Source organism: Sphaerisporangium fuscum (assembly GCF_018531465.1).
Lineage (GTDB): Bacteria > Actinomycetota > Actinomycetes > Streptosporangiales > Streptosporangiaceae > Sphaerisporangium > Sphaerisporangium fuscum.
On sequence record NZ_JAHDTF010000003.1, the window covers coordinates 1 to 114835 of the forward strand.

A 114835-nucleotide genomic window follows, 5' to 3' on the forward strand; every position below is an offset into this window, starting at 1 on the left:
TGCCGGCCGTCGGCAACGCCGGCCGGAAGCCGGCCGCAACCGAGGGCGCCCCCATGACGGTCAACGACAAGCCCGCAGCCGACGCCGGTCTCATCGAGGCGGTGCTCCATCTCGATCGCACGCTCCGTGTCACCTACAGCCCGCTTCCTCGGGGAGGCGTGGTCCGGCTGGTCGGCGAGCTCGACGCCGGCAACACCCCGGCTGTCGCCCCGATGCTGACGTATGTCAGGGCGGGGGAGGGGGTCCTGACCGTCGACGTCGCCCAGCTGGAGTTCGTCGACCTCGCCGGCCTGCGCATGCTGATCGGCCTGTGCCGCGACGGCTCGGCCCGCCTCGCGAACGTTCCACTGTTCATGCGTCGCCTGCTCCGCCTCCTGGAGCAGGGAGGCGTCCTGGACGCCTGAGCCTGGTCCGGGGTCGAATCCATCGCCACCCGGGTCGGCTTCACCGACCCGCGCGCCCTGCGGCGGGCCATCCGCCGCTGGTACGGCCACGGCCCGGCGGCCGTCCGCGCGAGCGGCCCATCATAAGGTCCACCATCCTCAGGGTGCCTGAGTCGGGAGGTCAAACAGCCGAGCGTCGGCCGCCGCCGTGTGTGCGGGGGTGCTGAACGCGTGCGGGCTGCAGGCCTTCTGTAAGGACCTGCCCGATTACGTGAAAAGTCCGGGACGCCCGGTCGGTCGCATGTGGAGGAGGGGGCGAAGCTGTGATCAGGGAGGGACGACCCCATTATGGCTTGTCCCTGCAGAATTACGCTAACGCGATCGCGTGTACCTGGTGTCAGCTTCGTCAACGACAAGCCGAGTGTGAGCCTTCAAGATTGTGGTTTGAGCTTATGTGAGTTGCCGCCCGCGGGTAGAGGTCTTTGACGGTGCCCGGTTCAGCGGGAAGCAGTGTCTGGGTTGCCGCCGATGCGCGCGAGCACCTGCCGGCTGAGCACGACGTCATGCGGCAGCCGCCTGAGCGCGGCCGCGTCGACAACGACTCCCTGCCGCTCCGCGATCTGCTGGAGGAAGGCCCAATGGTCTGCTTCCATGTCTTCCTGGGACCGGCCCCCGAACGGCTCATCGGGACCGACCACCGTCCGCGTCGTCTCTCGCATGTCCGCTACCGACGTCTCGGCCCAGCCTTGCGATGAGCTCCAACCTCTGTCATTCAGCAGCAGCACCCGGGTTCCGTCGAGGAGCTCTGCCTCGTGATGCGCCGACACCGAGATGGCGTCGGACGCCGGATCGTCGACCTCGACGAACGTCACTAGACGTGTGACAGCAGTCATACATCTCATCCTCGCGCGCCCCGTGGTCTGCCGGACCCGGGCATACGTCCTGGGGCCGGTGCGGGTCCTGGCCCTCTCAAAGCTCCTAACCGAATGATCCACGAAGGACTCTGGACGGTGGGACGGGGTTTCCGGGACGATTCTTGATCGTGAATCAGAGCTTGCGTCTGCGGCCGGCTGAACCGGATGACTATGACCGCATCGTCGGTGTGGCGGATCACTGGTGGGGGCGGCCGGTCAGTTCGATTCTGCCCCGTCTGTTCTTGGATCACTTCCATCGCACCAGCCTGGTGGCTGAAGACGGCGATGGCCTGGCGGGGTTTCTCATCGGACTGCTGTCGCCTTCGATGCCCGACGCCGCCTACATCCACTTCGTCGGTGTTGCGCCGCGTCTTCGTGGCAACGGGCTGGCCCGTCGCCTCCACCAGCGATTCTTCGATCTCGCCGCGGCCGACCAGCGCACGAAGATAAAGGCGATCACCTCGCCACAGAACCACGGTTCCATCGCCTTCCACACCGCGATGGGTTTCACGGTCATCGGTCCCGTCGCCGACTACGATGGCCCTGAGGTTGACCGCATCGTGTTCCAGCTCCAGCTGCCGCAATGAAGCAGGACGATGCTGTGAACACTTCGGGCGCGCCCATGCTCCGGCGGGCAGGGACGTTCAGCAGCGTGTCGCTCATCTTCCGGTTCGCGTGGAGGGGCGCACAGCCGTGCGGATCAACCGCACTGTCGGCCCGTGCCGGCCGTGAACGCCCTTGAGCGGTGCACGGCCGAACTCCCAGGCGCCCAGCCCGCTGGCCTGGGAGGGGCGGCTGGCTCGTCAGCAGGTATGGTCCGGCGAGCACGCCGCTGACAGGGTCGGCTTCGGACAGAGCCCCAGCCAAGATGTCTGACCTGGAGGGGCGGCGGCGCGGAAACGAGTCGACACCGGCCGACAGAATCGGTTTCGACGACGGCGCTGACGGCTGTCAGTTGGAAGAAGGTCACTGGGGTGTGGGCCCATCCGCCGCGTCATGACCCGTGCCAGTGGCTACCTCACCGTCACGCCGTACCCGCTTCTGTCCGGCATCGCGCGATAGTCCGGCGCGATGACACGACATTCGGCGTTTCCGCAGGTCGCCGTGGCCGTCCACCGCGTGGTCACCTCACCCGCCAATGGCCGTCCCGTTGTCACTCGACCCTGAGGAACAGCGGGACAGCCATAAGCGATTGTGAACGGCCCCGCGATCCCTGGGCCCGCGCTAGCCGCCGACCCGCTGGTGCCGGCGTGGTGTCAGGCGCGGCGGAACCCGTAGGCGCGTTCGACCCGAGCGACCTCGACGGTGTAGGCGCCGTACCAGCGCTCCCGCCCGAGTCGCTGCGCCTCCAGGTGCTCGGGGTGTGCCTTCCAGGCGACGATCGACTCCTCGTCTGCGTAGTAGATCACGGTGAGGTCCTGGCCGGAGGCGTCGGTGAGTGACTCGCGGCCCAGGTATCCAGGCTGTCGTACGCCTAGTTCCGCCATCCGCCCGCTCATCTCCGCATAGCCGTCGGCGTCCTCGCCGCTTGACTCGGTGGTGATGATCACGGCGTAGTACGGCGGCTCCGGCCGGGTGAACGGCTGCATCTCGATCCCTCTGCCAGGTAATGAACGTTCATCAGAATGCTAATGACAGCAGAGATCGCGGGCGAGGCCGGGAGAGCCGGGAGGAGAGGGCACCCGCCCTCAGGCGAGGTCACCGCGATACGGATCGCGCTTGTCGCTGTAGCGCGCACGGCTCCGCTCTGACCAGCGGTTCCCCGCGGCATCTTCCGCACTGGCCGAGGTGGACAGCTGGGCGGCTCCGGGGCTCTCGATCACGGACACCCGGTCCAGCCGCAGGACGTACTGCGCGCGGTTCGTGTTCCGGGCTTGACCTTGCCCCAAGGGCAAGGTTCGACGATGCTCTGCATGAACAACAACGCACTGCACACCCTCGAAGCCCAGATCCGCGACCAGGCCGCCGCCTACTGCGAGTCCAACAACGTTCCGGGGTTCGTCGCCGGCGTCTACCACGCCGGAGAGCAGATCGTCGTCGCCCACGGCACCGCGAACCTCGCCACCGGCGCACCGATGCTCGAGGACACCGGATTCCTGTTCGGCTCCGTCACCAAGGTCCTGACCACCACGCTGGTCCTGCGGCAGGTCGACCGCGGACTGCTGGACCTCGACACTCCGGTGGTGAAGTACCTTCCCGACTTCGCGCTGGACTCGCCGGGCGCGGCGGACAAGATCCTGGTCAGGCACCTGATCTCCCACACCAACGGCATCGACGCGGACCTGTACTTCCCCGACGACAAGGGCCGCGACGCCCTGAAGACCTACGTCCACGGCCTCGCGAGCAGCTGCGGCACCCTGTTCGAGCCCGGCGAGCGGCTCAGCTACTCCAACGGCGGCATGATCGTCGCGGGCCGGGTGCTGGAAGTGGTGACGGGCCTGCCCTTCCACGACCTGCTCGCCCGCGAGATCTACGCCCCGGTCGGCATGAAGGACTCCAGCACCTCCGCCGAGCAGGCCATCCTGCGCAGCACGGCGGTCGGCCACTTCCTGGACCCCGAGACCATGGCAGCCAAGCCCACCAACATGTTCACGCTGCCCGACACCTGGGGACCGGCCGGCGGCACGCCGATCGGCACCGTCGCCGACCTGCTCGCCTTCGGACGCACCCACCTCGCGGGCGGTGTCTCCCCTTCCGGTACGCGCGTCCTGTCGGCCGAGTCGACCGCCCTGATGCAGCAGGTCTCGTACGACATGGAGAGCCCGAACACTCCTCCCATGGGCCTGGGCTGGGTGCTGTACCCCTTCGGCGACACCACCGTCCTGGCCATGTCGGGCGCGTCGCCCGGCGGTGTCTCCCTCCTGTGCGTCCTGCCCGAGCACGACCTGGTCTTCACCGCCTTCGGCAACAACCCGGGGGCGATCATGCTGCAGGACCAGATCCTGCAATGGCTGCTGAGCGAACACCTGGGTGTCCGGATCCCCACTCTGATCACCGGATCGGAGGACGTCGACCTCACCCCGTACGTGGGCACCTACCGCTCCAACCAGCTCCGCATCGACGTCAGCATCGTCGACGGCCAGCTCGAGGAGCGCACGACCTACGAACCGGCCGACGAGTCGCAGGAGCGGATCTTCACCGAGTTCGCCGGCGGCGCGACCTCCGCCCCACCGCAGCGCTACGTGCCGATCCGGCCGGGCCTTTTCGCGCCCGCCGGATACCCACTGGAGATGTTCGACGGCTATCTGCGACTGCTGCTGGTCTCCTACCACGACGTCCGCGACGGCCAGGCGCGCTTCCGCAACGGCGGCGGCCGCCTGACCCGCCGCGCCTGACCGCTGCCCGCCGGAGTGGAAGGATGTCCAGCATGTTCACGATTGGCCAGCTCGCGGACTACGCCGGAGTGACCACCAAAGCCATCCGCCACTATCACGAGCGTGGCCTGCTCCCCGAGCCCGGCCGCGACTCGTCCGGCTACCGGCGCTACACCGCCGAGCACGCCATCAAGCTCGTCAAGATCAGGACCTTGGCGCACGCGGGCGTGCCACTGGCCCGCATCAAGGATCTCCTCGACGCCGACCCGGACACGCTGACCGAGGCCATCACCGAGATCGATCACGACCTCGACGAGCGCATCGCGCAGCTGCGGCGAACCCGCGAGCAACTCGCCCAGCTGCGCGGCGGCGATCGGCTCTTCGTCGCTCCAGAAGTCGCCGCCTACCTCGACGACCTGCGGGAACTCGGCGTCAGCGAGCGTATGGTCCGTGTGGAACGCGACGGCTGGATCCTCATGCAGACGGCCTCACCCGAGGACGCCGCCCTGTGGATCGCCGAGAAGCGCGAGCTCATGACCGATCCCGAGTTCCGTGCCCTCTATCTCGACCATGACGCCGCCCACGGCTGGTCGCCTGACGATCCCCGTCTCCCCGCCCTCGCCGACCGTACCCGGAGCTGGTTCACCGAGCATCCCGCCCGGTGCGAGGCCCGCCCTGTCCCCAATCCGGCCGTCGCGCGACTGGCCGCGCAGTCCCAGCCCGGAGCCTCATCCCCGGCTTGGGACCGCCTCGCCCAACTCATGAACGGCTAGCCGGCCGGCTCCGGCGGTGCCCGTCGGCGGTCAGGGCGCGAGCACGTCCGGGAAGCCGAACGTCGCCACCAGCGCGGGATCATGGAACTTGATCACGCGGGAGACGCCGGTGGCGGTGGAGGCCAGCACCACGACGCCGGCGGCTCGGAGCGCGCCGTACGCATCCCGGTGGTACACGACGGCGGCGGGTTGGCCGTTGGCCGCGGTGGCGATCATCCGCCAGTCGCCCGGTGTGCCCAGCACGTACGCGTCGAGCATGTGGACGCACCTCGCCCGGCCCGCCTGCCATTCGCGGAACGGCGTCGCCTCCAGCGTGGCGTCCGTGCGCAGCACCTGTTCCAGCAGGCCGGCATCGGAGTGCTCGAAGGCCGCGATGTAGCCGTCGAGCAGCGCGCGTGCCCGTTGATCGGTCGGTTCGAGCAGTCGCTCGGGCTTCGGGTCCAATTCGCCCAGCCGGGCACGGGCGCGCTGCAGACCGCTCTTGACCGCCGCCGTGGTGGTCTCCAGGATCTCCGCGGTCTCGGCCGCCGAGAACGCCAGCACCTCACGCAGGATGAGGATCGCGCGTTGGCGGGCGGGCAGGTGCTGCAGGCTGGCGATGAGCGCCAGCCGCAGCGACTCCCGTTCGACCACCACCGCGGCAGGATCGCCGGCGGGTGGGGCGATCCATGCGTCCGGTAGCGGTTCCAGCCACGAGGCCTCGCCCGGTGCAAGGGGACTCGGCGGGCGATCGGGCCCGTCGTACGGGCCTGCCAGACCGGAGGGCAGCACCCGGATCGGGCGCGGCTCCAACGCCGTCAGGCAGACGTTGGTGGCGATCTTGTAGAGCCAGGACCGGATCGACGCCCGGCCCTCGAATGCCGAGTAGGACCGCCACGCCCGCAGATAAGTCTCCTGCACCAGGTCCTCGGCGTCGTGCGCCGAGCCGACCATGCGGTAGCAGTGCGCCAACAGCTCCCGGCGGAACCGCTCGGTCTCGGCGGTGAACCGGTCGTGAGTCGGTGTCGTCCGCAGATGCGCTGTCACGCCGGGAGCCTAGTACCGCACACGTCCGGGCGTGGTCCACGTGCCGGCGACGCCAGGCCCCGCTCCGGCCACGATCGACGACGCGGCGCCCTCTCGCAGACGCGGCGTCCGCGTTCAGACCTCATCGAGCCGAAGGATCATGCCGCGGAAGGTCGCGTAGCGGGCCAGGTTCGCCGCGGCATCCTCGGCGGCGCGCCGGCCGATCTCGGACCCGAGCGCGGCTTCCAGCGCGGCCATGTCGTCCCAGTCCAGCATCACGACCATGTAGCACGGCTCGCCGATCACGGCCGCCGGCTCATGACTGCGCGTGTAACGGCGCAGGCCCGGATACCGTTTCGCCAGCGGGATGTGGACATCGTTGTAGTGACGTTCGAACGCGTCGACGTCGGAGGGCGTGTCGTACATCACGACGAATCGCGCCGTCTGCTCGGCGGCCGGCTCCACGGTTGCCGTCATCGGTTTCAACTCCTGTCATGGGAACCTCCGGTGTCTGTGGTGTCACCGGCTCGGTATCAGGGGGTTTCCTCAGGGCAGCAGGGCCAGCTTGCCGACGGTGGCCCTGGCTTCCAGTTCCGTCAGCGCTTTCGGCCCGTCGGCCAGTTCGTACGCGCCCGGCCGGCCGGGGGAGAGCACACCGGCCGCGATCAGCGCGGACAGCTCACCCATCAGCTCGCCGAAGATCTGGGGTGCGGCCTGGATCAGCACGCCGATATTGAGGCCGATGATGTGGACCTGGTGCTTGTACACCAGGTCCCAGTTGCTGATCGCGGCTTCGCCGCCTGCCAGGCCGTAGACGACGACACGGCCGGTGACCCGCTTGGCCGCGGCCAGGCTGGCGTCGAAGGTGGCACCGCCTGCCGACTCCAGAACCACATCGACGCCGGAGCCGCCGGTCAGCTCCGTCACCTGGGCGGCGAGGTCGCCGTCGAGGGAGTCCAGGACGTGGTCGGCTCCCAGTGCCAGCACTGTCTCGTGCTTGGCCGGCGAGGCGGTGGCGATCACCGTCGCACCGTAGTGCCTGGCCATCCTCACCGCGGCCTGGCCGGTTCCGCCCGCCGCGGCGTGGATCAGCACGGTCTGCCCTGCCGTGATGCCGCCCAGAGGCTTGAGAGCGGCCAGCGCGGTGGGCCAGTTCACGACCAGGCCGAGCGCCTGCTGCTCCGTCCAGCCGGGGGGCACCGGCATCGCCGCGGCCGCGGGCAGCACCATGTACTCGGCGAAAGCGCCGGTTCCGACGCCGACGACGCGGGCCCCCGGTTGCGGGCCGGTCACCGCCTCGCCCACCGCGACGACCTCGCCGGCGGCCTCGAAACCGGCCACGTACGGTGGCCGCGGGCCGCCTGCGAACGTGCCGCGGGCCTTCGAGATGTCGGCGAAGTTGACTCCGGCGGCGGTGACACGGATCAGCACCTCGCCCTGGCCGGGGCTCGGCACCGCGGCGTCGGTGATCAGGCACATGTCCTGCGGCCCGTCGAGGGACGTCTGCCGCAGCGCGCGCATGGTCGGGGGAATGCTCATTGGCGATCAGCTCCTCTTTCTCGGCGTACATGAGAGAGAGCGGCCCGGCGCGCGGCCCGATCCCTCTCATGTAGACCCCGGCCGCCACGAAAAGGAATCGGTCCCTCCCGAACGGCACGGGCCGGCTTGCCGCTGCACGCGCCGGCACCCTCGCCGAGGAGCCGGGCGGTAGTCTTGTCGTGGTGACCGAGGGCATCGGCGGCGCCAGGCGCTCAGACCGGCCTTCCTCCCTGAGGGGCCTGCACCGATTGGGGCGTCCTGGCGGTGTTCCCCGGTGTCGTGACGGTATTCGCGCATCCGGGCTCTCGCAGTGCCCCCGGCCGTGGTTCGTCGTCATGTGCCCGCGGAGACCACGGAATGCGGAAGAGCCGATCAGTGAGAGGGTTGTGAGGGTGACGACAAGGTCCAGCGACATCGAGAAGGCGGCCGGTGTGCTGCGCGCCGGAGGCCTGGTGGCCCTCCCTACCGAAACCGTCTACGGTCTGGGCGCCAACGTCGAGGACCCCGCCGCCGTCGCGCGCGTCTTCCAGGTCAAGGGGCGCCCGCCCTCCCACCCGCTGATCGTCCATATCGGCAGCGCGGACGACCTGGGCGACTGGGTCGAGGACGTGCCCGCGACGGCCCGCGTGCTGGCCGAACGCTTCTGGCCGGGGCCACTCACGCTGGTCCTGCGGCGCGGTCCCCGGGTCCCCCTCGAAGCGACCGGCGGCCTGGAGACGGTCGCCGTGCGCGTGCCCGACCATCCCGTCGCGCTCGCGCTGCTGTCGTCCTTCGGCGGCGGTGTCGCGGCCCCGTCCGCCAACCGCTTCGGCTCGGTCAGCCCCACAACGGCGAACCACGTCCGTGCGGAGCTCGGTGACGCCGTCGATTTCGTGCTGGACGGCGGCTCGTGCGAGGTCGGCGTCGAGTCGACCATCGTCGACGCCACCGGCGAGACCCCGAGTGTCCTCCGGCCTGGCGGGGTGACGCGCGAGGAGCTCGAAGCGGTGCTGGGGCGCCCGCTCGCGGTCCACTCGACGAGCCGCGTTCGGGTGCCCGGCCAGCATCCGTCGCACTACGCGCCGCGTGCGCGGGTCGTGCTCGTCGAGCCCGAGAAGGTCGTCGCCGAAGCGGAGCTCGCGCAGGAGCTCGGACATCAGGTGGGCGTCTTTCTTCCCCCTGCCTTCGCCGGCACCGCCGTGAAGGCGCACGCCGTGGTGGAGGTTCCCGGTTCGATGGCCGCCTACGCGCGCGGGCTGTACGGGTTCCTGCGCCGGCTCGACGAGCGGGGATGCGACCTCATCGTCGCGTCCTTGCCGGTGGAGCAGGGGCTGGGACTGGCGATCGCCAACCGGCTCCGCCGCGCCGCGGGACCCCGGCCGACGGAGTGACCGGCACCGACGCCGTCCGACGTGCCTGCCGCGGCGCCCACCGGACGCACGCCCGACCCTGACCGCGGTCCGCGGAAAGGGTCAGGCCGGCGCCGGCACCACGTGCGCGCAGAGCGTGACCGGCTCCGTGCGCCGTGAAGTGGCTGGGGGAGATCCGGTCACGATGCGGCGGTGACTTCGAGCCCGCGGGCCGCCACCACCTGGGCGCTGCCGTCGGCCAGACGGTAGCACAGGCCCACGACGGCGGCCTGGCCGGCGGCGACCCGTTCGGTGAGCACCCGAGAGCGGTCCAAGAGCAGGTCGACGGTGTGCCTGATGTGCTCGGCCAGGATCTCGTCGGGCTTCACACGACCTGCGGCCCGCGCCGCGAGCACGCTGGGCGTCACCCGCTCGACGACGTCCCGGACGTACCCGGCCGGCGCCATCCCCTCCTCCAGCGCGGCGCACGCGGCGGCGACCGCGCCGCACGAGTCATGGCCGAGGACCACCACCAGCGGGCAGTCCAGCACGTCCACCCCGTACTCGACGCTGCCCAGCACCTCCGCGCCCATCACGTGGCCCGCGGTGCGCACCACGAACAGGTCACCCAGACCACGATCGAAGATGATCTCTGCGGCCAACCGGGAGTCGGAGCACCCGAACAGGACGGCGAACGGCCGCTGGCCTGGTGCGATCTCGGCGCGGCGGGTCGAATCCTGGTTCGGGTGCTCCGGGGCGCCCGCAACGAAGCGCTGGTTACCGGCGAGCAGCAGTTCGAATGCTGCCTTGGGAGTCGGGGGCTTGATCTCGGCCATGACCGCAGCCTAGCCAAGCCTCCGCGGGCGACGACGAAGCCCCCCAGCGGGCGAGCCACAAGATCGGTCTGGTCAAGGTCGGGCGGGGCGGCCCACGGCCTTCGCCCCTGCCGCCACCGTGATCGCCATCGAGACCGCGCCGATCGTCCACAGCCCCGCCCGGTAGCCGCCGAGTCCCTGGCCCGCGTGGACGGTGACCATCGTGGCGGTCGCGGCGAGCACGACGCCGGCTCCGATCTGCGCGGAGGCGTTGAAAAGGCCCGACACCAGGCCTTGCTCACCGTCGCGGGCATGCCCGACGGCCGCGATGTTGAGTGCCGTGTAGGCGGCGGCGAAGCCGATGCCGCCGAGCACCTGCTGGGCGAAGAGAAGAGGCAGCGGGCCGGCGTGCCCGATGAGGAGAGCCCAGACGAGGTAGCCGGCGGCGAGCATGAGAAGACCCGTGGTCGCCACCGGCCACGCCCCGTACCTGGTGACGGCGGCCGCGCAGTGCCGCGCCGTGACCCCGGTGAGCGCCGCGCCGAGGAGGAACGCCAGTCCCGCCTCCAGGGGGGACCAGCCCAGCTCGTTCTGGTAGTAGAGCGTGAGCACGAACTGGAAGGCGACGTAGGCCCCGAACATCAGGATGCAGGCGTTGGCGCGCACGAGGTGCGGGCGGGTGAACACGGCGAACGGGATCAAGGGGCTCGGGTGGGCCCGTTCCACGACGACGAACACGGCCAGCACCGCGGCCGCGCCCACGAGCGAGCCGATGACCCCCGTGTCGCCCCAGCCGGCGGCCGGAGCGCGGGTGACCCCGTGGACGAGCATGATCGAAGCGCTCGTCACAAGGACCGCGCCCAGCACGTCGATCCGTCCTCGCCTCCGCTCCCGGGACCGGTGGTCGCGGGGCACCGCCACGTGGGCCAGGCCCGCGACGACCGCGGCCACCACGGCGGGGAGGAACAGTACGAGCCGCCAGGTGAGGCCCGTGAGAAGGCCGCCGAGCACCAGTCCGGCCGAGTAGCCGACCGTGGTGATCGCGAGGAAGGCGCCGAGGGCCCGGTTCCGTGCCTTCTCCTCACGGAACGCGTCGAGCAGGACGGCCATCGCCACCGGGGCGGTGAAGCCCGCGCTGATGCCCTTGAACAGCCGCGCGGCCACGAGAAGGACGCTCCCGTGGGTCAGTCCGCCCACCGAGCTCGCCACCGTGAACACGAGCAGCCAGCCGATCAGAAGCTTCTTGCGGCCGAGGAGGTCGGCCAGACGGCCGCCCAGCAGCAGGACGCTTCCGAACCCCAGCGTGTAGCCGCTGATCACCCACTGTAATTCGTCGGGTGACATGTTCAGCTCTCGCTGGATCTGCGGTAAGGCCGGCCCCATGCTCGCGATGTCCATCGCATCGAGGAACTGCACCGCGCACACGACGAAGAGCAGCAGCGCGGCGTTCCTGCCCGGTAGGGCCGCGGCGGGGCCGGGGCCGGAACCGGTGGGGGCCGGACCGGATGCGGGGGGAGGGGATGTCTCTTTCATGATCACGTCCCGGCTTCGGGTCATCGATCGGCGGCCGGCGTCTGCACCGCCGGCCGTCCGGTGGGGTGCCTAGTCGGTCAGCAGGGTGACCGGGATGTTGCCGCGGGTGGCGTTGGAGTAGGGGCACACCTGGTGGGTGGCCTCGACGAGCTCGCGGCCGCGCTCGGGGGAGAGGGCGCCGGGCAGCTTCGTCCGCAGGGTGACCTCGAGCTGGTAGCCGCCCGCGCCGTTGGGGCTGAGGCCCACCTCGGCGGTGACGGACATGCCGGTGACGTCGATCTTCTTCTTGTCCGCCACGAGCCTCATCGAAGTGGCGAAACAGGCGGCGTACCCGGCCGCGAACAGCTGCTCGGGGTTGGTGCCGTCGCCGTCGCCGCCCAGTTCCTTCTGCAGGGCCAGCTTGACGTCCAGCCTGCCGTCCGAGCTGACCGCACGGCCGTCACGCCCCTCAGAGGTGGCGATCGCGGTGTATCGACTCATGACCCGCCCTTTCATAGGTAGACAGACAGATCTGTCTGGTTGCTGACGACGGCCGATACTAGACAGACCTGTCTGGTAGGGTCAAGGGGTGAACAGCGAAGCGCCGGCGACTCCCCGCAAGAGCGCGGCCTGGAGTCGGATCCTCGAGACCGCCACGCGCCTGTTCTACGCCGAGGGCGTGCACACGGTGGGCATCGACCGGATCATCGCCGAGGCGGGCGTGGCCAAGGCGACCTTCTACCACCATTTCCCCAGCAAGGACGATCTCGTCAGGGCCTACATCGTCGAGCAGAGCCGGCGGCAGCGCGAGATCGCCGAGCGCACTCCGGCCGCCGGACCTCGCGAGACGCTCCTGGCGGCGTTCGACCGCCTGTGCCGGTTCGGCGCCGAGCCCACCTACCGCGGCTGCCCGTTCATCAACGCGGCGGCCGAGTACCCCGACCCGGTCCATCCCGTGCGCCAGGCCATCGGCGACCATCGGAACTGGTGCCGGGAACTGTTCCACGACCTGCTGGTGGCCGACGGTCACCCCGACCCCGGCCGCACCGCCGAGATACTCGTGCTGCTCAAGGACGGGCTCGCCGTCGGCCTCGACCTCGACGACCCCGAGAGCCTCCGCTACGCGGTCGTCGAGGCCGCCACCAGGGTCCTGGACGCCGCCGGCCCCGGCACGGCTGATCGCTGACGACGGAAACGCGCGGAGGCGGCCTTCCCGCCGCCGGACGCATTGATCGCAGCATGCGCGGGCATGAGCATGACAACCGCGAATCGGAGGCGTGACATGCAGGTCACCGGCATCTTCAGCGCGATCATCGTAGGTCTGATCATCGGTGTGATCGCGCGGTTGCTCATTCCCGGGCGGCAGAACATCCCGATCTGGCTGACCGTCGTGATCGGAATCGTCGCCGCTCTCATCGGCACCGCGATCGCCGGGGCGCTCGGGGTGGCCGCCACGAGAGGCATCGACTGGATCGAACTGATCCTCCAGATCGTTCTCGCGATCATCGGGGTGCTGCTCGCCACTTCCCTGTACGGCAGGAGAAAAGTCAGCTGACCTAAGGCCGGCGTGCCGGGCGAGGTGAGAACGTCGCCCGGCATGCCACCAGAGGTCGCCCGCATGTCGACGCCCGTTCAACAACCGTGGGTAACCCGCCTGCCTGTGCGGCAGCTGTTCACGCCGCCGACATCACACCATCGCCCGCAGGTCAGGATGACCGTCTGCACTTGAGGACGTGGAGCAGAACCCCTCACGCAGAGTGTTCCTTACCGCCGCCGTCGCGGGGGCCGGCGGCCTGCTCGTGCCCGCCTCCGCCGGAGCGTCCACCCCGTCCCGGCAGACCTCCTCCTCCACCTCCGCTCGCCGCCTGGCCGATCCGTTCACGCTGGGCGTCGCCTCCGGCGACCCGTCCGCCGACGGGTTCGTGCTGTGGACCCGCCTCGCGCCCGACCCGCTCGCCCCGGACGGGCACGGCGGCATGCCCGGCCGCGACGTCGAGGTGGCCTGGCAGGTCGCGGCCGACGAGGGCTTCCGCCGCGTGGTCCGGTCCGGGACGGCGACGGCCCGGCCCGCCTCCGCCCACTCGGTGCACGTCGAGCTGGACGGGCTGCGGCCGGGAGGGGAGTTCTTCTACCGCTTCCGGGCCAACGGTCACCTCTCGCCCACCGGACGCACCCGCACCGCGCCCGCCGCCTCCGCCGCGGCGTCCCTCACCTTCGCCGCCGTCTCCTGCGCGCAGTACGAGCACGGCTACTACACCGCCTACCGGCGCATGGCCGAGCAGCAGCCCGACGTGGTCGTGCACCTCGGCGACTACATCTACGAGTACTCCGGCGGCGTCTACACCGCCGCGGAGGGCAACGTCCGGCGGCACGCGGGAGGCAAGCTGCAGACCCTCGCCGACTACCGTGTGCGGCACGCGCAGTACAAGACCGACCCGGACCTGCAGTTCGCCCACCTCAACAGCCCGTGGCTGGTGATCTTCGACGACCACGAGGTGGAGAACAACTGGGCGGGCGACGTCCCGGGCACCGAGGTCCCCGGGTTCGGCGCGCGCAAGGCGGCGGGGTTCCAGGCGTACTACGAGCACATGCCGCTGCGCCGGTCCGCCGTCGCCCGCGGCCCGCACATCAAGATCAACCGCAGGGTGTCGTGGGGCTCTCTGGCCACCTTCCACCTGCTCGACACCCGGCAGTTCCGCAGCGACCAGCCCTGCGGCGACGGCATGCGGTCGGGATGCGACGAGCGTCTCGGCCAGGAGCGGGCGATGCTGGGCGACGACCAGCTGAAGTGGCTCACGGCCGGGCTGCGCGACTCCACCGGCACCTGGGACCTCGTCGCCCAGCAGATCATCCTCGGCCAGCGCGACTACCACCTCGGCCCCGGCAGGGAACTGAACGTCGACGCCTGGGACGGGTACCCCGCCGAGCGCGACCGGCTGCTCGCCGCGCTCGCCTCCTCGCGGACCGGCAACAACGTGGTGCTCACCGGGGACGCCCACGTCGCCTCCGCCGCCGACCTGGTGACCGACTTCGACGACCCGGACTCGCGCAAGGTCGGCGTGGAGTTGGTCGGCACGTCCATCTCCAGCGACGGCGACGGCTATCACGACCCCGCCAGGAACGCCGCCCTCCTCATGGAGAACCCGCAGCTGAGGTTCGTCAACGAGCGCCGCGGCTACATCGTGTGCAGGGCGACGCCCGAGGAGCTGAAGGCCGACTTCCGCACCCTGGACTACATCAGCCGCAGGGGCGCCCCCGCGAAGACCGCGGCGAGCTTCACCGTCCCGTCCGGCGAGCGCGTCCTCACCTGACCCATCCCGTGCACGAGCGGGACCGGCGCCCACAGGGGGGTGCCGGTCCCGCTCGTCTCAGGGGGTCATCGCGAAGCCGAACAGCCCCTTGGCCGGACCGGTCAGCGTCCGCGCGGCCGACGGGCGCAGCCCCGTGTAGGAGCCCTTCTTCACCGAGGAGGGGACCAGCGTGACCCGTCCCGCGCCGGGCGCGCCGACGACCAGGCCGGCGGGGGTGATCGCCACCGAGGACCCGTACAGGTCGCCCGGACGGCCGTGCCGCCCCTTGAGGATCATGTTGTGCCGCACGGTGAGCCCGCCGGTGCGGGTGCCCGCCAGGACGATCACCTTGCCGCCTCCGGGCAGGCCGATGGCGAGTTCGGCATCGCCGTCCCCGTTGAGGTCGCCCGCCGCCAGGGCGGCGCCGAGCCGGTCGGTGTTCAGGCTCCTGCCCCTGATCCCCTTGGTCTTGCGCGACCAGAACTCGCTGCCGATCGCGGTCAGGCCGCGGGTGGTGCCGTAGAGCACGTGGACGCCGCCGTTGCCGTACATCGGGCCGTCCTGGAAGGCGTCCAGCCCCTCACCGGGCACGCCGATCGCCAGGTCGTCGCGTCCGTCGCGGTCGAAGTCGCCGGACGCCAGGGCCGCGCCGAAGGAGTCCCATCGTTCCGCCGCGCCCGGCACGCCGGGGCTGTTCTGCGTGTAGACGCCGGCCTGGCGGGCCCGGAGGTCGGCGATCGTCACCGAACCGCCGCCCGAGGTGGTGCCCACGTCGTCGCCCGGCGCCCCGATCGCCAGCTCGTCCCGGCCGTCGCCGTCGAAGTCGCCGGCCGCCACGGCGGCCCCGAACTGGTCGCCCTCGGCGTGGTCCTGCGCCACCCACGAGGTGGCCTGCGTGATCAGGGACCCCTTGCCGTCCACCCCGTGCCTTCTCAGGCCGAAGACGCCGGCGCCGCCCCCCTCCTCCAGGCCGGGGACGCCGACGACGAGCTCGTCGTCCCCGTCGCCGTCGAGGTCGCCCGCGGCGAGCGCCGCGCCGAAGCGGTCGGTGTCACGGGAACGGCCGAGGTGGGTGACGTCGAGCGTCCCTCCCGGCCGGAACCCGTTCGCCGTCCCGTACAGCAGCTGGACGACGCCGTTGCCGTCGGCGCCGTCCGGCACCGCCGGCCCGGCGAACTCCTCCGAGGCCCCGATCGCCAGGTCGGCGCAGCCGTCGCCGTCGAAGTCGCCGGAGACGACCGCCGAGCCGAAGGAGTCGCCGCGCTCAGGGGTGCCGGCGATGCCGGCGGTCGCCTGGGAGAGCACGGCGATCTTCTTCGTCCCGCGGAAGAGCGTCACCGTGCCGGCGCGCGACCGCCCCTCCACCGTGTCGTACGGCGCCGCCACCGCCAGGCCGGGGACGTCGCACGCGCTGATCCGGGCGGGCGGAGGCGGCGCGACGCGGGCGGAGGCCGGGGTTGCGGTCAGGACCGAGGGGACGGCGGCGAGGGTCGCCGCGGCGAGCAGGCGTGATGCGCGCGAGGCTCTCATACTGCGGATCGTCCCCGTTGATCCGGACATCCGGCCCACCGCAGTATGAAGTTCCCGCGTCGAGGACCTGAACGGGCTCGACGCCGGCGGCTCAGCCGGTGGAGCGGCCCAGCAGCTCGAAGAACGTGTCGCCGCGGACGATCTCGAACGGGTCGCCGAGCAGCGCGCCGAGCTCGGCGACGTCGCTCGGCGTCCAGTTCCAGGCGTTGACGGCGCCGGCGATGAAGAGCGGCTTGCGGCCGTCCCAGCCTTCGATGTGCTTCAACAGCGCGTCCCGGTACTCCTGCGCCTTCCCCTGGGGGGAGAGGTTGCCGATCAGCGGGATCCCGGCCGGGCGGGCCAGCAGGTCTCCGGTCTCCCAGGACTGGATGATGCCGCGCACCGGCGTGTTCTCGCGGTAGGACCGGACGATCCGCTCGTCGAAGGGCACCCAGCCGTCGCCTTCCGGCTTGCGCTGGTTGTAGGCGTAGACGAGGTTCATGCCGGTGCGGCGCATGTAGCGGCCGCTGAGCTCGGTGTAGGCGTCCAGGGCCGCCTGCGGCCAGGAGCCCGGGTAGGTGTAACCGGCGCCGGAGGGGCCGGCGATCAGCAGGTCGTTCGCCGTGGCGGTGCGCTGGTAGTACGCGAGCAGCGCGGGGCCGATGTCGGCGAGCAGCGGGCTGACCGTCCAGTTCACCGGCACCTGACCGCGCTTGGGGTCGTCCCACAGGTCGCGCATGTGCCGCTGGCAGTACTGGATGTTGTCACCCTCGCCGAAGGTGAGGGTGAGATAGACCCGGTCGCGCAGCGTCGCCCTGGGGACGGGAGGCACCTTGGCGGACACCTTGGCCGCGACGCCGGCGTGGACGGTGGCGTTCATGTAGTAGTCGGCGGCCACCACCTCGACGCCGTGCTGCGAGGCCCGGTCGACGCCGCCCCATTCCCCGGCCACGTCGTTGGAGAACCACCCGGCGTAAGGGGTGGTGGGCTTGACCCGGCTGAAGACCTCGTCGAGCAGCTTGCCGCTCTCGCCGGCCGGAGGCAGCCACACGACCATCGCGCGCGACGCCACCACGTAGTCGCGGAAGTACGGGAAGGGCTCGACCCGGGTGGGGGCGGTGGTGGTGGCGGTGACCAGGTACTGGTTCCAGAGGTCGACCTCGACCTGGAGCTGCTTGGTCCCGGCCGGGGCGGTGAAGCGGTAGATGAAGTACCCGCCGCCGTCGGCGAAGCGGTTGGAGTCCCCGCCGATGGCGGAGTTGAGCCCGTCGAACAGGTACGGCGCCTCGGCGTCGGTGCCGGGGGTGAAGGAGGCGATGGCCGTGCCGTCGGCCTTCACGGTGACCTTGCCGACCGAGGCGCCCCACCCGTCGTCGCCCAGGGAGTCCTGGAAGCGCAGGTACACGCCGTCCTGCCCGGACAGTTCGGGGCTCAGGTCGAAGGTGCGCACCGCGCGGTTGGAGGAGTCGCGGACGCGCTGGGTCTCCCGCGCGATCTCACGCCACCGCACGTCGGGGACGCGTACGGTCCTGGTGGGCGGGAGCCCGGCGAGCAGGGTGTGGGCGCACCGGGGGAAGAGGTTGTCGAGCTGCCAGCGGTAGGTGGCCGTGGGGTCGCCGGCGTGGAAGCGGCCCCGCAGGTCGGCGACGATCCTCAGGCCGTGGACGCGGGCCTGCTCGGCGGTGGCGGCCACGGCGTTCTCCAGGCCGGCCAGCGTCGTGGCGACGTTCACCGAGTCGGCGACGGCCGGGTCGTGCAGGACCGCGCCCCGGATCTCGCCCCGGTAGCGGGCGACCAGGTCGAGGGCATTGTCGTGGCGGGTGACGGCGGCGCCGGTGCCGGGCAGCCAGCGCAGGTCGGCGCCGCCGCTTTCGTAGTTGAAGTAGAGGCGGGGACGGCGGCGGTTGACGACGCCCTGGAGCGTGGTCAGCAGCAGCTGGTCGTCGCCGGTGAGGGTGCTGACGTCGGCGACGTCGAGGTGGGTGGGCCGGCCGAAGGACGGCAGGAGCGGGGCGTCGGCGCGGGCTTCGGCGGTGCCGGGCAGGGAGAGGCCGAGGCCGCCGCTCGCGAGGACGACGCCGTTGGCCAGCAGGAAGGTGCGACGGGACAGCATCAGCGATCACTGCTCCTGGGGGGAAGGGCCGACAACGTTGTCATCTGCATGACCTGACTCCTTTTCGAGTCCTGGGCGGGCACGGCGGCGCGGCGCGGGCCCCGAGTCCCGTGCCGCCGCCCGCCCTGTTCCGGCCGTGGTACTTGGCGTCGATAGTTAAATCTTTTTGATTTACTAAGTCAACGGGTCGACGGAATTCGGAGTTAGGGCCACCGGCGCGGAACGGCACGACGTTCGGAAGACACCCAGGTGAGAGCGCTTTCTCGCACGCCGGCCCTTCTGCGACCCCGTCCGCCGCCTCCTCCGACCCCCGCCGCGCCGGAGATCCGGACGGTGTTGACGGGTGATGTGACAGCGGTTTTACTCCCAGGCAGAGATCGCTCTCTACGCCCGCGACCGTGACTCGCCGACCCGTGCGGCCTGCGATCGGCCGGCCCGCCGGACAGACCGGTGCGGCCCGCCGGCAGAGCGCCGGTGGACGCGATGGACGCCGCACCCTGAGAGGAGGCCGGCACCGATCATCGATGTTCGCCGCCTCGTCATCGGCGCGTCATCGCGCGGACCCGAGATCGGCTTCGTGCGTGCCTACCTTCAGGCCCGTTCGTATGTGGAGGTGGAGAATTGCGTAGGTTCGCGCGCGTGATCGCGGTGGCGCTCGCCATCGCCGTCCCCGGCGTCGCCCAGGAAGCGGCCCGGGCCGGGGCCCCGCCCGGTCCCGGCACGAGGATGGACGCCGAGAGCGCCGCACAGGCCGCCGTCCCGGACGTCGCGGCACGCGCGCCCGGCGCCGGCGACGCGGACGAGGCCGAGAGCGCCGAGAGCGCCGAGAGCGCCGAGAGCGCCGAGAGCGCCGAGAGCGCCGAGAGCGCCGAGAACGCCGAGAGGGCGCCGGGCACCGGCCGTCCCGGCTATCGGACGACCGTGCCGGGCCAGTCGGTCGAGGCGGACCGCGTCGACCGTCCCGTCGCGCCCGGCATCGTGCTGACCTCCTTCGACACCTTCGGCCGCGACGGCTGGACCCGCGCGCACGTCCTCAACGCCGACCTGTCCGGCTCCCGCGTCGACGTCGGGATGGTGGGCGGCAGGCTGACCGAGACCCGGCCCCTGTCGAAGGCGGCCGACGCCCAGAATGCCGTGGCGGCGGTCAACGGCGACTACTACGACATCAACGACACCAACGCCGTCATCGGCCCCGAGGTCCGGGCCGGCGAACTGCGCAAGGCCACCACCGAGAGCCGCACGGTCGCCTCGATCGGTGAGGACCGCGTGGCCCGCCTCGCGAGCGCCCTGCTCGAGGGCACGGTCACCGTCGCCGGCACCGCCCACCCCGTGGCGAGCCTGAACTCCGCCGCCCTGCCCGCAGGCGCCGTCTCGGTCTTCACCGACCAGTGGGGCCCCGGCCTGCGCACCCTGATCCCGCACTCCGGCGCCCTCACCGAGCTCGTCGTCTCCGGCGGCAAGGTGACCGCGGTCAACGACACGGTGACCACGACCCCGGTCCCGGACGGCGGCATGGTGGTCGTCGGCCAGGGCGCCGCCGCGGCCCGGCTCGCCACCGCCACGCCCGGCGACGCCGTCACCCTCGACGTGCGCCTGCGCACCGACTCGCCGGCCAAGCTGCGCACGGCCCTCGGCAGCGGCGAGGTGCTCGTCCGCGACGGCCAGGCCATCGACTTCCCGCCCTCCACCGGCAACGACGCCCTCAAGCCGCGCACCGCGATCGGCTGGACCGACGGCGGGCGGCGGCTGCTCATGGTGACCGTCGACGGCTCGGCCAACTTCTCGGCCGGACTGAGCTTCGACGAGACCGCCAAGCTGATGGTGCGGCTCGGCGCCCGCGAGGCGTTCATGCTGGACGGCGGCGGCTCCTCCGACATCGTCGCACGCACCCCCGGTGACGACGGCGTGAGCGTCGTCAACACCCCCTCCGACGGCGGCGAGCGGCTCATCCCGAGCGGTGTGGGCCTGTTCGCGGCGAAGGGCTCGGGCAGGCTGCACGGCCTTTCGGTGCGCACGGGCGCCGCCCGCGTGTTCCCCGGCCTCACCGTGGCGGTCTCGGCCGCCGGGTACGACGAGACGTACGCCCCCGTCGGGCTCGGCTCGACCCGGGTGCGGTGGGACGCCGGCCGGCTCGGCGAGGTACGCGACGGGGTCCTGCGCGGCGGCCGCCCCGGGGAGGGCGAACTGGTCGCCCGCGCCGGACGGGCGCGCGGCGCCACCGGCCTGCGCGTGCTCGGCGCCCTCGCCGGCGCCGAGTTCGGCTCCGCGGGCCTGACCCTGGAGAGCGGCGACTCCGCCGTCGTCCGGGTCACCGGCCACGACGCCGACGGCTTCACCGCCCCCATCGCCGTCCGCGACACCGACCTCGCCTACGACTCCTCGGTGGTGAAGGCCGAGCCGCAGGCCGACGGATCACTGAAGATCACCGGGCTGGAGGCGGCGGACGGCGCCGGCACCGTCGTCACCGCGACCGTCCAGGGAAAGGTGGCGCGCCTGCCCGTGGCCGTCGGCCTCAAGCGGCGGTCCCTGGCGGAGTTCGAGGCGGGGGAGAACTGGGCCGCCTCCACGGCGAAGGCCACCGCGTCGGTGGCGTCCGTCGCCGCGGCCGACCGGCCCGGCGCCCCCGCCGGGAACCAGGCGCTCGCCCTCACCTACGACTTCACCGGCACCTCGGGCACCTCGGCGGCGTACGCGGTGGCCAAGCCGTCCCCGCTCACCCTGCCGCACGGCACCAAGCGGCTCGGCGTGTGGGCGTACGGCGACGGGAAGAAGCACTGGCTGCGCGCCACGCTGCGCTCGCAGGGGACGACCAACGTGCCGTTCACCTTCGCCACCGCCGTCGACTGGACCGGCTGGAAGTGGGTCGAAGGGACCCTGCCCGCCGGCTTCTCCGAGCCGATCACCCTGACCAACCTCTACGTGGTCGAGACCTCCAACCTCGCCAAGGACGCCGGGCAGCTGAGGTTCGACGCGCTGACCGCGATGGTCGGCCAGGAGGTCACCGCCGAGTCCGCCCTCACCCCCGACCCCTACGTGCTGGAGCAGGAGGACCTCGGCAAGGGGCGCTGGCGCTTCGCCGTCATGTCCGACCTGCACGTCGGCGCGGCGGGCGGCCCGTCGTCGTTCGCCGCCCGGCAGGCGGCCACCGCGCTGAAGCAGGCCGTCGCCGCCAAGCCCGACTTCATCGTGATCAACGGTGACTTCGTGGACAACAACACCCCGGCAGACTTCGCGCTGGCGGAGCAGATCCTCAAGGACAACGTGCCCGCGGACCTGCCCGTCCACTGGATCCCCGGCAACCACGAGTCCGGCGCGACCGCCACCGGCACCCTGGACAACTTCCTCGCCACCGGGCGGCCGGCCCACCAGACGTTCGACCACAAGGGAACCCGCTTCGTCCTGCTCAACACCACCCTCGGCGGGCTGCGCCCGTCGGACTGGACGCAGGTCCCCGGTCTTTCGGAGGAGCTGGCGAAGGCCGCCGAGGACCGCTCGGTCGAGTCGGTGACCGTGGTGTTCCACCACCCGCTGCACGACCCCTCCGGCGCGGCCAGCTCCCAGTTCTCCGACCAGCTCGAAGCCGGGCTGGTGGAGCGGTGGCTGGCGGAGTTCCGGGAGAGCGCGGGCAAGCCGGTGGCGCTGTTCACCGGTCACGCCCACACCGCGGCCGTCACCCGGGCGGACGGCGTCCTGGAGGTGAACACGCCCGCGGTGGGCAAGACGCCCTACAGCTCGCCCGACAAGGGCGGTTTCTTCGGCTGGATGCTGGTCGGGGTGGACCCCCGGCCGGGCCGCGTCACGGCCGGCGAGCCGAGCCCGAAGACCCGCGACTGGCTGACGGCCCGGGTGAACCCGCTGTTCGACGAGATCTCGCTGTCCGCGCCGGGCACGCTCGCCGCCGGCGCCACCGCGAAGGTGTCCGCGACCGGCACCACGACCGGGTTCAACCTGACCTTCCCGCTGCGCTACCCGGCCAGCGTCACCTGGAGCGGCGACGGCGCCCTGGCCGTGGTGTCCTCGGCCGCCGAGGTCAGGGCCGCCTCCCGGCGGCACGGCGTGGTCGCGGTGCTCGACCTCGCGACCGGCACGCTCACCGGCGTGCGCCCGGGACAGGCGACGCTCACCGTCACCTCGGGCGACCGGTCCGCCTCGTCGGCCCTGACCGTGACGGCGGCGCCCTGAGACTCACGCGGAACAGAGGGGGCTGAGGGGCCGTACGGCCCTTCCCCCCTCGTGAGGGGCCGTACGCCGCCAAGGGGCCGGCCCCTCAGCCGTCCCCGCCGCACGACGGGGCGGGGAGGGAGAAGGCGACGGCCTTCCCCGGTGTGCGTCCGACGAACATCGTCGTCGGGTAGGCGTAGCAGTGGCCGCCCGACAGCCGGTGCGCCAGCAGCAGCCCGCGCCCGCTCTCGGCGAACGGCGTGAGGTCGATCTCGTCGATCTCGTCCGGCGCCCGCGGGCCGGACGGCTCGGGCTCCGCCGCGGTGTGCAGGTCGGCCAGGATCGCGTGGATCTCCGCCAGGCGGGTCCCGCCGTCCACCATCTCGCACCACATCGGGATCCCGCTGAGGAAGTGAATGCGCAGCTCGTAAGGGCCGCACGCGTGTTTTTCGGAATTGGCGGCAAGCTCCGCCACGATGATCTCGGCGTCGCCGATCCCGTCGGCGGCGACCCCCGCTTCCAGAAGGGCACGGCGGACCGCGGCACGGGCGGCGCGCGAGGCCGAACCCCCGCGCAGCGTCGTCACCAGCACGCGGAAGGTGTCGTCGCAGGCGGCGTGGACGGCATCGCCGGACCGCCGTTCCTCCGCCAGGACCGCGGTGCGGTGGTGAGCCTCCTTCGGGACGGGCTGCTCGGCGCGCATGAGTTGATCACTCCTTGGGCTTCTCGGTCGATGAGCAAGCGGAGGAAGCGCGCGGTGATCCCCCGGGGTTCGCCTTCGATGGTGAGGGAAGCTTCCACCCGGTGGTAAGCCGTCCTACCGATAGCCATGTCCTGTCTGCCCGCGATCGGCCGGACCGATCGGCCCCGCCGATCCGCCTTGGCGATCGGCCCTACCGTTATCCCAGACGGAAGGCCCCCCGACCTGGTTAATTGAGAGGCCAGCGCATCCATCGGCGGAAGGTCGGCATGAATGTCACTCACGCGAGCGAGCAGGCGATCAGCTTCGCGGTCTGGGAACGACCCCAGATGCGCGGGGCCCTGGCGGTGCGCGACATCGCGACGGTCTACCAACTGCTGCAGCGCGTAGGGATCTCCCAGAGGCGCATCGCCGCCCTGACGGGGCAGTCCCAGTCGGAGATCTCCGAGATCCTCAACGGCCGCCAGGTGATGGCGTACGACGTGCTGGTGCGCATCGCCGACGGCCTCGGCGTGCCCCGCGGCTACATGGGGCTCGCCTACGACGACGTCTCCCAGGCCGCCGACCCGCTGCCCGAGGTCTACCAGGACGACGTCCCGGAGGAAGAGCAGGTGCGCAGGCTGCTCGCCCACGCCGCGCAGGTCACCATCGGAGCCCTGCCCGCGTCGGTGGACGAGTGGCGGCGACCGCTGCCGCACGTGCCCACCCCGCCGCGGGGCCGCATCGGGGAGGCCGAGGTCGTGCAGGTCGAGACGGTGACACGGTCGCTGCGAGCGCTCGACTACCAATACGGCGGCGGCGTGTGCCGCGACGCGGTGGTCGCGCAGCTCGGCTGGTCGCACAACCTCCTGCAGGCCGACTGCACCGAGCAGGTCCAGCGCCGGCTGCACCAGGCCCTGGCCGACCAGCACAACCTCGCCGGCTGGACGTCCTTCGACATCGGCCTGTACAGCGCCGCCCGCCAGCATCTCGCCCGGGCCCTCGAACAGGCCAAGCACGCCGGGGACCCCTCGCTCGCGGCCAACGTGCTGTACCGCATGGGCCGGGTCCACCTGCACCGCGACCGGGTGGCGGACGCGCTGCGGTTCTTCCAGCTCGGCCAGATCTGCGCGCAGGACGCCAGCTGCGAGCTGACCGTCGCCATGCTGTGCGCCAACGAGGCCTGGGCGTACGCCCTGCTCGGCGACGAGAAGCTCGCCCTGAAGTCCATCGAGCGCGCCAGAGCCGAGTTCGAGCGCGCCGACCAGGAGGCGGCTCCGTGCTGGGTGCGGTTCTTCGGCGAGGCCGACCTGCAGGCGGCCAGCGGCGTGGCGCTGCTGAGCCTCGGACCGGGTCGCGAGAGCCGTCTCACCGAGGCCGCCGAGCTGCTGGAACGCAGCGTGAGCCACCGTGACCAGAGCATGACGCGCAGCAAGGTGTTCGAGCTCATCGGCCTGGCGACGGTGCAGCTGCTCCTCGGCGAGGTGGAGCGGGGGCTGCGCAACGGCCACGACGCGGTGACGCTGGTGGCCCACATCAGGTCGGTCCGGACGATCGACCGCCTGGCCCCGTTGCGGAAGGCCGCCGCCGGCCGCCGCAACGCCGGCGCGCAGGAGCTGTGCCGCCGCATCGCCGAGTTGCGCCCGATCGATCGCTGAGGGCCCCGCACAACGTCGCCGCTTCGCCACACCCGGACCGTGAAGGTCGCCGGGGCCACACCCGTACCTCCTGTGATTACTGTAAGTAATCAGTCAAATACTCACCGTGATGATATGGTGACCATGGAGGATGGTCCAAGCGGCGCCCGTTCGGTCCTCCGGGCCCGCGCCACCCCGCTTCCCGCCACGCCAGGCCCGCCGCCCGGTCTCCGCCGCGCGTTCCCGCTCCGTGCGGGACCGCTGCGGATCCCCGGCCCGCTGGAGGGCAGCGGGGGTGCAGAGCGATTCCCAGATCTTCGCCACCACGTCGGCGACCGGCGGCACTCTCACAACCTGAGGCGCATAGACGACTTCCAGCACCGCAGAACCGCAGGGACGAACCAGACGACCTCCAGCAGCCGTACCTCTGATCACCGACACCACCTGCGAAACCCGCCGGGACCACCTCGGCGACCGCGGACCCCCGGCCACCGCACCCACCCGGTGCCCGTGACCGCACATCCGCCCGGCGGCACCCTCCGGCGGGACGCACCACCTCGCGGCCCGCCGCAACCTCCGAGAAGAACGAGAAGGACAAGACGAACAGCTATGACCATCTCAGCAGTTCAGAACCCCTACGGGGGGCTCACCCGCGACACCCTCCACTCGCTGCTCGCGGCGGTCTGCGCCCGCACCGGCCTGGACCCGGACCACGCCGAGCTGATCAAGTTCACCAACAACGCCGTGTTCCGGCTGCGCACGGAGCCGGTGGTCGTCCGGATCGCCGGCTCCACGGCCGCCCGCGACCGCGCCGTCACCGTCGTGCGGGTGGCCCGGTGGCTGGAGAGCCACGGCTTCCCGGCGGTGCGGCTGCTACCGGGAATCGAGCAACCGATGCGGCTCGACGGCCAGGTGATCACCTTGTGGCAGCGGGTGCCCGAGACGGGGCCCCGGCCGGACGGTGCCGACCTTGCCGGCCTGCTCAGACGCCTGCACCGGCTGCCCGCTCCGCCCCTGGCGCTGCCCGACTGGCATCCGATGGACGAGGTACGCCAGCGGCTGGCCGAGCCGGAGGAGCTGGACACCGACGACCACGAGTTCCTGCTGGAGGAGTGCGACGAGATCGAGGACCAGCTGGCGATGCTGCGCTTCGACCTGCCGCCGGGGGTCATCCACGGCGACGCGTTCATGGGCAATGTCATCGCCGGCCCTCGTGGCCCCGTGCTGTGCGACTTCGACGGCACCAGCATCGGCCCCCGCGAGTGGGACCTCGCGCCCGTCGCGGTCGGCCGCCTGAGGCTCGACTATCCGACCGACGACCACGCGTTACTGGCGAAGGGGTACGGCTTCGACGTCACCGGCTGGCCCGGCTTCCCGGTGCTGCGCCGCCTGCGCGAGCTGAAGCTGGTCACCAGCGTGTTGCCGATCCTGCGCAGCAACCCCGGCATCCGCGAGCAGTGGGAGCACCGCATGCGGACCTACCGGGCGCGCGACCTGTCGGCCAGGTGGCAGCCGTACCGGTGACGGCCGGCGTCCGCACCGCCCGGCCCGCGGCCGGGACCGAAGGCCCGGGCCGAGCGGTGCGGAGCGTGCCAGGATAGGACCGTGACGACGGCTGTGGAGACGGGCATCGACCTGGCGGACCTCGGCTTCTGGCGCAGGCCGCCGCGTGAGCGCGAGCGTGATTTCGCCCGGCTCCGCCGGCTGGACCGCCCGGTGTTCTTCCCCGAGCGCCGGGTGCCGCTGCTGCGCTCCGGCAGCGGGTTCCACGCGCTGGTGCGGCATGCCGACGTGGTGGAGGCCAGCCGCAACGCCAAGGTCTTCTCCAGCGAGCCGGCCGTCACCAACCCCGAGCCGCCGGGATGGGTGAAATACGTCTTCGGCGACTCGATGGTCAACCTCGACGACCCCCGGCACGCCCGGCTGCGCCGCATCGTCTCGCGTGCCTTCTCGCCCAAGATGCTGAGCAGACTGGACGACGACATCGTCAGGGCCGCCGGGCGCATCGTCGACGACGTCGTCAAGGAAGGGCCCCGCGACTTCGTCGCGCAGGTCGCCGCGCGGCTGCCCATCCACGTCATCTGCGACATGATGGGCATCCCGGAGGACATCCGGGCCAAGGTCCACCAGCACGTCGACGTCTCCACCGCCTACACCGGCGTGCGCATGTCCCTGCCGCGCACGGTCGCGATGGCGGGCCGCAACATGGCGGCGCTGTTCGCCCTGCAGCGCCTGGTGATCGACCTCGGCCGCCGCCGCGAGAAGGACCCCGGCGACGACCTGGTGTCCGCGCTGGTCACCGCGAACGTCGACGGCGAGCGGCTGACGCCCAGGGAGCTCGGCTCGTTCTTCACGCTGCTGCTGGTCGCGGGCAACGAGACGGCCCGCAACACGATGGCCCACGGGCTCAAGCTGCTGACCGACAACCCCGGCGAGCGCGAGCGGCTCGCGGGCGACTTCGAGGGCCACATCGCCGGCGCCATCGAGGAGACCGTCCGCTACGTCTCCCCGATCATGCAGTTCCGCCGCACCGTCACCCAGGACTACGAGATACGCGGGGTACGGCTGCGCCCGGGCGACAAGGTGGTGCTGTTCTACGGCTCCGCCAACCGCGACGAGGACGTCTTCGACGACCCCGACCGCTACGACATCACCCGCAAGCCCAACCCCCACGTCGGCTTCGGCGGGCCCGGCCCCCATTTCTGTCTCGGCGCCAACCTCGCCAGGCAGGAAATCAAGATCATGTACCGTGAGCTGTTCACCCGGCTGCCCGGCATCCGTGCCGTGGGGGAGCCCGAGCTGCTGCTGTCCAACTTCGACAACAGCGTCCGCAGCCAGGCCTTCACGTTCTGACCCCCGGCTCACCGGCCCGGTGCGCCGCCCCGCGGCCGCCTGCCTGCGCGAGGCGGCCCGCGCTCTGACGCGGCCGGGCGCTGCCGGGCCCCCGTCGGCCGCCGCCCGCCGGGCGGTTAGTGTCCGTGGCGTGGACATCGACGACTTCAGCCGCCTTCACCTGGCGCCGTCCCGCTTCGGCCTGGACCCGTCCGTCACCCACCTGAACCACGGGTCCTTCGGCGCCACCCCCGACCTGGTGCGCGACCGCCAGGACGAGCTGCGCCGCGAGGTGGAGCGCGACCCCGGCCTGTTCTTCGCCACGCTGCTCGACCGGACCGCCAAGGCCAGGAACGAGGTAGCGGCGTTCCTCGGCGCAGAGCCGGAGGGCATGGCGTTCGTCTCCAACGTCACCGAGGGGGTGGCCGTCGCCCTGAACAGCGTGCCCCTCCAGGCCGGCGACGAGATCCTGCTGTGCGATCACGCCTATGGCGCCGTCGAGATCGCCGCCCGGCGCCGGGCGGAGCTGACCGGGGCCGGCGTCGTCAAGGTGACCCTTCCCGGCGGGACGGACGGCGACTGGTCGGGGGAGGAGGCCGCTGAGACCTTCCTCGGCGCGGTGACGTCCCGCACGAAGGTGGCGGTGTTCGACCACATCACCTCGAACACCGCGCGGCTGCTGCCGGTCGGCCGTCTGGTGGAGGCCTTCCGCGCCCGCGGGATCGTCACGATCGTCGACGCGGCCCACGCGCCGGGGATGCTGGAGGTCGAGGTGAGCGCAGTGGGCGCCGACTTCTGGACCGGCAACCTGCACAAATGGGCGTTCGCGCCCCGGCCTTCCGGTGTGCTGGCGGTGGCCCCGCGATGGCGGGAGCGGGTCGAGCCGCTCGTCCCGTCGTTCTACCAGGGCGACGGCTTCCCGAAGAACCTCGAGTTCAAGGGCACCCTCGACTACACCCCCTGGCTCGCCGCCCCCCACGGCACGCGGTTTCTGCGGGAGCTCGGCGCGGCGGCCGTCCGGGAACGCAACGCCGGCCTGGTCGCGCGCGGTCAGGCGATCCTCGCCGAGCGCGCCGGGCTCGTGCCATGGCGGTCCGACCCCGAGCTGTCCATGCGCGTCCTGCGCCTGCCCGCCGGTGTGGCGACCACCTGGGAGCAGGGCGAGGCGCTGGCGGCGGAGATCTGGACCAGGTTCGGCTGCCGGACCGGCGTCAAGGCGTGGCCGCAGGCCGGCCTGCTTCGCCTGTCCGCCCAGCTGTACAACCGCGAGGCGGACTACGAGCGGCTCGCCACCGGCTTGCGCGAGCTGCTCGGGTAGGCCGTGAGGCGGGTTACGGGCGCTTCGCCACGGCCTGTGCGAATTGCTCGGCTAGACCGTGAACCGGACCACGAGCGGCTCGCCACGGGGCTGCGCGACCTGCTCGGGTAGCAGGACGCGCAGATCCGTGAGCGAGTTCAGCGGCTGCCGTGGACGCACTTGCGCTTCTTCGCGTCGTAATGCCAGCCCTTGCCGCACGTCCGCTTCTTGCTGGGGGTGTTGCGTGCGCACTTGCCCGTCCGCTTGTCGTAGTGCCAGCCCTTGCCGCACTTCTTGGGCGTGGGGGCCGCCTGCGCCTGCTGGACGGGTGCGGCGACCGCCGGCGTCACGGTGCTCGCGGCCAAGGCGCCGGCCGGGCCCGCCGTCGTCGCCGTCAGCGTCGCGGCCAGGCAACCGGCGCCCAGCACGCCCACCAGTGCCCGCCTGACAGATCTCTTCGCCATCGCTGCCTCCTGTGTGAGTCGCCGCTGATCGCGCGTTCGGTGGCATCTCCTTCGCAGGCGATCGGCCCTTCCCCATCATCGGCGGCGGAGCGTCACCGCGGCGTGACGCCGGCGTGACCGCGGTGCCGCCCGCGCCGGGCGTCGGCAGGGCGAGTGCCGTTTCAGCCGCCCAGCTTGACCGCACGGCGGACGTCGCGGGCGTAAGCCTCGGGCTGTTCCCAGGCCGCGAAGTGGCCCCCGGCACGGTGTTCCACATAATCGCGAACGTTCAGGAACGCCTCGGCGTAGCTTCGCGGCTCCGGTTTGACGTCGCGCGGAAACACGGAGAGCACGGTCGGCGTGTCGATCCGGTCGGGGAGGACGACCGGTTCGACATAGGTGGCGAAAGAGGTGCCGATCGTGCCGGTGACCCAGTAGGCGGTGACCCAGGTGAGCAGCTCGTCGGTGGTGAAGGCCGACTCGTCGGACCAGGACTCCAGTTTCTCGACGATCCACGCCGCGAGGCCGGCGGGTGAGTCGCCGAGGGCGACGGCGAGCGTGTTCGGCCGCGTCGACTGCTCGGCGATGTACCCGCCCTCGGTCCGGAACCACTGCGCCGACCGTGCGAGGTAGGCCGCCGCGTCGGGCGCGAGCCTGGCCGGGTCCGCCCTGAGCGCACGCTGCGGGGCGATGTTCGTCAGGTGCAGGGCCGCCACCCGGTCCGGGTATGCGGCCGCGAGGAGTTCGGCGACGGTGCCGCCCACGTCGCCACCGGACACCGTGTATCGCGAGTAGCCGAGCGCATCCAGACCGTCCGCGATGACCCCGGCGATCCGGTCGGCCGACATGCCGGGAACGGTGAGCGGGGCCGCGAACGGGAAGCCCGGCAGCGCGGGAACCACCACGTGCATGTCCGCGAGCAAAGGCAGGACGCGCTCGAACCGCAACACCGAGTCCGGCCAGCCGTGCAGCAGTACGACGACCGGGGCGCCGGGGTCAGCGGACCGCTGGTGGATCACACGCAGGTCGGTGTCGCCCGCCTGTACCGTCACCCAGGGCAACGCGCCGATGCGGCGTTCGTGCACGCCCCAGTCGTATCCGTCGGCCCAGCGTTCGAGCAGTTCGTCGAGGTGGGCGCCGCTGATGCCGCGCGTCCTGTCGTCACTCCACGGGGTCGTGACCCGCCGCGTCCGCTGGAGTCGTTCCCGCATCTCGTCGTTCATGTGTATCAGCGTACACATTTTGTGTATGCTCGTACACATGACTTCGCGCAACGCGGCCGCCACCAGGCGGCGGATACTGGAGCACGCGCAACGCCAGTTCGCCCAGCACGGGTACGCGGCGACCACGGTCAAAGGGGTGGCCGACGCGGCGGGCGTGTCGCCCAACCTCATCACGCGCTATTTCGGCGGCAAGGACGGCCTTTTCCTGGCGGCGACCCGGGTGGAGATCCCGGTCTCCGACTCCTTCGACGGCGAGCGTTCCGCGCTGGGTCCGCGCCTCGCGGCGAGCATCGTCCAGCGCTGGTTCGGTGCACCCGGCGAGGATCCGCTGCTCGTGCTGCAACGCGCCTCCGGCGAACGCCCGGAGGCGGCGGAGGCGCTGGCCGCCTTCCTCGACGCGAACTCGCTGGAGCCGCTGTACCGCTACCTGCGCGACAGCGGCCTGGACGATGCGGAGGCCCGCAGCCGAGCCGCGGCGATCGACGCCTTCGTGCTCGGCGTCTCGACCCGCCGCCGGGTCCTGCGTTCCGAAGTCGGCGACCCCGCCGATCTCCAGGCCTGGCTGAGCACCACCATCCAACGCCTCGCCGACGGGTGACGCGGTGACGTATCCCGATACGGGCGAGTTCGGCGTCCCGGACGCGGTCGGTGAACTGTCTCCAGGGTTTGGTCCGCCGGAAGGTGGTGCCGTGCCGGTGCGGGACCTGCCGCAGCCGTTCCCGTCCTATCTCGATGAGGTGGCCGGCGAGCTTGCGGACGGGCGATCCGGCCACTGATCCTGGAGCCGGCCGGGCCGGTCACTCGCCATGCGCTTGGCGTGCGGCCTGCGCGGTGACGCGTTCGATGGCCTGGACGGCGAGATCGGGCTGGTCGAGGTAGATGTAGTGGCCGCTCTTCGTGGCCGTGCTCAGCTTGCCGCTGGTGGACAGCGCGAGCCATTTGCGCTGGCCGGCGGCCCACGCCTGCTCCAGGCGCGGCCCGTACTTGGGGACGGCCGCGAGGTACGGCTTCCCGTGCTGGATCACCTCCACTGGGATGTTCCCGGCGGAACGGACCTCGCCGTCGGTGATGACGAGCTTCTCCGGGTTCTCTCCTCGGAATATCGCGAGGTTCTGTGCGCGCAACTCGGCCGCCGGGCCGGTGGCGGACTCGGGGATCGCCTTCGTGATGTCGTGCACCATGGTGGACGGGGTGGCGTCCATCAGGACCAGCCCCTTGACCCTGTCCTGGTGGTCGGGGGCGTACCTGGCGGCGATCAGGCCGCCCAGCGAGTGCCCGGCCAGCACGACCGGGCCGTCACCGGCGACGCGGTCGAGCACCCCCGTAAGGATCTTCCCGGTGCTGGAGAAGCTCTGAGGGCCGTCCGGACGGCTGCTCGCGCCCGTGCCGAGCCGCTCGTAGGAACAGACCCGGTTCTGCTTGCTCAGCCTCTTCTGGAGGGCGGCCAGTTTGTCCAGCCCATCGCCTGCCCCGTGCATCAGGATGATGACAGGCCTGCCCTTCTCCGGGTCGCCCGAGCAGGACACGTTCACCGACCGGCCCCCGACGTCGATCTTCTTGGTCCCGGAGATCGGCGCGGCATCGGGCTTCCGCGTGCCGGAGGCGAGGGGATCCCAGTTCTCCAGCGCGTCGCCATCGCAGCCGGCGACCCCCGCGCCGAGCACGGCGCAGCACAGCGCGGCCACAACGGATGTCTTGATCTTGCGGAGCATTGAGGTCCTCCAGTAGGGGAGTCGACGCCGGACTGATGCGCACGGCGGTGCGGCGGAAAGCGGACGGGCCGCCGCGGCTGCGTCGTAACGCTAGGGATCCGGCGGTCCGGGATCGTCCCCGCACGGTGGACATTCGCCGGTAGCTCGTGCGAGGGACAGACGCGGCCTGTCGGAGAGGGGGCGCGATCGCCGTGTCCTGTCGAGCGGTGCGGACCCGGAGATGTACGCCATCCCCGGCGGCGTCGTGCGACGGATCGCAGGTGCGCATGTCCCCCGTGCGAGCTACCCGTGAGTGTCCACCGCACGGGGACGACTCCGGGCCGCCGGATCCCTAGCGTTTCCCGGCGTAGCGGCGGCACACCGTCGCGGAGTCCCCCCACCCAAGGGAGTCGTCATGCGGTTGTTGAAACAGCTCGTGCCCGTCGCGCTGGTCGCCTTCATCGGCGGCACGATCGTGGGCGCGGTGCAGGGGAGTCCCTTCCTCACCCTGCTCATGGGCGTCGCGACGGCCGTGCTCGCCGTACTCGTGTACGCCCGCGTGGTGCGGTGGTCGGAACGCCGCGCACCGGTGGAGGTGGCCGCGCGAGGCGCCGCCCGCGCCATCGCGCGAGGGGCGCTGATCGGTGTCGCGATGTTCGCGGCCGTCATCCTGAACATCGCTCTCGTGGGCGGCTACCGAATCGACGGTCAGGGCTCGCCGGCGGGCGCGCTCGGGGTCCTCGGCTTCATGGCCGCTGCCGCGGTGACGGAGGAGCTGCTGTTTCGCGGCATCCTGTTCAGGATCGTCGAGGAACGCACGGGGACGTGGGTGGCGCTGGCGCTGACCGGCCTGCTGTTCGGCCTGTCGCACCTGTTCAACCCGCACGCCGACCTGTGGGGCGCGATCGCCATCGCCATCGAGGCGGGCGGCATGCTCGCCGCCGCCTACGCCGCCACCCGCACCCTGTGGGTGCCGATCGGCGTGCACTTCGGCTGGAACTTCGCGGCGGCCGGAATCTTCGGCACCGAGGTCTCGGGCAACGGCGCGACGCAGGGGCTGCTGCACGGTGTCACGTCGGGCCCGGCCCTGCTCACAGGCGGCCAATTCGGGCCGGAGGCGAGCCCGTACGCGGTGGTGTTCGGCCTGCTGCTGACGGCCGTGTTCATGTGGCTGGCCCGCCGGCGCGGCAACGTGGTCCCGCTCCGGCGCCGCGCGACCGCTACGCTCGCCCAGTGATCGATCTACGGCGGGTCATGGACCTGTCGCGGCGGCGCGACGTCGTGGTCCGCGATTTACCGTTCGGGCTGCTGCTGGCCGTCGCATCGCTGCTGCCGGCGCTGCACGGCAAGGGGACACAGGTCGGCGACCTGCCGGCCCGGCCCTACGACGCGCTGGCGTACGTGGTGATCGCCCTGGAGTCCCTTCCGCTCGCCCTGCGCCGGCGGTGGCCGGCCGCGTGCCTGGCCCTGGTGTCGCTCGGCTTCGCCATCGACCAGCTCCACGGCTATCACGTGCTGGCGAGCAACGCCATGCCCATCGCGCTCATCAGCGCGGGCGCCCACCTGGAGCGTCACCGGCGGGTCGCCGTGGTCCTCCTCTCCATGGCGTACGTGCCGCTGGCGCTCGCGCTCGGCCGGCTCGGCGCGAGCGAGCGGGTGGAGGGTTACGTGGTGTTCTACCTGGCCCTGGCCCTCGCGTGGGGGATCGGGGTCTGGCTGCGCTCCACCCGGGCCGCCGAGGCGGAACGCCGCCGCCACGTCGCCGAGGCCACCCGCGCCGCCGAACGCACCCGGATCGCCCGGGAGCTCCACGACGTCGTGACGCACCACGTGACGGCGATGGTCGTGCAGGCGGAGGCGGCCCGCTATCTGACGGCCGCGCCCGATCGCCTCGACGCGACGCTGAGCGCCGTCACCGACACCGGTCGGCGGGCCATCACCGACCTGCGGTACATGCTCGACCTGCTCAAAGCCGATCACGACACCGACGTCAGCATGCCGTCCGCCGGCGAGCTCCACATGCTCGTGGAGCGGACCCGCCAGGCCGGGCAGCCGGTGGAGTTCGCCGAGGAGGGCAGCCCGGCGGAGTCGGCGGGCAGCGCCGAGTTCGTGACCTACAGGGTCGTCCAGGAGGCCCTGACGAACGCCCTCAAACACGCGCACGGCAGCCCGACCGCGGTCCGGGTGCGCTACGGCGAGAAGGAGATCAGCGTGGTGGTCAGCACCGACGGTCCCGGCTCCGGGGCCGGCTCTCCCGGCGGGAGCGGGCGGGGGCTGGCCGGGCTCCGCGAGCGGGTGGACGCCCTGGGCGGCGAGTTCAGCGCCGACCGGCAGGCGGGCGGCGGCTTCGTGGTACGGGCCCGCATCCCCGCGGGGAGCCGGTCGTGAGCGCGCCGGTCCGGGTCCTGGTCTGCGACGACCAGGCGCTGATCCGCACCGGCTTCGCGACGATCATCGACGCCCAGCCCGACCTGGAGGTGGTGGGCGAGTGCGGCGACGGCCGGGCCGCGGTCGACCTCGCCCGCCGGCTGAGCCCCGACATCGTGGTGATGGACGTCCGGATGCCGGTGCTCGACGGCATCGAGGCCACCCGCCTGCTGGCCGGCGCCGGGGTCGAGAATCCGGTCAAGGTGCTCGTGGTGACGACGTTCAACCTGGACGAGTACGTCTACGAGGCGCTGCGCGCGGGGGCGAGCGGGTTCCTGCTCAAGGACGCGCCGCCGGCGCAGCTCCTGCACGGCATCCGCACCGTCGCGACCGGCGCCGCGCTGCTGGCGCCCGAGGTGACGCGGCAGCTCGTCGGCAGGTACGCGTCCCGGATCCGGCCGGCCCAGGACAGGCCCGACGGGACCGCGCTGACCCCGCGCGAGCTGGAGGTGCTGCGCCTCATCGCCGACGGCCTGTCCAACAGCGAGATCGCCGCCACGCTGGTGATCAGCCAGGAGACCGTCAAGACGTACGTCTCGCGCATCCTGACCAAGCTTGACCTGCGTGACCGCGTGCAGGCGGTGGTCTACGCCTACCGCAGGGGCCTGGTGACCTGAGGCGCACCGCCCGGGAGCCTCGACGGGGCGAACGCCGCGGACGTCATGAGCCGTCCTGGGCCCGGTCAGGCCCTCAGCTCGCGGCCGCCGGCCCCGGCACGGCGTGTGCGCGCGGAGAGTGAGCCAAGACGACCTCGAGCAGGTCGACGAGCCGACCGAGCTGTTCCGGGTCCAGGCGGCCGGTCGCGGGCGCGAGGGCGCGCCGGATGTCGTCGTCCACGCGCCGGGCGAGTTCGAGCCCGGCCGGGGTCATGTACACCTCGACGACCCGGCCGTCGTCGGGGTTCTTGCCGCGGGTCAGCAGCCCGCGGCGCTGGGCGCGGTCGATGAGGCCGGACATCGTGGACTTGTCCAGGCCGAGGTAGGCGGCCAGTTCGGTGACGCGGGCGCGGCGGTCGCGGAGGATGCCGAGCACCCGCAGCTGGGTGAGCGACAAATCGTGCTCGCCGCCGATGCGGGTCAGTGCTCCTGCCACCTCGAAGGTAGTGCGGACGAGGGCGTCCACGACATCGTCGCTGGTGGTCATGCCGTCATGCTAGCCCGGCATGGTTGGCAAGGCCAACCATGCCGGGGCGGGGAAGGCAGGCGCCGCGGCCACCTGGAGCGCCGCTCGACCCGGTCCCGGGCCAGGTGGTCGACGGATGCGGCGTCGATCCCGCCGCATCCGTTGACATGGTTTGTCTTACCAACCATTATGGAGGTAGTTGGTAACACAAACCATCTTCTCGGAGGTCAACCATGCGCGCTGCCGTCATCCCCGCATCCGATGCCCCGCCGGTCTGTCGCGAGCACCCCGACCCCGCGCCACGCCACGGCGACGAGCTGGTCGTCGAGGTCCTCGCGGCCGGCCTGCACCATCTGACCAGGGCCAAGGCGAACGGCTCCCACTACTCCAGCGACGGCGTGTACCCGCTGGTCCCCGGCGTCGACGGCGTGGTACGCGACGAGGAGGGCAACCTCCGCTACGTGGTCCTGGACGACACCCCGCTGGGGACGTTCGCCGAGCGCACCCTCATCGACCCGCGCCGCAGCGTGATCCTGCCCGATGGCATCGACCCCGTCAGGATCGCGGCCGCGATGAACCCGGCCATGTCGTCCTGGGTCGCGCTGCGCCGGCGCGTCGACTTCCACGCCGGCCGGCGCGTCCTCGTCCTCGGCGCCACCGGCAACGCCGGACGGATGGCGATCCAGATCGCCAAGCTGTTCGGCGCCGCCCAGGTCATCGCCGCCGGCCGCGACACCACCCGCCTGAGGACGCTGACCGCGCTCGGCGCCGACGAGACGATCACCTTCGACCAGATCGGCCGCGCCGCCGACGTCGACGTGGTCATCGACTACGTGTGGGGCGAACCCGCCGCCGGCGCCATGATCCCGATGCTCACCGCCCGCGCCGACCGCGCCGCTCCGCTGACCTGGATCCAGATCGGATCCATCGCCGGCCCGACCGCGCCGATCCCCTCCGCGGCACTGCGCTCCGCCCGCCTGCAGATCGTCGGCAGCGGCATCGGCTCCGTCCCCGCCCGCGACTTCCTCGCCGAACTGCCGGAACTGGCCTCCGCGGTGGCCGCGGGCGCGATCGACGTACGGGCCCGCGCCGTACCCCTCGCCCGGGTCGCGGAGGCGTGGACCGCAGAGACCGACGACCGCGTCGTCCTCGTCCCCTAGCCGCCCCATCCGAGGAGTGAGCCATGACTTCGTTGAGCAGCCGCGGGCAACGGGCCCTGGTCGTGGGCCTCGGCGTCAGCGGCATCGCCACGGCGATCGGCCTTCGGCGCATCGGCTGGGATCCGGTGATCGTGGAGAGAGCGCCGGGCCGGCAAACGGGGGTCACTTCGTCGCGTTGTTCGGCGCCTGCCAGGCCGCCGCGCGGCGACTCGGCATTCTCGACGCCATCCCCGACCGGTCACCGCCCGGCGGCGCCACATACACGCTGGACCGCGCCGGCGTCCGCAGACCCGGTCTGGGGTTCGGGGACCTGCCGGTCTCGCCCCGCACGATGCTGCGCGGCGACGTGGAACGTGTGCGGGGCCACCAGGCAGGGATGTCGCTGGTGTCCCGACTTCAGTGTCTGCGGCCCTCAGGCGAAGATTCCGCCGGTGTCCCGGGTCGGGGAGGTGACGTCTCTGCGGATGTACCACTCAGTGGCGAGCAGCCGATCGCGGGTGGACGGGGGGAGGGCCGCGAACATCGTCATGCTGCCGCCGCGCTGCACCTCGGATTCGTGGGCCATCATGGCGGCCCACTTGCGGTCGGCCCAGGGCCGGACGTCGACCGTGGTCGTGACCTGCTCGTCCGGCACGCCGGGCAGGGTCTGGCCCGGCTCGGGCTCCACACCGAAGACGTCCCGCCAGACCGCGCGCACCAAGGTGCGGGGCAGGGTCGCCAGGTACACCGCGCGGGGCCGCCACGGTTCCCCGCAGCCCTGGTAGAGCTGGTCGTACCCGGCGGCCTCCACGGCGGCCAGAGTCACCCGGTGGGTGTGCAGGTGATCCTCGTGCCCGTACCCGCCGTAGCCGTCGTAAGTGATCACCACGTCTGGCCGGAATTCCCTGATGTGCTCGACCACCCGCCCCACCGACTCCTCCAACGGCACATCCAGAAACCGCCTCAAGGGTGGAACGGCGATGCCGGCGGCCTCCGGAGAGGAGGGTGTGCCGGTGGAGTCGGCGGAATCCGGCGAAGAGGCGTCCGGGGTGGGAGCCGAGGTCGGTACGCGCGCCTCGGCGTATCCGAGCAGGCGTGGACGGCCCGCGCCGAGGATCTCCAGCGAACGCTCCAGCTCCGCCGCCCGCCGAGTGCCCGCCGCCCAGGTGCAGGTGACCACCGCAGTCCGTGCCCCCGCGTCCGCGTACCGGGCCAGAACCCCGCCCGTCCACAGCGCCTCATCGTCAGGATGCGCGTGCACGCACAGCAGACTCAGTTCGGCCACGGGCACCTCCGGGAGACAACGTCCTTGATCAAATACCGCACGATGCTACCGCCGAGCACCCACCCCTACATCCGAACCGACGTAAACCCATCCCTGCATCCGAACCGACGCGAACCGGCTTTTGCATCCGGAGCGATGCGAACCCGCTCTTGCATCCGGAGCGATGCGAACCCATCCCTGCATCCGGAGCGACGCCAACCGGCTTTTGCACCGGAGTGACGGGAACCCATCCCTGCATCCGGAGCGACGCCAACCGGCTTTTGCATCCGGAGTGACGCGAACCCATCCCTGCATCCGACGCGACGCGAACCCGCCCCTGCATCCGAACCGACGCAAACTCACCCCTGCATCCGAACCGACGCAAACTCACCCCTGCATCCGAACCGACGCGAACCCGCCCAATTGAAACGCCATGCCCTCGCTCGACCCCCGCACCGCCGCAACTGCCGCCGAATGCCAGGCTCGGGCACTGCCTGCATCTGCCGTGCTGTTTGTGGCCGTGTGTCGCTTGCTTGTGCGGCGTTTCGTGCGGGTGCCAGTTGCGTTCGCCTGGGGTGTGGTGGCGGCTGTTTCAGTCCCCTCGATCGTCAGTTCATGCCGGTCACGCGCATGGTGATGTTGAGGCGGCCGGTCAGGCCGAGGGTGGGGTCGGCGGTGCCTGGGTACACCTTGGGCACTCCGTGGTAGGCGAACCGCGACGGGCCGCCGAAGACGAACAGGTCCCCTGAGGACAGCTCGACGTCGGTGTAGGGCCGGCCTCGGTCGGCCGTGTTGCCGAACCTGAACACGCAGGTGTCGCCCATGCTCAGCGACACCACCGGAGCGTCCGACTTCTCGTCCTTGTCCTGATGCATCCCGAGTCGAGCCGCCGAGTCGTAGAAGTTGATGAGCGCGGTGTCCGGGGTGTAGCCGTCACCGGCGGCGGGATCGTCGTACGCCTCCACCAGGGCGCGCCGGCCCAGCTCGATCATCCAGCCGGGGAAGTCGGCCACCCGGCGGCCGTTCACGTCGTCCGCCCTGCGGGTGTACCTGTACGGCTGCCAGTGCCAGCCGATGCACACCGTCTGCACGGACATGACCCCGCCGCCCGGCAGCTTGGTGTGCCGGATCGGAACCGGCCCCACCGCCCATCCCCGGCACGCCTCCACCAGTTCCTGCTGCCGTTCGGCATCCAACCATCCCGGCACGTGCACCGCCCCCGGCGCGATCTCCGCTCGAGGCAGAGAGAACAACCCGCTCATCGGCGACTCCTGAGGAGATGGTGGTGAGGTATTGACGCTATGGCCTCCCGCCTCGCGCGGTGTCGCGCGCCCCCCTCTCAGATGGGCGGTGCTCGGTGACTCCTGAGGAGATGGTGGTGAGGTATTGACGCTGTGACCTCCGGCCTCGCGCGGTGTTGCGCCCCCCTCTTGGATGGGCGGTGCTGGGTGGCTAGAGCAACAAGGGTGTCGGTGTCGTGGTCGAGATCGAGCTGCTGTCGCCCTGCGGCCATGGGCTGACATGAGCCCTGGTGGAGGGCGGGCGCATCAGGAGCCTGGTGGACCTTTGCGGCAGACGGCATGGTCAGGTCCACGTCGGCTCGCCTGGAGGATTGTAGGTGATCAGGTTGCGGCCCATGCGCCAGGTGGTGCCGTCGCGAGCTGGGCCGCGCATGCCCTCCAAGGTCCCGGGGCCGGCCTGCTCCAGGACCCGTACGTCACCCAGACCGGACAGGCCGAACGTGCGGGCGGGATCCCAGGACGTGCTGCGGCGTAGGCGCCGGCTCATCTGCAGCCAGCCGGGCGGGGCGGCGGCGACCACCCATGCGTCCGGCGTTCCGGCGGCGAAGCGCCGGGCCTGACGTAGCCACGAGGCGGCTTCCTCAGGCCAATCGACGACCGCCAGAATGGTTCCGCCGTACTCTTCCCAGGTGCGGATGAACCGCGCCGCCGCGGCCTTTGACGTCTCGTCACGCCCATGGCCGACCGTCACCACCTCGATCCTCGGCCGCGTGGTGAGGAGCAGCTCCACCAGGGATGCCACCTCACACTCGGCGTCCTGCCCGTGATGACGGATTCGAGGCATCTCTAGGGGCCTTCTGCTCGCATGTGCGTCTTCCTCACCTGAGGATTGCCGGAGCGTCGCTTGGGTTCGTACGTCCTCCCCGTCAGAAGTTCGTACGTCCTCCCCATCAGAAGATGGTCGGGGCGTCGCTCGGTCCCTGCTGTTCGCAGGGGTGTCTTCTCCGTCAGGAGAATGTCGGGACGTTGCCTGGGCCCTCCAGGTGGCGTAGTCGGCGGGTAGGCAGACGGCGCACGGGCGGTATCCGGCTGCGATGGCGGTGGGCTCGTCTGCGAAGAAGACCCGGTTGGCGGAGTAACCTCCCCTTGCCAGCGCCCGCAGGGCCGACGGGCAGTCGAGCCGCCCGTACAGACGCCCCCGCCGGTTGCCGCCCAGAGTGCCGGGCGTGAGGCTGGCATGAGGGCGTCCGTCGGCGCCGACCAAGGTGTACGGACCGGCGAGCCCGCCGGCAGTTGCTCCGTCGCCTGCTGGGTGGGTTTGATGCGTTGGTTCAGGGGTGGGGGCTGTGGTGGGCAGGGATGGCATCGTCTCGGTGTCGCCGGCAGTTGCTCCGTCGCCTGCTGGGTGGGTTTGATGCGTTGGTTCACGGGTGGGGGCTGTGGTGGGCAGGGGCGGCGTTGTGTCGGTGTCGCCGGCAGCCGTCGGGAGGGGGACTCCCGATGCATCGATGGGTCCCATTGCGCCTCCCTTGTCGCGCACCGTGCGTGTCCGGCTTATGCGGCGTCGTGGAAGACGAGGCCGAGGGTGTGCCGGACGCCTGAACGGATGGTGCTGACCCCGTGGCGCACCGGGGCCGCCGACCAGCCTCGTGCCGAGGGGACAGGGCGGTCGCGCGTGGTGAACACCAAGGCGTGACCCTGGGGGAGCAGGGTCGAGGTGCCGCGGGACTGCGCCCGCGGCCGCTGTTCGACCAGCAGGAACTCCCCGCCCGTGTGGTCGGCCCCCGGCTCGTTCAGCCCGATCACCACTTGCAGCGGGAACACCAGGTCGCCGTACAGGTCGCGGTGCAGGGCGTTCCAGTCGCCCGCCCGGTAGCGCAGCAGGATCGGCGTGGGCTTGGGCTGCCCCGCCGCGTGGCACATGTCGAGCCAGTCGTCCAGCTCGTCAGGCCAGGGGGCCGGGCGGCCGAGTTTGGCCGCCCAGTCACGCGCGATGGGCAGCAGGTGCGGGTAGAACGCCTGCCGCAGTTGCTGCACCAGCTCGGGAAACGGCCGGGCGAAGTAGCGGTATTGCCCAGAGCCGAACCGGTAGCGCGCCATGTCGATCGTGGAACGGAAGCGCCCCACCTCGTCGTACAGCTCCGCGATGCCCAGGCATTCCTCCGGAGTGAGGATGCGGGGCGTCAGCCCGCAGCCGTAGGCGTCCACCTCTCGCCTGACCGCTCCCCAGTCGACGTGGCCCACCCGGGCGGCGGGATCGACCGTCAGATCGAGCTCCGACCCCGCCGTCGCCGTCGCATCCGCCGACTCCAGGGGCAGCGCCTCCGCCACGGCTACCTGGCTGGAAGCCGACGCGGGACGGCGCTCGGCTGCCGGGTAGGCGGGGGCGGGAGCGGGGGCGCGGTGTCCGCCTGCCGGGCCGGCCATGCTGCTCCCTCCAATCCCTCCAAGCCCGGCGCTGGTCTTGCTGCTCTCTTCAGGCCCGGTGTCGGTGTTGCTGTTGGTTCCAGGTTTGGTTTTGGTCTTGGTGTCCGTTCCAGGTTCGGTGTTGGTGTCGCTGCTCGTCTCAGGGCCGGTGTGGGCCTTGCTGCTCGTTTCGCGTCCAGCGTTGGTCATGCTGCTGCCTCCAGGCCGAGCAGGGTCTTCTTGGCGTCGATGCCGCCGACGTACTGGCCGATGGTGCCGTCGCTGCGAACGACGCGGTGGCACGGCACCACGACCGGCAGCGGGTTGGTGGCGCACGCGGTGCCCACGGCCCGGACGGCCTTCGGGCTGCCCGCGGCGGCGGCCACGGTGGCGTAGCTGGCCGTGCTGCCGTACCCGATGTCGTTCAGGCAGGACAGGACGGCGCGGCGGAAGCCTCGGGCGAGACGGAGGTCGAGCGGCAGGTCGAACAGGCGCCGGCGGCCGGCGAAGTATTCGTCGATCTCACGCGCGGCGTCGTCGAGGCGGCCCGGCGCGCGCAGCACCCTCGGGCTGACGCCTTCGGCGAGCTGCTCCAAGACCTTGTCGTGGCCTTCGCGGGCGTAGGCGACGCGCACGAGCCCCTGCTCGGTGGCGGCCAGCAGCAGCGGGCCGACGGGGGTGTCGATCGTGCGGTAGGCGACGTCGAGGATGCCGGCCTTGTCGGCCGCCGCGGCGAGCCGGGCGTGCAGCCGGGCGCGGACGTGGTCCTCGATCGGTGACAGAGGGGCGAACAGGTCGCCGTCAGAAGGGTCCCGGAGTGGAGTCGTCATCGGGGCTGTCCTTTCCGGTAGGTCTTGCGTAGTGCGGCGATGCCGTCGGAGGCCGCTTTGCGAGCCGCCTCCGGGCTGCCGCCCACCATCGCGGCCACCTCCGCATAGGGCAGGCCTGCCAGATAGTGGTAAGCGATGCTCTGCCGCTGTTTGAGCGGCAGAGCCTTGATCTCCTCCAGCAGGTCGGACTCGCCGTCACCGGGCACTCCCTCGGTGGCCGGCGCCTCCGGCAGCTCCTCGGTGGGGATCGGGCGGCGGGACTGTGCCCGCGCCTGGTCGACGGCCTTGCGATGGGCGATCGTGACCAGCCACGCCTCGACGTTGGCGTCGGGATCAAGGTCGGGGTACGCCTGCATCGCCGACAGGAAGGTCTCCGACCAGGCGTCCTCGGCGGCGGCCGCGGAACCGAGCACCGCGCGGCACACGCGCAGGACTGTCGGCCCGTGCCTCTCCACGATCACTTCGAATGGTTGCCGTCTCACATCTGGTAAACGCCTGGGGCGGGCGGGATGTGAGGTGGGTTTCCAAGATTCTTTGCGGGCCGCTCGGCCCGTGCCGCCGAAGGGGTCACCGGGTTGCCCGGCGAAGCCGGCGCCGGCCGTACGGCGTCCCGCCGGCCCGGCGCCGATCGGGAAGCACCCACTGGGCGGGAGGGAGGCCCGGCGAGGCTCCGAAGCCGTTTCCGTATCCGAAGGCGGGTGTGGGGGGACCGGAAAGCGGCTCCTTCTGATGCTTCGCAAATCATGACGAATTAGGATCATCTGCCGCCGAGGCGGTTCCCCTGTGGCGCAAAAGAACCAGTCGTTCCGCGATATTCGGCGCGCCCTTCATTGGGGACGCCCGTAAGCCGGATTAGCGCGTCATATAACAAATTCAGGTGACCCCCTGGCGCGCGCGAATGAAAGTGATTTACTGGCGCATGGCGCAGCCAGTAGGACCTCAATCCGGCATGGAGGATCGATGCCTTCTCTGAATCAAGGCGCGTGGGTTCCCGGAAGCGACAAATACGAGTACGGCTACAACTCCATCTCGAATATCCCGATCACCGGCGCCCCGCCGGACACGAACCTCCGGCGCTGGTCCATGCTCCACGACGGCAGCGCCTACCGCCTGTACGCCTTCAAGGGCAGCAGCCGCGACACCCTCTACCAGTTCGCCTGGAACGGCAGCTCCTACGCCTACGGCTACAACTCCATCCCCGTGCTCACCTTGGCCAACGCCCCGGCGGACGCCGACCCGAGCAGCATCGCGATGCTCCACAGCGGCGAGGCCTACCACGCCTACCTGCGCCGGCTCGGCGACCCCACCGTGCTGTACCAGTTCGTCTACGTCCCCGGCACCACGACCTACCAGTGGTCGTACGCCAACTACATCCCGACGCTCAAGGTCACCGGATTCCCCGCCGACACCGACTGGTCGCGGTGGACGATGCTGCACGACGGCTCGGCCTACCGCATCTACGCCTTCCACTACGGCGAGAACGACCAAATCGCCCAAGGATCGTGGAACGCCGGCGCGTCGGAGTACCAGTACTCCTACAACTCCGTCCCCGAGCTGAAACTCACCAATTTCCCCGCCGACAGCGACGTCGGCCGCGCGGCCATGCTGCACGACGGCGGCAACTACCGGTTCTATTTCCAGACCCGCTGAATCACCGACGCCCGGGAGGCGGCGCCGGCGAGGTCAGGCGGAGGGCGTCGGTGAGCGATGCGGCGTGCTCGACCTGATGGAGCTGGAGCGAGATCTCCGGCGCCGACACTCCTGCCAGAGCGCCGACGCGGCCGTCGACGTACTGGTACGACGCCTCCGGGGCGCGGCGCACGACGGCCGCCACGATCCCGGCGGCGTACGCCGGACGGCGGTGGACAGCACTCCTCCCGAGCACCGGCGGGCCGAGCGCGTACGCCCGTCCCGGGGCGGCCTGGGTCGCGGCGGTGTGCCGACGACCAGCCCGTTGTCGTCCTTGGGCGGCACCGTCGCCATCAGCGCGTGCACGCCGTCCGTGAAGGTGTGGGGCCGGGCCGCAGGCCTGCAGAGGAAAGGTTCGGGCCGGCGTACCCGCCCGGGCGTTCGGCCAGTTCACCTGGGCGACCGCCGCGCCCTCCCGCGGCGGTCCGTCCACGTGGGCCTCCAGCACGTCCGACTACCGAGCCGGATAGCCCTCCAAGTCGGACAGGACGGCGAAGACGGCCGCCGGCGAGTACGGGGGTCTCGCCTCACTCGTGCCCGGGTCACAACCATGTCGGCCGATCAACGGCAGGGCCCGCTTTCGCGGTTCCCACCTCGCCGTACATGCTGCGGGTTCTCCGGCGACTCGAAGGGCCCACCACCTCGAGTTCCGCCCCGGACGGCCCGCGTACCGGGTCCGTCAGGCCGTCCGGGCCGTGCCTTATGCGCCAAGAGCCGCCGCGACCGCCCTCTGCCCTTGTGACGGGCATCGGTTCAGGCGGCGGTCCCCTTGGCGGACTCCGCTGCGAGCAGCGCCGCGCCGAGCTGTACGGCGACCAGGGAGCGGAGCGGGATCGGCGTGCCCAGCGCTTCGGCTTCGGCCTCGGCGAACCACTCGTCGAAGCGCGCGCCGAGCCGGGCCCGTTCGGCGCGGATGGCGGGCGTCTGGTTGCCCGCGCCGAACTCGGCGTCCAGCATGCGCAGGCAGGTCCCGCAGTACCTCAGCCGCATGCTGTGCACGAGCTGCCGGTTGCCGACCACCTCGGCCACGGTTGCGGGCCGGTCGGTGCCGGGCAGGCCTTCCCACTCGCCGATGAACTCGTCGTAGGAGCGGACGAAGTCCTCAAGAGCGCGGCGGAAGGGAGATCGGACGGTCAGGTCGGCGCTGACGGCGGCCAGGGATCGCGCCAGCTCGGCGATCAGGTCGCGTTGCGCCGCGAGGCCGGCACTGATCGATTCGCCGTACTTCTGGCCGGTGGGAGACTGGTCGGCGACGCGGGGGTCGGCCCAGTAGGGCAGCTCGGTGACCAGGTGCAGGGCGCCGAAGCGGTCGGCGTAGTCGACGCTGCCGCCGCCGATGCCGTAGGTGGCGGCGAGCTTGGCGCCTCTCGGGGTCATGTAGGCGGCGGGACCGATCGGGACGGCGCTCGGCACCTCGGGCGGCCCCATGTGCAGGGGCAGGCCCTCGGCGGTCGCGATGGCGGCCAGGCGAGCGGCGAGCGCGGGGTCGTCCTTGCTGAGGTAGTAGAACGCGCCTTGGAGCTCGCCGTTGTGGAGGGAGTAGACGAAGGCGGGCCTGACCTCGTCCATCAGGCGCATCAGCGCCTCGGTCTCCGGCAGGGTGCGGTCAAAGAAGTAGTCCTCGCCGGTCAGCGGGAAGGTCCATTCGACCTGGTCGGCCTCGGCGGGACGGTAGAAGTGCTCTGCGTAGGCGCGGCGGTCGCTGGGCCGGGTGTACCAGCCCTCGTTGAGCCGGGCGCCGTCGGGGTCGACGCAGGGGATGAGGTGCCAGCGGTAGCCGAACCCCTCGCGCAGGCCGGCGTCCTCGACGAGCCGGCGCAGCAGCGCGCTGACGGTGAGCGCGCCGATGGGCTCGTTGGGGTGGGGGCCGCCGATGATCACGGCGTCGTGGGGGCCGGAGCCGATGGTCGCGACGCGCAGCGGCTCGCCGAGGCGCGAGGTGCCGATGCGGCGCAACCGTACGAGGTCGGGGTGGGCGGTGGCGAGGTCGTCGAGCTCGGCATGCATCTGGTCCACCGTGGGGAACGCGGCGTAGTCGGGCACCCGGCTCATGTGGTGGGCGACGTCCATCTTTCGGCCTCCTGATAATCTGGATTATTCTAGTAAATCAGATTATTTTGACGGCATGCAGGAGATGTCATGCGGCTGACCAGAGCCGAAAGCAAGGCGGCCAACAAGCGCGCGCTGATCGAGGCGGCACGCGAGGTCGTCGGCCGGGACGGGGCCAAGGCGAAGCTGGAGGACATCGCCGACCTGGCCGGTCTGACCACCGGCGCGATCTACTCGCTGTTCGGCGGCAAGAACGAGCTGATGGTCGCCATGGTCGACGACTACGTCGGGCCGCTCGACCTGCGTTCGGCCGAGGCCGCCGAGTTCGGCGTGCGGCTGGAAGAGGCCGTGGCCGAGGTCGCCCGCAGGTTCCTGCGCATCTCGGCCGACCCGCAGGCCACCGGGAAGCTGCTGTTCGAGGCCCGCGTGCTCGACCTCGTGCTCCACGACCCGGAGCTGCTCGGCAAGCTCAACGCCTCGATCAGATCGACCGAGGTCGAGCTCGCCGCGCTGTTCGCCGGCCGCGAGCACGAGGGAGCCGCTGTCACGGACAGACAGGCGCTGCGCCTGGCCCGCGCGCTGAAGGCCCTGCTGTCCGGGCTCGGACAGGGCGTCGTGCTCGGCGTGCACGACGCCTCCGAGGAGTTCTTCGTGGAGACCGCCCAGGCCCTGATCAGGCCGGCGGTGCTGGGCCCGGCCTAGATCACGGCCGAGGGTTCGGGGGGACCACGCGGCCACACGTCACCCCACCCCCAGAAAGGCACGACCATGTCCAGATCCGGATTCGGCATCATCGGCGCGCCGGTGTTGTTCATCGGCGTACTCCAGACCATGGAGATGACACTCTCGCCGGCGCTCCCGCTCATCCAGCGGGACCTGGCGGCCTCTCCGGGCGCGCTCGCCTGGATCTTCACCGGCTCGCTGATCAGCTCGGCGATCAGCACTCCCGTCGTCGGCCGCCTGGCCGACATGTACGACAAACGCCGGCTGCTGCTCGCGCTGATGGCGATCGCCGGCGCCGGGGTCCTCCTCGCCGCCCTGGCGCCCAGCGTCACCCTGCTGATCGTGGGCATGGCGGTCGAAGGCGTCTGGCTGGGCATGCTGCCCCTGACCGTGGGGCTGTTCCGCGACACCCTCGAACCCGAACGGGCCGCCACCGGCAACGGCCTGGTCATCGGCGTCGCCGCCCTGGCCAGCGCGCTCGGCCTCGTCCTCGCCGGGCCGATCAGCTCCGCGCTCGGCTACCGGTGGCTGTTCCTGCTGGCCGTGGCCGGTGCGGCGGTGGCCTGGCTGTGGGCCTGGTACGCGGTGCCGGTCACGCCTCACCAGAGCGCCGGACGCGTCGACTGGGCGGGCGGCCTGCTGCTCGGCGGCGGCCTCGCCCTGCTCATGCTGGGCCTGACCGCCGCCTCCGGCTGGGGCTGGACGGCTCCTGCCACCCTCGCCCTGTTCGCGGCCGCCGCGCTGACGCTGGGTTTGTGGACGGTCATCGAGCTGCGCGTCGACGACCCGCTGGTGGACCTGCGGCTGCTGGCCGGCCGCACCCCGGCCGGTGTGACGGCGATGGGCGTCGTGTTCGGCTTCGCCTCCTTCGGGCTCGTGGTCGCTCTGCCGATGATGCTGGCAGCGCCCGTCGAGACCGGGTACGGCCTGGGGGCGGACACCCTGTGGATCGGCATCTACATGTTCCCGATGGGCGTCGCGGGCACCGTGGTCGCGCCGCTGGTCGGACCGATGACCAGGCTGCTCGGGCGGCGTGCCGTGCTGGTGCTCGGCAGCGCGCTCGTCTGCGCCGGCACCGCCGAGCTCGCCCTGTGGCACTCCTCGCCGTGGCAGATCGTGGCCGGGGTGACGATCATGGGGCTGGGCGGCTCCATCGGCCTCACCGCCGGGCTCAACGCCGTGGCCGGCGACGTGCCCGCGGGCCGGGCGGCCGGGGTCAGCGGCGTGGTCTTCGTCGCCAAGAGCATCGGCGGCACCTTCGGGGCGCAGCTCGGCGCCATGGTGCTGGCCTCCGGCGCGGTGGCCGGAGTGCCAACCGAGGGCGGCTTCGTGGACACCTACCTGCTGTCGGCGGCGCTCGGCCTGCTCGCCGTCGGCGCCGCCTTCGTGATCCCCTCCGCTGTGCGCGAGGCCCGAGGCGGAAGCGAAGCTTCGGTCCTGAGGACGAAGCCCGCCGTACAGTCCGGTGAAAGCCTGTGACGGGTCGCCCCGGCGTGCCCGGCAGGCCTGCCTCCGGCCCGTACGCCAACCGGAGCGGGCGCAGGTTCGCCGCTGAGGCCGAACAGTTCGCGCACGAGGATCCCGATATTGGAGGACACATGGATCTTGAGCAGGTGGAACGCGTCCTCGGCGCCCTCACCGAGGTCCGCGAGGACACAGCGGGCCTGGCGGCCGGCGTCTACGCCGACGGTCAGGCGCTGCGCACCTCGGCCAGGGGCGTGGCCACGGTCGAGTTCGGCGTCCCTATCGACGCCCGCACCCGATTCGACATCGCCTCCATCAGCAAGCAGTTCACCGCCGCATGCCTGTCGCTGCTGGACCGGGACGGCAGGCTGAGCCTGTCGGACGACGTCCGGACCCACATCCCCGAGCTGCGACTCGAGGTGCCCGTCACGATCGACCAGTGCCTCCGGCACACCGGAGGCCTGCCGGAGTGGTACGGCCTCCAGGCCATCACGGGCGTCCCCTTCCAGATGCTGGACGAGGAGCAGCTGATGAAGATCCTGACGGGCATCCGCAGGACCACGTTCGAGCCGGGCACCGAGTTCTCCTACTCCAACACCGGCTACGTCCTGGCCGCCGTCGTGGTCAGGCGGGTCACCGGGCGGTCACTGGCCGAGTTCGCCCGCGACCGGATCTTCCACCCGCTCGGCATGCACGACACCGAGTTCCGCGACGACGCCTCCGTCCCGCTGCCCCGCATGGCCTACGGCTACACCGGCGCCGGCACCAGGGCCGACACCCAGGAGAGCGCGGTCGGCGACGGCGGCGTGGTGACCAGCGTCGCCGATCTCGCCCCCTGGTTCGGCTTCCTGGCCGACGGCCGTGTGCTTGGCGCCGACCTGCGCGAGACACTGCTGGAGCGGACGGTGCTCGCCGACGGCTCCGTGCTGCCGTACGCGCGCGGGATCTGCCACATCGCGGTCGGAGAGCTGAGCGCCTACGGCCACGCGGGAGGCATGCACGGCTACGTCGGCAACCTGCTGTACCTGCCGGAGCCCGGCCTCGGCGTGGCCGTGCTGACCAACCAGAGCGCCCTGGACCCGGTCGGCATCAGCCTGCGCCTGGCCCGCGCCCTCACCGGCCAGGCCCCGGAGACCCGGTCCGCCCTCGCCGGCGCGGCCGCGGGCGAATCGGCGAGGACCGCGCTGCTCGGGCACTGGCGTGATCCGGCGAGCGAGGCCACCTTCACCCTCGAACCCGGCGAGGACGGCGGACTCTCCATGACCGGCTCCCTCCACAACGCCGTGCTCGCGCTCGGCGCCGACGGCCGCTGGCACGGGCAGGGAGGCGCGGCAGGAGTCTGGCTCGCGCTGGAGGACGGGCGGCTGCTGCTGGGCCACGAAGGGTCGATCCGGTGGCCGTCCGCCTTCGTTTCCTGCGACCCGCCAGGCGGGGACCCCATGCCGGAGGGCGTCTGGCTGAACGACGAGCTGGGCGTGCTCGCCGTCGTCCGGAAAGAGGTGCTGCGCGTCGGACTTACCCTCCAATGCCCCGTCGTGCCCGCGCCCGCGGGAACGTGGCGAGCGGGGCACTTCACCTTCCGCATCGACGAGAACGGCGACCTGCTGCTCAGCGGCTTCGGCCTGCGCGGCATGCGCTTCGCCACCCAGCCCGAGGGCACCAAGGCCGTCGGCATCCCTCCTGGCCTGGTCTAGAACGTCAGTGAACCCGGCTTCCAGCGTCCGGCCATCCCCCCGACCGTTCTTCGAGGTGGTTCCATGAAATCGGCGACCGTGCCCGCCGAGCCCGCGACGAGCGCGCTGCTCCTCGACGGCGGCGGGCACGGAAACCTGCTACGCCGGGAAGAAGGACGCCAGCCGAGGGACGCCGCGTGAGCGCACGGGGCCGGGTGGCGCTCGGCGTGCTGCTCGACAGCCTCGGCGAGAAGACGGTGTCCGCGCTGTGCCTGCCCTCCGGCCGCCAGGCCATGGTGGGCGCGCCCGTCATCTACGGCTCGGACGAGCCCATGAGCGATTTCGACGGAGCGCTGCTGCTGGCCACCGGCACGCCGGAGGCGTCCCTGCTGGAACGCATGGCCGAGGCGGGCGCCACCGCGGTCGTGGTGCGAGCCGGCCTCGGCGACGCCGCCGAGCTGACCGCGGCGGCGAAGGGCGCGGGTGTGGCCCTGCTGGCCGCCGCGCCCGGGCTGTCGTGGGGGCAGCTGTACGCGCTGGTCGACGCCCTGCTCGCGCTCGTCGCCCCGGCGGCCGACCTGGGCGGCGGCGTCCAGGCGGGCGACCTGTTCGCGCTGGCCAACCAGGTCGCCGCCCGCGTCGGCGGCGCCGTGGCCATCGAGGACCTCGCCATGCGCGTGCTGGCCTACTCCACCATCGGCGGCCAGCGCATCGACGAACTGCGCAGGGAGGGCATTCTCGGCAGGCGCGTCCCCGAGCACCCGACGCACGCCGAGGAGTACTCGGCCGTCCTGCGCTCGGACGAGGCGGTCTGGAGCTTCGAGCCCCGCGAGTACCTGCCGAGACTCGCCATCGCGGTACGCGCCGGCGGGGAGGCGCTCGGCACGATCTGGGCCATCCAGGCCGACGAGCCGCTCGCCTCGGACGCCGCCACCGTGCTCGCCGAGGCGGCCATCACCGCCGCCCCGCACCTGGCACGCATCAGCCTGGCCGCCGACGAGGCCCGCAGGACCAGGAACGAGTGGCTGGGCCGGCTCCTGCGAGGCGCCGGCCCCGTCGACGAGCCGGCCGCCTTCTTCGGCCTGCATCCGAAGGAGGCGGTCGCGGTCGTGGCGGTCGGCACCAGGGAAGCCAGGACACGCGGCGACGTCTTCGCCGCCACCCACGCCGGAGACCTCCTGCGCACCGCCTACGCCGCCTACCGGGTCAGGGCCGCCGTCGGCGCGGTGGACGGCAGGACCTACGCCGTCGTGGCCACCGGCACCGGGACACCGCTACTGCGACGCATCACCGCCGACACCCTCGGCCAGATCACCCACCGCCTCGGCGGCCAATGGCGGGCCGGCATCGGCCGGACCGCGGCCTCGATCGCGCAGGTCCCGGTCAGCGCCAGGCAGGCCGACGAGGCCCTGCGGGCGATGTGCGGGCCGTTCGCGGGCGGCGGGGTGGGCCTGCACGAGGAGCTGGCGGCGGCGCTGTTCCTGATGGACGCGGCGGCCTCGATGCGGTCCGGCGGGACGCTGACGGGCGAGCCGCTGTCCCTGGTGGCCGAGCACGACGCCAGGCACGGCACCGACTACGTGCACAGCCTGCGCGTCTGGCTGGCCGCCCACTACGACGTGCCGCGGGCGGCCGAGACGCTGTCGCTGCACCCCAACACGCTCCGGTACCGGCTGCGTCGCATCGGTGAGCTGATCCCGCTCGACGACCCCGACGTCCGGCTCGTCCTCGGTCTCCAGCTCCGGCTGGGCGAGATCCGGGCGTCCGGCACAAACAACGGCGAGTGAAGTTCGGCTTGCACGCCAACGCCCCGGCGACGGTCCGGCGGAATGCTGGTGCGCATGGTCGAACTTCGCATCCTCCACGGCACCTCCCAGTTCCAGGCCGCCGACCGGCTGCTGCGCCGCATCTGGAACACCAGGGCGGGCGACGATCCGCCGGTGCCCGTGGACCTCATGTGCGCCCTTGACCACGCCGGCGGCTACGTCGGCGGCGCCTTCATCGACGGCGAGCTCGTCGCCGCCGCCTCCGGGTTCCTCGCGGAGGGAGGCAGCCTGCACTCCCACATCGTGGGCGTGGCCGCCGAGGCGCGGGGCAAGGGGATCGGCCAGGCGATAAAGGCCCACCAGCGCCAGTGGGCCGCCGAGCGCGGCCTGAACTTCATCTCCTGGACCTTCGACCCCCTGGTGCGCCGCAACGCCTTCTTCAACCTGGCCAGGCTCGGCGCCCGCGCCGAGCGGTACGTGCCCGACTTCTACGGCCCGATGAACGACGGCATCAACGGCGGGGACGCCACCGACCGGCTGCTCGCGTACTGGCCCGTGCACCCGGCCCCGGAGGCGTTCGCTCCGGACCGGAGCGCGGAGGCGGAGGTGATCCTCGACGAGAGCGGGACGCCGCGCGAGCCGGGCGGCGCGGCCGTGCTGCGCTGCGCCACGCCCGCCGACGCCGAGCGGCTGCGGCGCGAACACCCCGAGGAGGCCGCGCGGTGGCGGGCCGCCCAGCGGGCCGCCCTGGGGGGCGCGCTGGCCCGCGGTTACCGGATCGCCGCCTTCACCAGGGACGGCTGGTACGTGCTGGAGCGCGCGGCATGAGAATCGTCGAAGCCGAACTGCGCACGGTCGCGCTGCCGCTGCTCACGCCGTTCCGTACCTCGCTCGGCACGCAGACCGAGCGCAGGGCGCTGCTGGTGCGCGTACGCGGCGCCGAGGGCGAGGAGGGCTGGGGCGAGTGCGTCGCCGAGGACGAGCCCACCTACAGCCCGGAGTACCTGGAAGGGGCGGCCGACGTCATCCGGCGCTTCCTGCTGCCGCGCCTGTTCGCCGTGCCCGACCTCGATCCGGCCGGGGTGGCGCCCGCGCTCGCGCACCTGCGCGGTCATCCGATGGCCAAGGCCGCCGTAGAGATGGCCGTCCTGGACGCCGTGCTCACCGCGCGCGGCCTCCCGCTGGCCGCCTACCTGGGCGGGACACGCCGCAGCGTCCGCGTGGGTGTGTCGGTGGGCATCGCCACGGGCCTCGACGCCCTGCTCGACACCGTCGACCGGCACGTCAGCGCCGGCTACGCCCGGATCAAGCTCAAGATCGAGCCCGGCTGGGACCTGGAACCGGTCAGGCTGGTGCGCGAGACGTTCGGCGCCGGCCTCATGCTGACCGCCGACGCCAACACCGCCTACGCCCCCGCCGACGCCCGCCACCTGGCCCGCCTCGACGCCTACGGCCTGACCCTGCTCGAACAGCCCTTCGCCCCGGACGACCTGCACGGTCACGCCGAGCTCGCCGCCCGGATGGACACGCCGATCTGCCTGGACGAGTCGATCATCTCGGCCCGCGCCGCCACCGCCGCGATCAGGGCGCGGGCCTGCTCGGTCATCAACATCAAGCCCGGCAGGGTCGGCGGCTACCTGGAGGCCCGCCGCATCCACGACCTGGCCCGGGCCGCCGACGTGCCGGTGTGGTGCGGCGGCATGCTGGAGATCGGGCTCGGCCGGGCGGCGAACCTGGCGCTGGCCGCCCTGCCCGGCTTCACCCTGCCCGGCGACATCTCGGCGACCGCCCGCTACTACGAGCGCGACATCACCGCACCCGTCGAACTCGAGGGCGACTCCATCGCGGTGCCCGAGGGGCCGGGAATCGGCGTCGTGCCGGAGCCGGACGCCCTGGAGACCTTCACCGCCGGCCCGCCCGTGCGCGTCACGAACGATTGCCGCTGACCACCGCGCTCAGCTGCACATGCGGATGGCCATGGCCGTGGGCTGCCGGCCGACGGTGCACAAGTGGGGGTCCCCGGCGAACGCGTATGCGATAAACCTGGTGACGTCGACGATCATCCCCGGGATACTGGTCGCACATGGATGAGGTCGAAATGGTCGTCGCCCATTCCGAGCGCGCGACCCTGCGCGTCGGCGACGTGTTCCTGAAGGTGGACGCCGATCAGGCGCGCATCGACGCCGAGGTCGAGGCGATGGCCCTGGCGCCGGTCCCGACCCCGAAGGTCCTGTGGCACAAGCCGCCGGTGCTCGCGATCGCCGCGGTCCCGGGGACGGCGCTCGGCCGCCTCGGCGAGCCGTCGACCGCGTCCCCGGCGGCGTGGGCCGCGGCGGGCGCCGCCGTCCGGCGGTTGCACGACGCGCCGTTGCCGCCCCGGCCCGGCCGGGCCGGGCGAGGCATCGACGAGCTGGCGGCGGAACTCGACGGCGAGTGCGAGTGGCTCGTGACGAACGGCGTCCTGCCCGCCGACCTGGTCACCCGCAACCGCCAGGTCGCCGAGGCCGCGCTGCGGCCCTGGAGTCCGGCGTTCACGCACGGCGACCTGCAGATCGCTCACGTGTTCGTCGACGGCGACGAGATCACGGGCATCATCGACTGGTCCGAGGCGGGCCAAGGTGATGCCCTGTTCGACCTCGCCACCTTGACGCTCGGACACGAGAGGCATCTCGACGACGTCGTCGCCGGCTATGGCACCGACGTCGACCTCGACGTGATCCGCGCGTGGTGGTCGCTGCGAAGCCTGCTGGTGGTGCGCTGGCTGGTCGAGCACGGCTTCGACCCGTTCGCGCCGGGCTGTGAGGTCGATGTGCTGAGATCCCGGATGTGAGACTGCGCGGCCCGGCTGCTATGAGAAGTCCTATCGGAACGATCAGTGGATGAGGCGTCGCCGGCAGATGACGGCGGCGGTGAGGGTCGGGGCCGTCGTCTGAGGAGGCTCAGCCGCCCCGCAGGCCGTTCGCCAGCCAGCGGCGGGCCACGGCGAGGGCGAGCGGCAGCGGCACGGTGCCCGCGCCGAGGCCCACGTCGACGATCAGGTCGAAGACCTCCTGGCGGCGGGCCGCGGTGGCGACCGCCGCGTCGATGAAACCGGGCGACTGCGCGGCGCGGGCCAGTACGTCGGTGGTGCGCAGGTGCCGTCCGAGGGCTCCGCGCAGCCGGGAGCGGTAGGCGCGCAGCGGGTCGGCGGGCGCCTCGACCGCCGCCTCGCCCGCCAGCCGGCCCGACAGCAGCGCGTAGTAGATGCCCTCGCCGGTGAGCGGGTTGATCAGGGCGGCGGCGTCCCCGGCGAGCATCACCCGTCCCGCGCCCGGCACCGGCCTGCCGGGCGACAGGGGGAGATGGTGGGCGCGCAGGTCGCGGGCCGGCAGGTGGGGCAGCAGTTCGGCGAGCCGGCCGTGGAGCACCTCGCGGCCGGGCAGGCCGGTGGCGCGCAGCCGGGGGAGCAGCATGCCGAAGCCGACGTTGGCCGTCCCGTCCCCGACCGGGAACGACCAGGCGTACGCGGGCCAGCCGTCCTTCTGCATGGCGATGTACTGCACGTCGTCGTCGGCGGGGACGTCGGCGTAGCCGCGGACGGCGATCGCCGTGTGCCGGTCCGGCGCCGGCGCGAGACCGACGAGGCGCCGCACGACCGAGTTCGCCCCGTCGGCGCCCACGACGGCGCGGGCCACGATGCCGCCGTCCAGGACGACGAGACCGTCCCGGACGGTCAGCGCGCGGACCCGGTGGCGGCGGACCTCCACCCCGCGATCCCGGGCGGCCTCGACCAGGCGGGCGTCGAACACCTTGCGCGGGACGACGTGATTGGGCCGGGCCACCCTCGCCGAGACCCGCGCGCCGCCGGGGGAGACCACCGACAGGCGCGGCGTCGGCCGGTAGTCGGAGATGAGGTCGGGCAGGCCGAGCAGCGCGAGCTCCTCACGCCCGTGGGCCGCGATGCCGTCCCCGCACGCCTTGTCACGGGGGAAGTCCGCCTTGTCCAGCAGGAGCACCCGGCCCTGTGGGCGCAGTTGCGCGGCCCGTAACGCCGCGGCCGCTCCGGCGGGCCCGCCGCCCACCACCACCAGATCCCATACCTCGTCCACGTCTGTCAGCCTCCCACCGCGCATCGTCGGTAAACGACCATGCGCGCCCCAAGTGGTGCCGGGACCGGTGCTCAGGCACCGACCAGGGAGACAGACGGAACCCGCCGAGTACGGATCACCTGCCGTTGACGATCCGGAGGTGCTGGTGGATCTTGCAGATGTGCCTGCCCTTGCACAGGATGTTCACGTTGTGGTCGCGGCCGCCGATGATCGTGTTCGACACCTGTTGCACGCCGCGCTGGGTGGTGGGACCGCTCACGGTCACGTAGTTCCTGTTGTACTGACCGTTCCCGGCGCGCACTTTGGTGGTGTGGTGGCCGTGCATGACCCCGTGGTCCCTGCGGTGATCGCGGGCCGACGCCGCCTCGGCGCTCGCCTGCCATGACATCGCGACGCCGGCCAGGGTCAGGAGGAGAACGGCCGTCGCCGGCCGCCGTACCCTGCTCACGGCATTCGCCCACGGGCTCCCCGCTCGTGTAGGAAACATCCCTTGCCCACCTGTCCTTCATGTCCGTTCGCGGGGGAGCGTCGGTGACGTCACAGTCCATACCCGGCGATCGGTCCTCGGTCCCAGGAGGAGAGATGTGCGACATGCATGATTACTCCTCCTTTGTCCGCAGTGCGCTCGCGTCATGCTCCGGCCAGGAGTCAGCCGCCGGGGCCGACGCCGTTATCAGGAGCGCCGTCGCCGTTGGTGAGCAGATCGCCACGTTCCACCGGGCTGGGCGGAGGCGGCGCGGGCGTCCCCGTCCCGGTCGCGGGCCGCGCCCCCGCCACCGCGGCCTTGAGGGCGGCCCGGTCGAGGTCGGCGACACGTCCGCTCAGCTTGATGTAGTGATCGCCCTGAACCACGACGTACTCCTGCCGGCCGCCGCCCTGCCGGTACCACCCGACCTCGTCATGGTCACACCGCACCGGGGCGTCGGGTGGGTCGGCGTCGGCGATGGGCGTGGCGGCGCATCGGGCGTCGCTGAAGGAGCCGCGGTCGACATGAAGGTACACCTGCTTGCCGCCGGATGAGACGTAGTAGGCGCCGAAGCCCTCCTCCCCGACCCCGCCGATCGATTGTTCCGCCAGCTCGTAGCCGGGCAGGTCCACGACGTAGATCAGATCCGGGGCCACGCCCTGCCGGCGGGCCTGGTCGATGGCCGCCTGGCTGAGCGCCCCCTGCGAACCGCAGCCGGACAGAACGGCGAGCACGACGAGGATCGTCATCAGTACCCGGGTCATGTCTGGACAGGCTAGCCATGCCAAGCCCTGGGGAGGACCCGCGGGTCGGCGGACCAGGCACCGGAAGATCGCGGCCAGAGCCTTGACGCCGCGGGCGATCCAAAGTCCACTCTGAAGAGGTTCGCCCTATATGGCCGAAGATTTCGGAGGCGTAGATGAACCTCGACGACCTGGTCGCCATCGACGTCCACACCCACGCCGAGATCTCCGGCAGCGGCCACGGCTCCCTCAGCCCCGAACTGCTGGGCGCCTCGGCGGACTACTTCAAGGCCCACGGTCACCGGCAGCCGACCATCACCGAGATGGCCGCCTACTACCGGGAGCGCAAGATGGCCGCGGTGGTGTTCACCGTCGACGCCGAGCACGCCACCGGCCACCCCCGCATCTCCAACGAGGAGGTGGCCGAGAGCTGCGCCGAGCACGCCGACGTGCTGATCCCCTTCGCGAGCGTCGATCCCTGGAAGGGCAGGGCGGGCGTCCGCGAGGCGCGCCGGCTGGTGGAGGAGTACGGCGTGCGCGGGTTCAAGTTCCACCCCAGCATGCAGGGCTTCGCGCCCGACGACCGCATGGCCTACCCGCTGTACGAGGCCATCGAGGAGCTCGGCGCGATCGCGCTGTTCCACACCGGGCAGACCGGCATCGGCGCGGGCGTCCCCGGCGGGGGCGGCATCCGGCTGAAGTACTCCAACCCGATGCTGGTCGACGACGTCGCCGTCGACTTCCCCGAGCTGCGGATCATCCTGGCCCACCCGTCGTTCCCCTGGCAGGACGAGGCGCTGGCCGTCGCCACGCACAAGCCGTACGTCCACATCGACCTGTCGGGCTGGTCGCCGAAGTACTTCCCGCCGCAACTGGTCAGGTACGCCAACACCCTGCTGAAGGACAAGGTGCTGTTCGGCTCCGACTACCCGATGATCACCCCCGACCGCTGGCTGGCCGACTTCGACAAGCTCGAGATCAGGCCCGAGGTCCGCCCGAAGATCCTGAAGGACAACGCCGCGCGCCTGCTCGGGCTCGGCGGCGAGGAGAAGAAGCCCCGCCCATGACCGCAACGGCGCGCGCCCTCGAGGAGCTCGAGGGCGAGGACCCCGGCCGCACCGGCGCGCCATGACCCGTGTCGTCCTGACAGGAGGGCTGCGACCATGCTCAACGCCGGAGTGGGAGGCTGGCCGGCCCGCCGGGCGCGGATGACGCCGGGCCGCCGCGCGTTCGTCTTCCGCGGCCGCCCCCTCACCTACGCGGAGGTCCACGAGCGCACGACCAGGCTGGCCTCGCGGCTGCGCGAGGCGGGGATCCGGCCCGGTGACCGGGTCGCCTACCTCGGCCCCAACCACACCGCCTTCGCCGAGACCATGTTCGCCACGCACGTGCTCGGCGGGATCTTCGTGCCGCTGAACTTCAGGCTGGCGGCACCCGAGATCGAGTACACGCTCCGCCACTGCGGCGCCTCGCTCCTGGTCTACGCGCCCGAGTGCGCGGGCCCCGTGCGCGGCCTCCCCGCGCTGCCGGACCTGCGCGCCGTGGTGGCGCTGGCGTCCCCCGGGCCGGGGGAGGGCCACTACGAGAGCTGGCTGTCGGAAGGCGACCCGGCGCCGATCGACGTCCCGGTACGGCTCGGCGACGTCGCCCTGATCCTCTACACCTCGGGCACGACGGGCCGTCCCAAGGGCGCCATGCTCAGCCACGCCAACCTGGTGTGGAACACCTTCAACCTCATGGTCGGCGTCGACGTGGCGAGCGACGAGGTGACGCTGATCGGCGCGCCGCTGTTCCACGTCGCGGCCCTCGGCCAGACGCTGCTGCCGACGTTCGTCAAGGGCGGCTGCTCGGTGATCATGCCCGCCTGGGACGTGGACGACTGCTACGACCTCATCGGGAAGTACGGCGTCACCTGGATGTTCGGCGTGCCCACGATGTTCGCGGCCCTTGCCGCGTCGCCGCGCTGGGCCGGCGCCGACCTGTCCTCGCTGCGGAGCGTCATGGCCGGGGGCGCGGCGATCCCGCCCGCGCTGATCCGCGCCTACCAGGAGCGGGGGCTGGTGTTCTGCCAGGGGTACGGGCTCACCGAGACCGCGCCCGGCGCGACCTTCCTGGAGGCGAGCGAGAGCACGCGCAAGGCCGGCTCCGCCGGGGTGCCGGTGTTCTTCGCCGACGTGCGCGTCGTCCGTCCCGACCTGACCGACGTCGCCGCCGGCGAGCCGGGCGAGGTGCTGATCCAGGGGCCCAACGTGACCCCCGGCTACTGGGCCGACCCGGGGGCGACGGCCGCGGCGTTCGCCGACGGCGACTGGTTCAGGTCCGGTGACGTGGCCACCTTCGACGAGGAGGGCCACCTTCACATCGTCGACCGGGTGAAGGACATGTACGTCTCCGGCGGCGAGAACGTCTATCCGGCCGAGGTCGAGAGCACGATGTTCGAGCATCCGGGCGTGGCGGAGGTCGCCGTGGTCGGGGTGCCGGACCCGAAGTGGGGCGAGGTCGGCCGGGCGTTCGTCGTCCCCAGGCCGGGGGCGGACGTCACCGGCGACGAGTTGCGCGCGTTCCTGCTCGGCAGGCTGGCCAAGTACAAGATCCCGCGCTATTTCGACCTGGTGGACGGCCTGCCCAGGACCGGCTCCGGCAAGATCCGCAAGCCGGAGCTGCGCGCCCGCCCTGACAACCGGACATGACACACATCCGCCGGCGGCTCGAGGCTGATCTGGACAGGTTCCAGCGGAGCCGAGGAGCGTCGTGCGGCGCATCCTGAACGAACGCCCGCCCGTCGTCCGAACCCCGGCGGTCAGGTGCCGGGCCAGGCGAACCGGTGGGTGTGGATGCCGAAGTAGGTGAACGCCTCGGCGCGGGTGACCCCCGGGACCTGCTTGATGTGGTCGTTGAGGACGGCGAGGAGCTCGGACGGCTCCTTGCACACCACCTCCACGAACATGTCGAACGAACCGGACGTCAGCACCACGTAGATCACGCCGGACAGCTCGCCGATGCGGTCGGCGATCCCGTGGACGTCCCCGTCGACCCGGACGCCGATGAGCGCCATGACCGGCAGGCCCAGCGCCATCGGGTCGGTGACCCCGACGATCTGGACGACCCCTTCGTCCCGTAGCCGCTGCACCCGCTGCCGTACGGCGGGGGCGGACAGCCCGGTCGCCTCCGCCAGCGCCGTGTAGGAGGCGCGGCCGTCCCGCTGCAGCTCGCCGAGCAGGATCCGGTCGATCTCGTCGAGGTTCACAGCCGCACAGTACCGCCGGTCCCCGGGGCCCGAGGTCCCACCCCGCGGGCCGAGGCCGCGCATGCCCTCGGCCCGCGCCGCCACCTCGGCGCTCAGCCGTGCCCGCACTCGGGACGCCTCCCCGACGGTCACGATGCCGGGCGTCGGCCCCCCGGGCCCTGGTGCGGCCGCCCGGCCCCGCTACCCCCGTCTCTTTTGCCGATCCGACCCCTTTGCTACGCGCCAAGTAGTACGTGCTGTGTACTATTGGCGGTGAGTGGAAGGACGGACACAAGTGACAGATCCACAACCGCCGGCGTTGCCGGCGGACCACTCCGCACGCCGGGCCGCCGGGCCCGCGCTGTGGGTCACGACGATGGGCGCGGCCGCGTTCACGCTGTTCGCCGTCGTCACCACGCAGGTCCACGCGGTGCGCGCGGGCAGCCCGTGGCAGGACGACCCCTACGACGGCGTCGTGACGTTCACCCTGTTCCTGGTACCGGCGCTGGCCGGCCTGGTGGCGGCGCGGGCGACGTTGCTGCGCCGTCGCGAGCCCCAGCCGGTCTTCCGGGTCGCCCAGCTCCTGCGGGCCGCGCTCGTGTGCACCCTGATGATCGCCGCCACGGTCGCCGCCGACTGGCTGGCGGTCGCCCGCCGTGCCGACCACCCCCTCTGGAACGACCGCACGCCGTGGCTGATCGCGGCGCTGGTCCCCCTGACGGCGGTGGCCGCGACGGGACTGCTGCTGCAGTGGCGGGCCCTGCGCCGTCTGCCCTCCGGGCAGGGCCGCCGGTCCGAGGGGGACTGGGTCGGCGACCTGGCGCCGATGGCGCGCCCCGAGGTGCTCGACTTCGCCCGCGGGCACGTCGCCGGCATCACCGCGACCGCCGCCGTGGCCGCCGGCCTGCTGCTCACCACGATGCAGGCGATCGGCGAGGGCGGGTTCGGCCCGCTGCTGTTCCTCACCGAGGCCGCCGCGTTCGCCGGGGGCTTCTTCGCCTTCTCGATGGCCGCCAACGCCGTCCTTCGGATCGCCGTCCCGCGCGGGACGGCCGCCGAGGCCCGGGGGAGGGCGCGCCGCTCGGCGCGGGCCGCCGTCACGGCGGGGGCGTTCGCCCTGCCCGCGTTCCTGGTGCTGCGGGAGGGGGTGCTGCCGCTGCTCGGAACCGGTGGTGAGATCGACCCGCCGGTGGTCCTGGCGGTGATCGCCTTCGCGGGCTCGCTGGTGACCACCGTGCTGGTGCTCGTCCTCTCACTGATCTTCCGGCGGCGGCCCGGTCGCCCCCGTTGGCGGGTGTGGGTGGGCGCCGTCCTGAAGACGGTCGTCGCGCTCGTGCTGACGCTCGTGGTCGTGACCGCCGGATACGTCGGCGCCGTGGCGGTGCTGCACGCCCAGCCGGTCACGCTTCCCGCTCCGACCGGCGCGTTCCACGTCGGCCGCACGGCGTTCGACTGGACGGACCAGGCCCGCACCGATCCGGTCGCCCCCCGGCCCGGCCTCCCGCGCCGGCTGTCGGTGTGGCTGTGGTACCCCGCCCCGCCCGACGCCGGCGGCCGCCCGGCGCCGTACGCGCCGGGCGCCTGGGAAGGGCTGCACTTCGAAGGCCCGTTCGGCCTCGGCGAGACGCGCTTCGAGGCCGTCACCGGGCATGCCCTCCAGGACGCGCCGGTGGCCGCCGGACGGTTCCCGGTGGTCGCCCTGGAACCCGGCATGGGCCTCGCCGCGCCGCAGTACACCGCGCTGGCCGAGAACCTCGCGAGCCGTGGGTACCTCGTCGTGGGCGTCACCCCCACCTACAGCGCCAACCTCGCCGTCCTGGACGGAAAGCCGCTGCACTCCACGGACGCGGGCAACCCACCCGAGCTCGAGACCGCCGACATCCACACCGGCGCCGCCGCCGGGCGCGGTGACCGCCTGGTGGGTCTGTGGGCCGCCGACGCCCGCTTCGCCCTGGGCCGGGTGGCCGCGCTGGACCACGGCGGCCGGTTCGCCGGGCACGTCGACGCCGCGCGCACCGCCTACCTCGGCCATTCGTTCGGCGGCGCGGCGTCCCTGGAGGCCTGCCGGACCGATCCTCACTGCGCCGGCGCGGTCGACCTGGACGGCACGCAGTTCGGCCCGGTCGTCAGCGCGGGGCTGAGCAGGCCGATGCTGATCATGTCCTCCGAGGACTCGTGCGTGACCGGCACCTGCCCGGCGACGACCGACGCCGCCAACCGTGACGACCAGGGGGCCGCGCGTGCCCTGCTCGCCGCCGGCACCGGCCCGGCCTGGTGCTACCGGATCGACGGCAGCCTGCACTTCAACTTCACCGACTACGCGGCCTACTACGTCGCCGGGCCCCTGCGTGCCCTGCTGACGCTGGGCACGATCGACGGCCACCTCGGGCTCGGCATCACCAACGCCTACGTGGGCGCGTTCCTCGACCACACCGTCAAGGGCGCGGACGAGTCGCTGCTCACCGCGAAGTCCTCGCCGTACCGCGGGGTGCGGGCCGAGTGCCTGCCCCGGTGACGGACCCGGGTCAGCTCAGCTCCGGTGTCCGCAGGCGGGCCAGCCGCCTGCGGACACTCGCGAAGTGGGCGTGGACGGCCGCGACGGCGGCCACCTTGTCCCCCGCCACCACCGCGGCGTAGATGTCGCGGTGGCGGCGCGCGACGTCGGCGGGCGGCTCGTCGGGGGAGCCGATCTCGTCGCGCAGCTGGTGGTAGACGTCCCAGAACGCCCCCAGTAACTGCCCCACGAGGGGGTTGCCGAGGGGCTGGTAGAGCACGTCGTGGAAGAGCCGGTCGGTCTCCGGCGGGATCTCGCCGACCAGTGCCTCGGCCTCCATGCGCTCCATCACCCGGGTCACCGGCGACAGGTCGGCCTCGTCGCGCAGGTCGATGAGCCGCTGGACCAGGCCACTCTCGAGGATCTCGCGGATCTCGATCAGGTGGGCCAGGTCGGTGCGCCCGTCCTGGAGCGTGATGCGGCTGTGGAAGGCGAGCTCGTCGACCAGGCCGCTCAGCGACATGCGTCCGACGAACATCCCGAAACCATGCCGGATCTCCACGATGCCGACGGCCTGGAGCGCCTTCAGTGCCTCGCGCACGGAATTACGGCTGATGCCGAGCTCGGCCATCAGCTCCGACTCGGTGGGCAGGGGATCGCCCGCCCCGAGCCTGCGCCGCAGGATGATCTCTTTCACGGCCTCCTGGACCTCGGCGGCGCGGCTGAGCCGGCCGCGGACCGGGCGCGGGGCTGTGGTCATGCGCTTCCCCTCGGGTCGTCGGCGGTGCGGACACTATCACCGTGCGCGCCCCGGCCGGGTGGCTATGCGGGCGGGCACCCCGGCGGCGAAACATTCCGGACATCTGGCGCTCATCTTCTGTTGACCAAGGCCGGGGTGGCGGTCTAGCGTCCACTTCTACACACAATATAGGACGTGGGACGTCCTACGTTCTATATCCGAAGTGGACCGCTGCCCCAGACCCCCTAGGAGGCACCGTGAGCGTCCCGCCATCCGGGCCCGAATTCAGCCGACGTGACTTCCTGCGCTACAGCGGCGCGACCGGTGCGGCGGCCGCCATCACGGCCGCGCTGGCCGCCTGCAGCGGGGGCCCCGCCTCGACCGGCTCGGTCGGCGCCGGGTCCGACAAGACGCTGATCACCGCCGTCATCGGATACGGCAACGACCAGAGCTGGGACCCGACGCAGACCGCCTCCGCCTTCGCGATGGCCGGCATCAGCCACATTTACGAAGGGCTCCTGGAGACCGACCCGATCACCCGCGAGCCGTACCCGGCGCTGGCCACCGCCCTCCCGGCCGACACCGCCGCCACCTCCTGGAAGTTCACCCTGCGCGAGGGCGCCAAGTGGCACGACGGGCAGCCGGTCACCGCCGACGACGTGGTGTTCACCTTCCAGCGGGTGCTCGACCCGGTCGCGAACGTGCTGGTCGGCTCGTTCTTCCGGCCCTGGCTGAAGGAGGTCACCAAGACCGGCGACCGCGAGGTCGAGCTGGTCTTCAAGTTCCCCTTCCCGGACGCGGCGCAGCGCCTGTCGATCGCCAAGATCATGCCGAAGCACGTGTTCGGCGCGCCCGGCGCCTGGGACGCGGCCAAGGGCGGCAAGACGTGCGGGTCCGGCCCGTACAAGCAGACCTCCCACCAGCCGAAGTCGAACACCACCTTCGAGGCCTTCGACGGCTACAACGGCCCCCGTCCCGCCGTCATCAAGAAGATGAACTGGCTGAGCATCGTCGACGCCTCGGCCCGGGTGGCCCGCATCTCCGGCGCCTCCGCCGAGGCGCAGATCGCCGACAACATCCCCTACGCCAACATCGACCAGCTCAGGAAGGCCGGGCTGGAGGTCCAGGGCGGCAAGGGCATGAACCACATGTTCCTGATGTTCAACACCGCCAGCAAGCCGTTCGACGACGTGCGGGTGCGGCAGGCCCTGCACTACGCGATCGACCACAAGAAGATGATCGACGTCGCGCTCAAGGGGCACGGCACGGCCGCGAGCTCGTTCCTCAACCCCGAGCACCCGTCGTACGCCAGGGCCGCCACCGTCTACGAGTACGACCCCGACAAGGCCAAGGCGCTGCTGGCCGAGGCGGGGGTGAAGAACCTGTCGGTCAACCTGATGTCGGTCAACGTCAGCTGGATCGCCGACTGCCTGCCCACCATCGCGGCCTCGTGGGAGGCGATCGGCGTCAAGACCACCCTGGAGCCGCAGGACACCGCGGCGCTGTTCACCAAGATGGACCAGTCGCAGGACTACCAGGTGGTCGCCGCGGCCTCCAACCCCAACCAGTTCGGCATGGACGCCGACCTGATCCTGCACTACAACTACGTCCCCAACGGCACCTGGATGAAGTACACCAAGTGGGGCGAGAGCAAGGACGCCACGGCGCTGTTCGCCCTCATGGACAAGGCGACCCAGGAGCTCGACCCGAAGAAGAAGCTCGACCTCGTCCACCGCTACCTCGACGTCATCGCCGAGCAGGCCGTGCTCTACCCGGTGGTCCACACCGAGCTCATGACGGCATGGGATCCCAAGAAGCTGTCGGGCGTCCGCGCGCAGCCGTACCCGGGGATCAACCTGCTGCAGGCCAAGCAGGTCTGAGGTCGCCGTGGCCGTCATCGCGAGAATGCTCCTGCGGCGGGTGCTGATCCTGGTCCCGGTGCTGCTGGGTGTGATCCTGTTCGTGTTCGTCGTCATGCGGTTCTCGGACAGCAAGCCCGAGTACGCCTTCTTCCAGGGCGCGAACCCCACTCCCGAGCAGATCCACCAGTTCCAGGTCGAGAACGGCCTGCTCGACCCGCTGCCGCTGCGGTACGTGCGCTTCGTCGGCGACCTGCTGCACGGGAACATGGGCACCAGCGTGCTCACCAAGGCTCCGGTGCTCGACTCGGTGACGACCGCGCTGCCGCTGACGATGCAGCTGACCTTCCTCGGTCTCGGCATCGCGGTCGTGCTGTCCCTCGTCTTCGGCGTCACCGCGGCGATCTTCCGGGACCGCTGGCCCGACCAGGTGATCCGGCTGGTGTCGCTCGTCGGGGTGGCGGCTCCGGCGTTCTGGCTGGCGCTGCTGATGATCCAGTACCTCGCGGTGGGCAGGGGGCTGTTCCCGACCGGCGGCTACATCAACCCCGCGGACTCGTTCACCGGGTGGCTGCGGTCGATGACGCTGCCGGCGGTGTCGCTGTCGCTGCCGGTGGCCGCGCAGCTGACCCGCATCGTCCGCACCTCGGTGGTGGAGGAGCTCGACCGCGACTACGTCCGGACGGCGATCGGCAACGGGCTGCCCCCGCTGGTCGTCGTCGGCCGCAACGTGCTGCGCAACGCGCTGATCAACCCGCTGACGGTGCTGGGCCTGCGGATCGGCTACCTGCTCGGCGGCGCGGTCGTCATCGAGCAGATCTACTCGCTCCCCGGAATGGGACAACTCATGATCAATGCCGTGCGTGACGGCGACCCGGCGGTCGTCCAGGGCGTCGTGCTCACGATCGCCGTCGGGTTCATGGTCGTCAACCTCGCCGTCGACGTGCTGTACCTGCTGGTCAACCCCCGGCTCAGGAGCGCCGCCTGATGAGAAGAGGACTGGCCGCCCGGCTCTCCCGCCCGGGGATCTCCTTCCGGCGCCTGTCGCCAGCCTCGTGGGCGGCGCTCGGCGTCGTCGCGGTGGTGGTGCTGGCCGCGCTGTTCGCCCCCGCGCTGGCCCCGCACTCGCCGTACGAGCAGGCGGCGGCCGGGGGCGGGCCGTCGGCCGGGCACTGGATGGGGCTGGACAGCGCCAACCGCGACATCCTCAGCCGGCTGCTGTACGGCGCCCGCTGGTCGCTGGTCATCGGCCTCGGCTCGACGGTCCTGGCCCTGGTGACCGGCGCGCTGATCGGCGCGGTCGCCGCCACCTCCCGCCGCTGGGCCGACGAGACGATCATGCGGGTCCTCGACGTCGTCATGGCCTTCCCCGGCATCGCGCTGGCGGCGGTGCTGGTGGCCGTCTTCGGCGGGTCGATCCCGGTGCTGGTGGCGGCCATCGCCTTCCTCTACATGCCGCCGGTCGCCCGCGTCGTCCGGGCCAACGTGCTCGCCCAGTACGGCGAGGACTACGTGGCGGCCGAGCGGATCATCGGCGCCCGCACCCCGTACATCCTGCTGCGGCACGTCGCGGTGAACTGCGCCGCGCCGGTGCTGGTGTTCTGCACGGTGATGGTCGCCGACATGATCGTCTTCGAGGCGTCGCTGTCGTTCATCGGCGCGGGCGTCCGGCCGCCGAACCCCTCCTGGGGCAGCGTCATCGCCGACGGCAGGAACATGGTGCTGCTCGGCGGGTGGTGGGCCACCGTGTTCCCCGGGTCGCTCATCCTGCTCACCGTGCTGTCGCTGAACATCCTCGCCGAAGGCGTCTCGGACGCCTGGGCCACCCCGGGGGCGCGACGCGACGACGCGACGCGCCGGGCCGCGGCGGCCGATCCGGTCGAGCGGGCGCGCCCGGGCACCGGGGAGATCACCCAGCTTCCCGGGCTCGGCGAGGCGGCCCGCCGGCTCGCCGCCCGCGCCCGCCCGCTGCCCTCGGGACCGCCGATCCTGGCGGTGGAGCGGCTGCGCATCGGGTTCGACGAGGGAGTCGACATCGTCGACGGCATCGGCTTCGAGGTGCGGCCCGGCGAGGTGCTCGGCCTGGTCGGCGAGTCGGGCTGCGGCAAGTCGCTGACCGCGCTGACCATCATGGGCCTGCAGCCGCGGGGCGCGCGGGTCAGCGGCCACATCCGCTTCGGCGGGCGGGAACTCCTCGCGCTGCCGCGCCGCGCACGCCGCCGGCTGCTCGGCCACGAGATGGCCATGATCTACCAGGACGCGCTGTCGTCGCTGAACCCCGCCATGACCATCAGAGCCCAGCTCAAGCAACTCGTGCGGCGCGGGGGCACCCGAAGCCCGGCCGAGCTGCTGGAACTGGTCGGGCTCGACCCGGAGCGTACGCTTTCGTCCTATCCGCACGAGCTGTCCGGCGGACAGCGTCAGCGGGTGCTCATCGCGATGGCGCTGTCCCGCGACCCCAAGCTCATCGTCGCCGACGAGCCGACCACCGCCCTCGACGTGACGGTGCAGGCGCAGGTCGTCCAGCTGCTGCTGCGGCTGCGGGCCGAGCTCGGCTTCGCGCTCATCCTGGTCTCCCACGACCTCGCCCTGGTCGCCGACGTCACCGACCGCGTCGTGGTGATGTACGGCGGACAGATCGTCGAGACCGGCGTCACCGCCACCCTCGTCGGGGCCCCGGCCCACCACTACGCCCGGGGGCTGCTGGGGTCGGTGCTGTCGCTGGAGTCCGGCGCCGAGCGGCTCACCCAGATCCGCGGCGTGGTGCCGTCCCCGGCGGACTTCCCGGCCGGGTGCCGCTTCGCCGACCGGTGCCCCAGGGCGGACGACTTCTGCCGTACGACCACCCCGCGCCTCGCCGGCGACGGGCGTCGCCACGCGGTGGCCTGTCACCACCCGGCCATCGCGGTGGAGACCCCGGCCTTCGCCGGGACGGAGGTGCGCACATGACCGGCACGGACCCGGGAGAGACCTTGCGGGAACCGGACGCGGGGGAGACCCCGCCCCGACCGGCCGCGGGAACGTACGAGCCGGGGGAGGCACCGGCTCGGGAGACCTCCGAGCAGGGCGAGATCGGCACCGAGGAGGAGACGCTGCTCGAACTGGCCGGCGTCCACGTCCTGCACCGGGCGCGCTCGGGCGGGCTGTTCACCCGTGACCGCGTCCACGCCCTCACCGGGGCCGACCTGACGGTGACCGCCGGGCGGACCGTGGGGGTGGTGGGCGAGTCCGGCTGCGGCAAATCCACCCTGGCCAAGGTCATGGTGGGACTACAGCGCCCCACCTCCGGCACGGTGAGCTACCGCGGCAGGGACGTCTGGGCCATGACGGACGCCGAGCGCAGGTCGGTGATCGGCGCGAACGTCGGCATGGTCTTCCAGGACCCCTCCACCGCACTGAACCGGCGGCTTCCGGTACGCCAGATCCTGCGCGACCCGCTGAACGTCCACCGGCGCGGCACCGCCCGCGAGCGGGACGAGCGGGTGCGTGAACTGCTCGACCTCGTCGGCCTGCCGCCGAGCGCCGCCGACCTGGTCCCCGGACAGCTGTCCGGCGGCCAGCGCCAGCGCGTCGCCATCGCCCGCGCCCTGGCGCTGGAGCCCCGGCTGCTGATCGCCGACGAGCCGACCAGCGCGCTGGACGTGTCGGTGCGCGCCCAGATCCTCAACCTGCTGCTCGACCTGAGGCAGCGGCTCGGCCTGGCGCTGGTGTTCGTCTCCCACGACATCCAGACCGTGCGGCGCATGAGCGACAGCGTGGTCACGATGTACCTCGGGCGCATCGTGGAGCAGGGGCCGGCGGGGGCGGTGCCGCACCGGGCCCGCCACCCGTACACCCGGTCGCTGTTCTCGGCCACGCCGGGGCTGCTCTCGCCGATCGACCCGATCCCGCTGAAGGGCACGGTGCCCTCGGCCACCCGGCCGCCGAGCGGGTGCCCCTTCCGCACCCGCTGCTGGAAGGCCGACGACCTCTGCGCGGCCGAGATGCCGCCGGTGGAGGCCGAGGCCGACAGGACCCACCTGTTCCGCTGCCACCATCCGGTGCCCGCAGGAGCCACCGACCTCGAACTGATCAGCCAAGCACAGGAGCGCTCATGACAACGGCCACCGCACTGACCGGCGTGATCCCCCCGGTGTGCACTCCGCTGACCCCCAATCTGGAGGTCGACACCGGATCGCTCACCCGGCTGGTGGACCACCTGCTGGACGGCGGGGTGGACGGGCTGTTCGTGCTGGGCTCGACCTCCGAGGTGGCCTTCCTGCCCGACGGGCACCGCCGCACGGTCCTCGACACGGTGATCGGTCACGTGGCCGGTCAGGTGCCGGTGCTGGCCGGGGTGATCGACATGACGACGCCGCGGGTGCTCGACCACACCCGTGTCGCCGTCGAGGCGGGGGCCGCCGCCATCGTGGTCACCGCGCCGTTCTACACCCGCACCCACCCGGTGGAGATCGAGGCGCACTTCCGGGCGCTGGCGGCCCGGGCGGGCGTACCGGTGTACGCCTACGACCTGCCCGTCTCCGTGCACAGCAAGCTCGGCGCCGGGATGCTGCTCGACCTGGCCGCCGACGGCGTGCTCGCCGGGCTGAAGGACTCCAGCGGGGACGACGGCAACCTGCGCGGGCTGCTGCTCGAACGGCGGGAGCGGGCCGACGTCGGCTCCTTCAGCGTCCTCACCGGCTCGGAGCTGACCGTCGACTCCGCGATGTGGATGGGCGCGGACGGCGCCGTCCCGGGTCTCGGCAACGTCGACCCGCACGGGTACGTCCGCCTGGTGCGCGCGGCGGCGCGCGGGGACTGGGAGGCCGCGCGGGAGGAGCAGGAGCGGCTGGTCCGGCTGTTCCGCCTGGCCTTCGTGGGAGGCACGCGGATGGGGCTCAACTCCTCGGCGATGGGGGCCTTCAAGGCCGCCCTGCACCTGCGCGGGATCATCGACCATCCCGCCACCATGCCGCCGCAGATCCCCCTGAACGAGACGGAGGTCGGCCGGGTGGGCAAGTACCTGGCGACGGCCGGGCTGCTGTGAGGCGCGCGGGCTTCGACGAGAAGGGACACCACAGGATGAGCCGGATCGATCGGCTGCGGCGGCTGCTCGGAGGCCTGGCCTACGGCGGCGACTACAACCCCGAGCAGTGGCCCGAGGAGGTGCACGCCGAGGACGTCAAGCTGATGCGCGAGGCCGAGGTCAACCTCGTCAGCCTGGGCATCTTCTCCTGGGCCGCCGTGCAGCCGGAGCCGGGCCGCTTCGAGTTCGCCTGGCTCGACAGGATCATGGACATGCTCGCCGACGGCGGCGTCCGCGCGTGCCTGGCCACCATGACGGCGTCCCCGCCGCCGTGGCTGAGCGCCCTGCACCCCGAGGTGCTGCCGGAGCGGGCCGACGGCACCCGGCTGTGGCCCGGCGCCCGCCAGCACTACTGCCCCTCCAGCCCGGTGTACCGCGAGCACGCCGCGCGGCTGGTGCGCGCCGTCGCCGGGCGCTACGGCGGGCACCCGGCGCTCGCCCTGTGGCACGTCGGCAACGAGTTCGGCTGCCATGTGCGGGCCTGCTACTGCGACGTCTCCGCCGAGGCGTTCCGGCGCTGGCTGCGCGACCGGTACGGCGACGTCGGGACGCTGAACGACGCCTGGTCGACGGCGTTCTGGTCGCAGCGGTACGCCTCCTTCGAGGAGGTGCTGCCGCCGCGTACCGCCCCGACCTTCCCCAACCCCGCCCAGCAGGTCGACTTCGCCCGGTTCGGCTCGGAGGAGATCCTGGCCTGCTACCTGGCGGAGAAGGCGATCCTCGACGAGGTCACACCCGAGGTGCCCGCGACGACCAACTTCGTGCCGCTGGCCAGGACCCTCGACCTGTTCGCCTGGGCGCCGCACCTCGACGTCGTCAGCTACGACTCCTACCCCGACCCCCACGACCCGCTCGCCGCGCCGAGGGCGGCGATGTCGTACGACGTGATGCGCTCGCTGCGCGGCGGGCAGCCGTTCCTGCTGATGGAGCAGGCCCCCGGAGCCGTCAACTGGCGCGCCCGCAACGCCCCCAAGCCGCGGGGCGTCATGCGGTTGTGGAGCTGGCAGGCGGTGGCGCACGGCGCGGACGCGGTGATGTTCTTCCAGTGGCGGCAGTCGCGCGGCGGCGCCGAGAAGTACCACTCGGCGATGGTGCCGCACGGCGGGGCGGCCACCCGCGGCTTCCAGGAGGTCCGGGCCCTCGGGCGGGAGCTGGCGGACCGTCCGGGCCTGGCCGGGGCGCGGGCGCCGCGCGCGGACGTGGCGATCGTGCTCGACTGGCAGAGCTGGTGGGGGCTGGAGCAGGAGGCCCGGCCGAACGCCGACCTCCGCCTCGACGAGCTGCTCTTCTCCCACTATCTACCGCTTTATCAGGACAACGTGGCCTGCGACGTCGTCCGGCCCGGCGACGACCTGTCGGGCTACCGGCTCGTCGTCGTGCCGAACCTCTACATGGTCGGCGGCCACGACGCGGCGAACCTCGAACGGTACGTCGAGGGCGGCGGCACGCTGCTGATGTCGTTCTTCTCCGGCATCGCCGACCCCTGCGACCGGGTCCACCTCGGCGGCTACCCGGCCCCGTTCCGGCGGATGCTCGGCCTGCGCGTCGAGGAGTTCTGGCCGCCCGCCAGGGACGCCGGCGTGGCGCTGTCCGCCGAGCCGGGAGAGGTGTGGCCCGAGGGACTCGCCGGGCACGGAAGCCTGTGGGCGGAGGAGATCGTCCCGGAGGGGGCGGCCACCGTCGCGTCCTTCGCCGAGGGCGAGCTCGCCGGGCTGCCCGCCGTCACCCGCCACGCCTTCGGGCGCGGCGCCGCCTGGTACCTCGGCACCCTCCCCGACCCCGGCACCATGCGCAAGTTGCTGCGGCACGTCGGGCGGGAGGCGGGAGTGCGTCCCGTCCTGCCGGGGCTGCCGGACGGCGTGCAGGCGCGGGCGCGCCGGTCCGCCGACGGCACCCTGTGGTACGTGCTGCTCAACCACTCGGCCGAGGAGGCCGACGTGGCGCTGCCCGAGCCGATGCGCGACGACCTCACCGGCGCCGACCCCCTCGACCGGCTGCGCCTCGCCCCCCGCGGCGTGGCCCTCCTCCGCCCGGCGGGGTGACGGCGGGGTCAGCCGGGCCAGCCGAGCGGGAAGGAGCCCGGCTCGGGAGGTTCGCCGCCCGCCGCGTTGAAGGCCCGCATGGCGTCCAGCAGCGCCTGCCGCTGGGAGGCGCGCATCCGGGCCAGGATCGTCGTGATCTCCGCCCTGCGGCGGCCCGTGACCTCGGCCACGATGCGCCGGCCCTCCACGGTGAGCCGCAGCAGGGTCTCCCGCCGGTCGTTCGGGTTGACCTCGCGGCTCAGCAGGCCCGCCGCGACCAGGCGGTCGGCCATGCGCATGGCCGTGGAGGGGTTGACGCGCAGCGCCTCGGCCAGCCGCACCAGCGTGGTCTCCCCCTGGTGCACCACCATGAGCATCCGGAACTGGGGCAGGGTCACCCGGTCCTCGGCCGCGGCGAGCGACCGCGCCGAGACCGCGACCAGCAGGCGCGAGGCCGCCAGCATCGCCGAGGTGACCGCCTCCAGGTCCTCACCGGTCGCCTGGGGGTTCCTGTACGGTGCCACGGCACCGCCGCTACATCTTGTGGGGCAGCAGGCTGGTGGCGGGCGGCGCGCTCGGAACGGGTTCACCCGAGGGCACCGCGTCGGGGGCCGCGCTGACGGTCGGGGCCGGGGGCATCGCCATGTCCCCGGCCAGGCCGGTGCCCTCCAGCAACGTCATGTGCGTGTTGACGAACTTCGCGCAGTCCTCGGCGAACGCGCGGATCACGGTGTTGCGGGTGCTGGCCCGGACCGCCCCGATCGCGGGGAAGATCTTCCCGTGGGCCATCCGCAGCCGCATGACCGCGGTCCGGTCGTAGTCCATGCCCTTCTTGGCGGAGATCTCGGCCATCCAGGCCTTCTGGTCGTCGTTGGGCTCGTCCGGCAGGGGGACGCGCAGCTTGGCCGCGACCTGCCGGACCTCCGCGTCGAGGAGCGTGTGCTGCCGGGCGATCTCGCCGAGGTTCCTGCGGGTGACGGGGAGGGAGGCGCGCTGCGCGGCCTGCCGTCCCGTGGGGATCTCCCACAGGCCGGCCATGCGCACCTTGGCCAGCAGGTCGCGGTCGGCGGGGCTCAGCGGGCCGAACGGGGTCGAGGTCGTCCGCAGGGCCGCGGCGGCCTGCGGGTCGCCTCCGGACGGCTGCGCGGCGGGGTCCGCCGGGGAGCCCTGCGACGGGTAGGACGCCTGGGTGGAGGGGTCGGCGACCGGGGTGGCGGGGTCGGCTCCGGCGGCCTGGACGGTGGCGTCGGCGGCGTCGTTCCGCGGTGAGGAGCCGGCCTGCGGGGCCTGGGCCGGGGGGAGGCCCTTCTGGATCCCCCCTATCAGCTGCTCGGCCGGCGCGGCGGGCGGCACCGGCCCTCCGTAGTCGGCCAGGGGCTGCGGCTCCTTGGAGCAGGCCGTGGCCAGTTGGAGTGCGATGAGGCCACCGACCACGGTGGCGACGGAGGTGAGGCGTCGCATGTCTGCCCGATCCCTTCTTGCCCGGGGGATGCGCGACCCGCAGGCCGCTCACGCCGATGGCGTTCACGGGGAGCTACGGGCGTCCGGCGGGACGGGTTCGACGCAATGTGCAAAAGTTGCGCAGGGCAAGGATCACCGTGCGCACCGGCGTGGCGTCAGGGGTTCCGCCGGTGCCCGTCCGCGTGCTCGTCGTCCTCGCCCGGCTCCAGCGGCGGCGCGGCCAGCTCGCAGGCCGCCTTCCGCTCGGGTTCGTGCCTCCCCGGGGCGCCGCTCAAGGCGTTCGTCCTGATCGTCACGAACGTCAGGATCGCCGAGCAGGCCATCATCGCGGCGGAGACCAGCATGGCCGTCCGGAAGCCCGCCGTGAACGCCGTCGCCGAGGTGTACGCCGAGCCGGTCAGGCCCACCAGCGGCGGGATCGCGGCGACCGCGAGGAGGCTGCCGGTGCGCGCCACCGCGTTGTTCACCCCGCTCGCCACGCCCGCGTACCGCTCCTCCGCCGTGGCGAGCACCGTGGCCGTCAGCGGCGCGACCGCGGCCGAGAGCCCCAGGCCGAAGAGCGTGACCGCGGGCAGCACGTCGGTGAGGTACGACGAACCGGGGCCGACCCGGCTCATCAGCAGCAGCCCGCCCGCGCACAGCAGGATGCCCACCGTCATCGGCAGGCGCGGCCCCACCCGCTTGGCCAGTTCCCCGGACCGGGGTGACAGCAGCAGCATCAGCAGCATGACGGGCAGCATGGAGGACCCGGCCGCGATGGGGGAGAAGTGGGCGGCCACCTGCAGCTCCACGATGAGCAGGAACGTCACCACGCCCAGCGCCGCGTACATGATCAGCGTGACGACGTTGACGGCCGTGAACTCGCGTGAGGCGAACACGCGGACCGGCACCAGCGCCGACACCGGGCCCCCGCGCGATCGGTGAACCTCCGCGACGACGAAGACCGCCCCCAGGACGACTCCCGCGGCGGCGGCGACCAGCGGGACCGGCGAGCCGCGTTCGATGAGCCCGTAGGTGATCCCGGCGAGCGAGAGCGCGGCGAGGGCGGCGCCCAGCACGTCGAACCGCCCGTCGACCGCCTCGTCCCGGGTCTCCGGCACGTGCCGGACGGCGACGGCGATCACCAGGGCCGCCAGCGGCAGGTTGATCAGGAAGACCCAGCGCCAGCCCGCCGCCTCGACCAGCCAGCCGCCGAGCAGGGGGCCGAGGGCGCCCGCGAGCCCGCCGAGCCCCGACCAGGCGCCGACCGCGCGCGGCCGGTCCTCACGGACGAACGACGACTGGATGATCGCCAGCGAGCCGGGGGTGAGCAGCGCGCCGCCGATCCCCTGCAGCGCGCGGGCCAGGACGAGGGTCTCGATGTTCGGCGCGAGCCCGCACAGGGCCGAGGCCAGGGCGAACCACGCGACGCCGATCGTGAAGACCTTGCGCCTGCCGTACCGGTCGCCGAGCGAGCCGCCGAGCAGGATCAGCCCGGCCAGGGTGAGGGTGTAGGCGTTGACGGTCCACTGCAGGCCGGACATCGAGGCACGCAGTTCCTCGCCCAGCCGGGGCAGCGCCACGTTGACAACGGTGCTGTCGAGGAAGGCCATCCCGGAACCGAGCACGGTGGTGAACAGGACCCACCGGCCGCGAGGGGAGCTCAGAAGGATGCCGCTTTTGTCCATGCTGACCATCATGGTGCATGGTTGAGCCTGCCTTGACGGGTCGCCGACCGGTCGCGACGGGAGAAGTACACGCAGGCCAGGGCGACGAGCGCGGCCGCCAGGGGCAGCCATGACAGCCGCTGGAGCAGCCACGTCACCGAGTCGGGGCGGGCGAGCAGACCCGGTGCCGACCCGAAGGGCAGCCCGGCCAGCATGATCACGGTCAGCGCCGTCTGGTGCCACAGGAAGACGGTCATCGCCGAGAGGTTCGCCACGACCACCGCCGCCCAGACGCGGGGGCGGCGCATGAGCGCGGTCAGCGGCCGGTGCAGCAGCAGGGCCAGCCCGATCTGGGCGACGCCGAAGCACACCGCCGCCAGGGTCGGCGGGCTGAGGTTGGACACCCGGGCGCCGGTCACTCCGACCATGCTGGCGGGATAGCCGAAGACCAGCACCAGCAGAGCCGTGCCCGCCGCCCCGCCCGCCAGCATGGCCGCCGCCACCCGCCTGCCGGCCAGCGCGCCCCGCGCCCAGGCGATGCCGAGGACGTACGGCACCGCCCAGCCGGTGGCGAGGTTCTCCCAGCCGAGCCACCCCGGCCCGCCGAGCCCGAAGCGGACGACGTCCACCACCAGCACCAGCGCCACCAGCACGCACGCCAGCGGCAGCGGCCGTGCCTTGGACAGCAGCGGCGTCGCCGCCGTCAGCAGGCCGAACACCAGCAGGAACCACAGCGGCCCGAGGGCGGGCGTGGCGATCGACCGCAGGGAACCGACGGGGAGCCCGGCGCCGGCGAGCGGGAGGAGCAGGAGCACCCACGCGAGCAGCAGCGGCCCGACCGGGACGAGCAGCCGGCGGGTGCGCCCCAGTAGCCACCGCCGTGCGTCCGCCGTCCGGGCCAGGCTCCTGTCGGCGGCGTACCCGCCGACGAAGAAGAACACGGCGAGGGTCTGGAAGACCCAGGAGGCGGGGGTGAGGCCGGGCATGTAGGTGAGCGGGCTGGCGACCCGGACGTGCCCGGCCGCGTCGATCATCCACGCGGTGACCAGCCAGTGCCCGGCGATCACCCCGATGATCGCCAGGGCCCGCAGGGCGTCCGCGCCGCGGTCGCGGCCGCTCGGCGTACCTGCGGCGACCCGCTCGGCGAACTCGTCCCAGGCGGCACCCGGCGAGCGCCCGGCGGCGGAGAGAAGTTTCATCGTGCCACCTCCACCTCGGAGGCACGGCCAAGAGTGATCAACGCGAGGTTGCGCAGCGAAAGGCTTCCGGGCTGGAAGTAGTCGCTGTGCCCGCCCGTCCCCGCCTGGAAGACCCGGGCGCCGAACGACGGCCGGACGGGATCGGCGCCGAACCCGAGCGGCCCGAGCTTCACCGAGGGGACGAACCTCATCCAGTCTTCCGCACCCCGCCCCGCCCACAGCCGGGCGGGGGACTTCAGAGCGCTCGCCCGCGCGACGCCCAGGCCGGGACTGCCGACCACGGCCACGTCGGACACCGGCAGCCCCGGCAGGGCCCTGGCACACACCACCGAGCCGTAGCTGTGGCACAGGAGTGTGATGGGGACGGCGGTGCGGGCGCGGATGTCCATGACCTGGCGGCGCAGCGCCCGCGCTCCCTCGGCGGCGACCGTGTCCGTCGCCGCGGCCAGGCTGTAGGTGCGGGGGCTGTCGTACCCGAGCCAGGCCACCACGGCCGTCCGCACGCCGGGACCGGTCACCCCCATCTGCGCCGTCAGGGCGCGGGCGGCTCCGCCCGGTGTGCTGTACCACTTGCGCCTGCCGCCGTCGAACGTCTTCAGGGTGACGTCCGAACCGGGCACGATCACCGCCACGCGGTCGGCGGTCGCGAGATCGCCGAAGACCTCGACCCTCCGGTCGCCGGGGCCGGGCGCCAGCAGCGCCAGCGCGCCGAGCACGCCGGCCACCGAGACCGCCGCGAAAACCGTCCTGCCCACGATGAGCCTCCCTGTCCGGTCACTGCGAACCGGACGGAAAGCTACGAACCAAGATCGGTAACCTGCGTCCCCTCAGGGAGTGGTCCTCCCGCGTCACCCTGAGGTGGGAGGTGGGGTGGCGGGAGGCCAGGGAGGGGGTGTCGGTGATGGACGCCGGTACGGGGCAGGGGCCGGTGCCGGGGGAGGGATGCCCTCAGTCCGCCGGTACGGCGAGCCGGGGAGCGGTGGGTCCGGCGGCCTTCACGGCGGGGAGCCGGGCGGATCACTCGCCGGGGCGGACCAGGCCGGTCTCGTAGGCGAAGACGATGGCCTGCGCGCGGTCGCGCAGGCCGAGTTTGGCCAGGATGCGGCCGACGTGGGTCTTCACGGTCTGCTCGGAGACGATCAGCCGGCCGGCGATCTCGCCGTTCGACAGGCCCTGGGCGATCAGGGCGAGCACCTCGGTCTCCCGTTCGGTGAGGTCGGGCAGGCGCCTGACGCTCGGTGTGCGGGGCCCGCCGAGCCGGGCGAACTCGGAGATCAGCCGCTTGGTCACCGACGGGGCCAGCAGCGCCTCCCCGGCGGCCACGACCCGCACGGCCTCAACGAGCTGCTGCGCGGAGGCGTCCTTCAGGAGGAACCCGCTCGCGCCCGCCCGCAGCGCCTCGTAGACGTAGTCGTCGAGGTCGAAGGTGGTGAGGATGAGGATCTTGGTGGGGGTATGGGCGAGGACGAGGCGGGTGGCCTCCAGGCCGTCCATCTCGGGCATCCGGACGTCCATCAGCACCACGTCGGGCCGCAGCTCCGCCGCGCGGGCGACGGCCTCCAGACCGTTGACGGCCTCGCCGACCACCTCGATGTCGGGCTGGGTGCCGAGGAAGGCGGTGAAACCCGTGCGCACCATGCCCTGGTCGTCGGCGATCAGGACACGGATCATCTTCCGTCCTCCGTCAGGGGAATGGCGGCCCGTACGACGAAACCGCCGTCGGGGTCGCGCGAGGCGTTCACGGTGCCGCCGAGCAGCGCGGCGCGCTCGCGCATCCCGATGATCCCCTGGCCGCCCGCGCCTGCGGAAGCGGCAGGGACGCCCCGGCCGGGGCCGTTGGCGACCCGCAGGCGCAGCTCCGCCTCCGTGCGGACGATCTCGATGGTCACCGAGGAGCCCGGGGCGTGGCGCATCGCGTTGCTCAGAGACTCCTGAAGGATCCGGTACGCCGACAGCCCCACCGCCGTCGGGAGGTCGAGGGAGCCTCTGACGTGCACCGACACCCGCAGGCCCGCGCCGCGGGAGGTGGCGACCAGGTCGTCGAGACGGTCCAGGCCGGGCTGCGGCGCGGTCTCGCGCCGTCCGTGCTCGCCCCGCAGCGCGCCGAGCACCTGCCGCATCTCGGCCAGGGCCGCCAGCGATAGGTGGCGGATGTCCGCCAGGCCGCTCTCCAGCTTCGCCGGGTCGCCGCGGGCCTGCAGGGGAGTGGCCTCGGCCTGGATCGCGATCACCGACATGTGGTGGGCGACGACGTCGTGCAGCTCGCGGGCGATCCGTGCCCGCTCCTCAAGGATCACCCGCGCGTTCCGCTGCTCCTCGGCGGCCTGCCGCTCCTCGGCGAGCCGGCTGGTCGCCGTACGTCTGGTCCGCACGTTGTAGCCGAACAGCACCGCGACCGCCACCACGACGGCCGCCCACGCCATCGAGTCCGGATGGATGATCCACGCGGCGAGCACCGACACGCCCCAGACGCCGAGGGCGACGTCCCTGCCGGTGCGCACCGCGATCGAGTACGTGCACAGCAGGTAGACGATCATCTGCGGCAGGGTGTAGGGAAGCCTGCCGTCCCATCCGCCCCAGGCGATGGCCCCGACGATGGTGATCCCCGCGCTCAAGCGCCAGGCGGCGACCGGCCACCTGTCGCGGAGCACCATCGGCAGGGACGCGAGGAGGGGGATCAGCGCCATCTCCGGGCGGCGTGGATTGTAGATGGCGAGGTTGCTGACGAAGAGGATGTACGCCAGGAAGAGGTCGCCCACCACGACCAGGTCGACATGACGGAACGGCAGTAGCCCCAACACGCGGGGCACGCGGAAGCGCAGGCGGCGTGACCTCGGGGGACGTGGATCGGCCGTCCCGGTCACCAGTGCCGCAGCCAGCGGCCGCACCAGCTGGGAGAGGACGGTGCGGGCGCGGGAGAACACCCGCCAAGGTTAATGGGATCCGCCCGGGTCCGAGTCCCGCTCCGGAGGGACCCCGGCCGTCATACCCAGGGACTACCCGAGCCATACGTGCGTATCGACGGCCCTGCGGCGGGGCGGGCCCGGCGGCCGTCGCGGGGACGACGCCGGACGGACAGGCCCGCCCTCCACGATGGGTGCGGGACCCGGCTCAGCGGGCGTCGCGCCCGGCGGGGAGGGTCAGCTCCGGGCGCCGGGCGAGCAGCACCCCGAGCGCGGCGTATCCGATGAGCAGGTGGCCGCCGCCGACCCAGCGGGACGGCTCGTCGCCGAGCAGGAGGAAGGTGGGGACCGTCACGACCGCCCAGCTCTCCGCGACGAGCGGCCACCAGCGCAGCTCTCCCCGCCACCGGGCGGCGAACGCCAGCTTCACGCTGATCGCGAACATGCCGAGCATCGACAGCGGCCAGAACAGGTCGAGGATCCCCAGCCAGGCGGCGTTCTGGACGGCGTCCGGCATCACACCGTGCAGCAGCGACCACACACTGGCGACGCCGAGCAGGCCCATCTCGACCTTGAGCGTCACCATGGCGGCACGGGAGACGCCCAGCGCGCGGGTCCGCAGCTGTGCCCCGAGGAGGCAGAACACGCCGAGCTGGAAGGCCAGGCCGGCGAGGTCGCCGATCCGGCCCACCATGCCGCCGCCGGTGGTACCGACCGCGAAGATGCTCGCCGCCCACACCAGCGTGCCGGCGGCGAGTCCGATCCCCGCGCGGCGGATCGCCCGGTGGGCGTCCGGGCCGGGGCCGGCGACGGTGGCGCCGTCGCCGCGGATGTCGGTGCGGGCCCTGGCGGGTTCGTTGGTGAGGTGGGTGTCCATGATCATCTCTCGTCTCTCGCGGCGTCCTCACGCCGCGTCCGTGGTGGCGATCCCGGATCCCGGTGCCGGGAGCGCCGTGCGGGATCCAGAATCCGCCGCCGCCGTCCCGGGCCCGCAGGGGCGCCGGTCTCATCCGCGGTCCCGGCCCGGCGGCGTTGTCCCGGGACACCTGTCCCGGGACAACGGGACACAGAACGGGCGACAATGCGTGCCATGACGAACGTGGCACGGGCCGGGACCCCGGCGGCGCGGCCCCGCCGCCTGCCGGTCGTACTGGCGGTGCCGGCGCTCGCGGCGGTCGCCGTCGCGGCGACCGTGATCCTGGACCTCCGCAACGCCGCCGTGCGGATACCGCCGGGCACCGAACTCGACTTCGGCTGGTCCTCGGGCGTCGCGGGCCTGGCGCAGACCCTCACCGGCGTGCTGCTGCTGCGGCGGCTGCCCCGGCATCCCGTCGCCTGGGTGCTCACCCTCTCCGGCCTGGAGTGGGTGCTGAACGGCCTGGCGGGATCCTGGGCGACGTACGCGATCTACCTCTCGCCCGGCGCGCCAGGGGCCTCGGCCGCCTACTGGTTCTACGCCCGGTTCGGCGCCGCGCTGCTGATCGGGCTGCCGCTGCTGATCGTGCTGTTCCCCGACGGACGGCTCCCGGCGGCGCGCCCGTGGCGCTGGGTGTCGGTGGCCAGCCTCGCGCTCACCTCGCTGCTGCCGGCGGTGCTGCTCGTCGTGCCCGCTGACGTGCCGGCGCGCTACCACGCCTCCCCGCTGCCCGCCGAGATCGCCCGGCTCGGGCTCGACCCGGTCGCCGTCGCCCTGCCGTACGACGTCTGGGCACCGGTGCTGGACGTCGCGTACGCGGCCGTGCCGGTGAGCCTGGTGGTGCCGTTCGCCGTTCTGGTGCACCGCTACCGCGCCGCCGACCAGGAGCGGCGGGCGCAGATCCGCTGGCTGACCTGGGCCGCGCTGGTCGGCGTGTTCACGCTGCTGCTCCCGCTCGTGACGCCGCCGCGCCTCCCTTCGCTGCTGCTGTGCCTCACCGTCGCGCTCACCTCCGTCGCCGTGCTGGTCGCGGTGTCCAAGTACCGGCTGTACGACATCGACCGGCTGCTGCCGGCGACCCTCTTGTACGGCCTGCTGGCGATCCTGGCGGTCCTGATCGACGTCGCGGTGTTCACCCTGGCGGGCAGCACGCTGGGCGAACGGGACTCCGCGCTGGCCGCGACCGCGATCGTCGCGGTCGCCTACGCGCCGCTGCGGACCTGGCTGTGGCGGGGCGCGCGCCGCCTGGTGCGCGGCGGGCGCGACGACCCGTACGCCATGGTCGCGACGCTCGCCGCGCGGCTCGACGCCGTCAACGGCCCCGACGAGCAGTTGATCGCGCTGGCCCGGACGGTGGCCGAGTCGTTCCGCCTGCCGTACGTGAGGGTGGAGCTCGAGCGGCCGGGCGGGGTGCGTTCGGTGGTCGAGCACGGCTCCCCGCGCGGGCCGTCGGTGTCGCTGCCGGTCGCCCACCGGGGCGAGACGGCGGGCCGCCTGGTGCTGTGCCGGGCCGACCTGACCGAGCGGGACCAGCGGCTGCTCGGCGACCTCGTCCGGCAGGCGGCGGAGGCCGTACGGGCCGGCGAGCTGAGCGCGGACCTCCAGCGGATCCGCGCCCAGCTCGTGGTCGCCAGGGAGGAGGAACGGCGGCGGCTGCGGCGCGACCTGCACGACGGGCTGGGGCCGAGCCTCGGGGCGGTGGCGCTGCGGATCGAGGCCGCCCGGAACCTGGCCTCCACCTCTCCCGCCGACTCCGACCGGATCCTCGCGCAGACCGCCGCCGAGGTCGCCACGGTGATGGCCGACGTCCGCCGGCTGGTGCACGACCTGCGCCCGCCCGCGCTGGACGAGCTGGGCCTGCTCCGCGCCGTGGAGCAGCAGGCGGACCACGTCCGGTCGAGCGGCCCGCAGGTCGTGGTGACCGGCGGCGAGGGACTGGGCGCGCTGCCGGCGGCCGTCGAGGTGGCCGCGTACCGTATCGTCTCGGAGGCGCTCGCCAACGTGGTCCGGCACGCGGGCGCCGTCCGCTGCGAGATCGAGCTGGCCGTACGCGAGGGGGCACTGGAGGTGGTCGTGCGCGACGACGGGTCGGGCATCGGGCCCGATGTCGCCGTCGGCGTCGGCACGCTCTCGCTGCGCGAGCGGGCGGCCGAGCTCGGCGGCGACTGCGAGATCACCTGCCCGCCCGCCGGCGGTACGGTGGTCCGGGCGAGACTGCCACTGGAGCAGCCCATGGAGGTCCTGGGTGTCTGACACCGGGCCCGGCGCGACGCCGGACGAGCCGATTCGAGTGCTGCTCGCCGACGACCACCCGGTGTACCGCGACGGGCTGGCGGTCCTGCTCGCCTCGATCCCCGGCATCGACGTGGCGGGCACCGCCGCGAACGGGAACGAGGCCGTCGAGCGTGCCGCCGATCTTCAGCCCGACATCGTCGTGATGGACGTCCGCATGCCCGATCTCGACGGGATCGAGGCGACCCGGCGGATCGTCGCCGACAGCCCGCACATCGGCGTCGTCGTGCTCACGATGTCGGAGGACGACGCGACGCTGTTCGCCGCGATGCGGGCGGGGGCCCGCGGCTACCTGCTGAAGGGCGCCAACCAGGCCGAGATCACCCGGGCCATCGTCGCCGTCTCCCATGGCGAGGCGATCTTCGGCCCGGCGGTCGCGCGCCGCGTGGCCGACTTCTTCGCCTCCCCGCCCGCGGCCCCGCGCGACGTCGCGTTCCCGCAGCTCACCCCGCGTGAGCGGGAGATCCTCTCGCTGATCGCCGCCGGCAGGCCGAACCCCCAGATCGCCTCGGCGCTGTTCCTGTCGCCGAAGACCGTCCGCAACAACATCTCCAACATCTTCGCCAAGCTGCACGTCGCCGACCGGGCCGAGGCCATCGTCCGCGCGCGGGAGGCCGGCCTCGGCCGCTGACCGGCTCCCTACGCGGGTGAAGCGGTCACGGTACGCCAGCCGAAGACGACGCTGCCGGTCAGGAGCACCACTCCGGACAGCACACCGCTGAGGAACGGCACCCAGCCGGCGGCGGCCGTCGAGGCCAGGACCAGACCGGTGATCCCCAGCAGGGTGAGGATCACACCGGGGACGGCGATGCCCCGGTCCTTCCAGATCGGCGCCAGCACGACGAAGTGCGCGCCGACCACCGCGGCCACCCACGCGACGTTGCCCTCCTCGGGACGCCCCAACGCGGCCAGCACCCGGAGCCCGCCGAAGAGCAGGATCACCTCGGCGGCGACGACGACCAGGTAACCCCGGCCGTACATGCTCGGCCGCGGCCCCTCGGCGGAGCGCTCTCTCCGGACGGAGAGGAACCACATGGCCAGCACACTCGCGGCCGCGAGACAGGCGGCCGCCTTCAGGAGCATGATCATCGCGGGGTCCAGCGGGCTCCGGGCGTTTAGGAGCACGAAGACGGCGCCGAAGACCGCGCCCACCAGCAATCCAGTCATTCTCTGCATGTCGTTCAGTGAAACGGGCCCTCGGCCGGCCGCGCGCGGGGGCAGGGGCGAGGACGGGGTAGGCCTGGCACTACCTGGCCGTGCCGCGCAGATAGGCGAGCACGGCGAGCACCCGCCGGTTGACGTCGTCGGTCACCGGCAGTTCGAGCTTGGTGAACACGCCGGCGACGTGCTTGCCGACGGCGGCCTCGGTGATGGACAGCGCGCGGGCGACGGCGCTGTTGGACCGCCCTTCGGCGATCAGCGCGAGCACCTCGCGCTCGCGCGGGCTCAGCCGCTGCACCGGCTCGGTGACGTCCCTCGCCCTGGCCCAGGTCTGCTCGAACAGGTCGACGAGGATGGTGATCAGGCTGGGTTGCCTGATCACCAGAGCGCCCGGCGAGTGAGCGATCGGGGCGGTCCGGACGAACGCCACCGCGCGGTCGAAGATGAGCAGTTGCTGGATCGGCTCGTCGACGACGCGGTGCAGGTCGCCCGCGGCGTGCAGTTCCCTGATGCGCGCCGTCCTGCGGGGATCGTCCAGCACGCTCGCGTGGACGACGGTGCGCATCGCCATGCCGCCGCGCAGGGCGTCGAGCACGTCGCGCCTGCTCCGCTGCTCCTGGCGTCCCTGCTCCACCGAGCCCACCGGATGCATGGCGCGCAGCTCGCGGGCCGAGCCCACGGCCTGCGCGATCCGCCGGGCCACGAGCTCGGCGTCGTCCACCAGCTCGACGTCGACGGGGACGCCGCGCAGCTTGTCCACCGCCTCTTCCAGCCGCTCGGTCAGCCGGGCCAGCCGGGCCGGTGACAGGCTCTCGTCCACACGCCTCCCTTGGGTGATCAGGTCACGGCCAGCCCTGTGAGCATACCCGGATTACAGAATTACGATCGCTGCCAGCGAACAAGCGCAGACATGGGAACAATCGTGGGCTCTCATTAATTGAGTCCAAGTAACTCAACCCTTGGGAGTTCGCATGAGTCAGAGCGTGATCCTTCCGGTTCTGCCCCTCGACGACGAGGTCGTCCTGCCCGGCATGGTCGTCCCCCTCGACCTGTCGGACGCCGAGGTCCGCGCGGCCATCGACGCCGCCAGGGCCACCTCCGCGCAGGGCAAGCCGCGAGTGCTGCTTGTGCCCCGCATAGACGGAAAGTACGGCGCCGTGGGCGTCGCCGCCGTCGTCGAGCAGGTCGGGAGGCTTCCCGGCGGCGGCCCGGCGGCCGTCGTCCGCGGCGTGGAGCGGGTCCGCATGGGTTCCGGCACCACCGGTCCCGGCGCCGCGCTCTGGGTCGAGTCGACCAGCATGGAGGTCGTCCCGTCCGGCGCCCGGGCGGAGGAGGCGGCCAAGGAGTACAAGGCCCTGGCCACCACGATCATGCAGAAGCGTGGCGCCTGGCAGATCGTCGACGCCATCAACCAGATAGAGGACGCCTCGGTGCTGGCCGACAGCTCCGGCTACGCGCCGTGGCTGACCACCCCGCAGAAGGTCGAGCTGCTCGAGAAGCCCGACCCGGCCGAGCGGCTCACCCTGCTCGTCGAGTGGGCCCGCGAGCACCTCGCCGAGCTCGACGTCGCCGAGACGATCCGCAAGGACGTCCAGGAGGGCATGGAGAAGCAGCAGCGGGAGTTCCTGCTGCGCCAGCAGCTCGCCGCCGTCCGCAAGGAGCTCGCGGAGCTGAACGGCGAGACCTCCTCCGAAGAGGAGGACTACCGCGCGCGTGTCGAGGCCGCCGACCTGCCCGAGAAGGTCCGTGAGGCCGCGCTCAAGGAGGTCGACAAGCTCGAGCGCACCTCCGACCAGTCTCCCGAGGGCGGCTGGATCCGCACGTGGCTCGACACCGTCCTCGACATCCCGTGGAACACCCGCACCGAGGACTCCTACGACATCGCCGCCGCCCGCGCCGTGCTCGACGCCGACCACACCGGGCTCGACGACGTGAAGGACCGCATCATCGAATACCTCGCGGTGCGCAAGCGCCGGGCCGACCAGGGCCTCGGCGTGGTGGGCGGCCGGCGCAGCGGTGCCGTCCTCGCCCTGGCGGGCCCTCCTGGAGTCGGCAAGACCTCGCTCGGGGAGTCCGTCGCGCGCGCCATGGGCAGGAAGTTCGTCCGCGTCGCCCTCGGCGGCGTCCGCGACGAGGCGGAGATCCGCGGCCACCGGCGTACGTACGTCGGCGCGCTGCCCGGGCGCGTCGTCCGCGCGATCCGCGAGGCCGGCAGCATGAACCCCGTCGTGCTGCTCGACGAGGTCGACAAGGTGGGGGCCGACTACCGGGGCGACCCGACGGCGGCGCTGCTGGAGGTCCTCGACCCCGCGCAGAACCACACCTTCCGCGATCACTACCTCGAGGTCGAGCTCGACCTGTCCGACGTGCTCTTCCTCGCGACGGCCAACGTCCTGGAGGCCATCCCCGGCCCGCTGCTCGACCGCATGGAGGTCGTGACGCTCGACGGGTACACCGAGGACGAGAAGGTCGCGATCGGCCGCGACCACCTGCTGCCGCGCCAGCTCGAGAAGGCCGGCCTGAGCGCCTCCGACGTCACCGTGGACGAGGCGGCGCTGCGCAGGCTCGCCGCCGAGTACACCAGGGAGGCCGGCGTCCGCTCGCTGGAGCGGGCCATCGCCCGGGTGCTGCGCAAGGTCGCCGCGAAGGCCGCGCTCGACGACGACGTGCTGCCGGCGAACGTCGGCGCCGACGACCTGGTGGGCCACCTCGGCCGGCCGCGGCACGTGCCCGAGTCGTCCCTGCCGGGGTCCGAGCAGCGTACGGCGGTGCCGGGCGTGGCGACCGGGCTCGCGGTCACCGGCGCCGGCGGCGACGTGCTGTACGTCGAGGCGTCGCTCGCCGACCCGGAGACCGGGTCGACGGCGGTCACCCTCACCGGGCAGCTCGGTGACGTGATGAAGGAGTCGGCGCAGATCGCGCTGTCCTACCTGCGCTCGCGCGGGGCCGAGCTGGAACTGCCCGTCGGATCGCTGAAGGACCGGTCGGTGCACATCCACGTCCCCGCCGGAGCCATCCCCAAGGACGGCCCGTCGGCGGGCGTCACGATGACCACCGCCCTGGCCTCGCTGCTGTCCGGCCGCCCGGTGCGGTCCGACGTGGCGATGACGGGCGAGGTGTCGCTCACAGGCCGGGTGCTCCCGATCGGCGGGGTCAAGCAGAAGCTGCTCGCCGCCCACCGGGCGGGCATCACCACGGTGCTCATCCCGGCGCGCAACGAGCCCGACCTCGACGACGTGCCGGAGGCGGTGCGGCGTGAGCTGACCGTCCACGCGGTGAGCGACGTCCGCGAGGTGCTGGCCATCGCGCTGACCCCCGCCACGGTGGCGGAGCCCGCCGCCGCCTGAGGGGGCGCGAGGACAATTATGGACGAATCATCCGGTCGCTTGACCGGATGATTCGTCCATGCTGTCATGAGGGCATGTTGTACGGGACGCCGGAGCTCGAACCGGCCGACAAGGCGGTCCTCGGCGAGATCGAGGAGATGCGGCGCGACCTGAAGTACCGCCTGGCCGAGCCGCACCGCTGGGACGGCCAGCTGCGCCGCCAGCTCCAGGCCCGCGCGATCCAGGGCTCGAACTCCATCGAGGGCTACGTCGCGAGCGTCGAGGACATCGAGTCGATCATGGCGGGTGAGGAGCCGCTGGAGGCGTCGTCCGCGGTCACGCGGGAGATCGCCGGATACCAGCAGGCGCTCACCTACATCAGGCAGCTGTCGCAGGCGCAGTCGTTCCGGTACGACATCGGGCTGCTGCACGCGCTCAACTTCATGATGATCGGCCACCATCAGAAGAAGAGCCCGGGAACGGCACGGCCGGGCGGCATCTACGTCCGCGACTCCGTCACCGGCGAGGTCGTCTACGAAGGCCCCGACGCCGAGCACGTGCCGTCCCTGCTCGACGAGCTGGTCGGGTGGCTCAACACGGGAGACCTGGAGGTCCCGAGCTACGTGCGCGCCGCCATGGCGCATTTCAACCTCGTCGCGATTCATCCGTGGCGGGACGGCAACGGGCGGATGTCCCGGGCGCTGCAGACGCTGGTACTCGGGCGTGACCGGATCCTCTCACCGGAGTTCTGCTCCATCGAGGAGTGGCTGGGGCTGGGAGAGAACACCGTCGACTACTACCGCGCGTTGCGCGAGGTCCAGAAGGGCGTCTGGGCGCCGCACGGCGACATGCTGCCCTGGGTGCGCTTCTGTCTGAGGGCCCACCACATGCAGGCCCAGCGGGTACGGCGGCGGCTGGCCGAGGCGGGGAAGGTGTGGACGCTGCTGGAGGAGGCCGTCGACGGTGAGCGGCTGCATGCCCGTTGCGTGTCCGCTCTGTACCAGGTCTTCGTGTCCAGGCGGCTGAGACGCTCCACCTACCAGGCCGACGAGGCGCTCAGCCAAGGCCAGGCGGCCCGTGACCTGCGCGAACTGGCCGCCCGCAGCTGGCTCACCCCGTATGGCGAGACCAAGGGCCGCTTCTACGCCCCCGGCCCGAGGATGAAACAGGTGAAGGCCCGGTTCGCCGCCGAATCCGAACCCCTCAAAGACCCTTACCAGGCCCTCCTGACCCGCTGATCCAGCTCCATCGTCGTACGAGGGCGCCGGCATTTCCGCACCCCATCCCACGGCGCGGTGAGCGGTGCTTTTCAGGAGGGGGTGTACCGAGTAGCGTTCGGTTTGTGCATCCGGGAGTAGTCGCGGCGCGGACGCCTGACAAGCCTGCGGTGATCATGGCGGGGTCGGGGCGGGTGGTCACCTACCGGGAGCTGGACGAGGAGTCGAACCGGCTCGCCCGGCTCTTCCGCTCCGCCGGCCTGGGACCCGGCGACCACGTCGCCCTCATGCTGGAGAACCACCCGTTGTTCCTGGCCGTGACCTGGGCGGCGCATCGTTCCGGGCTGTACTACACGGCGATCAGTTCCCGGCTGAAGACCGACGAACTGGCCTACATCGTCGACAACTGCGGGGCGCGGGTCTTCATCTCCTCCGCGTCGCTCGCCGATGTGGCGACCTCGATCACGGACATCACCCCCAAGGTCGAGCTCAGGTTGATGATGGACGGCCTCGCGCCGGGGTTCGAGTCGTACGAGGCGGCGGTGGCCGCGCACCCGCCCGTGCCCGTCGAGGACGAGTGCCAGGGGGCGGACATGCTGTACTCCTCGGGCACCACGGGGCGTCCGAAGGGGGTGAAGACCCCGTTGAGCGGGGCGCCGCTGGACGCGCCGGGCGGGCTGCTGAAGCTCGTGGAGTTCCTGTTCGCCCCCTCGGCCGACTCGGTGTACCTCTCGCCGGCGCCCCTCTACCACGCCGCGCCGCTGAGGTATTGCATGACGTTCCAGCGGTTCGGCGCGACGGTCGTGGTGATGGAGAGGTTCGACCCCGAGCAGGCGCTCGCGCTGATCGAGAGGCACCGGGTCACGCACTCCCAGTGGGTGCCGACCATGTTCATCAAGATGCTGAAGCTCCCCGAGCCCGTACGCCGCCGGTACGACCTGTCGTCGCTGACCTGCGCCATCCACGCGGCGGCCCCGTGCCCCGTGCCGGTGAAGGAGCAGATGATCGACTGGTGGGGGCCGATCGTCCATGAGTACTACGCGGGCACCGAGGGCAACGGCTTCCTGTACGTCGGCCCGCAGGACTGGCTGCGCCACAAGGGCACCGTCGGCCGTTCGCTGCTCGGCGTGGTGCACATCTGCGACGAGAACGGCGAGGAGCTCCCGCCCGGGGAGCACGGCATCGTGTACTTCTCCGAGGGGCCGAGGTTCGAGTACCACGGCGACCCGGAGAAGACGCGCTCGGGGCAGGACCCCAAGGGCCGGGGGTGGACCACTCTGGGCGACATCGGCTACCTGGACGAGGAAGGCTTCCTCTACCTCACCGACCGCCGGTCGTACATGATCATCTCCGGCGGGGTGAACGTCTACCCGCAGGAGGCCGAGAACGTCCTGTCGGTGCATCCCAAGGTGGCGGACGTGGCCGTCTTCGGCGTCCCGGACGAGGAGATGGGCGAGGCGGTGAAGGCCGTGGTGCAGCCCGTCGACCCGTCGGAGGCGGGGCCCGCCCTGGCCGCCGAGCTGATCGAGTACTGCAGGGCGCGTCTCGCGGGCTACAAATGCCCGAAGTCGGTGGACTTCCGGGCCGAGCTTCCCCGCCATCCGACCGGAAAGCTCTACAAGAGGCTGCTCAGGGACGAATACTGGGGCGCCGGGCAGCCGTAAAGGGTTCGTACGGCGGCCAGGTCGGCCGGGCTGAAACCGATTCTCTGGCCGATCTGCGCCGGCGCCGTCGGCACGAGCGTGTCCTGCCCGTTGCTGCTGAAGAAGTTCCTCCCGTACAACATCACCGAGCCGTAGTCGAAGGCGCCGTAAAGGCGGTTCTGCGGGGGAGTGAGCTTCTGGAACTGCCCCTCGTACCCCTTCATGACGTTCTCCAGGTGAACGGTGACCGCGGAATCACGGTCGGAACGGGAATGCTCGTGGTAGAAACCGAGCGCGTGCATGAGTTCGTGGATGACGATGCCTTTGCGTTCGCATCCCCGGCCGATGGAGACCTCCTGTTCCGCGGGGGCGACCCTTCCGACATAGGAGTAACAGCCGTTGCCGGGAACCAGTGAGAGAAAGCCCGGCTCATTGGTGCGGGGGACGAAACGCACGCACGTGTTGTCGTGGTAGTCCTTCATCGCCTGGGCGATCGCCTCGCGCGCCTCGGCCGAGAGCGCGGGCGACAGGACGTACGGCACCCGCCCCTCCGGCCAGAGCGCGCCGGCCTGGGTGGTCGCGGCGCCAGCGTCCCGGCTCCGGCAACCGCCGGGCCGCACGGCGCGGCGGCCGCCGCGCATACGTGGCGGGTTGCGGGAAAGCATCGGCGGCGGCTCATTCGCCGCCCCGGTGAAATCATCGGTGACGTCGGGAAATATGCCGGGCAGCTGGATCTTTCCGGCCGCGGCGTCGACGGCGGTGCCGATGACGATGTCACCCTCCGTCACGGCGTGCCCGTCGATGTGGACGTACTCGATTGTGTGGAGTTGTCCGCTCGTATCCGGGGCGGTAATCGAGTGGGACGGGCGCTCGGCCTGCTGTCGCCACAGCGTGTCGAGAGGATCGTCTCCGGCGGCGGCCGGCGGGACGCCCGCCGCCAGCCCCGCGAGCGTTACCGCCAAAACAATGACATGTCGCATTTGAATACCCCCGAGAACGGCGCACGATCACCACGTGATCGGCCGCTCGGGAAACGTACCCGCGCGCCTGCCGGACACTCCGGAAACGGCCGGAATCGTCGTCGCGGAACAAAGGCCGCCGAACACCGGCGCATGAATCCGGGAAATGCCGTTATGTCGCCCTGCCGTCGCGGACCCCGGCCGGCACGCCGTACCGCCGCCGGGGTCACCCGCCGGCGAGACCGGCGGGCGGGGGCCGGAGGGACGCCGGGCGAGAGGGCCGGGCGGCCTTCAGGAGACGTTCAGTCACGCCTTAGGCAGTTCTTATCGGCGGCTTGTCATCATTGTTTTACCGGTCCGAAGCCGGCCGTCGCGAATGGCGACGAGTGCGGATGACCCTGGGGGAAGAGATGAACAACGAAGACCCGCGTGAGCAGACGATGGGAAACACAACTCCGGCCGGCGAGCCGGGTTCGCGGGGATGGACCCAGTTCGGCCGGACCCCGCCTGAGGCAGGCGCCTTCCAGCCCCGCTGGAGTGCCTCCGACCCGTTCGCCGGTGACACGCGGACCCTGCCCGCCCAGAGCGGTGCCGCGGCGTCCCAGTGGTGGACGACCGGGCGCAAGGCGATGGCCGGGCTGGCCCTTGTTGCCGTCGCGGTGGGCGGCGGGGCCGCGGGGGCCTTCGTCGCGACCAGCTCGGCGGGCGCCCGGACCGTGGCGTCGAGCCCGATCATCAGGACCGCGGCGAACTCCAGCGCGAGCACGATCGCGGCGGTCGCCAAGGCCATCCAGCCGTCGGTGGTGTCGATCACGGTGACCAGCAACGCCGGCGAGGCCGAGGGCTCCGGTGTGATCCTCTCGGGCGACGGCCTGATCCTCACCAACAACCACGTCGTCGCCGCCGCGGGGGACGGCTCCAAGGTCCAGGTGAAGTTCAGCGACGGCAAGATCGCCTCGGCGAGCATCGTCGGCACCGACCCCGCGACCGACCTCGCCGTCGTACGGGCGCAGAACGTCTCCGGCCTCACCCCGGCGACGCTCGGCGACAGCGACAAACTGCAGGTCGGCGACGCGGTCCTCGCCATCGGCAGCCCCCTCGGCCTGGAGGGCTCGGTGACCGCCGGCATCATCAGCGCCCTGAACCGCACGGTCAACGTCGGCGGGGAGTCGCAGCAGCAGCAACAGCAGCCGTTCCCGCCCGGCTGGGGCCAGGAGCGGATGCAACAGCAGCAGAGCAGCGCCACGACGATCGGCGGCGCGATCCAGACCGACGCGGCCATCAACCCCGGCAACTCGGGCGGCGCGCTGGTCGACGCGGCCGGGCAGGTGATCGGCATCAACAGCGCGATCGCGACCAACGGCGGCGACGGCAACATCGGCGTCGGCTTCGCGATCCCGATCAACACCGCCAAGCAGGTCTCCGACCAGCTGATCAAGAGCGGCAAGGCCACCCACGCCTACCTCGGCGTCAACCTCGCCGACGCCACCGGCGACATCCAGGGCGCGGTGATCGGCTCGGTGCAGAGCGATAGCCCGGCCGACCGGGCGGGGCTCAAGGCGGGCGACGTGATCACCAAGATCGACGGAAAGCCGGTCGACGGCGCGGACACGGTGGTGGGCGCCGTTCGTGGGTACAAACCAGGCACGAAGGTCACTCTGACCTACGTCCGCAACGGTACGCCCTCGACGGCCACCGTCACCCTGACGGAGAAGACCATCGCGAGCTGAGCCGTCGCAGGACGGGATTCGCCGCCGGGATCGCTGCGGGCCCGGCGGCGAATTCGTGTCAGAGGCGCACCCGGCCGGGTCAGGAGAAGCGGCGGCCCTCGTCGCGCCGGTAGGCCCGGACGGCCAGCAGGCCCCCCACCGCCGTCCAGACGGCCAGCGCCACCATCGAGGTCACGCTCGGGGTGAAATCGCTCACCGCCGCCCAGACCAGCTCCACCGAGCCGCGGGTCGGCAGGAACGGAGCGATGGTCTCGATGAACGCCGGAGCCCGCCCCGGGCCGCTGAACAGGCCTCCGCCGAACGCCATCGGGAGGAAGACGATCTGCGCGACGGCGAGGGCGGCCCTGGCCCGCAGCGCGTACCCGATGAACAGGCCGAGCAGCGTGAACGGGATCGCGCTCACGGCCAGCGCCGCCAGCCCGAGCAGCAGCCCGGCCGGGGTGGTGGTCGCCTTGGTCAGCAGCGCCGCGATCACGATGACCGGGATGATCGCCATGCCGAGGAAGCCGAGCCCCGTGATCAGCCGCCCCGCGAACCGCGGCCACGGCCCGGTCGGCAGTGTGCGCACGTAGGGGTCCCACGGCAGCTCCCGGTCCTCCGAGACGCCGACGCCGTAGGTGAACAGGCTGCTCTGCATGACGCCGTACGTCAGCATCGCCGCGGTCGCGAACGTCGCGGCCGCCGGGTCGTCGCCGGCGAACGGCACCACGAAGAACAGCATCAGGGCCGCGGGGAAGAACGCGTTGGCGATCACCGCGATGGGGACGCGCACGCTCTCCAGGAACTGGTACCTGGCGTGCGTGAGGACGAGTGACACGAGCACTCCTTGGGGGGATACGACGGGGACGTCAGGCGACCGCGGCGGGGCGGGCGGTGATCGTGAGGAAGGCCTCTTCGAGCGTGGTGGGGCGGATCTCCAGGTCGGAGAAGGGCACACCGCCGATGACCAGCTCGCGCACCAGCGCGTCGGCGTCCGCGGTCAGCAGGTGGGCGCGGTTCCCGTCGGCCTCGGTGCTCAGCACGCCGGGCAGGTCGGGGAGGTGCGCGGCGGTGAGGCTGACCCGGCGCACGCCGACCATGCCCCGTACCGCCTCCATCGTGTCGTCGGCGAGCACCCGGCCCTGGCCGATCACCACCACGCGCTCGGCGAGCGCCTCGATCTCCTCGAGGTAGTGGCTGGTCAGCAGCACCGTGCCGCCGCCCTGGTGGAAGTCGCGGACCGCGTCCCACAGGGCGTGGCGCGCCTCGACGTCGAGGCCGGTGGTCGGCTCGTCCAGCAGGACGAGGCGAGGGTTGCCGGCGAAGGCGAGGGCGACGGCGATCTTCCGCTTCTGCCCGCCCGACAGGCCGCCGATCTGCCGGTCGCGAAGCTCGGTGATGCCGAAGCGTTCGAGCAGCTCGTCGCGGCGTACGGGGTCGGGGAAGTGCGCGGCGACGAAGTCGACGCATTCACGCACCCGCAGCGTCGCGGGCAGCCCGGTCTCCTGTGGTGTGATGCCGAGGGACCGGCGCCGCGCCGGATCCTGGGGAGACCCGCCGAAGAGCGTGATCGAGCCGGACGTGGGCCGTCGCAGGCCCGCGAGGAGGTTGACCAGCGTGGACTTGCCGGCGCCGTTCGGGCCGAGCAGGCCGATGAACTCCCCGGCGCGGATCTCCAGCGAGATCGAGTCGAGCGCGACGACGTCCCCGTACCTGCGTGTGACGCCGATGGCGCCGGCGAGCGTCTCTGTCATGAGGGGTGCCCCGTTTCCTCCGCGTCGGTGTCCGCGGACGATGGTGAAGTCCGGCCGGTGCCGGAGATGCGTGAAGCGGCGGCCGGGCCGGGGGAGGCGGCCCCCGCCGCTCCGGTGCCGGCCGCGTCGAGCAGGGCGCGGATCGCGGTGGTGTAGTCGTCGAACGCCAGGCGACCGCGCCGGGTGAGCGCGACGTACGTCACAGGGGTACGGCCCCTGTGGGTCTTACTGGTCGAAACGTATCCGGCGCCCTCCAGCTTGGAAAGGTGCACCGACAGGTTGCCGGCCGTCATGCCGAGAATGTCCCTCAGCGCGGGGAAGGTGATCTCATCCCCCTCGGGGAGCGTGGAGAGCGCCGTGACCACTCTCAGCCGCGCCTGGGCGTGGATGACCGGGTCCAGCTCGGGGAAGCCGCCGCCGGCGGTCATGCCTTCCCCGCCCCGAGGCGCGGGAGCAGCCCGAACAGGATGAGCCCGCCGCCTCCCGCGATCGAGGACAGCAGCGAGTGCCACCCGGGGCCCGCCAGCACGCCGGCGCTGTTGACCACGCCGATCCAGACGCCGAGGTAGAACATCGGCGGGTGACGCCAGACGGCCGCTCCCGCCATGGACAGGACGCTCACGATCCATACCGACAGCGACGCCCAGAGCAGGGACGCCTCGGCGTCGTGCAGGAGCGGGGCGAAGTGCCCCGCGATCAGCCACATCGGAGCGAATGCCAAGAACCAGCTCAGGCCGTACATGGTTCCCCGCTGGCGGGACACGCCCCGGGTGAGGGCGCCCTGCTTGGCGACCATGTAGCACGTGGCGACGAGCGCCAGGAGGAGCGCGGCGAAGAGGACGGCCGTCGCCGCCTCCGCGGAGATCAATCCGTACGGCCGCTCGGACAGGCCGTAGTGCAGGAAGAACGCGCCGAACCCCACCAGCCAGGCGACGCCCCAGGGCACACAGAACAGCGCGGTGCCGCCCCACAGGCGGCGTGCGGTCACCGCCCGCTGCCCCTCGATCAGCCGAAGGCTCTCCTCCAGTCCGAGTGCGCCCTCGTCCTCGTCTCCCCGTCCCGGCCCGCCGGCGCCGCCACCGAGCCCACCACGGCCACCATCGGCGTCCCCGAGCAGCATGGAACTCTCCCTCGTACCGCATCACAAACTGGTTTGAATCATAAACCTCTCCGGTTTGAAGTGTAAACCAGCCGAAACGCCGCAGACCGCACAAGGGGCGGTCGAGGGAATGCCCCCCGGGGGCCTCTAGCCGGCGGTGGTGAGGGCTTCGGACTCCCACAGGTCGCGGTAGTAGCCGGGGACGGTGACCAGCTCGTCGTGATGGCCGCGCTGGACCACGCGCCCGCCCTCCAGGACGATGATCTCGTCCACGCCCTCCAGCCCGTGCAGGCGGTGGGTGACGAGCAGCGTGGTACGGCCGTGGGTGGCGTCGAGCAGGTCGGCCATCAGGGCGTCCGCCGTGCCGCCGTCGAGTGCCTCCGCCGGCTCGTCCAGCACCAGCACCTCCGGGTCGTGGAGCAGAGCGCGCGCGAGCGCGAGACGCTGGAGCTGCCCGCCGGAGACCGTGCGCCCGTCCTCGCCGAGCATGGCGTCCCAGCCGGTCCGCTCGACCCAGCCGGACAGGCGGGCCCGCCGTACGGCCCCCGCCAGCTCCTCGTCGCCGGCCTCGGGACCGGCCAGCCGCAGGTTGTCGCGGAGGCTGGCGCGGAACACGTAAGGGTCCTGGGTGAGGCCGGTGATGCTCGCGCGGACGTCGTCGGGGGACAGCTCGCGGACGTCGACGCCGTTGATCCGGATCGTGCCGGACTCGAACCCGGTGGTCCGCATCAGGGCCGACAGCAGCGTGCTCTTGCCGGCCCCGCTCGGCCCGACCACGGCCACCCGCTTGCCCGGGGTCAGCCTCAGCGACACCCCGTCGAGTGCGGGGGCGCGGCCCGGGGCGTGCCGGACGACGAGGTCGTCGACCTCGACGGTCAGCGGCGCGCGCGGCGGGGAGGCGGGTTCGGACGGCTCCGGTACGGCGGGCGGCGTCGCGCGGATCTCGCCGAGCCGGCGCAGCGCCGCCGTGACCCCGGCCGACCGCTCGCCCGCCGCGGCCAGGGGCAGGACGGGCTCGAACGACACCAGCGCGGTCAGCGCGAGCACGGCGGTCGCGACCTGCCCCACGCCCGAGCGCTGGGCGAGGAGCACGATCGCCGCGGCGGTGAGGCCCTGCGCCAGCGTGCCGAGCGCCAGCGCGGCGGCGTTCGCCCGCGCCTGCCGCCGTTCCAGCGCGGCGAGCCGCTCGTCGGCCTCCGCCGCGGCGGTGAGGGCCTGATCTCCGGCGCCGTTGGCGGCCAGGTCGGCCGAACCGTGGACCAGGTCGGCGACCCGCGCCGCGAGCTCTGCGCGCGCCGGGGCCAGCCGGGCCGACCAGCGGCGGGCGGCGGCGGCCGTCACCGTGGGCAGCAGCAGCCCGGCCACCAGCAGCCCCGCGAGCAGCGCCAGAGCGGCGGCCGGCAGCAGGAAGGCCGCCGCCGTCAGCGCGGCGACCGCGCTCACCAGGGCCGCGACGGCGGGCAGCAGGCAGCGGACGAGGAGGTCCTGGACGGCGTCGGTGTCGTCGACCATGCGGCTCAGCAGGTCCGCGCCGCGGTGGCCGAGCGGCCCCGAGGGGATGAGGGCCCGGTACAGCTTCTCGCGGGTCGTCGCCTGGGCGCGCAGCGCCACGTCGTGCCCCGCGAGCCGCTCGGCGTACCGGAACACGCCGCGGCTGGTGGCGAACGCGCGCACCGCGACGATGGCGACGCTCAGGGCGGCCAGCGGCGGCTGCTCGGCGGCCCGGGTGATCAGCCAGGCGGCCGCGCCGATCAGCCCGAGCGCGGCCAGCTCGGCCGCCGCGCCCGCGGCCACCGCGGTCAGCAGCCTCCTCGTCATGCCGGGGCCGAGCCAGGAGGTGCGGGAGCTCATCGGGCGGCCTCCGTGGTCCGGTCGCCTACGAGGCGGTCAGAGACGATCTTCCCCGCGTCGACGCGGACGACCCGGTCGGCGAGCTCGATCATGGCGGGCCGGTGGGCCACGATGACGGCGGTACGGCCCTCCGCCAGGGTGCGCGTGGCCTGGACGATCGCGGCCTCGCTCCGCCCGTCGAGCCGCGCCGTGGGCTCGTCCAGGAGCAGCAGCTCGGCGTCCGGACGGCAGAACGCGCGGGCGAGCGCGACCCGCTGCCGCTGGCCGGCCGAGAGGTCGGCCCCGCGCTCGCCGAGGACGGTGTCGTACCCCTCGGGCAGGTCGTCCACGAACTCGGCCGCGCGTGCCGCGGTCGCCGCGGCCCGGACCTCCTCCGCCGAGGCCGCCGAGCCGAGGCGGATGTTGTCGGCCACCGAGGTCGCGAACAGGTGCGGGCGCTGCGGCACGAACGCGAGCCTTCGCCGCCACAGGCCGGCGTCGAGCGTCGCCAGGTCGACGCCGCCGACGAGGACCCGTCCCTCGGTGGGGGCGACGAAGCCGAGGAGCAGGTGGAGCAGGGTGCTCTTCCCGGCCCCGCTCTCGCCGACCAGCGCGATCCGCTCCCCGGGCGCGACCACCAGCGACACGCCGTCGAGCGCGGCGTCGTCACGGCCGGGGTAGCGGACGGTGACGTTCTCCAGCCGGATCTCCGGCACGCCGGGCGCGAGCCCGGCGGGTTCCGCCGCGGCTCCCTCGGTGCCCGGCGGCTCGCCGGACGTGGCGTCGTCGAGGACGGCGAAGGCCTCGTCGGCGGCGGCGACCCCTTCCATCGCGGCGTGGAACCTGGTGCCCATGGCCCGGAGCGGGATGTAGGCCTCGGGGGCCAGCAGCAGGACCAGGAGCGCGGTGCGCAGGTCGAGCGAGCCGGACAGCAGCCGCAGCCCGACGGGGACGGCCACCAGGGCCAGGGACAGCGAGGCGACCAGCTCCAGGACCAGCGAGGACAGGAACGCCACCCGCAGGGTGCGCATCGTCGCCGCGCGGTGCGCGTCGGCCACCTGCCGGATCACCTCGGCCTGGTAGCGGGCCCGCCCGAACGCGCGGAGCGTGGGCAGGCCGCGCACCACGTCCAGGAAGTGCCCGCCGAGGCGCGACAGGGCCCGCCACTGGCTCTCGGTGACCGCCTTGGTCTGCCAGCCGACCAGGGCCCCGAAGACCGGGATCAGCGGAAGCGTGAGCAGGACGATCACCGCGGTGCCGAGGTCGGCCGCGAACAGCCGGATCAGGACGGCGATCGGCACCACCCCGGCGACGGCGACCGCGGGGAGGTACCCGGTGACGTACGGGTCGAGGGCGTCCAGCCCGCGGCCGGTGAGCGTGACGAGCTCGCCGGAGCGGTGGGCGGTCAGCCGGGCGGGGCCGAGGTCGCGCAGCCGGGACAGCAGGCGGTGGCGGAGCACCGACTTCAGGGCCGTCGAGGTACGACCGGCGGCGACCCCCTGGAGCCCGCCCAGCAGGGCGCGCGCGACCACCACGCCCGCCAGCGGCAGCAGGGCGGCCGTGGCGAGGCCGCCCGACAGCACCCCGGAGAGCAACTCGGCCTGCGCCAGGACGAGCAGCCCGGCGAGCACGGCCGCAGCGACGCACACGAGCAGGTGACGGCGGACGGCCTGCTCGGTCCGGGCCAGCAGCAGCAGATCCTTGTGCATCGGTTCCCTAGAAGAACGACGGGATGCGGGCGGCGGCGGCGCCCGCGGACCTGGCCGGCCCGAAAGTGCGCCATACCCATACTTGCGCGCCGACGAGGATGGGCGTGACCGGCAGCGCGATGATACTGAGCACATTCAGCGTCGCCGGTGGCGCCGCGTGAACGAGCAGTGACGGAACGATCAGCGCGAACGCCGTCGCGGCGGGCAGGGCGGCCACGGCGGCCGACAGCAGCAGCCGCCGCCCGGCCGCGGCGGTCTCGCTCCGGCCGGAGAACCGCCAGGTGACGAACGAGCGGCCGTGGTGGGCGAAGGCGGCGGCCACGACCGCGCCGCACAGCAGGCCGGGCAGGTCGAACGGCTGCGCGGGCAGCCCCCGCAGGACGGACGCCAGCGCGACGCCCCAGCTCAGGGCGAGCCCCCAGGACCCGGCGCAGAGCGCGGCGTCCCAGAAGGACCGCCAGCTCACCTCGTCGATCCTGCGCCGGAACCACAGAGCCGCGTCACGGACGATCCACGACACCAGCAGGGTGACGACGACGGGGTACAGGCCGCTCAGCACCTTCCCCTCCAGGGCGGGGAAGGCGCCGACCAGCGTGCCGGCGATGGCGACCAGCCACACCTCGTTGGCCAGGACGAACGGGGCCATCGCGGCCACCAGGCGGTCGCGGTGCCCTTGGGGCGTGCCGGGCACTCCCGCGCGGAGGGAGGCGCGGGTGAGCACCGGGAGCATCATGCCGAGGCCGATGTCGAAGCCTTCCAGGGCGAAGTAGCCCAGCAGCAGCACCGCGAACAGCGCGAGCCAGATGATCTCCATGGTGGAGCTCCTCAGGGGGTCGTCGGGCGGGGCGGGCCCGGCAGGTGGGGAGAGGTCAGAGGGTGAGAGCCGGCGACGTGGCGGCCTCCGCGGCCTCCGCGGGCTCGGCGGGCTCCGCCGCGCCGAGCGGCACGGCCCCCGGGCCCCGCCGTACGGCACGCGCGATCAGCAGGTAGTCGACCACGGCGAGCATGCCGAGCACCCCGGCGAACGCGGCGAAGGAGGCGGTGATCATGCCCTTGGTGAGGCCGGGGGTCATCGCGTCGGCCACGCTGAGCTTGCCGTACACCAGCCACGGCTGGCGGCCGACCTCGCGGGCCAGCCAGCCCAGGATCGCCGCGACGAACGGCAGCGGCGTCATGAGCATGAGGATCGGGTGCATCCAGCGGGAGCGGGCGAGCACGTTGCCGATCAGCAGGGGGAGCAGGACGAACATGGCGACCAGCTGGATCGTCTGCCCGATGAGGATCATTCCTCCAAGTGCGCTGCCGGGCAGCACCCCGTTGAACTTGTCCGGCTGGATCCGGCCGACGATGGGGAACTGGGCGTACCCGAAGCCGACCACCAGTGTGGTGCCGGCCACCGCCCAGACCACGCCGGTGCGCAGGGAACGGCGGAAGAACTCCTGCTCCTGGGTGCGCCGGAACAGCTGGTAGGCGCTGGCCCCGATGATCACGAAGCTGCCGGTGAAGAGCCCGGCGCCGATGATGTGGGGCAGGGCCATGACGAGGCTGGGGTTGGTGAGCAGGGCCGTGAAGTCCGTCAGGGCCAGGTGGTCGCCCTGCTGGACGGCGCCCACCGGGTGCTGGAGGAACGAGTTGGCCACGATGATCCAGAACGCGCTGGCGTAGGCGGTGAGCGTCACGAGCCAGATGCACGCCAGGTGCAGGCCCTTCGGCAGGCGGTGCCAGCCGAAGATCCACAGGCCGAGGAAGGTGGATTCCAGGAAGAACGCCACCAGCGTCTCAATCGCCAGCGGCGCGCCGAAGACGTCTCCGGCGTAGTGCGTCAGGCCGCTCCAGCTCAGCCCGAACTGGAATTCCATCACCAGGCCGGTGAGCACCCCCAGCGCGTAGTTGATCACATAGATCTGGCCCCAGAACCTGGTCATGCGCTCGAACACCGGCTTGCCGCTGATCGCGTGCCTCGTCTGCATGATGGCGACGAGGGGTGCGAGGCCCAGGGTCAGCACGACGAACAGGAAGTGCAGGCACCCCGTCACCGCGAACTGCAGCCGGGCCAGGTCGAGCACGTCCATGTCTCCTCTTCCGTCGGGGGGTGATATGTAGAAACTCTACATATTGAGCCTGCAAGAAGCTCGCGTCACGAGGATGTGATTGCGGCCATGAGGATCGCGGCCGGTCCGGCCGGGGCCTTCCGGGTCAATTCTGACCTTGGGAGTACGAGGTCGGGAATCCGGGGGATCCCTGACCGGCCCCCGGGGGTGACCGCCAGATCTCCCGGACCCGGCCCCCTGAGTGGCCGGGGTGCGACGGGTAGGAGGACGCCTACATATAATCCTCGCCATGCGCTTCCCCGAGGTGACGCGATGACCGACGTGTTCGCCGCGCTCGCGAGCCCGGCCAGGCGGGAACTGCTGCGCCTGCTGCGCGACGAGGGCGCCCAGCCGGTACGGCGGCTCGCCGACCGGTTCGCCATGGCCCGGCCGAGCGTCTCCGAGCACCTGAAGGTCCTCAAGGACGCCGGCCTGGTCACCGAGCGCAGGAGCGGGCGGGAGCGCCTCTACAGCCTCGACCCCGGCCCCCTGCTGGAGGTCAGGGACTGGCTCACCCCCTACGAGCGCTTCTGGCGCGAGAAGCTCTCGGGGCTGCACGACCTTCTGGACGAGATCGAGGACACATGACCCAGGCCCCCGAGGACCGGACGGCCGTCCACGTGGACGAGTTCCTGCCGCACCCGCCCGAGAAGGTCTGGCGTGCGCTCACCGAACCCGAGCTCATCGCCCGCTGGCTCATGCCGAACGACTTCCGCCTGGAGGTCGGGCACCGCTACACCATGCGCGCCGAACCGGTCCCCGGCACCGGGTTCAGCGGCCTGGTGGCCTGTGAGGTGCTGGAGTTCGACCCCGGCAAGCTGCTGCGCGTCAGCTGGGCCGACGGGAGCGACGGCGGCAGCGGCCTCGACTCCACCGTCACCTGGCGGCTGGAGCGGGAGGGCCGGGGGACCCGGCTGTTCCTCGACCACGAGGGCTTCGACCCCGACGACCCCGGCCAGCAGATGGCCCGCAGGATCATGGGCGGAGGGTGGCGCCGCCACGTCCTGCGACGCCTGGACGCCCTGCTCACCGAGCCCTCCTGACAGCCCTCCAGGGGCGCCCCGCCCGTCCCCGCCCCGCGCGCGTCCGCCGGCCTACCCAGCGCGTCCGCCGGCCTACCCGGCGCGGGCCGCGGTGGCGTGCACGGCCGGGACCGGGTGGGGCGAGCGGTGGCTGACCGGCCGCCTCGAGGGGTGCCCGTCCGACGACCAGTACACGACCCCGGCGACCACGGCCGTCAGCAGCGCGAGCCACCCGAGGGTGCGCCCCATGCGCAGCCCGTACCCGCAGGCCAGCCAGTAGATCGACAGCAGCAGCCTCATCCGGCCGCGTTCGCTGGCCAGCCGGCGCATGTCCATCGCGCCGAAGGCGAAGTCCGCCGCGATCTTCTTGTCGTCCACCGCCTGGCGCAGCCGCTCGTACAGGTGCGCCACCCGCCCCGCGTCGAGGGGCTGCTCCGGCCGCACCGACCACCCGCGCCAGGCGTGCTCGTCGGCCAGCACCCGGCGGGCGGTCCACCAGCGGATCGGCGGCCAGCCCAGGCCGAGCCGAACCCCGTGCGGGGTGGCGGCGAAGACGCACTCCGACAGTGTCAGCGACTCCGGGTGCCGCAGCCGGCCCAGTCCGCAGGTGCTCAGGTCGATCCCGGTCAGCGTCAGCGCGGCGGCGTCCAGGCGGTCGAGGGAGGTCACCCGCACCCGCCCGGCCCGCCGCGTGAGGGCGGCCGGGCCGGCGAGGACGGCGTCGCGCAGGTCGACGTCCACGTCCGCCATCCGGGCGCTCAGCCGCCCCGACAGCCGCGCGCCCCGCAGGTCCAGCGGGCAGCCGGACGTGTCGATCTCGACCGGGCCCAGCGCCTGGACGTCCGTCAGCGCCAGGCGGCGCCCGACGCGCGCCTGGGTGAGGTAGACCGCGCCGTGGAAGCGGGCGCCCCCGAATCCGGCCGTCCCCGCGAAGACGGTCCTGCGGCAGGAGACCGCCCGCCGGAAGCGCGTGCCCCGGAACACCGCGTCCCCGTCGAACATCGCCGCGTCGAAGGCGGCGAAGCCGTGGAACTCCGCCGCGCGGAAGGAGGCGTCCCGGCCGAACCGCGCCTCGCCGAAGAGCGCGTCGCTGCCGAACAGGACATGGTCGAAGGCGCCGTGCCCACGGACGCGGGACCCGTGCATCGAGAACTCGCGGGAGAAACGGACGTCCCGGAAGGAGGCGTTCCGGGTGAACCGAGTCCCGAAGAACGACGCGAGGCGGTCGAACCTGGCGTGGTCGAAGGTCGCGTCCCCGGCGAAGACGACCTCGCCGAAGCGCGCCGGCCCGGTGAACAGGGCCAGGTCGAATCTCGCCCTGCCGAGCCGTCTGCCGGCCGCGTCCAGGATGCTCGTGAGAAGATCCTCTCCGAGGGTCGTGCCTCGCAGGTCGACGCTCTGACCTGGGGAGAGCCGGCCGAGGAACTCCTCCAGCTCGGCGGGCGCGAGGTGTGCCGCGCAGCGGCCGTACGGCTTGCAGGCGACCCCTAAGCATTCGGGGGCGGCGTCGCAGGTCCTCCATCCCACGTCCAGGGACAGGAGCTTCAAGGGCGGCGTCATGCCAAAGTCATACCCAATGTCGGGTAACGGGTCGCTAAATCGTGACGGAAAGCTGACAGAGTGTATCCGGGGCGCGATTCCGCCGCCCTGCTAGAGCAGAGGACGCCAACGCCGCCGACAGCCGGTCGACATGAAGTGTCAAGATTCGCTTATTTCACCTTCTATCTAGTTCTAGTACGAGAACGTAGGGTTCCCCGGCCTTACGCTCCCGACCATGCGTGCTCTATCCCGGGCGCTCGCCGCCCTCGCGGCCGCCGGCGTCTCCCTCGCCGGCGCCACCGTGCTCCAGCCGTCCCCTGCCTCGGCCGAACCGGGCACCGTCGTGATCAGCCAGGTGTACGGCGGGGGCGGCAACTCCGGCGCCCCGTTCACCAACGACTTCGTGGAGCTGTTCAACCGCAGCGGCGCGGCCGTCACCCTCGACGGCTGGTCCCTGCAGTACACCAGCGCCACCGGTACCGGTAACTTCGCCGCCAACAAGGTCAACCTGGCCGGCTCGATCGCCCCCGGCGCCTACCATCTGGTGCAGCTCGCCGCGGGCACCACCCCCAGCGGCCCGCTGCCGGCCCCGGACACCACCGGCACGATCAACATGAGCGGCACCGCGGGCAAGGTGGCCCTGGTCAGGTCGGCCGACGGCCTGGCCTGCAACGGGAGCTCCACCGCCTGCACCGCCGACCAGCTCGCGCTGGTCGCCGACCTGGTGGGGTACGGCACGGCTAACTTCTCCGAGGGCGCCGCCGCCCCCGCGCTGACCAACGCGACCGCGGCGCTGCGCGGCGGCCACGGCTGCGCCGACACCGACGCCAACGCCGCCGACTTCACCGCCGGGACCCCCGAGCCCCGCAACTCGGCGACCCCGCCCGCCCCCTGCGACGGCACCCCGACCCCGACCCCCACGCCGACCCCCACCCCCACGCCGACCCCGACCCCGACTCCCACGCCGACCCGTACCGCCGAGCCGTGCGAGCTCCCGGCGACCGACGAGATCGCGCAGGTCCAGGGCACCGGTGACGCCAGCCCGCTCGCCGGCAAGCCGGTGCGCGTCGAAGGCGTGGTGACCGGCGACTTCCAGGGCACCGGCGGGCTCGGCGGGTTCTACATCCAGGACCCGACCCCGGACGACGACCCCGCCACCTCCGACGCGGTGTTCGTCTACTCGGGCAAGCCCGTGTCCACCGGCGACAAGGTGTTCGTCAGCGGTAAGGTCGCCGAGTTCAACGGGCTCACCGAGCTGACCTCGGTGTCCTCGGTCGAGGTGTGCGGCACCGGCACGATCAGGCCCACCAAGGTGAAGCTCCCGATCGCCGAGGGCGCGAGCCTGGAGCCGCTGGAGGGCGTGCTCGTCAGGTTCCCGCAGAAGCTCACCGTGTCCGAGATCTACAACCTGGCGCGGTTCGGCGAGATCACGCTGTCGGCCAAGGGACGGCTGTTCCAGCCCACCGACCGCGAGCACGTCGACGCCGCGCTCGACGCGCGCCGGCGGATCCTGCTCGACGACGGCTCCAACGTCCAGAACCCGCCCGCCCTGCCGTACCACACCGCCGGCCTGGACACCGTGCGCGTCGGAGACGGGACCAAGGGGCTCACCGGCGTGCTGACCTACGGCTTCGACGCCTACCGCGTGGAGCCGACCGAGCAGGTCGCCTTCACGGCCGACAACCCCCGTCCCGCGGCCCCGGCCAAGGTCGGCGGCGACGTCAGGGTGGCGAGCCTGAACACCCTCAACTGGTTCACCACGCTCGGCTCGCGCGGCGCGAACACGGCCCTGGAGCGCGACCGCCAGCTCGCCAAGCTCGTCTCCACCCTCAAGGGCCTCGACCCCGACGTGGCCGGCCTCATGGAGGTCGAGAACAACGGCACCACCGCGCTCGGCACGCTCGTCGACGCCCTGAACGCCCAGGTCGGCGCCGGCACCTACAAGGGGATCGTCTCCCCGAACCCGGGCACCGACGCCATCCAGGTGGCAGTGATCTACAAGCCCTCGGCGGTCAAGCCGGTCGGCGCCGCCCGCTCCTCCACCGACCCGGTGTTCCGCCGTCCGCCGCTGATCCAGGAGTTCCAGCCGGTGAAGGGCGGCGCGGACGGCTCGTTCACGCTGCTGGTCAACCACTTCAAGTCCAAGGGCTGCGACGGCGCGACCGGGGCCGACCTCGACCAGGGCGACGGCCAGAGCTGCTTCAACGCCGAGCGCGTCCGGCAGGCCAAGGCGACCCTCGGGCTGATCGACACGCTCAAGATCGCCAACCCGGTCGTGCTGGGCGACCTCAACGCCTACGGCGAGGAGGACCCGATCCACACGCTGGAGGACGGCAAGCTGACGAGCCTGAGCAAGAAGTTCCTCGACAAGCGCGACCGCTACAGCTACGTCTTCAGCGGCCTGTCCGGTGAGCTGGACCACGTGCTGGTGGGCAAGCAGGTGCTCAAGCGGGTGAGCGGCGCCACGATCTGGCACATCAACGCCGACGAGGGCCGGTTCATGGACTACAACACCGAGTTCAACCCGCCCGCCCTGTACTCGCCGGGAGCCTTCCGCTCCTCCGACCACGACCCGCTGCTGTTCGGCCTCCGGCTGAAGGGGCACGACGGCTGATTCCCGGTAGGCGTGCGGCCCCGTGCGGGGGCCGCGCGCCTCGCTCGGGGGCCTCGGTTCGGTGAACGATCGGGCCGCGGAAGCGTGAGGAATTCGCCGACCGGGTAGGTGGTTATGCCGATCGACATCGACGACATACGAGACGAGGGACACCAGTGGCGACCATCGCGGTGACCGAGACCAACTTCAACGAGATCGCCGACGAGGGGATCGTCCTGCTGGACTTCTGGGCCTCCTGGTGCGGGCCCTGCCGCAGCTTCGCGCCGATCTTCGAGAAGGCCTCCCAGAAGCACGGGGACATCACCTTCGGCAAGATCGACACCGAGGCCGAGCGCGCGCTCGCGGAGGGCTTCGAGATCACGGCCATCCCCACGATCATGGCGATCCGTGACGGCATCGTCGTCTTCGCCCAGCCGGGCGCGCTTCCCGAGCCCGCCCTCGAGGACCTCATCCGGCAGGTCAGGGCGCTCGACATGGAGGCCATCCGCAAGGAGATCACCGACGACATCGACTCCGGCCGCGCCGAGGGCCCCGAGGACGGCAGCCGGCCGTAGGACGGCCAGAACGACAGAACGGGCCCCTCCCGGCACATGCCGGAGGGGGCCCGTTCTGTCGTCCGGGGCGGGTCAGCTGGAGCGGTAGAGCTCGGCGACCCGGAAGGCCAGGTCGAGCGACTGGCCGCGGTTGAGGCGCGGGTCGCACGCCGTCTCGTACCGCAGGGCGAGGTCCTCCTCGACGATCGGGTGGCCGCCGCCGACGCACTCGGTGACGTCGTCGCCGGTGAACTCGATGTGGATGCCGCCCGGGTGGGTGCCGAGGGCGCGGTGCACCTCGAAGAAGCCCGCCACCTCGTCGAGCACGTCGTCGAGCCGGCGCGTCTTGTGCCCGCTCGGCGCCTCGAAGGTGTTGCCGTGCATGGGGTCGCAGATCCAGGCGACCTGGGCGCCGCTCGCGCGGACCTTCTCGACCAGCGGCGGGAGCGCGTCGCGGACCTTGGAGGCGCCCATGCGGGCGATGAAGGTCAGCCGGCCGGGCTCGTTGGCCGGGTTGAGCTTGTCGATGAGCACCAGGGCGTCCTCGGGGGTGGTGGACGGCCCGAGCTTGACGCCGATCGGGTTGCGGATGCGGCTGAAGAAGTCGACGTGGGCGCCGTCGAGCTGGCGGGTGCGCTCGCCGATCCAGACCATGTGCGCCGAGACGTCGTACGGCAGGCCCGTGCGCGAGTCGATGCGGGTCAGGGCCCGGTCGTAGTCGAGGATCAGTGCCTCGTGGGAGGAGTAGAACTCGACGGTGTGGAACTCCTCGGGGTCGGCGCCGCAGGCGTGCATGAAGGCGAGCGCCTGGTCGATCTCGCGCGCGAGCTGCTCGTAGCGGCGCCCGGCGGGCGACTCGGCCACGAAGTCCTGGTTCCAGGCGTGCACCTGGCGCAGGTCGGCGTACCCGCCCTTGGTGAACGCCCGGGCGAGGTTCAGCGTGACGGCCGAGGAGTGGTAGGCGCGCAGCAGCCGCGCGGGGTCGGGGGTGCGGGACTCGGCCGTGAAGTCGAACCCGTTGACCATGTCGCCGCGGTAGGCCGGCAGCTCGACGCCGCCGCGGGTCTCGGTCGGCTTGGAACGCGGCTTGGCGAACTGCCCCGCCAGGCGGCCGATCTTGACCACCGGCACGCGGCCGGCGTAGGTGAGCACGATCGCCATCTGCAGCAGCGTCTTGAGCTTGTTGCGGACGTTGTCGGCTGTCGCCCCGGCGAAGGTCTCGGCGCAGTCGCCGCCCTGGAGGACGAACGCCTCTCCGCGCGCGACGGCGGCCAGGCGGTCCTTGAGCTCGTCACACTCGCCGGCGAACACCAGTGGCGGCAGGCCCGCGAGCTCGCTCACGACCCGCTCCAGCGCGGAGGGGTCGGGCCAGTCGGGCTGCTGGGCGGCGGGTAGCCCCCGCCAGGAATCGAGGTTGATAGGTTCGGCGCTCACCCTAGAAGGCTATTGCACCTTCTGCTGTGTAACCGAGTCCCTGTCCACAAGGTGAGAAATCTTTCTCAGCCCTCAGCCCGTCAGCAACCCCTCCAGTGCCATCCGTCCCGTATGTCCGAACGGCCGGCGTTCAGCGCACCCGCACCGGGGCCTCGGGGGTGCGGACGTGCTCGGGCAGGACGCCGAAGCCGATGAACCGGCGGGCCAGGTCGCGGACCACCGGGATCTGCGCCGGGCTCACCGGGAACCGCACGGAAGGCGCCGCTCCCGTGAGCGCCGGGCGGATCAGCCGGTCCTGCACCACCCGCTGGGCGAGCTGCGTGACCACCGTGGGGATCATGCGGCGGCGCTGCAGCCTGCGCAGGAGCGATTCGGGCACCTCGCCCGCCAGCAGCGGCCCGGTGAGCAGGTTGGCGGCGGCCACGGCGTCCTGGACGGCGAGGTTGATGCCGACGCCGAACACCGGGGACATGGCGTGGGCGGCGTCGCCGATGAGCAGCAGGCCGGGCCGGTGCCAGCGGCGCAGGCGGTTGAGCGCGACCTGCAGCACGCTCGTCCGCTCGAAGGCCAGCTCCGCCGCGCGGCCGGCGAGGAAGGGCAGCAGCTCGCCGACCGACGCGCGCAGCGTCTCGATGCCCCGCGACCGCAGCCGGTCGTACCCGCCCTTCGGGATGACGTAGGCGAGCTGCCAGTACGTCTCGCGGTTGATCGCCACCATCATGCGCCCCGACGAGACCCGCAGGAAGGTCTCCTCGCTGTCGCCATGCTCGCGCGGCAGCCGGAACCACAGCACGTCCATGGGCGCGCCGAACTCCACCGGCACCAGGCCGGCCGCCCGCCGTACGTCGGAGTGCCGCCCGTCGGCGCCGACGGTGAGCGTGGCGCGCAGCTCGTGCTCGCCCTCGGCGTCCCGGTAGCGGACGCCGCGCACGGCGTTCCCCTCGCGGATCACTCCCGTGACCTCGGCCTCCATGACGAGCCGGAAGCCGGGGTAGCGGCCGGCGGCCGCGACGATCAGCTGGAGGAAGTCCCACTGCGGGACGAACGCGATGTAGGGGAACTTCGACTTGAGCTCCCTGAGCGAGGCGATCTCGACGACGCGGCCGTCGTCCAGCCACATGTCCAGCTCGTACGCCTTGCGGTGCGGCAGGGCGAGGAACTCCTCGGCCAGCCCGAGCTCGTCGAGCACCTCCTGGGTGGAGGGATGGATCGTGTCCCCGCGGAAGTCGCGCAGGAAGTCGGCGTGCTTCTCCAGCAGTGTCACCTCGACTCCCGCACGGGCGAGGAGCAGCGCGAGCACGGCCCCGGCGGGGCCGCCTCCAGCGATCACACAGGTCGTCTTCGACATTTTTCATCACCCGTTGAAATCATCGCACAGAGAGTCGTCCGGATGAAGCCCCACCGGGCTTGTGTCGCCGAGGCCCGTATCACATCCGCACGCATAACCGTCCCGTCCGGGGGCAGTCGGAGGTCGGCTCCCAAGAGGGGCCGCACCGAGGCGACTTGGAGTTGAGGTCACATGATCGTGCTGGGCCTTTTATTCATCGTGCTCGCCGGCGCGGCCGTCATCGCGGTGGCGAACGACCAGGGCGGTGCCGTCACGGCGGCGGTCACCGTCGGGGACCAGGCGTTCCAGCTGAGCAAGCTGGAACTGTTCCTGGCCGGGGCGGCGACCGCGGCGGTGTTCCTGATCGGCCTGATGCTGCTGACGGCCGGTATGCGACGGGCGGGCGTCAGGCGCAGGAAGATGCGCGAGGCCAGGCTGGAGACGCGTGACCGCGTCGCCCAGCTGGAGGAGGAGAAGCGCAGGCTCGAACGCAAGCTGGAGGCCGAGCGGACCGCGGCGTCGGTCCCCGGGCAGCGGACGCCGCCCGCCCCGTCCACGCCGGTCACGGCCCCCGCGCCCACCGGGCGGCACGCGCAGGTGCCCGACCGGGACGGCGACGGCGTCGACGACCGTGCCGAGGGACGCTCGGGCGCCGGCACCGAGCCGGTGCGGCGGCAGGAGACCGCCTACCCGAGCGACCAGCTCGTCGCGGGCAACCGCGCCAGGGAGACGTGAGCCCGAGGTGGCCGCGGACATGACTTCCGGCGCGGGCGCCGCCCGGGGACCAGGTCCCTGGGCGGCGCTACCCGCGCGCAGGCGCCTGTCGAGACCGGTGTGCCATCGCTGCGTCGGCCGCCTGCCCCGCCGCACCAGGGCGTACGGTCACCGCTGCCTGGCCAGGGCCAGGTACTTGATCAGCCCCGCGGCGCAGCGCTCGCGGATCGGGGCGTAGAACTCCTCGGGATACTGCCGGGGACCGTTCTCGACCAGCATGATCAGGTAGAGGTACACCCGGTACAGCGCCTCGCGGACCCGGGCCCCCGGGGTCAGCTCCAGCCTGCCGCCCGCCTCGCGGTAGCCCGCGACGAGAGGGTCGTCCTCCCGGAGATCCTCGAAGAGCGTCGGTGTGATGAAGTCGGCCAGCGGGTCGCCCCAGAACGCCCGCTCGTGGTCGATGATCGCCTGGATCTCGGGCTCCCCGCCGGGTGGCAGCGACAGGAAGACGTTGCCCGGCCAGACGTCGAAGTGCACGAGCGAGGGCTCGGTCACCTCGTCCAGGGCGCCGGCGCCCTCGTGGACGGCCGCGGCGATGTCGAGCGGGGAGCAGGGGAGGGGCGTGGCGTACCGGACCGCGTCGTCGAGGAGGGCGCCCGTCATGACGAGGAACGCCTCCCGCCAGGTGGCCCCGGTCAGCTCGGCGTGCGGGTAGCCGTACACGCCCTGGCAGGGGATGGCGTGCAGCGTGGCGAGATGGCGGCCGAGCCGGCGGCGCAGCGCGCCGTGCTCGGCCTCGCCGAGGGAGCCCGCCTGGTTCCACGGGACCCCGTCGAGGGCCGAGAGGATCAGGTAGTCGCCGCCGAGGACGGGATCGTCGAAGCCCGCGTGCAGCAGCCGGGGCAGCGGCAGGCCCGTGGGCGCGGCCAGGTGGTAGACCAGCACCTCCATGCGCATCAGGTCGCGCTCGTAGCGCAGCTGCTCCAGCTCGGGCGGCGGCGCGACCTTCAGGACGACCTTCCGGCCGTCGTCGAGGGTGAGCCGCCACACCGCGTTGGCGAAGCCGTCGGCCAGCTCCTCGGCCGCGGCCACCCCGGAGCCCATCGCCCCGAGGAGGAGGTTGTCCAGCTGGGACGCCGTCAGCTTGCGCTTGGTCCTGCTCTCCACCGCCGCCTCACCTCCGCCGCCGCTACCTGTCAGGGGATGATGGAGATCGTCCAGGAGGCCTCGTGCTTGGCGCCCGGATCGAGCACCACGAGGTCCGTGCCGGAGTTGAAGGCGTCCGGCGGGCAGGTCATCGGCTCGACCGCGATGCCCCGGTGCCCGAACCCGCTGCCGGTGCACACCTGCACCCACGGCAGGACCGCCGCGTCCCAGGAGATCTGGATGCCGCCTTCCGCGCCGCGCAGCCGCACCCGGGCCAGCCCGTCGGCCCCGGGGACGATCCCGGTGAAGGCCTCGTCGAGCACGGTGCCGGCCAGCGGGCGGGGGGACCGGAAGTCGAAGCGCGTGCCGGCGACGTCCTCCAGCGTGGTGGGGATGAGCACGTCGTCGGTGAGCAGCACCCGCCCGGCGGGCAGGTCGAACTCCCAGCCCTCCTCGGGGCCGCCGTCGGCGATCAGCCAGGGGTGGGGGCCGCAGCCGTACGGCGCGGGGCGGTCGCCGATGTTCTCGGCGGTGAGCGTGGTGGTCAGCCCGTCGGCGGCCACCGCGTACCGCACCTGGAGCGCCAGGCGGAAGGGGTAGCCGGGGGAGGGCTCGATGGTGTGCGCGAGCCGGACGAACGCGTGGTCGTCCTCGACGGTGAGCAGCTCGACGACCTTCCAGCCGGCGAAGGCGACCAGGCCGTGCAGCGCGTGGCCGCGCTCGGGCTCGTTCACCGGCACCGTCAGCGCCTCGCCCCGGAAGGTGTAGTGCCCGCCGGCGACGCGGTTCGGCCAGGGCGCGAGCAGGGTGCCGCTGTAGTGGGGGACGGGGCCGCCCTCGGGCCAGCTCGCCACCAGGTCGCGGCCGCCGTGCCGTAGGACCCGCAGGGCGGCGCCCATCTCGGTGATCTCGGCATGGTAGCCGCCGCCGTCGAGAACGTACTGGGACACGGGGGATCCTCTCTTCGAGGCACGGGTGTGGAGATCGAGGCGGCACCGGGCGGTTACGCCGCCCCCATCATTCCCGGCACCCGGGCGGGTCGCCAAAAACCCGTGTGCCGAGAGTGATGGGAGCGCTCCCACGGAGCACACCGTAATCGGTTTCGTGCGGACCGTCAACTAATTCCGCCGGTCTGCGGCACTCCTCACTCCATCCCGGGCCCGCCCGCGAGGCGGCCCTTCGGGATCGCCCGCCCGGCCTCCTGGCGCGGTGGGCGGCGGCGGGTAGTCCTCGACGGTCATGGAGTTGTGGAGGCGTGCGCTCTTGGTGGTGAGGCGGAGCAGAGCGCGGCCGGGCCCCGCGGGCAGGGCGGAGATCAGGCGGGCCCCCTGGGCCAGTCCCCGCACGCCGAGGCGGGAAGTGGGGATCAGGGTCTTCGCCGCGCTGAGTGCGGCCGTGCGGCTGCCGCGCACGGGCTCCGCCATCGCGCGCTCGTAAGCGGGGAAGGCGCGCTCGTGGTCGCCGCCCGCCCGCGCCAGCTCCCCGGCGAGGACGTACGCGCCGACGACGGCCAGGCTGGTGCTGCCGCCGACGGCCGGGCCGGGGCAGTATCCCGCGTCGCCGACGAGCGTCACCCTCCCCCGCGACCAGGTGTCCATGCGGAGCTGGGTGATCGAGTCGAAGTAGAACGCCGGGGTGCGGTCCACCTCGTCCAGCCAGCGGTCCACGTCGGCGTGCATGCCCGCGAACGCCCCCTGCAGCAGTTTCTTCTGCCTGGATACGTCGCGGTGGTGGTGGTCGAGCTCGCGTTCGCTCCGGAACAGGAACAACGCCCGCGCGTCGCCGAGGTGCCGCGCACCGTACACGCCGGCAGTGCGGCCGACGCCGACGTGCATGTGGAGCTCACCGTCGAGGCCGGAGGCGCCGGGCAGGGTCAGCACCCCGAGGTAGGCCCCGGCGAAGGCACTGAAGCGGGACTCGTCGCCGAAGACGAGGCGGCGCACGTTGGAGTGCAGCCCGTCCGCGCCCACGACCAGGTCGAAGCGGCGCGGCGCGGCGTTCTCGAACCGCACCTCGCCGCCGGGGGAGATCGCGGTGATCGAGTCACCGAAGAGGTACTCGACGTCGTCGCGCGCGGCGTCGTAGTAGATCTCGCTCAGGTCGTCGCGCATGATCTCGACGTGCCGGTCGGAGGTGGCGCCGAAGATCTTCGAAAGGTCCACCCGGACGGGACGCCGTGCGCCCTCCGGGTGGATGACCATCCGGCTCGTGCCGGTGGCCCGCTCCTCGATGCGCGGGAGCACGCCCATCTTCTCCGAGATGTTCATCGCCGGCCGGAACAGGTCGACCGCGTGCCCGCCCGTCTTGCGCAAGCACGGAGCCCGTTCCACGACGGTGACCTCGAAGCCGTGTCTCGTGAGCCAGTAGGCCAGCACCGGACCGGCGACGCTGGCGCCGGAGACGAGAATCCGCATGGCACTCCTCCTTGTCATTCAGTCCGCCCGTACGGCGTGGATCGCGGTGAAGGCCAGCAGGGAGAGGGCGGTCCGCGGCGGATCCTCGAGCAGGGGCGAATGCCCGAGACCGGGCAGCAACTCGACCTTCGCCCCCGGAACGGCGCGGTAGTCGGAGGCGGACGAGGATCGCCATCTGCGGTCGTCCTCGCCGAAGATCACCAGTAGCGGCTTGCCCAGAACCGTC

The 114835-nt window shown here is 72.2% G+C and carries 101 protein-coding genes and 1 pseudogene (1 of these 102 cut by a window edge); 47 read left to right on the top strand and 55 right to left on the bottom strand.

Annotation, left to right across the window (positions count from 1 at the left end):
* A partial coding sequence (locus KIK05_RS02930; protein ID WP_214408949.1) for an STAS domain-containing protein occupies positions 1-404 on the top strand: 404 nt, incomplete at its 5' end.
* Positions 405-880: 476 nt separating this feature from the next.
* Here the strand turns inward: KIK05_RS02930 and KIK05_RS02935 are convergent.
* Positions 881-1276, bottom strand: coding sequence for a hypothetical protein (locus KIK05_RS02935; RefSeq protein ID WP_214408950.1), 396 nt, complete (start codon positions 1274-1276; stop codon positions 881-883).
* A gap of 149 nt (positions 1277-1425) precedes the next feature.
* On the opposite strand from KIK05_RS02935, the gene KIK05_RS02940 reads away from it, so the two are divergent.
* Complete coding sequence (locus tag KIK05_RS02940) at positions 1426-1884, top strand: GNAT family N-acetyltransferase (protein ID WP_214408951.1); 459 nt, start codon at positions 1426-1428, stop codon at positions 1882-1884.
* Positions 1885-2553: 669 nt separating this feature from the next.
* Here the strand turns inward: KIK05_RS02940 and KIK05_RS02945 are convergent.
* Positions 2554-2886, bottom strand: a complete 333-nt coding sequence (locus tag KIK05_RS02945; protein ID WP_214408952.1) for an antibiotic biosynthesis monooxygenase family protein — start codon at positions 2884-2886, stop codon at positions 2554-2556.
* 324 nt (positions 2887-3210) lie between these two features.
* Between KIK05_RS02945 and KIK05_RS02950 the strand changes: the two genes are divergently transcribed.
* A complete protein-coding gene (locus tag KIK05_RS02950; protein ID WP_214408953.1) occupies positions 3211-4632 on the top strand; it encodes a serine hydrolase domain-containing protein in 1422 nt (473 codons plus the stop codon).
* A gap of 32 nt (positions 4633-4664) precedes the next feature.
* Positions 4665-5384 carry a MerR family transcriptional regulator gene (locus tag KIK05_RS02955; RefSeq protein WP_214408954.1) on the top strand — a complete coding sequence of 240 codons (720 nt, stop codon included), beginning with the start codon at positions 4665-4667 and terminating at the stop codon, positions 5382-5384.
* A gap of 30 nt (positions 5385-5414) precedes the next feature.
* On the opposite strand, the gene KIK05_RS02960 is transcribed toward KIK05_RS02955, so the two are convergent.
* The 3 genes from KIK05_RS02960 to KIK05_RS02970 form a co-directional block, all read right to left on the bottom strand.
* Positions 5415-6410 (bottom strand): RNA polymerase subunit sigma-70, encoded by a 996-nt coding sequence (locus KIK05_RS02960; protein WP_308249709.1) that lies wholly within the window; start codon positions 6408-6410, stop codon positions 5415-5417.
* A gap of 114 nt (positions 6411-6524) precedes the next feature.
* Positions 6525-6866, bottom strand: coding sequence for an EthD family reductase (locus tag KIK05_RS02965; protein ID WP_214408955.1), 342 nt, complete (start codon positions 6864-6866; stop codon positions 6525-6527).
* 69 nt (positions 6867-6935) lie between these two features.
* Positions 6936-7928, bottom strand: coding sequence for a zinc-binding dehydrogenase (locus tag KIK05_RS02970; RefSeq protein WP_214408956.1), 993 nt, complete (start codon positions 7926-7928; stop codon positions 6936-6938).
* Between the two features lie 392 nt (positions 7929-8320).
* Here KIK05_RS02970 and KIK05_RS02975 point away from each other — a divergent pair, with 392 nt between their 5' ends.
* Complete coding sequence (locus KIK05_RS02975; protein ID WP_308249710.1) at positions 8321-9298, top strand: L-threonylcarbamoyladenylate synthase; 978 nt, start codon at positions 8321-8323, stop codon at positions 9296-9298.
* A gap of 158 nt (positions 9299-9456) precedes the next feature.
* Here the strand turns inward: KIK05_RS02975 and KIK05_RS02980 are convergent, their stop codons facing one another.
* The 3 genes from KIK05_RS02980 to KIK05_RS02990 form a co-directional block, all read right to left on the bottom strand.
* Positions 9457-10092 (bottom strand): carbonic anhydrase, encoded by a 636-nt coding sequence (locus KIK05_RS02980; RefSeq protein ID WP_214408958.1) that lies wholly within the window; start codon positions 10090-10092, stop codon positions 9457-9459.
* A gap of 72 nt (positions 10093-10164) precedes the next feature.
* Complete coding sequence (locus KIK05_RS02985; RefSeq protein ID WP_214408959.1) at positions 10165-11604, bottom strand: MFS transporter; 1440 nt, start codon at positions 11602-11604, stop codon at positions 10165-10167.
* A gap of 69 nt (positions 11605-11673) precedes the next feature.
* Entirely contained in the window at positions 11674-12084 is a 411-nt protein-coding gene (locus KIK05_RS02990; protein ID WP_284681186.1) for an organic hydroperoxide resistance protein, read from the bottom strand.
* Positions 12085-12172: 88 nt separating this feature from the next.
* Here KIK05_RS02990 and KIK05_RS02995 point away from each other — a divergent pair, with 88 nt between their 5' ends.
* The 3 genes from KIK05_RS02995 to KIK05_RS03005 all read left to right on the top strand — a co-directional run bounded on the left by KIK05_RS02995 (position 12173) and on the right by KIK05_RS03005 (position 14894).
* Positions 12173-12769 carry a TetR/AcrR family transcriptional regulator gene (locus KIK05_RS02995; RefSeq protein ID WP_214408961.1) on the top strand — a complete coding sequence of 199 codons (597 nt, stop codon included), beginning with the start codon at positions 12173-12175 and terminating at the stop codon, positions 12767-12769.
* Between the two features lie 96 nt (positions 12770-12865).
* Complete coding sequence (locus KIK05_RS03000) at positions 12866-13138, top strand: GlsB/YeaQ/YmgE family stress response membrane protein (RefSeq protein ID WP_214409323.1); 273 nt, start codon at positions 12866-12868, stop codon at positions 13136-13138.
* A 178-nt stretch (positions 13139-13316) separates the two neighbouring features.
* Positions 13317-14894 (top strand): alkaline phosphatase D family protein, encoded by a 1578-nt coding sequence (locus tag KIK05_RS03005; RefSeq protein ID WP_214408962.1) that lies wholly within the window; start codon positions 13317-13319, stop codon positions 14892-14894.
* 57 nt (positions 14895-14951) lie between these two features.
* Here the strand turns inward: KIK05_RS03005 and KIK05_RS03010 are convergent, their stop codons facing one another.
* Entirely contained in the window at positions 14952-16403 is a 1452-nt protein-coding gene (locus KIK05_RS03010; protein WP_214408963.1) for an FG-GAP repeat protein, read from the bottom strand.
* Positions 16404-16494: 91 nt separating this feature from the next.
* On the bottom strand, positions 16495-18495 hold the full coding sequence (locus tag KIK05_RS03015) for a GxGYxYP domain-containing protein (protein WP_214408964.1): 2001 nt from the start codon (positions 18493-18495) through the stop codon (positions 16495-16497).
* 621 nt (positions 18496-19116) lie between these two features.
* Between KIK05_RS03015 and KIK05_RS03020 the strand changes: the two genes are divergently transcribed.
* Positions 19117-22677 carry a phosphodiester glycosidase family protein gene (locus KIK05_RS03020; protein WP_214408965.1) on the top strand — a complete coding sequence of 1187 codons (3561 nt, stop codon included), beginning with the start codon at positions 19117-19119 and terminating at the stop codon, positions 22675-22677.
* An 85-nt stretch (positions 22678-22762) separates the two neighbouring features.
* Here the strand turns inward: KIK05_RS03020 and KIK05_RS03025 are convergent, their stop codons facing one another.
* On the bottom strand, positions 22763-23359 hold the full coding sequence (locus KIK05_RS03025; RefSeq protein ID WP_214408966.1) for an ATP-binding protein: 597 nt from the start codon (positions 23357-23359) through the stop codon (positions 22763-22765).
* Between the two features lie 266 nt (positions 23360-23625).
* Between KIK05_RS03025 and KIK05_RS03030 the strand changes: the two genes are divergently transcribed.
* From KIK05_RS03030 to KIK05_RS03045, 4 genes are all read left to right on the top strand, one after another.
* Positions 23626-24993 (top strand): helix-turn-helix domain-containing protein, encoded by a 1368-nt coding sequence (locus KIK05_RS03030; protein ID WP_214408967.1) that lies wholly within the window; start codon positions 23626-23628, stop codon positions 24991-24993.
* 588 nt (positions 24994-25581) lie between these two features.
* The gene (locus KIK05_RS03035) at positions 25582-26496 is read left to right on the top strand and encodes a phosphotransferase enzyme family protein (RefSeq protein WP_214408968.1); all 915 of its coding nucleotides are present in this window, start codon (positions 25582-25584) and stop codon (positions 26494-26496) included.
* Between the two features lie 81 nt (positions 26497-26577).
* Positions 26578-27825, top strand: coding sequence for a cytochrome P450 (locus KIK05_RS03040; protein ID WP_214408969.1), 1248 nt, complete (start codon positions 26578-26580; stop codon positions 27823-27825).
* Positions 27826-27955: 130 nt separating this feature from the next.
* Positions 27956-29122, top strand: a complete 1167-nt coding sequence (locus tag KIK05_RS03045; RefSeq protein ID WP_214408970.1) for an aminotransferase class V-fold PLP-dependent enzyme — start codon at positions 27956-27958, stop codon at positions 29120-29122.
* Between the two features lie 137 nt (positions 29123-29259).
* Here the strand turns inward: KIK05_RS03045 and KIK05_RS03050 are convergent, their stop codons facing one another.
* Complete coding sequence (locus KIK05_RS03050; protein WP_214408971.1) at positions 29260-29565, bottom strand: hypothetical protein; 306 nt, start codon at positions 29563-29565, stop codon at positions 29260-29262.
* Positions 29566-29726: 161 nt separating this feature from the next.
* Positions 29727-30767: an epoxide hydrolase family protein gene (locus KIK05_RS03055; protein WP_214408972.1), complete on the bottom strand. Its 1041-nt coding sequence runs from the start codon at positions 30765-30767 to the stop codon at positions 29727-29729.
* Between the two features lie 37 nt (positions 30768-30804).
* On the opposite strand from KIK05_RS03055, the gene KIK05_RS03060 reads away from it, so the two are divergent.
* A complete protein-coding gene (locus KIK05_RS03060) occupies positions 30805-31365 on the top strand; it encodes a TetR/AcrR family transcriptional regulator (protein ID WP_214408973.1) in 561 nt (186 codons plus the stop codon).
* 4 nt (positions 31366-31369) lie between these two features.
* On the top strand, positions 31370-31543 hold the full coding sequence (locus tag KIK05_RS03065; protein WP_214408974.1) for a hypothetical protein: 174 nt from the start codon (positions 31370-31372) through the stop codon (positions 31541-31543).
* A gap of 21 nt (positions 31544-31564) precedes the next feature.
* Here the strand turns inward: KIK05_RS03065 and KIK05_RS03070 are convergent, their stop codons facing one another.
* Complete coding sequence (locus KIK05_RS03070; protein ID WP_214408975.1) at positions 31565-32479, bottom strand: alpha/beta fold hydrolase; 915 nt, start codon at positions 32477-32479, stop codon at positions 31565-31567.
* A gap of 394 nt (positions 32480-32873) precedes the next feature.
* Between KIK05_RS03070 and KIK05_RS03075 the strand changes: the two genes are divergently transcribed.
* From KIK05_RS03075 to KIK05_RS03085, 3 genes are read left to right on the top strand one after another with little or no spacing between them, the layout of a single operon-like run.
* Positions 32874-33695, top strand: a complete 822-nt coding sequence (locus KIK05_RS03075) for a CPBP family intramembrane glutamic endopeptidase (RefSeq protein WP_214408976.1) — start codon at positions 32874-32876, stop codon at positions 33693-33695.
* Positions 33692-34846 carry a sensor histidine kinase gene (locus tag KIK05_RS03080; RefSeq protein WP_214408977.1) on the top strand — a complete coding sequence of 385 codons (1155 nt, stop codon included), beginning with the start codon at positions 33692-33694 and terminating at the stop codon, positions 34844-34846. Before KIK05_RS03075 ends, KIK05_RS03080 begins: the two co-directional genes overlap by 4 nt.
* A complete protein-coding gene (locus tag KIK05_RS03085) occupies positions 34843-35502 on the top strand; it encodes a response regulator (protein ID WP_214408978.1) in 660 nt (219 codons plus the stop codon). The genes KIK05_RS03080 and KIK05_RS03085 overlap by 4 nt, the downstream gene beginning before the upstream one ends.
* 73 nt (positions 35503-35575) lie before the next feature.
* Here the strand turns inward: KIK05_RS03085 and KIK05_RS03090 are convergent, their stop codons facing one another.
* Positions 35576-36028 (bottom strand): MarR family winged helix-turn-helix transcriptional regulator, encoded by a 453-nt coding sequence (locus tag KIK05_RS03090; protein ID WP_214408979.1) that lies wholly within the window; start codon positions 36026-36028, stop codon positions 35576-35578.
* Between the two features lie 212 nt (positions 36029-36240).
* Between KIK05_RS03090 and KIK05_RS03095 the strand changes: the two genes are divergently transcribed.
* A complete protein-coding gene (locus KIK05_RS03095) occupies positions 36241-37167 on the top strand; it encodes a quinone oxidoreductase family protein (protein WP_214408980.1) in 927 nt (308 codons plus the stop codon).
* A 412-nt stretch (positions 37168-37579) separates the two neighbouring features.
* Here the strand turns inward: KIK05_RS03095 and KIK05_RS03100 are convergent, their stop codons facing one another.
* The 7 genes and pseudogenes from KIK05_RS03100 to KIK05_RS48675 form a co-directional block, all read right to left on the bottom strand.
* Positions 37580-38431, bottom strand: coding sequence for a PIG-L family deacetylase (locus KIK05_RS03100; RefSeq protein ID WP_214408981.1), 852 nt, complete (start codon positions 38429-38431; stop codon positions 37580-37582).
* A gap of 587 nt (positions 38432-39018) precedes the next feature.
* Positions 39019-39672, bottom strand: a complete 654-nt coding sequence (locus tag KIK05_RS03105) for an alpha-ketoglutarate-dependent dioxygenase AlkB family protein (protein WP_214408982.1) — start codon at positions 39670-39672, stop codon at positions 39019-39021.
* 322 nt (positions 39673-39994) lie between these two features.
* Positions 39995-40453: a type 1 periplasmic-binding domain-containing protein gene (locus KIK05_RS46540; RefSeq protein ID WP_308249711.1), complete on the bottom strand. Its 459-nt coding sequence runs from the start codon at positions 40451-40453 to the stop codon at positions 39995-39997.
* 267 nt (positions 40454-40720) lie between these two features.
* Positions 40721-41170: pseudogene (locus tag KIK05_RS49375) on the bottom strand (hypothetical protein); the annotation flags it as partial.
* Between the two features lie 35 nt (positions 41171-41205).
* Positions 41206-42267 (bottom strand): 2OG-Fe(II) oxygenase, encoded by a 1062-nt coding sequence (locus KIK05_RS03115; protein WP_250562181.1) that lies wholly within the window; start codon positions 42265-42267, stop codon positions 41206-41208.
* Positions 42264-42887, bottom strand: coding sequence for a methylated-DNA--[protein]-cysteine S-methyltransferase (locus tag KIK05_RS03120; protein WP_214408984.1), 624 nt, complete (start codon positions 42885-42887; stop codon positions 42264-42266). Before KIK05_RS03120 ends, KIK05_RS03115 begins: the two co-directional genes overlap by 4 nt.
* Entirely contained in the window at positions 42884-43348 is a 465-nt protein-coding gene (locus KIK05_RS48675; protein WP_308249712.1) for an RNA polymerase sigma factor, read from the bottom strand. The genes KIK05_RS03120 and KIK05_RS48675 overlap by 4 nt, the downstream gene beginning before the upstream one ends.
* 499 nt (positions 43349-43847) lie before the next feature.
* On the opposite strand from KIK05_RS48675, the gene KIK05_RS03130 reads away from it, so the two are divergent.
* Positions 43848-44537, top strand: coding sequence for a hypothetical protein (locus tag KIK05_RS03130; RefSeq protein ID WP_214408986.1), 690 nt, complete (start codon positions 43848-43850; stop codon positions 44535-44537).
* 1 nt (position 44538) lies between these two features.
* Here the strand turns inward: KIK05_RS03130 and KIK05_RS03135 are convergent, their stop codons facing one another.
* The gene (locus tag KIK05_RS03135) at positions 44539-44772 is read right to left on the bottom strand and encodes a hypothetical protein (RefSeq protein WP_214408987.1); all 234 of its coding nucleotides are present in this window, start codon (positions 44770-44772) and stop codon (positions 44539-44541) included.
* Positions 44773-45329: 557 nt separating this feature from the next.
* Complete coding sequence (locus KIK05_RS03140) at positions 45330-46646, bottom strand: M14 family zinc carboxypeptidase (RefSeq protein WP_214408988.1); 1317 nt, start codon at positions 46644-46646, stop codon at positions 45330-45332.
* Between the two features lie 69 nt (positions 46647-46715).
* Here KIK05_RS03140 and KIK05_RS03145 point away from each other — a divergent pair, with 69 nt between their 5' ends.
* From KIK05_RS03145 to KIK05_RS03175, 7 genes are all read left to right on the top strand, one after another.
* Positions 46716-47327, top strand: coding sequence for a TetR/AcrR family transcriptional regulator (locus KIK05_RS03145; RefSeq protein ID WP_250562182.1), 612 nt, complete (start codon positions 46716-46718; stop codon positions 47325-47327).
* A 66-nt stretch (positions 47328-47393) separates the two neighbouring features.
* Positions 47394-48827 (top strand): MFS transporter, encoded by a 1434-nt coding sequence (locus KIK05_RS03150; protein WP_214408989.1) that lies wholly within the window; start codon positions 47394-47396, stop codon positions 48825-48827.
* A 119-nt stretch (positions 48828-48946) separates the two neighbouring features.
* Positions 48947-50506 (top strand): serine hydrolase domain-containing protein, encoded by a 1560-nt coding sequence (locus tag KIK05_RS03155; RefSeq protein WP_214408990.1) that lies wholly within the window; start codon positions 48947-48949, stop codon positions 50504-50506.
* A gap of 176 nt (positions 50507-50682) precedes the next feature.
* Positions 50683-52272 carry a PucR family transcriptional regulator gene (locus tag KIK05_RS03160; protein ID WP_214408991.1) on the top strand — a complete coding sequence of 530 codons (1590 nt, stop codon included), beginning with the start codon at positions 50683-50685 and terminating at the stop codon, positions 52270-52272.
* 54 nt (positions 52273-52326) lie between these two features.
* Entirely contained in the window at positions 52327-53079 is a 753-nt protein-coding gene (locus KIK05_RS03165) for a GNAT family N-acetyltransferase (protein WP_214408992.1), read from the top strand.
* Complete coding sequence (menC, locus tag KIK05_RS03170; RefSeq protein ID WP_214408993.1) at positions 53076-54197, top strand: o-succinylbenzoate synthase; 1122 nt, start codon at positions 53076-53078, stop codon at positions 54195-54197. The genes KIK05_RS03165 and menC overlap by 4 nt, the downstream gene beginning before the upstream one ends.
* A 137-nt stretch (positions 54198-54334) precedes the next feature.
* Complete coding sequence (locus KIK05_RS03175; RefSeq protein WP_214408994.1) at positions 54335-55081, top strand: phosphotransferase family protein; 747 nt, start codon at positions 54335-54337, stop codon at positions 55079-55081.
* Between the two features lie 109 nt (positions 55082-55190).
* Here the strand turns inward: KIK05_RS03175 and KIK05_RS03180 are convergent, their stop codons facing one another.
* The 3 genes from KIK05_RS03180 to KIK05_RS03190 all read right to left on the bottom strand — a co-directional run bounded on the left by KIK05_RS03180 (position 55191) and on the right by KIK05_RS03190 (position 57569).
* The gene (locus tag KIK05_RS03180) at positions 55191-56339 is read right to left on the bottom strand and encodes an NAD(P)/FAD-dependent oxidoreductase (RefSeq protein ID WP_308249713.1); all 1149 of its coding nucleotides are present in this window, start codon (positions 56337-56339) and stop codon (positions 55191-55193) included.
* Between the two features lie 115 nt (positions 56340-56454).
* On the bottom strand, positions 56455-56787 hold the full coding sequence (locus tag KIK05_RS03185; RefSeq protein WP_214408996.1) for a hypothetical protein: 333 nt from the start codon (positions 56785-56787) through the stop codon (positions 56455-56457).
* A gap of 200 nt (positions 56788-56987) precedes the next feature.
* Positions 56988-57569, bottom strand: a complete 582-nt coding sequence (locus KIK05_RS03190) for a hypothetical protein (RefSeq protein ID WP_214408997.1) — start codon at positions 57567-57569, stop codon at positions 56988-56990.
* 155 nt (positions 57570-57724) lie between these two features.
* Here KIK05_RS03190 and KIK05_RS03195 point away from each other — a divergent pair, with 155 nt between their 5' ends.
* Positions 57725-58615 (top strand): amidohydrolase family protein, encoded by an 891-nt coding sequence (locus tag KIK05_RS03195; protein WP_214408998.1) that lies wholly within the window; start codon positions 57725-57727, stop codon positions 58613-58615.
* 96 nt (positions 58616-58711) lie between these two features.
* Positions 58712-60238, top strand: coding sequence for an acyl-CoA synthetase (locus tag KIK05_RS03200; RefSeq protein WP_214408999.1), 1527 nt, complete (start codon positions 58712-58714; stop codon positions 60236-60238).
* Positions 60239-60348: 110 nt separating this feature from the next.
* Here KIK05_RS03200 and KIK05_RS03205 read toward each other — a convergent pair whose 3' ends face one another.
* Positions 60349-60795, bottom strand: coding sequence for an Lrp/AsnC family transcriptional regulator (locus tag KIK05_RS03205; RefSeq protein ID WP_308249714.1), 447 nt, complete (start codon positions 60793-60795; stop codon positions 60349-60351).
* Between the two features lie 274 nt (positions 60796-61069).
* On the opposite strand from KIK05_RS03205, the gene KIK05_RS48680 reads away from it, so the two are divergent.
* Complete coding sequence (locus tag KIK05_RS48680) at positions 61070-63289, top strand: alpha/beta hydrolase (RefSeq protein ID WP_214409000.1); 2220 nt, start codon at positions 61070-61072, stop codon at positions 63287-63289.
* A gap of 10 nt (positions 63290-63299) precedes the next feature.
* Here KIK05_RS48680 and KIK05_RS03215 read toward each other — a convergent pair whose 3' ends face one another.
* The gene (locus tag KIK05_RS03215; RefSeq protein WP_214409001.1) at positions 63300-64028 is read right to left on the bottom strand and encodes a FadR/GntR family transcriptional regulator; all 729 of its coding nucleotides are present in this window, start codon (positions 64026-64028) and stop codon (positions 63300-63302) included.
* A gap of 236 nt (positions 64029-64264) precedes the next feature.
* On the opposite strand from KIK05_RS03215, the gene KIK05_RS03220 reads away from it, so the two are divergent.
* From KIK05_RS03220 to KIK05_RS03245, 6 genes are read left to right on the top strand one after another with little or no spacing between them, the layout of a single operon-like run.
* Entirely contained in the window at positions 64265-65887 is a 1623-nt protein-coding gene (locus tag KIK05_RS03220; protein WP_214409002.1) for an ABC transporter substrate-binding protein, read from the top strand.
* 7 nt (positions 65888-65894) lie between these two features.
* A complete protein-coding gene (locus tag KIK05_RS03225; protein ID WP_308249715.1) occupies positions 65895-66854 on the top strand; it encodes an ABC transporter permease in 960 nt (319 codons plus the stop codon).
* A complete protein-coding gene (locus tag KIK05_RS03230; RefSeq protein ID WP_214409003.1) occupies positions 66854-68815 on the top strand; it encodes a dipeptide/oligopeptide/nickel ABC transporter permease/ATP-binding protein in 1962 nt (653 codons plus the stop codon). Before KIK05_RS03225 ends, KIK05_RS03230 begins: the two co-directional genes overlap by 1 nt.
* Positions 68812-69963 (top strand): oligopeptide/dipeptide ABC transporter ATP-binding protein, encoded by a 1152-nt coding sequence (locus tag KIK05_RS03235; RefSeq protein ID WP_214409004.1) that lies wholly within the window; start codon positions 68812-68814, stop codon positions 69961-69963. Before KIK05_RS03230 ends, KIK05_RS03235 begins: the two co-directional genes overlap by 4 nt.
* Positions 69960-70892 (top strand): dihydrodipicolinate synthase family protein, encoded by a 933-nt coding sequence (locus tag KIK05_RS03240; RefSeq protein WP_214409005.1) that lies wholly within the window; start codon positions 69960-69962, stop codon positions 70890-70892. The genes KIK05_RS03235 and KIK05_RS03240 overlap by 4 nt, the downstream gene beginning before the upstream one ends.
* 35 nt (positions 70893-70927) lie before the next feature.
* A complete protein-coding gene (locus KIK05_RS03245; protein ID WP_214409006.1) occupies positions 70928-72973 on the top strand; it encodes a beta-galactosidase in 2046 nt (681 codons plus the stop codon).
* Positions 72974-72981: 8 nt separating this feature from the next.
* Here KIK05_RS03245 and KIK05_RS03250 read toward each other — a convergent pair whose 3' ends face one another.
* The 8 genes from KIK05_RS03250 to KIK05_RS03285 all read right to left on the bottom strand — a co-directional run bounded on the left by KIK05_RS03250 (position 72982) and on the right by KIK05_RS03285 (position 81038).
* Entirely contained in the window at positions 72982-73476 is a 495-nt protein-coding gene (locus KIK05_RS03250; RefSeq protein ID WP_308249716.1) for a MarR family winged helix-turn-helix transcriptional regulator, read from the bottom strand.
* Between the two features lie 10 nt (positions 73477-73486).
* Positions 73487-74413 carry a DUF4142 domain-containing protein gene (locus tag KIK05_RS03255; protein ID WP_214409007.1) on the bottom strand — a complete coding sequence of 309 codons (927 nt, stop codon included), beginning with the start codon at positions 74411-74413 and terminating at the stop codon, positions 73487-73489.
* Between the two features lie 155 nt (positions 74414-74568).
* On the bottom strand, positions 74569-76080 hold the full coding sequence (locus KIK05_RS03260; RefSeq protein WP_250562183.1) for an MFS transporter: 1512 nt from the start codon (positions 76078-76080) through the stop codon (positions 74569-74571).
* Between the two features lie 8 nt (positions 76081-76088).
* The gene (locus KIK05_RS03265; protein ID WP_214409009.1) at positions 76089-77258 is read right to left on the bottom strand and encodes an acyltransferase family protein; all 1170 of its coding nucleotides are present in this window, start codon (positions 77256-77258) and stop codon (positions 76089-76091) included.
* Positions 77255-78013, bottom strand: a complete 759-nt coding sequence (locus tag KIK05_RS03270) for an alpha/beta hydrolase (RefSeq protein ID WP_214409010.1) — start codon at positions 78011-78013, stop codon at positions 77255-77257. The genes KIK05_RS03265 and KIK05_RS03270 overlap by 4 nt, the downstream gene beginning before the upstream one ends.
* 262 nt (positions 78014-78275) lie before the next feature.
* Entirely contained in the window at positions 78276-78929 is a 654-nt protein-coding gene (locus tag KIK05_RS03275; protein ID WP_214409011.1) for a response regulator, read from the bottom strand.
* Positions 78926-80182 carry a sensor histidine kinase gene (locus tag KIK05_RS48685; protein WP_214409012.1) on the bottom strand — a complete coding sequence of 419 codons (1257 nt, stop codon included), beginning with the start codon at positions 80180-80182 and terminating at the stop codon, positions 78926-78928. The genes KIK05_RS03275 and KIK05_RS48685 overlap by 4 nt, the downstream gene beginning before the upstream one ends.
* Positions 80183-80369: 187 nt before the next feature.
* On the bottom strand, positions 80370-81038 hold the full coding sequence (locus KIK05_RS03285) for a hypothetical protein (RefSeq protein WP_214409013.1): 669 nt from the start codon (positions 81036-81038) through the stop codon (positions 80370-80372).
* Positions 81039-81251: 213 nt separating this feature from the next.
* On the opposite strand from KIK05_RS03285, the gene KIK05_RS03290 reads away from it, so the two are divergent.
* Positions 81252-83330: a sensor histidine kinase gene (locus KIK05_RS03290; RefSeq protein WP_214409014.1), complete on the top strand. Its 2079-nt coding sequence runs from the start codon at positions 81252-81254 to the stop codon at positions 83328-83330.
* On the top strand, positions 83323-84000 hold the full coding sequence (locus tag KIK05_RS03295; protein ID WP_308249717.1) for a response regulator: 678 nt from the start codon (positions 83323-83325) through the stop codon (positions 83998-84000). Before KIK05_RS03290 ends, KIK05_RS03295 begins: the two co-directional genes overlap by 8 nt.
* A gap of 8 nt (positions 84001-84008) precedes the next feature.
* Here the strand turns inward: KIK05_RS03295 and KIK05_RS03300 are convergent, their stop codons facing one another.
* Together KIK05_RS03300 and KIK05_RS03305 are read right to left on the bottom strand one after the other, a co-directional pair.
* Positions 84009-84545 (bottom strand): hypothetical protein, encoded by a 537-nt coding sequence (locus tag KIK05_RS03300; protein WP_214409015.1) that lies wholly within the window; start codon positions 84543-84545, stop codon positions 84009-84011.
* Positions 84546-84615: 70 nt separating this feature from the next.
* Positions 84616-85350, bottom strand: a complete 735-nt coding sequence (locus KIK05_RS03305; RefSeq protein WP_308249718.1) for a helix-turn-helix transcriptional regulator — start codon at positions 85348-85350, stop codon at positions 84616-84618.
* A gap of 151 nt (positions 85351-85501) precedes the next feature.
* Here KIK05_RS03305 and lon point away from each other — a divergent pair, with 151 nt between their 5' ends.
* The 3 genes from lon to KIK05_RS03320 all read left to right on the top strand — a co-directional run bounded on the left by lon (position 85502) and on the right by KIK05_RS03320 (position 90737).
* Positions 85502-87877 carry an endopeptidase La gene (gene lon, locus KIK05_RS03310; RefSeq protein WP_214409016.1) on the top strand — a complete coding sequence of 792 codons (2376 nt, stop codon included), beginning with the start codon at positions 85502-85504 and terminating at the stop codon, positions 87875-87877.
* 74 nt (positions 87878-87951) lie between these two features.
* A complete protein-coding gene (locus KIK05_RS03315) occupies positions 87952-89094 on the top strand; it encodes a Fic family protein (RefSeq protein WP_214409017.1) in 1143 nt (380 codons plus the stop codon).
* Positions 89095-89198: 104 nt separating this feature from the next.
* The gene (locus KIK05_RS03320; RefSeq protein WP_214409018.1) at positions 89199-90737 is read left to right on the top strand and encodes an acyl-CoA synthetase; all 1539 of its coding nucleotides are present in this window, start codon (positions 89199-89201) and stop codon (positions 90735-90737) included.
* Here KIK05_RS03320 and KIK05_RS03325 read toward each other — a convergent pair.
* Positions 90689-91696, bottom strand: a complete 1008-nt coding sequence (locus KIK05_RS03325) for a M12 family metallopeptidase (protein ID WP_214409019.1) — start codon at positions 91694-91696, stop codon at positions 90689-90691. The two genes, KIK05_RS03320 and KIK05_RS03325, sit on opposite strands and share 49 nt — an antisense overlap.
* Positions 91697-92067: 371 nt before the next feature.
* Here KIK05_RS03325 and KIK05_RS03330 point away from each other — a divergent pair, with 371 nt between their 5' ends.
* A complete protein-coding gene (locus KIK05_RS03330) occupies positions 92068-93405 on the top strand; it encodes a S1C family serine protease (RefSeq protein ID WP_250562184.1) in 1338 nt (445 codons plus the stop codon).
* Positions 93406-93484: 79 nt separating this feature from the next.
* Here KIK05_RS03330 and KIK05_RS03335 read toward each other — a convergent pair whose 3' ends face one another.
* From KIK05_RS03335 to KIK05_RS03370, 8 genes are all read right to left on the bottom strand, one after another.
* Positions 93485-94222, bottom strand: coding sequence for an ABC transporter permease (locus KIK05_RS03335; protein WP_308249719.1), 738 nt, complete (start codon positions 94220-94222; stop codon positions 93485-93487).
* Between the two features lie 31 nt (positions 94223-94253).
* Positions 94254-95138, bottom strand: coding sequence for an ABC transporter ATP-binding protein (locus KIK05_RS03340; RefSeq protein ID WP_214409022.1), 885 nt, complete (start codon positions 95136-95138; stop codon positions 94254-94256).
* Entirely contained in the window at positions 95135-95566 is a 432-nt protein-coding gene (locus KIK05_RS03345; protein WP_214409024.1) for a transcriptional regulator, read from the bottom strand. The genes KIK05_RS03340 and KIK05_RS03345 overlap by 4 nt, the downstream gene beginning before the upstream one ends.
* Entirely contained in the window at positions 95563-96258 is a 696-nt protein-coding gene (locus KIK05_RS03350) for a hypothetical protein (RefSeq protein WP_214409025.1), read from the bottom strand. The genes KIK05_RS03345 and KIK05_RS03350 overlap by 4 nt, the downstream gene beginning before the upstream one ends.
* Positions 96259-96384: 126 nt before the next feature.
* Positions 96385-98088, bottom strand: coding sequence for a thiol reductant ABC exporter subunit CydC (gene cydC / locus KIK05_RS03355; protein WP_250562185.1), 1704 nt, complete (start codon positions 98086-98088; stop codon positions 96385-96387).
* Positions 98085-99776, bottom strand: coding sequence for a thiol reductant ABC exporter subunit CydD (cydD, locus tag KIK05_RS03360; protein WP_214409026.1), 1692 nt, complete (start codon positions 99774-99776; stop codon positions 98085-98087). Before cydD ends, cydC begins: the two co-directional genes overlap by 4 nt.
* Before the next feature lie 7 nt (positions 99777-99783).
* A complete protein-coding gene (locus KIK05_RS03365) occupies positions 99784-100590 on the bottom strand; it encodes a cytochrome d ubiquinol oxidase subunit II (RefSeq protein ID WP_214409027.1) in 807 nt (268 codons plus the stop codon).
* 55 nt (positions 100591-100645) lie between these two features.
* Positions 100646-101848 carry a cytochrome ubiquinol oxidase subunit I gene (locus KIK05_RS03370; protein ID WP_214409028.1) on the bottom strand — a complete coding sequence of 401 codons (1203 nt, stop codon included), beginning with the start codon at positions 101846-101848 and terminating at the stop codon, positions 100646-100648.
* Between the two features lie 291 nt (positions 101849-102139).
* Between KIK05_RS03370 and KIK05_RS03375 the strand changes: the two genes are divergently transcribed.
* Complete coding sequence (locus tag KIK05_RS03375; protein WP_214409029.1) at positions 102140-102454, top strand: ArsR/SmtB family transcription factor; 315 nt, start codon at positions 102140-102142, stop codon at positions 102452-102454.
* Positions 102451-102909 carry an SRPBCC family protein gene (locus tag KIK05_RS03380; protein ID WP_214409030.1) on the top strand — a complete coding sequence of 153 codons (459 nt, stop codon included), beginning with the start codon at positions 102451-102453 and terminating at the stop codon, positions 102907-102909. The genes KIK05_RS03375 and KIK05_RS03380 overlap by 4 nt, the downstream gene beginning before the upstream one ends.
* A gap of 72 nt (positions 102910-102981) precedes the next feature.
* Here the strand turns inward: KIK05_RS03380 and KIK05_RS03385 are convergent, their stop codons facing one another.
* Positions 102982-104448 (bottom strand): pentapeptide repeat-containing protein, encoded by a 1467-nt coding sequence (locus KIK05_RS03385; protein ID WP_214409031.1) that lies wholly within the window; start codon positions 104446-104448, stop codon positions 102982-102984.
* A 214-nt stretch (positions 104449-104662) separates the two neighbouring features.
* Between KIK05_RS03385 and KIK05_RS03390 the strand changes: the two genes are divergently transcribed.
* Both KIK05_RS03390 and trxA read left to right on the top strand, forming a co-directional pair.
* Positions 104663-107041, top strand: coding sequence for an ExeM/NucH family extracellular endonuclease (locus KIK05_RS03390; protein WP_214409032.1), 2379 nt, complete (start codon positions 104663-104665; stop codon positions 107039-107041).
* Between the two features lie 155 nt (positions 107042-107196).
* Complete coding sequence (gene trxA / locus KIK05_RS03395) at positions 107197-107595, top strand: thioredoxin (RefSeq protein WP_214409033.1); 399 nt, start codon at positions 107197-107199, stop codon at positions 107593-107595.
* A gap of 72 nt (positions 107596-107667) precedes the next feature.
* Here trxA and KIK05_RS03400 read toward each other — a convergent pair whose 3' ends face one another.
* Both KIK05_RS03400 and KIK05_RS03405 read right to left on the bottom strand, forming a co-directional pair.
* Positions 107668-109008 (bottom strand): class II 3-deoxy-7-phosphoheptulonate synthase, encoded by a 1341-nt coding sequence (locus tag KIK05_RS03400; protein WP_214409035.1) that lies wholly within the window; start codon positions 109006-109008, stop codon positions 107668-107670.
* A gap of 130 nt (positions 109009-109138) precedes the next feature.
* Positions 109139-110356 carry an FAD-dependent oxidoreductase gene (locus tag KIK05_RS03405; RefSeq protein ID WP_214409036.1) on the bottom strand — a complete coding sequence of 406 codons (1218 nt, stop codon included), beginning with the start codon at positions 110354-110356 and terminating at the stop codon, positions 109139-109141.
* A gap of 171 nt (positions 110357-110527) precedes the next feature.
* Between KIK05_RS03405 and KIK05_RS03410 the strand changes: the two genes are divergently transcribed.
* The gene (locus KIK05_RS03410) at positions 110528-111070 is read left to right on the top strand and encodes a hypothetical protein (RefSeq protein WP_214409037.1); all 543 of its coding nucleotides are present in this window, start codon (positions 110528-110530) and stop codon (positions 111068-111070) included.
* 147 nt (positions 111071-111217) lie between these two features.
* Here KIK05_RS03410 and KIK05_RS03415 read toward each other — a convergent pair whose 3' ends face one another.
* The 4 genes from KIK05_RS03415 to KIK05_RS03430 form a co-directional block, all read right to left on the bottom strand.
* Entirely contained in the window at positions 111218-112216 is a 999-nt protein-coding gene (locus KIK05_RS03415; RefSeq protein ID WP_214409038.1) for a phosphotransferase family protein, read from the bottom strand.
* 29 nt (positions 112217-112245) lie between these two features.
* Positions 112246-113145 (bottom strand): aldose 1-epimerase family protein, encoded by a 900-nt coding sequence (locus KIK05_RS03420; protein ID WP_308249720.1) that lies wholly within the window; start codon positions 113143-113145, stop codon positions 112246-112248.
* A gap of 168 nt (positions 113146-113313) precedes the next feature.
* Positions 113314-114609, bottom strand: coding sequence for an FAD-dependent monooxygenase (locus KIK05_RS03425; protein WP_214409040.1), 1296 nt, complete (start codon positions 114607-114609; stop codon positions 113314-113316).
* Between the two features lie 18 nt (positions 114610-114627).
* On the bottom strand, positions 114628-114835 hold the end of the coding sequence (locus tag KIK05_RS03430; protein WP_214409042.1) for an alpha/beta fold hydrolase. The gene runs 650 nt beyond the window's last position; the window shows 208 of its 858 coding nt (coding positions 651-858); the start codon falls outside the window, past its right edge — the gene reads right to left on this strand; the stop codon is at positions 114628-114630.

Coding starts and splice junctions, on each gene's coding strand:
- KIK05_RS02935 (WP_214408950.1), bottom strand. CDS start 1,276: ATGACTGCTGTCACACGTCTAGTGACGTTCGTCGAGGTCGACGATCCG.
- KIK05_RS02945 (WP_214408952.1), bottom strand. CDS start 2,886: ATGCAGCCGTTCACCCGGCCGGAGCCGCCGTACTACGCCGTGATCATC.
- KIK05_RS02950 (WP_214408953.1), top strand. CDS start 3,211: ATGAACAACAACGCACTGCACACCCTCGAAGCCCAGATCCGCGACCAG.
- KIK05_RS02955 (WP_214408954.1), top strand. CDS start 4,665: ATGTTCACGATTGGCCAGCTCGCGGACTACGCCGGAGTGACCACCAAA.
- KIK05_RS02965 (WP_214408955.1), bottom strand. CDS start 6,866: ATGACGGCAACCGTGGAGCCGGCCGCCGAGCAGACGGCGCGATTCGTC.
- KIK05_RS02970 (WP_214408956.1), bottom strand. CDS start 7,928: ATGAGCATTCCCCCGACCATGCGCGCGCTGCGGCAGACGTCCCTCGAC.
- KIK05_RS02980 (WP_214408958.1), bottom strand. CDS start 10,092: ATGGCCGAGATCAAGCCCCCGACTCCCAAGGCAGCATTCGAACTGCTG.
- KIK05_RS02985 (WP_214408959.1), bottom strand. CDS start 11,604: ATGAAAGAGACATCCCCTCCCCCCGCATCCGGTCCGGCCCCCACCGGT.
- KIK05_RS02990 (WP_284681186.1), bottom strand. CDS start 12,084: ATGAGTCGATACACCGCGATCGCCACCTCTGAGGGGCGTGACGGCCGT.
- KIK05_RS03000 (WP_214409323.1), top strand. CDS start 12,866: ATGCAGGTCACCGGCATCTTCAGCGCGATCATCGTAGGTCTGATCATC.
- KIK05_RS03010 (WP_214408963.1), bottom strand. CDS start 16,403: ATGAGAGCCTCGCGCGCATCACGCCTGCTCGCCGCGGCGACCCTCGCC.
- KIK05_RS03015 (WP_214408964.1), bottom strand. CDS start 18,495: ATGCTGTCCCGTCGCACCTTCCTGCTGGCCAACGGCGTCGTCCTCGCG.
- KIK05_RS03025 (WP_214408966.1), bottom strand. CDS start 23,359: ATGCGCGCCGAGCAGCCCGTCCCGAAGGAGGCTCACCACCGCACCGCG.
- KIK05_RS03030 (WP_214408967.1), top strand. CDS start 23,626: ATGAATGTCACTCACGCGAGCGAGCAGGCGATCAGCTTCGCGGTCTGG.
- KIK05_RS03035 (WP_214408968.1), top strand. CDS start 25,582: ATGACCATCTCAGCAGTTCAGAACCCCTACGGGGGGCTCACCCGCGAC.
- KIK05_RS03050 (WP_214408971.1), bottom strand. CDS start 29,565: ATGGCGAAGAGATCTGTCAGGCGGGCACTGGTGGGCGTGCTGGGCGCC.
- KIK05_RS03055 (WP_214408972.1), bottom strand. CDS start 30,767: ATGAACGACGAGATGCGGGAACGACTCCAGCGGACGCGGCGGGTCACG.
- KIK05_RS03060 (WP_214408973.1), top strand. CDS start 30,805: ATGACTTCGCGCAACGCGGCCGCCACCAGGCGGCGGATACTGGAGCAC.
- KIK05_RS03070 (WP_214408975.1), bottom strand. CDS start 32,479: ATGCTCCGCAAGATCAAGACATCCGTTGTGGCCGCGCTGTGCTGCGCC.
- KIK05_RS03075 (WP_214408976.1), top strand. CDS start 32,874: ATGCGGTTGTTGAAACAGCTCGTGCCCGTCGCGCTGGTCGCCTTCATC.
- KIK05_RS03090 (WP_214408979.1), bottom strand. CDS start 36,028: ATGACCACCAGCGACGATGTCGTGGACGCCCTCGTCCGCACTACCTTC.
- KIK05_RS03095 (WP_214408980.1), top strand. CDS start 36,241: ATGCGCGCTGCCGTCATCCCCGCATCCGATGCCCCGCCGGTCTGTCGC.
- KIK05_RS03105 (WP_214408982.1), bottom strand. CDS start 39,672: ATGAGCGGGTTGTTCTCTCTGCCTCGAGCGGAGATCGCGCCGGGGGCG.
- KIK05_RS03115 (WP_250562181.1), bottom strand. CDS start 42,267: ATGACCAACGCTGGACGCGAAACGAGCAGCAAGGCCCACACCGGCCCT.
- KIK05_RS03120 (WP_214408984.1), bottom strand. CDS start 42,887: ATGACGACTCCACTCCGGGACCCTTCTGACGGCGACCTGTTCGCCCCT.
- KIK05_RS03130 (WP_214408986.1), top strand. CDS start 43,848: ATGCCTTCTCTGAATCAAGGCGCGTGGGTTCCCGGAAGCGACAAATAC.
- KIK05_RS03140 (WP_214408988.1), bottom strand. CDS start 46,646: ATGGACGTCGCCCACCACATGAGCCGGGTGCCCGACTACGCCGCGTTC.
- KIK05_RS03145 (WP_250562182.1), top strand. CDS start 46,716: ATGCGGCTGACCAGAGCCGAAAGCAAGGCGGCCAACAAGCGCGCGCTG.
- KIK05_RS03150 (WP_214408989.1), top strand. CDS start 47,394: ATGTCCAGATCCGGATTCGGCATCATCGGCGCGCCGGTGTTGTTCATC.
- KIK05_RS03155 (WP_214408990.1), top strand. CDS start 48,947: ATGGATCTTGAGCAGGTGGAACGCGTCCTCGGCGCCCTCACCGAGGTC.
- KIK05_RS03165 (WP_214408992.1), top strand. CDS start 52,327: ATGGTCGAACTTCGCATCCTCCACGGCACCTCCCAGTTCCAGGCCGCC.
- menC (WP_214408993.1), top strand. CDS start 53,076: ATGAGAATCGTCGAAGCCGAACTGCGCACGGTCGCGCTGCCGCTGCTC.
- KIK05_RS03175 (WP_214408994.1), top strand. CDS start 54,335: ATGGATGAGGTCGAAATGGTCGTCGCCCATTCCGAGCGCGCGACCCTG.
- KIK05_RS03190 (WP_214408997.1), bottom strand. CDS start 57,569: ATGACCCGGGTACTGATGACGATCCTCGTCGTGCTCGCCGTTCTGTCC.
- KIK05_RS03195 (WP_214408998.1), top strand. CDS start 57,725: ATGAACCTCGACGACCTGGTCGCCATCGACGTCCACACCCACGCCGAG.
- KIK05_RS03200 (WP_214408999.1), top strand. CDS start 58,712: ATGCTCAACGCCGGAGTGGGAGGCTGGCCGGCCCGCCGGGCGCGGATG.
- KIK05_RS03215 (WP_214409001.1), bottom strand. CDS start 64,028: ATGACCACAGCCCCGCGCCCGGTCCGCGGCCGGCTCAGCCGCGCCGCC.
- KIK05_RS03230 (WP_214409003.1), top strand. CDS start 66,854: ATGAGAAGAGGACTGGCCGCCCGGCTCTCCCGCCCGGGGATCTCCTTC.
- KIK05_RS03235 (WP_214409004.1), top strand. CDS start 68,812: ATGACCGGCACGGACCCGGGAGAGACCTTGCGGGAACCGGACGCGGGG.
- KIK05_RS03240 (WP_214409005.1), top strand. CDS start 69,960: ATGACAACGGCCACCGCACTGACCGGCGTGATCCCCCCGGTGTGCACT.
- KIK05_RS03245 (WP_214409006.1), top strand. CDS start 70,928: ATGAGCCGGATCGATCGGCTGCGGCGGCTGCTCGGAGGCCTGGCCTAC.
- KIK05_RS03255 (WP_214409007.1), bottom strand. CDS start 74,413: ATGCGACGCCTCACCTCCGTCGCCACCGTGGTCGGTGGCCTCATCGCA.
- KIK05_RS03260 (WP_250562183.1), bottom strand. CDS start 76,080: ATGGACAAAAGCGGCATCCTTCTGAGCTCCCCTCGCGGCCGGTGGGTC.
- KIK05_RS03265 (WP_214409009.1), bottom strand. CDS start 77,258: ATGAAACTTCTCTCCGCCGCCGGGCGCTCGCCGGGTGCCGCCTGGGAC.
- KIK05_RS03275 (WP_214409011.1), bottom strand. CDS start 78,929: ATGATCCGTGTCCTGATCGCCGACGACCAGGGCATGGTGCGCACGGGT.
- KIK05_RS03285 (WP_214409013.1), bottom strand. CDS start 81,038: ATGGACACCCACCTCACCAACGAACCCGCCAGGGCCCGCACCGACATC.
- KIK05_RS03290 (WP_214409014.1), top strand. CDS start 81,252: ATGACGAACGTGGCACGGGCCGGGACCCCGGCGGCGCGGCCCCGCCGC.
- KIK05_RS03300 (WP_214409015.1), bottom strand. CDS start 84,545: ATGCAGAGAATGACTGGATTGCTGGTGGGCGCGGTCTTCGGCGCCGTC.
- lon (WP_214409016.1), top strand. CDS start 85,502: ATGAGTCAGAGCGTGATCCTTCCGGTTCTGCCCCTCGACGACGAGGTC.
- KIK05_RS03315 (WP_214409017.1), top strand. CDS start 87,952: ATGTTGTACGGGACGCCGGAGCTCGAACCGGCCGACAAGGCGGTCCTC.
- KIK05_RS03325 (WP_214409019.1), bottom strand. CDS start 91,696: ATGCGACATGTCATTGTTTTGGCGGTAACGCTCGCGGGGCTGGCGGCG.
- KIK05_RS03330 (WP_250562184.1), top strand. CDS start 92,068: ATGACCCTGGGGGAAGAGATGAACAACGAAGACCCGCGTGAGCAGACG.
- KIK05_RS03340 (WP_214409022.1), bottom strand. CDS start 95,138: ATGACAGAGACGCTCGCCGGCGCCATCGGCGTCACACGCAGGTACGGG.
- KIK05_RS03345 (WP_214409024.1), bottom strand. CDS start 95,566: ATGACCGCCGGCGGCGGCTTCCCCGAGCTGGACCCGGTCATCCACGCC.
- KIK05_RS03350 (WP_214409025.1), bottom strand. CDS start 96,258: ATGCTGCTCGGGGACGCCGATGGTGGCCGTGGTGGGCTCGGTGGCGGC.
- cydC (WP_250562185.1), bottom strand. CDS start 98,088: ATGAGCTCCCGCACCTCCTGGCTCGGCCCCGGCATGACGAGGAGGCTG.
- cydD (WP_214409026.1), bottom strand. CDS start 99,776: ATGCACAAGGATCTGCTGCTGCTGGCCCGGACCGAGCAGGCCGTCCGC.
- KIK05_RS03365 (WP_214409027.1), bottom strand. CDS start 100,590: ATGGAGATCATCTGGCTCGCGCTGTTCGCGGTGCTGCTGCTGGGCTAC.
- KIK05_RS03370 (WP_214409028.1), bottom strand. CDS start 101,848: ATGGACGTGCTCGACCTGGCCCGGCTGCAGTTCGCGGTGACGGGGTGC.
- KIK05_RS03375 (WP_214409029.1), top strand. CDS start 102,140: ATGACCGACGTGTTCGCCGCGCTCGCGAGCCCGGCCAGGCGGGAACTG.
- KIK05_RS03380 (WP_214409030.1), top strand. CDS start 102,451: ATGACCCAGGCCCCCGAGGACCGGACGGCCGTCCACGTGGACGAGTTC.
- KIK05_RS03385 (WP_214409031.1), bottom strand. CDS start 104,448: ATGACGCCGCCCTTGAAGCTCCTGTCCCTGGACGTGGGATGGAGGACC.
- KIK05_RS03390 (WP_214409032.1), top strand. CDS start 104,663: ATGCGTGCTCTATCCCGGGCGCTCGCCGCCCTCGCGGCCGCCGGCGTC.
- KIK05_RS03405 (WP_214409036.1), bottom strand. CDS start 110,356: ATGTCGAAGACGACCTGTGTGATCGCTGGAGGCGGCCCCGCCGGGGCC.
- KIK05_RS03410 (WP_214409037.1), top strand. CDS start 110,528: ATGATCGTGCTGGGCCTTTTATTCATCGTGCTCGCCGGCGCGGCCGTC.
- KIK05_RS03425 (WP_214409040.1), bottom strand. CDS start 114,609: ATGCGGATTCTCGTCTCCGGCGCCAGCGTCGCCGGTCCGGTGCTGGCC.